This window comes from Streptomyces sp. NPDC015144 (assembly GCF_043079735.1).
In the GTDB taxonomy this organism is placed as follows: domain Bacteria; phylum Actinomycetota; class Actinomycetes; order Streptomycetales; family Streptomycetaceae; genus Streptomyces.
In genome coordinates, this window is record NZ_JBIBUU010000008.1 from 113,009 (window position 1) to 227,858 (window position 114,850).

General features: G+C 73.1%; 100 protein-coding genes and 1 pseudogene (2 of these 101 cut by a window edge). 56 read left to right on the forward strand and 45 right to left on the reverse strand.

Annotated features, from left to right (window positions below; translation table 11 throughout):
- Together ACF08W_RS16185 and ACF08W_RS16190 are read left to right on the forward strand one after the other, a co-directional pair.
- On the forward strand, positions 1-269 hold the 3' portion of the coding sequence (locus ACF08W_RS16185) for an acyl carrier protein (RefSeq protein ID WP_385212499.1). 7 nt of this gene lie to the left of the window's left edge; only the last 269 of its 276 coding nucleotides appear in the window; its start codon lies beyond the left edge, outside the window; it ends in the stop codon at positions 267-269.
- A complete protein-coding gene (locus ACF08W_RS16190; RefSeq protein WP_392279611.1) occupies positions 266-1,489 on the forward strand; it encodes a beta-ketoacyl-[acyl-carrier-protein] synthase family protein in 1,224 nt (407 codons plus the stop codon). The genes ACF08W_RS16185 and ACF08W_RS16190 overlap by 4 nt, the downstream gene beginning before the upstream one ends.
- Positions 1,490-1,590: 101 nt before the next feature.
- Here ACF08W_RS16190 and ACF08W_RS16195 read toward each other — a convergent pair whose 3' ends face one another.
- Positions 1,591-2,565 carry a PRC and DUF2382 domain-containing protein gene (locus ACF08W_RS16195; RefSeq protein ID WP_392279612.1) on the reverse strand — a complete coding sequence of 325 codons (975 nt, stop codon included), beginning with the start codon at positions 2,563-2,565 and terminating at the stop codon, positions 1,591-1,593.
- A 347-nt stretch (positions 2,566-2,912) separates the two neighbouring features.
- On the opposite strand from ACF08W_RS16195, the gene ACF08W_RS16200 reads away from it, so the two are divergent.
- Positions 2,913-3,563: an adenosylcobinamide amidohydrolase gene (locus ACF08W_RS16200; RefSeq protein WP_392279713.1), complete on the forward strand. Its 651-nt coding sequence runs from the start codon at positions 2,913-2,915 to the stop codon at positions 3,561-3,563.
- Positions 3,564-3,615: 52 nt separating this feature from the next.
- On the opposite strand, the gene ACF08W_RS16205 is transcribed toward ACF08W_RS16200, so the two are convergent.
- Positions 3,616-4,521 carry an RNA polymerase sigma factor SigF gene (locus ACF08W_RS16205; RefSeq protein ID WP_385212491.1) on the reverse strand — a complete coding sequence of 302 codons (906 nt, stop codon included), beginning with the start codon at positions 4,519-4,521 and terminating at the stop codon, positions 3,616-3,618.
- Between the two features lie 423 nt (positions 4,522-4,944).
- Between ACF08W_RS16205 and ACF08W_RS16210 the strand changes: the two genes are divergently transcribed.
- From ACF08W_RS16210 to ACF08W_RS16235, 6 genes are all read left to right on the forward strand, one after another.
- On the forward strand, positions 4,945-5,865 hold the full coding sequence (locus ACF08W_RS16210; protein ID WP_392279613.1) for an NADP-dependent oxidoreductase: 921 nt from the start codon (positions 4,945-4,947) through the stop codon (positions 5,863-5,865).
- A complete protein-coding gene (locus ACF08W_RS16215; RefSeq protein WP_385212487.1) occupies positions 5,862-6,611 on the forward strand; it encodes a GNAT family N-acetyltransferase in 750 nt (249 codons plus the stop codon). Before ACF08W_RS16210 ends, ACF08W_RS16215 begins: the two co-directional genes overlap by 4 nt.
- Before the next feature lie 178 nt (positions 6,612-6,789).
- On the forward strand, positions 6,790-8,004 hold the full coding sequence (locus ACF08W_RS16220) for a PP2C family protein-serine/threonine phosphatase (protein ID WP_385212485.1): 1,215 nt from the start codon (positions 6,790-6,792) through the stop codon (positions 8,002-8,004).
- An 89-nt stretch (positions 8,005-8,093) separates the two neighbouring features.
- Entirely contained in the window at positions 8,094-8,765 is a 672-nt protein-coding gene (locus ACF08W_RS16225) for a TetR family transcriptional regulator (protein ID WP_392279614.1), read from the forward strand.
- Positions 8,762-9,535: an SDR family NAD(P)-dependent oxidoreductase gene (locus tag ACF08W_RS16230; protein WP_392279615.1), complete on the forward strand. Its 774-nt coding sequence runs from the start codon at positions 8,762-8,764 to the stop codon at positions 9,533-9,535. The genes ACF08W_RS16225 and ACF08W_RS16230 overlap by 4 nt, the downstream gene beginning before the upstream one ends.
- Positions 9,536-9,593: 58 nt before the next feature.
- Positions 9,594-10,634 carry an NAD(P)-dependent alcohol dehydrogenase gene (locus tag ACF08W_RS16235; protein WP_352277944.1) on the forward strand — a complete coding sequence of 347 codons (1,041 nt, stop codon included), beginning with the start codon at positions 9,594-9,596 and terminating at the stop codon, positions 10,632-10,634.
- A 36-nt stretch (positions 10,635-10,670) separates the two neighbouring features.
- Here ACF08W_RS16235 and ACF08W_RS16240 read toward each other — a convergent pair whose 3' ends face one another.
- A complete protein-coding gene (locus ACF08W_RS16240) occupies positions 10,671-11,273 on the reverse strand; it encodes a phosphatase PAP2 family protein (protein ID WP_392279616.1) in 603 nt (200 codons plus the stop codon).
- A complete protein-coding gene (locus ACF08W_RS16245; protein WP_352277948.1) occupies positions 11,273-11,947 on the reverse strand; it encodes a DedA family protein in 675 nt (224 codons plus the stop codon). Before ACF08W_RS16245 ends, ACF08W_RS16240 begins: the two co-directional genes overlap by 1 nt.
- Positions 11,948-12,201: 254 nt before the next feature.
- Between ACF08W_RS16245 and ACF08W_RS16250 the strand changes: the two genes are divergently transcribed.
- On the forward strand, positions 12,202-12,534 hold the full coding sequence (locus ACF08W_RS16250; RefSeq protein WP_352278028.1) for a BlaI/MecI/CopY family transcriptional regulator: 333 nt from the start codon (positions 12,202-12,204) through the stop codon (positions 12,532-12,534).
- The gene (locus ACF08W_RS16255; RefSeq protein ID WP_385212475.1) at positions 12,531-13,469 is read left to right on the forward strand and encodes a M56 family metallopeptidase; all 939 of its coding nucleotides are present in this window, start codon (positions 12,531-12,533) and stop codon (positions 13,467-13,469) included. Before ACF08W_RS16250 ends, ACF08W_RS16255 begins: the two co-directional genes overlap by 4 nt.
- 21 nt (positions 13,470-13,490) lie before the next feature.
- Here ACF08W_RS16255 and ACF08W_RS16260 read toward each other — a convergent pair whose 3' ends face one another.
- Positions 13,491-13,988 (reverse strand): NUDIX domain-containing protein, encoded by a 498-nt coding sequence (locus tag ACF08W_RS16260; protein ID WP_392279617.1) that lies wholly within the window; start codon positions 13,986-13,988, stop codon positions 13,491-13,493.
- A gap of 434 nt (positions 13,989-14,422) precedes the next feature.
- On the opposite strand from ACF08W_RS16260, the gene ACF08W_RS16265 reads away from it, so the two are divergent.
- A complete protein-coding gene (locus tag ACF08W_RS16265) occupies positions 14,423-17,839 on the forward strand; it encodes a phosphodiester glycosidase family protein (RefSeq protein WP_392279618.1) in 3,417 nt (1,138 codons plus the stop codon).
- Between the two features lie 49 nt (positions 17,840-17,888).
- Here ACF08W_RS16265 and ACF08W_RS16270 read toward each other — a convergent pair whose 3' ends face one another.
- The 4 genes from ACF08W_RS16270 to ACF08W_RS16285 all read right to left on the reverse strand — a co-directional run bounded on the left by ACF08W_RS16270 (position 17,889) and on the right by ACF08W_RS16285 (position 20,649).
- Entirely contained in the window at positions 17,889-18,299 is a 411-nt protein-coding gene (locus tag ACF08W_RS16270; RefSeq protein WP_352277953.1) for a PTS fructose transporter subunit IIA, read from the reverse strand.
- Complete coding sequence (dhaL, locus tag ACF08W_RS16275; protein ID WP_392279619.1) at positions 18,296-18,901, reverse strand: dihydroxyacetone kinase subunit DhaL; 606 nt, start codon at positions 18,899-18,901, stop codon at positions 18,296-18,298. The genes ACF08W_RS16270 and dhaL overlap by 4 nt, the downstream gene beginning before the upstream one ends.
- Before the next feature lie 54 nt (positions 18,902-18,955).
- Positions 18,956-19,948, reverse strand: coding sequence for a dihydroxyacetone kinase subunit DhaK (gene dhaK, locus ACF08W_RS16280; protein WP_352277956.1), 993 nt, complete (start codon positions 19,946-19,948; stop codon positions 18,956-18,958).
- Positions 19,949-20,094: 146 nt separating this feature from the next.
- Positions 20,095-20,649, reverse strand: coding sequence for a hypothetical protein (locus ACF08W_RS16285; RefSeq protein WP_385212466.1), 555 nt, complete (start codon positions 20,647-20,649; stop codon positions 20,095-20,097).
- A gap of 78 nt (positions 20,650-20,727) precedes the next feature.
- On the opposite strand from ACF08W_RS16285, the gene ACF08W_RS16290 reads away from it, so the two are divergent.
- Positions 20,728-21,420, forward strand: a complete 693-nt coding sequence (locus tag ACF08W_RS16290; RefSeq protein ID WP_385212464.1) for a response regulator transcription factor — start codon at positions 20,728-20,730, stop codon at positions 21,418-21,420.
- Positions 21,417-22,781: an ATP-binding protein gene (locus ACF08W_RS16295; RefSeq protein ID WP_385212462.1), complete on the forward strand. Its 1,365-nt coding sequence runs from the start codon at positions 21,417-21,419 to the stop codon at positions 22,779-22,781. Before ACF08W_RS16290 ends, ACF08W_RS16295 begins: the two co-directional genes overlap by 4 nt.
- 22 nt (positions 22,782-22,803) lie before the next feature.
- Here the strand turns inward: ACF08W_RS16295 and ACF08W_RS16300 are convergent, their stop codons facing one another.
- Positions 22,804-23,733 (reverse strand): LLM class F420-dependent oxidoreductase, encoded by a 930-nt coding sequence (locus tag ACF08W_RS16300; RefSeq protein WP_392279620.1) that lies wholly within the window; start codon positions 23,731-23,733, stop codon positions 22,804-22,806.
- A gap of 231 nt (positions 23,734-23,964) precedes the next feature.
- On the opposite strand from ACF08W_RS16300, the gene ACF08W_RS16305 reads away from it, so the two are divergent.
- From ACF08W_RS16305 to ACF08W_RS16315, 3 genes are all read left to right on the forward strand, one after another.
- The gene (locus ACF08W_RS16305; RefSeq protein ID WP_392279621.1) at positions 23,965-26,187 is read left to right on the forward strand and encodes an NADP-dependent isocitrate dehydrogenase; all 2,223 of its coding nucleotides are present in this window, start codon (positions 23,965-23,967) and stop codon (positions 26,185-26,187) included.
- 318 nt (positions 26,188-26,505) lie between these two features.
- Positions 26,506-28,233: a cytochrome c oxidase subunit I gene (ctaD, locus tag ACF08W_RS16310; RefSeq protein WP_392279622.1), complete on the forward strand. Its 1,728-nt coding sequence runs from the start codon at positions 26,506-26,508 to the stop codon at positions 28,231-28,233.
- 155 nt (positions 28,234-28,388) lie between these two features.
- Positions 28,389-29,750, forward strand: coding sequence for an NAD(P)/FAD-dependent oxidoreductase (locus tag ACF08W_RS16315; protein WP_352277968.1), 1,362 nt, complete (start codon positions 28,389-28,391; stop codon positions 29,748-29,750).
- 54 nt (positions 29,751-29,804) lie between these two features.
- On the opposite strand, the gene ACF08W_RS16320 is transcribed toward ACF08W_RS16315, so the two are convergent.
- Both ACF08W_RS16320 and rho read right to left on the reverse strand, forming a co-directional pair.
- A complete protein-coding gene (locus ACF08W_RS16320) occupies positions 29,805-30,791 on the reverse strand; it encodes an aldo/keto reductase family protein (RefSeq protein ID WP_352277969.1) in 987 nt (328 codons plus the stop codon).
- A 74-nt stretch (positions 30,792-30,865) separates the two neighbouring features.
- Positions 30,866-32,008 carry a transcription termination factor Rho gene (gene rho / locus ACF08W_RS16325; RefSeq protein WP_392279623.1) on the reverse strand — a complete coding sequence of 381 codons (1,143 nt, stop codon included), beginning with the start codon at positions 32,006-32,008 and terminating at the stop codon, positions 30,866-30,868.
- 372 nt (positions 32,009-32,380) lie between these two features.
- Here rho and ACF08W_RS16330 point away from each other — a divergent pair, with 372 nt between their 5' ends.
- Entirely contained in the window at positions 32,381-33,271 is an 891-nt protein-coding gene (locus ACF08W_RS16330) for a GNAT family N-acetyltransferase (protein WP_385212451.1), read from the forward strand.
- A gap of 50 nt (positions 33,272-33,321) precedes the next feature.
- Here ACF08W_RS16330 and meaB read toward each other — a convergent pair whose 3' ends face one another.
- The 3 genes from meaB to mutA are packed head-to-tail and all read right to left on the reverse strand — an operon-like array spanning position 33,322 to position 38,384.
- Complete coding sequence (gene meaB / locus ACF08W_RS16335) at positions 33,322-34,311, reverse strand: methylmalonyl Co-A mutase-associated GTPase MeaB (protein WP_385212449.1); 990 nt, start codon at positions 34,309-34,311, stop codon at positions 33,322-33,324.
- A gap of 12 nt (positions 34,312-34,323) precedes the next feature.
- Positions 34,324-36,525, reverse strand: a complete 2,202-nt coding sequence (scpA, locus tag ACF08W_RS16340; protein WP_392279624.1) for a methylmalonyl-CoA mutase — start codon at positions 36,523-36,525, stop codon at positions 34,324-34,326.
- Positions 36,525-38,384: a methylmalonyl-CoA mutase small subunit gene (mutA, locus tag ACF08W_RS16345; RefSeq protein ID WP_392279625.1), complete on the reverse strand. Its 1,860-nt coding sequence runs from the start codon at positions 38,382-38,384 to the stop codon at positions 36,525-36,527. The genes scpA and mutA overlap by 1 nt, the downstream gene beginning before the upstream one ends.
- A gap of 494 nt (positions 38,385-38,878) precedes the next feature.
- On the opposite strand from mutA, the gene ACF08W_RS16350 reads away from it, so the two are divergent.
- From ACF08W_RS16350 to ACF08W_RS16365, 4 genes are all read left to right on the forward strand, one after another.
- Positions 38,879-39,682: a tyrosine-protein phosphatase gene (locus tag ACF08W_RS16350; protein ID WP_392279626.1), complete on the forward strand. Its 804-nt coding sequence runs from the start codon at positions 38,879-38,881 to the stop codon at positions 39,680-39,682.
- Positions 39,683-39,797: 115 nt separating this feature from the next.
- Entirely contained in the window at positions 39,798-40,742 is a 945-nt protein-coding gene (locus ACF08W_RS16355; RefSeq protein ID WP_392279627.1) for a hypothetical protein, read from the forward strand.
- Positions 40,743-40,807: 65 nt separating this feature from the next.
- Entirely contained in the window at positions 40,808-41,212 is a 405-nt protein-coding gene (locus ACF08W_RS16360; RefSeq protein ID WP_385212439.1) for a DUF1992 domain-containing protein, read from the forward strand.
- A 66-nt stretch (positions 41,213-41,278) separates the two neighbouring features.
- The gene (locus tag ACF08W_RS16365) at positions 41,279-41,764 is read left to right on the forward strand and encodes a GNAT family N-acetyltransferase (RefSeq protein ID WP_392279628.1); all 486 of its coding nucleotides are present in this window, start codon (positions 41,279-41,281) and stop codon (positions 41,762-41,764) included.
- Positions 41,765-41,884: 120 nt separating this feature from the next.
- Here ACF08W_RS16365 and ACF08W_RS16370 read toward each other — a convergent pair whose 3' ends face one another.
- The 3 genes from ACF08W_RS16370 to ACF08W_RS16380 form a co-directional block, all read right to left on the reverse strand.
- On the reverse strand, positions 41,885-42,274 hold the full coding sequence (locus ACF08W_RS16370; RefSeq protein WP_352277984.1) for a VOC family protein: 390 nt from the start codon (positions 42,272-42,274) through the stop codon (positions 41,885-41,887).
- Positions 42,275-42,405: 131 nt separating this feature from the next.
- Entirely contained in the window at positions 42,406-43,233 is an 828-nt protein-coding gene (locus ACF08W_RS16375) for a VOC family protein (protein WP_352277986.1), read from the reverse strand.
- Between the two features lie 87 nt (positions 43,234-43,320).
- Positions 43,321-43,653: a DUF6479 family protein gene (locus tag ACF08W_RS16380; RefSeq protein ID WP_392279629.1), complete on the reverse strand. Its 333-nt coding sequence runs from the start codon at positions 43,651-43,653 to the stop codon at positions 43,321-43,323.
- A gap of 225 nt (positions 43,654-43,878) precedes the next feature.
- Here ACF08W_RS16380 and ACF08W_RS16385 point away from each other — a divergent pair, with 225 nt between their 5' ends.
- The 6 genes from ACF08W_RS16385 to ACF08W_RS16410 all read left to right on the forward strand — a co-directional run bounded on the left by ACF08W_RS16385 (position 43,879) and on the right by ACF08W_RS16410 (position 52,214).
- Entirely contained in the window at positions 43,879-44,280 is a 402-nt protein-coding gene (locus tag ACF08W_RS16385) for a hypothetical protein (RefSeq protein ID WP_366299744.1), read from the forward strand.
- Between the two features lie 224 nt (positions 44,281-44,504).
- Positions 44,505-45,491 carry an FAD binding domain-containing protein gene (locus ACF08W_RS16390; protein WP_392279630.1) on the forward strand — a complete coding sequence of 329 codons (987 nt, stop codon included), beginning with the start codon at positions 44,505-44,507 and terminating at the stop codon, positions 45,489-45,491.
- 33 nt (positions 45,492-45,524) lie between these two features.
- Positions 45,525-47,624 (forward strand): xanthine dehydrogenase family protein molybdopterin-binding subunit, encoded by a 2,100-nt coding sequence (locus ACF08W_RS16395; RefSeq protein WP_392279631.1) that lies wholly within the window; start codon positions 45,525-45,527, stop codon positions 47,622-47,624.
- 148 nt (positions 47,625-47,772) lie between these two features.
- Complete coding sequence (locus ACF08W_RS16400; RefSeq protein WP_352277994.1) at positions 47,773-48,273, forward strand: ATP-binding protein; 501 nt, start codon at positions 47,773-47,775, stop codon at positions 48,271-48,273.
- A 111-nt stretch (positions 48,274-48,384) separates the two neighbouring features.
- Positions 48,385-49,788, forward strand: a complete 1,404-nt coding sequence (locus tag ACF08W_RS16405) for an NADP-dependent succinic semialdehyde dehydrogenase (protein ID WP_392279632.1) — start codon at positions 48,385-48,387, stop codon at positions 49,786-49,788.
- Positions 49,789-49,841: 53 nt separating this feature from the next.
- A complete protein-coding gene (locus ACF08W_RS16410) occupies positions 49,842-52,214 on the forward strand; it encodes a phosphoketolase (RefSeq protein ID WP_392279633.1) in 2,373 nt (790 codons plus the stop codon).
- Between the two features lie 22 nt (positions 52,215-52,236).
- Here ACF08W_RS16410 and ACF08W_RS16415 read toward each other — a convergent pair whose 3' ends face one another.
- Together ACF08W_RS16415 and ACF08W_RS16420 are read right to left on the reverse strand one after the other, a co-directional pair.
- Positions 52,237-52,560 carry a plasmid stabilization protein gene (locus ACF08W_RS16415; protein WP_392279634.1) on the reverse strand — a complete coding sequence of 108 codons (324 nt, stop codon included), beginning with the start codon at positions 52,558-52,560 and terminating at the stop codon, positions 52,237-52,239.
- Between the two features lie 113 nt (positions 52,561-52,673).
- Complete coding sequence (locus ACF08W_RS16420; protein WP_385212422.1) at positions 52,674-53,786, reverse strand: chemotaxis protein; 1,113 nt, start codon at positions 53,784-53,786, stop codon at positions 52,674-52,676.
- Positions 53,787-53,882: 96 nt separating this feature from the next.
- Here ACF08W_RS16420 and glsA point away from each other — a divergent pair, with 96 nt between their 5' ends.
- Complete coding sequence (gene glsA, locus ACF08W_RS16425; protein ID WP_392279635.1) at positions 53,883-55,217, forward strand: glutaminase A; 1,335 nt, start codon at positions 53,883-53,885, stop codon at positions 55,215-55,217.
- A gap of 40 nt (positions 55,218-55,257) precedes the next feature.
- Here the strand turns inward: glsA and ACF08W_RS16430 are convergent, their stop codons facing one another.
- On the reverse strand, positions 55,258-56,094 hold the full coding sequence (locus ACF08W_RS16430) for an endonuclease (protein ID WP_352278006.1): 837 nt from the start codon (positions 56,092-56,094) through the stop codon (positions 55,258-55,260).
- A gap of 256 nt (positions 56,095-56,350) precedes the next feature.
- Here ACF08W_RS16430 and ACF08W_RS16435 point away from each other — a divergent pair, with 256 nt between their 5' ends.
- The 7 genes from ACF08W_RS16435 to ACF08W_RS16465 all read left to right on the forward strand — a co-directional run bounded on the left by ACF08W_RS16435 (position 56,351) and on the right by ACF08W_RS16465 (position 62,921).
- Positions 56,351-56,551, forward strand: coding sequence for a hypothetical protein (locus tag ACF08W_RS16435; RefSeq protein WP_352278008.1), 201 nt, complete (start codon positions 56,351-56,353; stop codon positions 56,549-56,551).
- 88 nt (positions 56,552-56,639) lie between these two features.
- Positions 56,640-57,797 carry a methyltransferase gene (locus ACF08W_RS16440; protein ID WP_392279636.1) on the forward strand — a complete coding sequence of 386 codons (1,158 nt, stop codon included), beginning with the start codon at positions 56,640-56,642 and terminating at the stop codon, positions 57,795-57,797.
- A 102-nt stretch (positions 57,798-57,899) separates the two neighbouring features.
- Positions 57,900-59,090, forward strand: a complete 1,191-nt coding sequence (locus tag ACF08W_RS16445) for an acyl-CoA dehydrogenase family protein (RefSeq protein WP_352278012.1) — start codon at positions 57,900-57,902, stop codon at positions 59,088-59,090.
- Positions 59,091-59,430: 340 nt separating this feature from the next.
- Complete coding sequence (locus ACF08W_RS16450; RefSeq protein ID WP_392279637.1) at positions 59,431-59,952, forward strand: hypothetical protein; 522 nt, start codon at positions 59,431-59,433, stop codon at positions 59,950-59,952.
- A gap of 281 nt (positions 59,953-60,233) precedes the next feature.
- A complete protein-coding gene (locus ACF08W_RS16455; protein WP_392279638.1) occupies positions 60,234-60,365 on the forward strand; it encodes a hypothetical protein in 132 nt (43 codons plus the stop codon).
- 122 nt (positions 60,366-60,487) lie between these two features.
- Positions 60,488-61,156, forward strand: a complete 669-nt coding sequence (locus ACF08W_RS16460; RefSeq protein WP_385212412.1) for a macro domain-containing protein — start codon at positions 60,488-60,490, stop codon at positions 61,154-61,156.
- A gap of 124 nt (positions 61,157-61,280) precedes the next feature.
- Positions 61,281-62,921, forward strand: a complete 1,641-nt coding sequence (locus tag ACF08W_RS16465) for an ADP-ribosyltransferase domain-containing protein (protein ID WP_385212410.1) — start codon at positions 61,281-61,283, stop codon at positions 62,919-62,921.
- Positions 62,922-63,072: 151 nt separating this feature from the next.
- Here the strand turns inward: ACF08W_RS16465 and ACF08W_RS16470 are convergent, their stop codons facing one another.
- Positions 63,073-63,681 (reverse strand): TetR/AcrR family transcriptional regulator, encoded by a 609-nt coding sequence (locus ACF08W_RS16470; protein ID WP_392279639.1) that lies wholly within the window; start codon positions 63,679-63,681, stop codon positions 63,073-63,075.
- Positions 63,682-63,781: 100 nt separating this feature from the next.
- On the opposite strand from ACF08W_RS16470, the gene ACF08W_RS16475 reads away from it, so the two are divergent.
- Complete coding sequence (locus ACF08W_RS16475; RefSeq protein WP_385212406.1) at positions 63,782-64,708, forward strand: NmrA family NAD(P)-binding protein; 927 nt, start codon at positions 63,782-63,784, stop codon at positions 64,706-64,708.
- Positions 64,709-64,844: 136 nt separating this feature from the next.
- Here ACF08W_RS16475 and ACF08W_RS16480 read toward each other — a convergent pair whose 3' ends face one another.
- The gene (locus ACF08W_RS16480) at positions 64,845-65,363 is read right to left on the reverse strand and encodes a CGNR zinc finger domain-containing protein (protein ID WP_392279640.1); all 519 of its coding nucleotides are present in this window, start codon (positions 65,361-65,363) and stop codon (positions 64,845-64,847) included.
- Between the two features lie 108 nt (positions 65,364-65,471).
- Between ACF08W_RS16480 and ACF08W_RS16485 the strand changes: the two genes are divergently transcribed.
- A complete protein-coding gene (locus ACF08W_RS16485) occupies positions 65,472-66,335 on the forward strand; it encodes an alpha/beta fold hydrolase (protein ID WP_392279641.1) in 864 nt (287 codons plus the stop codon).
- A 368-nt stretch (positions 66,336-66,703) separates the two neighbouring features.
- Entirely contained in the window at positions 66,704-66,985 is a 282-nt protein-coding gene (locus ACF08W_RS16490; protein WP_392279642.1) for a substrate-binding domain-containing protein, read from the forward strand.
- A 21-nt stretch (positions 66,986-67,006) separates the two neighbouring features.
- Here the strand turns inward: ACF08W_RS16490 and ACF08W_RS16495 are convergent, their stop codons facing one another.
- A complete protein-coding gene (locus ACF08W_RS16495) occupies positions 67,007-68,641 on the reverse strand; it encodes an amidohydrolase (RefSeq protein WP_392279643.1) in 1,635 nt (544 codons plus the stop codon).
- Between the two features lie 123 nt (positions 68,642-68,764).
- Here ACF08W_RS16495 and ACF08W_RS16500 point away from each other — a divergent pair, with 123 nt between their 5' ends.
- Complete coding sequence (locus tag ACF08W_RS16500; RefSeq protein WP_392279644.1) at positions 68,765-69,481, forward strand: TetR/AcrR family transcriptional regulator; 717 nt, start codon at positions 68,765-68,767, stop codon at positions 69,479-69,481.
- Positions 69,482-69,601: 120 nt separating this feature from the next.
- Here ACF08W_RS16500 and ACF08W_RS16505 read toward each other — a convergent pair whose 3' ends face one another.
- Positions 69,602-70,999: an MFS transporter gene (locus tag ACF08W_RS16505; RefSeq protein ID WP_392279714.1), complete on the reverse strand. Its 1,398-nt coding sequence runs from the start codon at positions 70,997-70,999 to the stop codon at positions 69,602-69,604.
- A 152-nt stretch (positions 71,000-71,151) separates the two neighbouring features.
- Between ACF08W_RS16505 and ACF08W_RS16510 the strand changes: the two genes are divergently transcribed.
- The 3 genes from ACF08W_RS16510 to ACF08W_RS16520 all read left to right on the forward strand — a co-directional run bounded on the left by ACF08W_RS16510 (position 71,152) and on the right by ACF08W_RS16520 (position 75,753).
- Positions 71,152-71,565 (forward strand): winged helix-turn-helix transcriptional regulator, encoded by a 414-nt coding sequence (locus ACF08W_RS16510; RefSeq protein WP_385212394.1) that lies wholly within the window; start codon positions 71,152-71,154, stop codon positions 71,563-71,565.
- A 351-nt stretch (positions 71,566-71,916) separates the two neighbouring features.
- Positions 71,917-74,160 (forward strand): tetratricopeptide repeat protein, encoded by a 2,244-nt coding sequence (locus tag ACF08W_RS16515; RefSeq protein ID WP_392279645.1) that lies wholly within the window; start codon positions 71,917-71,919, stop codon positions 74,158-74,160.
- A gap of 48 nt (positions 74,161-74,208) precedes the next feature.
- A complete protein-coding gene (locus ACF08W_RS16520; protein WP_392279646.1) occupies positions 74,209-75,753 on the forward strand; it encodes a phytoene desaturase family protein in 1,545 nt (514 codons plus the stop codon).
- Positions 75,754-75,785: 32 nt separating this feature from the next.
- Here ACF08W_RS16520 and ACF08W_RS16525 read toward each other — a convergent pair whose 3' ends face one another.
- From ACF08W_RS16525 to ACF08W_RS16575, 11 genes are read right to left on the reverse strand one after another with little or no spacing between them, the layout of a single operon-like run.
- Positions 75,786-76,760, reverse strand: coding sequence for an acetylxylan esterase (locus ACF08W_RS16525; protein ID WP_392279647.1), 975 nt, complete (start codon positions 76,758-76,760; stop codon positions 75,786-75,788).
- Between the two features lie 4 nt (positions 76,761-76,764).
- The gene (locus ACF08W_RS16530; RefSeq protein ID WP_392279648.1) at positions 76,765-79,191 is read right to left on the reverse strand and encodes a polysaccharide lyase 8 family protein; all 2,427 of its coding nucleotides are present in this window, start codon (positions 79,189-79,191) and stop codon (positions 76,765-76,767) included.
- 7 nt (positions 79,192-79,198) lie between these two features.
- A complete protein-coding gene (locus ACF08W_RS16535) occupies positions 79,199-80,350 on the reverse strand; it encodes an SGNH/GDSL hydrolase family protein (protein ID WP_392279649.1) in 1,152 nt (383 codons plus the stop codon).
- The gene (locus tag ACF08W_RS16540; RefSeq protein ID WP_392279650.1) at positions 80,347-81,426 is read right to left on the reverse strand and encodes a DUF1565 domain-containing protein; all 1,080 of its coding nucleotides are present in this window, start codon (positions 81,424-81,426) and stop codon (positions 80,347-80,349) included. Before ACF08W_RS16540 ends, ACF08W_RS16535 begins: the two co-directional genes overlap by 4 nt.
- Positions 81,423-82,025: a DUF624 domain-containing protein gene (locus ACF08W_RS16545; protein WP_392279651.1), complete on the reverse strand. Its 603-nt coding sequence runs from the start codon at positions 82,023-82,025 to the stop codon at positions 81,423-81,425. The genes ACF08W_RS16540 and ACF08W_RS16545 overlap by 4 nt, the downstream gene beginning before the upstream one ends.
- Positions 82,026-82,027: 2 nt before the next feature.
- Entirely contained in the window at positions 82,028-84,013 is a 1,986-nt protein-coding gene (locus tag ACF08W_RS16550; protein ID WP_392279652.1) for a hypothetical protein, read from the reverse strand.
- Between the two features lie 3 nt (positions 84,014-84,016).
- The gene (locus ACF08W_RS16555) at positions 84,017-85,798 is read right to left on the reverse strand and encodes a heparinase II/III family protein (RefSeq protein WP_392279653.1); all 1,782 of its coding nucleotides are present in this window, start codon (positions 85,796-85,798) and stop codon (positions 84,017-84,019) included.
- Positions 85,795-86,559, reverse strand: a complete 765-nt coding sequence (locus ACF08W_RS16560) for an SDR family NAD(P)-dependent oxidoreductase (RefSeq protein ID WP_392279654.1) — start codon at positions 86,557-86,559, stop codon at positions 85,795-85,797. The genes ACF08W_RS16555 and ACF08W_RS16560 overlap by 4 nt, the downstream gene beginning before the upstream one ends.
- A gap of 45 nt (positions 86,560-86,604) precedes the next feature.
- The gene (locus ACF08W_RS16565; RefSeq protein ID WP_385212374.1) at positions 86,605-87,528 is read right to left on the reverse strand and encodes a carbohydrate ABC transporter permease; all 924 of its coding nucleotides are present in this window, start codon (positions 87,526-87,528) and stop codon (positions 86,605-86,607) included.
- Positions 87,515-88,486, reverse strand: coding sequence for a sugar ABC transporter permease (locus ACF08W_RS16570; protein WP_352278824.1), 972 nt, complete (start codon positions 88,484-88,486; stop codon positions 87,515-87,517). Before ACF08W_RS16570 ends, ACF08W_RS16565 begins: the two co-directional genes overlap by 14 nt.
- A gap of 12 nt (positions 88,487-88,498) precedes the next feature.
- Positions 88,499-89,767 (reverse strand): ABC transporter substrate-binding protein, encoded by a 1,269-nt coding sequence (locus ACF08W_RS16575; protein ID WP_352278823.1) that lies wholly within the window; start codon positions 89,765-89,767, stop codon positions 88,499-88,501.
- Positions 89,768-89,991: 224 nt separating this feature from the next.
- On the opposite strand from ACF08W_RS16575, the gene ACF08W_RS16580 reads away from it, so the two are divergent.
- Complete coding sequence (locus ACF08W_RS16580) at positions 89,992-91,050, forward strand: LacI family DNA-binding transcriptional regulator (protein ID WP_392279655.1); 1,059 nt, start codon at positions 89,992-89,994, stop codon at positions 91,048-91,050.
- A 389-nt stretch (positions 91,051-91,439) separates the two neighbouring features.
- Here the strand turns inward: ACF08W_RS16580 and ACF08W_RS16585 are convergent, their stop codons facing one another.
- The 4 genes from ACF08W_RS16585 to ACF08W_RS16600 are packed head-to-tail and all read right to left on the reverse strand — an operon-like array spanning position 91,440 to position 95,123.
- Positions 91,440-92,675 carry an MFS transporter gene (locus ACF08W_RS16585; protein WP_392279656.1) on the reverse strand — a complete coding sequence of 412 codons (1,236 nt, stop codon included), beginning with the start codon at positions 92,673-92,675 and terminating at the stop codon, positions 91,440-91,442.
- Complete coding sequence (locus ACF08W_RS16590) at positions 92,672-93,163, reverse strand: HIT family protein (RefSeq protein ID WP_392279657.1); 492 nt, start codon at positions 93,161-93,163, stop codon at positions 92,672-92,674. Before ACF08W_RS16590 ends, ACF08W_RS16585 begins: the two co-directional genes overlap by 4 nt.
- Before the next feature lie 38 nt (positions 93,164-93,201).
- Positions 93,202-94,077: a phosphotransferase gene (locus ACF08W_RS16595; protein WP_392279658.1), complete on the reverse strand. Its 876-nt coding sequence runs from the start codon at positions 94,075-94,077 to the stop codon at positions 93,202-93,204.
- Positions 94,078-94,127: 50 nt separating this feature from the next.
- On the reverse strand, positions 94,128-95,123 hold the full coding sequence (locus ACF08W_RS16600) for a hypothetical protein (protein WP_392279659.1): 996 nt from the start codon (positions 95,121-95,123) through the stop codon (positions 94,128-94,130).
- Between the two features lie 79 nt (positions 95,124-95,202).
- Between ACF08W_RS16600 and ACF08W_RS16605 the strand changes: the two are divergent.
- Positions 95,203-95,307, forward strand: a pseudogene (locus ACF08W_RS16605) (alpha/beta hydrolase); the annotation flags it as partial.
- 27 nt (positions 95,308-95,334) lie between these two features.
- On the opposite strand, the gene ACF08W_RS16610 reads toward ACF08W_RS16605, so the two are convergent.
- Positions 95,335-95,565 (reverse strand): hypothetical protein, encoded by a 231-nt coding sequence (locus ACF08W_RS16610; RefSeq protein WP_392279660.1) that lies wholly within the window; start codon positions 95,563-95,565, stop codon positions 95,335-95,337.
- A 253-nt stretch (positions 95,566-95,818) separates the two neighbouring features.
- On the opposite strand from ACF08W_RS16610, the gene ACF08W_RS16615 reads away from it, so the two are divergent.
- Both ACF08W_RS16615 and ACF08W_RS16620 read left to right on the forward strand, forming a co-directional pair.
- Positions 95,819-96,829 (forward strand): aldo/keto reductase, encoded by a 1,011-nt coding sequence (locus ACF08W_RS16615; protein WP_392279661.1) that lies wholly within the window; start codon positions 95,819-95,821, stop codon positions 96,827-96,829.
- Positions 96,830-96,885: 56 nt separating this feature from the next.
- Positions 96,886-97,305: an SRPBCC family protein gene (locus ACF08W_RS16620; protein ID WP_392279662.1), complete on the forward strand. Its 420-nt coding sequence runs from the start codon at positions 96,886-96,888 to the stop codon at positions 97,303-97,305.
- 112 nt (positions 97,306-97,417) lie between these two features.
- Here the strand turns inward: ACF08W_RS16620 and ACF08W_RS16625 are convergent, their stop codons facing one another.
- Complete coding sequence (locus tag ACF08W_RS16625; RefSeq protein ID WP_392279663.1) at positions 97,418-99,268, reverse strand: serine hydrolase; 1,851 nt, start codon at positions 99,266-99,268, stop codon at positions 97,418-97,420.
- Between the two features lie 181 nt (positions 99,269-99,449).
- Here ACF08W_RS16625 and ACF08W_RS16630 point away from each other — a divergent pair, with 181 nt between their 5' ends.
- Genes ACF08W_RS16630 through ACF08W_RS16645 form a run of 4 tightly spaced genes read left to right on the forward strand, consistent with a single transcriptional unit; the run spans position 99,450 to position 104,829 of the window.
- Positions 99,450-100,559 carry a nitronate monooxygenase family protein gene (locus tag ACF08W_RS16630; RefSeq protein WP_352278809.1) on the forward strand — a complete coding sequence of 370 codons (1,110 nt, stop codon included), beginning with the start codon at positions 99,450-99,452 and terminating at the stop codon, positions 100,557-100,559.
- Positions 100,556-102,106: an acyl-CoA synthetase gene (locus ACF08W_RS16635; RefSeq protein WP_392279664.1), complete on the forward strand. Its 1,551-nt coding sequence runs from the start codon at positions 100,556-100,558 to the stop codon at positions 102,104-102,106. Before ACF08W_RS16630 ends, ACF08W_RS16635 begins: the two co-directional genes overlap by 4 nt.
- Positions 102,107-102,162: 56 nt before the next feature.
- A complete protein-coding gene (locus ACF08W_RS16640; RefSeq protein ID WP_392279665.1) occupies positions 102,163-103,269 on the forward strand; it encodes a calcium:proton antiporter in 1,107 nt (368 codons plus the stop codon).
- A gap of 48 nt (positions 103,270-103,317) precedes the next feature.
- Positions 103,318-104,829 (forward strand): acyl-CoA synthetase, encoded by a 1,512-nt coding sequence (locus ACF08W_RS16645; RefSeq protein ID WP_385212344.1) that lies wholly within the window; start codon positions 103,318-103,320, stop codon positions 104,827-104,829.
- A 181-nt stretch (positions 104,830-105,010) separates the two neighbouring features.
- Here ACF08W_RS16645 and ACF08W_RS16650 read toward each other — a convergent pair whose 3' ends face one another.
- On the reverse strand, positions 105,011-106,051 hold the full coding sequence (locus ACF08W_RS16650; protein ID WP_392279666.1) for an RNA ligase family protein: 1,041 nt from the start codon (positions 106,049-106,051) through the stop codon (positions 105,011-105,013).
- A 121-nt stretch (positions 106,052-106,172) separates the two neighbouring features.
- Here ACF08W_RS16650 and ACF08W_RS16655 point away from each other — a divergent pair, with 121 nt between their 5' ends.
- A complete protein-coding gene (locus ACF08W_RS16655) occupies positions 106,173-106,631 on the forward strand; it encodes a hypothetical protein (protein WP_392279667.1) in 459 nt (152 codons plus the stop codon).
- A gap of 163 nt (positions 106,632-106,794) precedes the next feature.
- Positions 106,795-108,405, forward strand: coding sequence for a Flp family type IVb pilin (locus ACF08W_RS16660; RefSeq protein WP_392279668.1), 1,611 nt, complete (start codon positions 106,795-106,797; stop codon positions 108,403-108,405).
- A gap of 28 nt (positions 108,406-108,433) precedes the next feature.
- Here the strand turns inward: ACF08W_RS16660 and paaK are convergent, their stop codons facing one another.
- Positions 108,434-109,723, reverse strand: coding sequence for a phenylacetate--CoA ligase PaaK (paaK, locus tag ACF08W_RS16665; RefSeq protein ID WP_392279669.1), 1,290 nt, complete (start codon positions 109,721-109,723; stop codon positions 108,434-108,436).
- 171 nt (positions 109,724-109,894) lie between these two features.
- Between paaK and ACF08W_RS16670 the strand changes: the two genes are divergently transcribed.
- On the forward strand, positions 109,895-111,418 hold the full coding sequence (locus tag ACF08W_RS16670; protein ID WP_392279670.1) for an alpha/beta fold hydrolase: 1,524 nt from the start codon (positions 109,895-109,897) through the stop codon (positions 111,416-111,418).
- Positions 111,419-111,443: 25 nt separating this feature from the next.
- Here ACF08W_RS16670 and ACF08W_RS16675 read toward each other — a convergent pair whose 3' ends face one another.
- The gene (locus ACF08W_RS16675) at positions 111,444-113,072 is read right to left on the reverse strand and encodes an FAD-dependent oxidoreductase (protein WP_392279671.1); all 1,629 of its coding nucleotides are present in this window, start codon (positions 113,070-113,072) and stop codon (positions 111,444-111,446) included.
- A 265-nt stretch (positions 113,073-113,337) separates the two neighbouring features.
- On the opposite strand from ACF08W_RS16675, the gene ACF08W_RS16680 reads away from it, so the two are divergent.
- Together ACF08W_RS16680 and ACF08W_RS16685 are read left to right on the forward strand one after the other, a co-directional pair.
- Entirely contained in the window at positions 113,338-114,453 is a 1,116-nt protein-coding gene (locus ACF08W_RS16680) for a SchA/CurD-like domain-containing protein (protein WP_385212332.1), read from the forward strand.
- A 78-nt stretch (positions 114,454-114,531) separates the two neighbouring features.
- A protein-coding gene (locus ACF08W_RS16685; RefSeq protein WP_352278795.1) for a cupin domain-containing protein crosses the window boundary here: on the forward strand, positions 114,532-114,850 show its 5' portion. 116 nt of this gene lie beyond the right edge of the window; 319 of the gene's 435 nt are visible here — the first part of the coding sequence; it begins with the start codon at positions 114,532-114,534; the stop codon falls past the right edge of the window.

Genomic DNA, 114,850 nt, shown 5'->3' on the forward strand with positions numbered 1-114,850 from the left:
CGATTCACCCGAGGATCGCCGAGGTGCTGACGCAGACCTTCAAAGTGCCCGCCGCGGATATCCACCCGAGTTCCACCATGGACAGCCTGGAGATGGACTCCCTCGCCGTCGCCGAGTTCGCCGTGCTCATCAGGGAGGCGACCGGCTGCGACCGGGAGTTCGAGCAGTTCCCCAAGGGCGCCACACTGGCCGACATCACCCGGTTCATGGACGCGGCGGCCGGCGGGGTCCGGCTGGGCGGCGAGGCAGCGATGAGCAAGGCCCGATGAGCAGGCCGGACATCGCCATCACCGGTCTGGGCATGATCACCCCGGTCGGCAACGACACCGAATCGACGTGGCGAGGGGTGTGCGGGGGCGTGTCGCCGGCGCGTACCGTCGCCGGGCTCGAAGGGTGCGCGATCGACTTCGCCTGCGTGGTCGACGGCATCGACCTGGACGCCGCGATCGGCGGCCGGGCGGCCTTCCGCATGGGGAAGTACGTGAAGCTCGCCATCCTCGCCGCCCGGGAGGCGGTCGCCGACGCCGGGCTCGACCCGGCACGGTGGGACGGCACCCGGGTCGCGGTGATCGTCGGCACCAGCAGCGGGGGCTCCACCTCGCTGACCGAGCAGGCCGTGGTGCTCGACCGGCTCGGGGCCGGGGCCACCTCGCCCTCGGCGATCCTGCTCACCATCCCGAACATGCCCGCCGCCGAGATCGCGATCCAGATGAAGGCCACCGGGCCGAGCATGGCCCCGTGCACCGCCTGCTCGTCCGGCGTCACCGCGCTGTCCGTCGCCCGCGACCTGCTGGTCAGTGGGCAGTGCGACATCGCACTCGCCGGGGCCACCGAGTCGATCGTCTACCCGGTCGCGATGGCGGGGTTCGCCAGGTCCGGTGCCGGCGCGCAGCGGGACGGGGACCCGGCCGGGCTGTGCCGCCCCTTCGCGGCCGACCGGGCCGGACTGGTGCTGGGCGAGGGCGCGGCCGTCATGGTGCTGGAACGGGCGGACGAGGCCCGGACCCGGGGCGCGGCCCCGCGGGCCCTGCTCGCGGGCACCGGTGCCACCACCGACGCCCACCACCCCATCAGCCCCCACCCCTCCGGGCGGATCGCCCAGGCGGCGGTGGAGGCCGCACTGCGCGACGCGGGCTGGGCCGCCGAGGACGTCGACCACGTCAACGCGCACGGCACGGCGACCACGGCCAACGACGCCATGGAGGCCGCCCTGATCTCCCGGGTCTTCCCGCACCGGCCGCCCGTCACCGCCCCCAAGGGCGTTCTCGGGCACTGCATGGGGGCGGCCGGGGCGATCGAGACCGGGCTCACCGTCCTCACGCTCCAGCGGGGCGTCGTGCCCCCGATCGCCAACCTCGACGTCCCGTCGCCCGAGTTCGACATCGACTGCGTCGTCAAACAACCGCTGCGGCAGCCCATCCGGCGGGCCGTCAGCCACTCCTTCGGATTCGGCGGACACAACGCCGTGATCGCTCTCCAGCGTCCGTAGGCATCCGGCAGGTGGTGCGACGGGGGGGAACACCGCCCGGCGTACCACCGGCCACCCCCCCCGTGCACCACCCGCGGAAACGCGCGGACCGGAGGGCCGGATCAGCGGCGGCGGCCGCGACCGAAGTCGCCGCCCATGCCCTTTCCGGGTATGTCCGTGCCGTCCGCGTAGTCGATCTGCTCCTTGCGCAGCTCCGCGGAGACCTCCTTCTGCTCGGTCACCTTCCTGGTCTCCATCCGCACCCGCTCGACGGGCACGGTCTCCTTGCTGGTGGTCGCGCGTTCCGCGTGCAGGGTGACCTCCACGTCCTGCTCGCGGATGTCCGGGTGCTGCGCCGCCGTCTTCTCGTCGGGGCGGAGCGGTTCCCGGATCAGCCGTACCTCCTCGTGCGTCACGGGCACGGTCCGGGTCACGTTCTCCGTGACGACGTACTTGTGGAGGCGTGCCCTACCGCTCTCGTACTCCTCGGTGCCGACGTGCAGCTGTTCCTCGGAGCGGATCATCTCGCCCTTGCCGCCCGGCTCGCCGGCGGAGCGCATGGGGCCCGCTCCGGCACCGGCCAGTGGACGGGAGGTCGTGGCCGTCCCGGTGGTCTCGTGGTGCATCGGCCGGCCGGGGGTGCCGGTCGCCCCGGGCGTTCCGGTCGGGGCGGTCCTGCCGGTCCCGGTGGTGCCGGCCGCGCCCATGGCCGTGGTGCCCGTACCGGTGCCGGTCGCGGTGTCCGTGCGGCCACGGGGCCTCATGGCGGTGGTGTTCCTGGGCAGGCCGTAGTGGTCGTACAGCTCCTCCTCCTCGGCCACGGACAGATGCGCGTCCGCGTCCACCCGGGGCGCGTCCTTGACACGGGTCTTCGGGTGCGAGATGTGCAGATCGGAACCCACCCGGCGGGCCCCGGCCAGCGGGACGAAACTCTCCTTCATGCCGAACAGGCCGGTCTTGACCGTGATCCAGTCCGGCCGGCCCGTGTTGTCGTCGACGTACACCCGGCCCACGGTGCCGACCTTCTCACCGTCGGTGTCGTACACCGTCAGGCCGTCGAGTTCTCCGGAATCCGTGAAACCGTCAGCGGCTGCCATGGTCGATTCCTCCTCCTCCGGGCGCGTCCTGCGGCGGGGGCCGCCAGGGGAGGCGCGTCCGTACTCCATCGCGCCTCACCCGGATGGACGGTGCAACCGGGTGAGGCGCCGCTCCCGGCGTTCGCCGTCCGCCCGGTCCGCGACGGCGGCCCGCGACGGGCTTGGACACCCGGCAGAAGCGTTGCGCCATTCGGGTGAGTCGATGGCCGGATCCGGCCGGTGCACGGTGGTGGCGGGCTTCGAACGAGCGCGGGGTACGTTGGCCTCCCGCACCGGTCCGACGGCGGAGAACGTCGGCCGCAGCCCCGCCGAGCCACCGGGAGTGTCCCATCCGTACCGTACGCAGCCTGCTGCCCGGACAGCGCGGCGAACTGCTCGCCCGGCACGAGGACGGGGCGGAGCTGCACCATCTGGTGTGGCGGCTGGGCCCGGGGTGGCGGGTCTGTGGCAGTGCGGTGCTCGGTGGCGGCATCGGCCCGCGTGAGTGGATCCTCAACGCCCAGGTGCCCGGTGGCTATCCGCGGACGGACCCCGACCGGCACCTCGCGGAGATCGCCGCCGCCGAACGGCTCACCGGCCCCGGCGCCGGGCTGATGACGGCCGCCGACGTGACCGCGTACACCGTGGCGGCCGACGGCGGGGTGACCGCGACCGCCACCTGCGGACTCGGGGTACGGGGCTGGGCCGCGGCCCCCGCCGAGGGCATCGACGGCCCGCCGCCCCCGGGCACGGTCAACATCGTGGTCACCGTCCCGGCGCCGCTCTCCGACGCCGCGCTCGTCAACGCCGTCGCCACGGCCACCGAGGCGAAGGTGCAGGCGCTCCTGGACGCGGGTCTGGACTGCTCGGGCACCCCCACGGACGCCGTCTGCGTCGCCGCCCCGGACCCGGGGGCGGGGCCCGCCGAACCCTTCGCGGGGCCCCGCTCGGTCTGGGGCGCGCGACTCGCCAGGGCGGTGCACGCCGCCGTGCGCGAAGGAGCGCTCCGCCAGCCCTGAGCGGGCCCGGCGCGGCGCCGGTCAAGGGCCCCGGGCACCTGGCGGCCCCGGCTCACTCCTCCACGAGCAGCCCGCTGCGGAGCTTGCGCAGGATCCGGCTGATCAGCCGCGAGACGTGCATCTGCGAGATGCCGAGCTCCGCACCGATCAGGGACTGCGTCATCTCATGGCCGAAACGCAGGTCGATGATGCGGCGCTCGCGCTCGTCCAGGCCGTCCAGCAGCGGGGCCAGCGTGTGCAGGTTCTCGACCGCCTCCAGCGCCGGGTCGGGGCCGCCCAGGACCTCCGCGAACGTGCGCGCCGGTGCGCGGAGCCGCCCCGCGTCCGAGGCGTCGGCCGGTACGTCCAGGGAGCCCGCCGCGTACCCGTTGGCCGCGACGATGCCCTCGATGATCTCGTCCTCGCCCAGCCCCATCCGCTCGGCCAGCTCCCGGACCGTGGGTTCCCGGTCCAGCTCGGTGAGGAGCGCCTCCTTGGCGCGGGCCAGGTCGACCCGCAGCTCCTGGAGGCGGCGCGGCACGTGGACCGCCCAGGTGGTGTCGCGGAAGAACCGCTTGATCTCCCCGGTGATGTAAGGGACCGCGAAGGAGGTGAACTCGACCTCGCGGGACAGCTCGAACCGGTCGATGGCCTTGATCAGCCCGATGGTGCCGACCTGGACGATGTCCTCCATGTCGTCGCCCCGGTTGCGGAACCGGCCCGCGGCGAACCGGACGAGCGAGAGGTTCATCTCGATCAGGGTGTTGCGCGCGTACTGATGGGCGGGGGTCCCCTCCTCCAGGGTCTGGAGGCGGTCGAAGAACAGCCGGGACAGCTCGCGGGCGTCGGCGGGGGCGACCCGTCCCGCGTCCTCGATCCACGGCAGGCCGCCGATGTCGCCGACGGCGGCCGGCGGCGGTCCGGGCCGGGCACGCTCCGCTCGCTCCGCACCGGCGGTCCGCGCAGTGTGCGCCCTCATTCCGTCACGCTCCCCTGGTCGTAGCCCGTGAGGTGTATGCACATGCCCAGGGACGCGGCACCCATGCGGACGGACCGGTGCCTGGCCGGGCCGTGTACCCCGGGATGGCCGGGAATCGCCGTACGCGGCGACCGGCCGCCGGGCGGGGCCGTGCGGACAGCGCAACCGCCCCACCGGTACGGGGGAGCCCGGTGGGGCGGTCGTCCTCCAGACTGCCACAGCCGGGGGGCGGTACGGGGCCGACCGGCGCATATGCGGCGCTAGTTGAGTCGAAATCGACGGTCCCGCCCCGCGGCTCCCGGCCCCACAGGGCACCCGCCGGAACCGGAACCTGGGAATACCCGGGCGGGCGGGGGACTTGCCGCTGCTGGGCGGCCGGTGCGGCCGCCCAGCCGGTGCCCTGCGGCAGCAGAGAGGAAGCCCATGCCCAAGGCGTATGTGTTCACCCGCTACGGCGGTCCCGAGACGGAGGCCCTCGCCGAGCAGGACAAACCGGTACCCGGACCGGGCGAACTGCTCGTCGCGGTCCGGGCCGCCGGGGTCAACCCGGTCGACTGGAAACTGCGCACGGGGTACGTCAGGCCCGGCAGCGAGCCGCAGCCCTTCCCCACCGTGTTCGGCAGCGAGGCCGCCGGGACGGTCGAGGCGGTCGGTCCGGACACCGAGGGCTTCGCGGTCGGCGACGAGGTCTTCGGCAACCCGGTGACCGGCGGCTACGCCGAGTACACGCTGATGCCCGTCGCCGTCACCGCGCACAAGCCCGCCGGGCTGTCCTTCACCGACGCGGCGACGCTGCCGGTCGCGGCGGCCACCGCGTACGACGCGATCCACCAGCTGGACCTGGCGGCGGGGGCGACCCTGCTGATCACCGGCGGCGGTGGCGGGGTCGGCAGTGCCGCGATCCAGCTCGCCCGACACCGGGGCGTCCGGGTGGTCGGCGTCGCGAGCCCGGCCAAGAAGGAGTTCGTCGAGTCGCTCGGCGCGGTGCACGTCGCGTCCGGCCCCGGACTCGCCGAGCGGGTGCGGGAGGCGGCCCCCGAAGGGGTGGACGCGGTCGTCGACCTGGTCGGCGGCGACACCCTGCGGGCCGCGGCGGCCCTGCTCGACGATCCGGCCGACCTCATCGGCATCGGGGACAAGCAGCTCGTGGTGGAGCTCGGCGGCGCGGCCGTCCGGCGGGCCCGCACCGCGGCGGTCCTCGAAGCGCTGGCACGGCTCACCGAGGACGGCGTGCTGCGGACCCATGTCGACCGGACCTACCCGCTCACCCGTGCGGGCGACGCGCTGCGCGCCGTGGAGCAGGGCCACGCACGCGGCAAGACCGTGATCGAGGTGGCCCGGTGAGGGCTCCGGACGGCACGCATCCGCTGGACAACCCGGTCCGCGCCGCGCTGACCGGGCCGCACGCCCGGTTCGCCGAGCGCCGTGGCCGGATCCTGCGCTACCCGATGGACGTGGCCCCGTGGGTCGCCCTCCCGGACGAGCCGGAGGCCCGGGACTGGGCGGACGCGGCGGCCCTGGTCGGGCCCGGCGGCGCCATCAGCATCACCGCCTTCCGGGAGCCGCCGCCGGACGACTGGGAGGTCGTCTTCGACATCGACGGCGTCCAGCTCGTCGACGCCGGGGTCGCCACCGAACCCTTCCCCGGCGCCGTGCGGCTCGGCCCCGCCGACGTACCGGAGATGCTCGCCCTGGTCGAGCGGACCCGGCCGGGTCCGTTCCTGCCCCGCACCGTCGAGCTCGGCACCTACCTCGGGGTGCGGCGCGAGGGGGTGCTCGTCGCCATGGCGGGCGAGCGGATGGTCCTGCCGGGCTGGTCCGAGATCAGCGCCGTCTGCACCGACGAGTCCGTGCGCGGGCAGGGCCTGGGCACCGGACTGGTGCGTGCTGTCTCCCACGCGATCAAGGAGCGCGGCGACACGCCGTTCCTGCACGCGGCCGCCGCCAACACGAACGCCGTCCGGCTCTACGAAGCCATGGGGTTCGTGCTCCGCCGCCGCACGTCCTTCCTCGGGGCGCTGGCCCCGGACCGGCCGGCCTCCGACCCGTCGGCCTCCGACGGCGACCGTCCCGCCGCGGCCGTGCGCTGACCCCGGCCCGGGGTGTCCGGCCGGCCTCTGCCGGACACCCCGCCCGGTCGGACGGTCCGGTTCTCGGGACCTTCGGCGCGGACCGGAAGGCCCTACGACTCGTGTGCCGCGCCCGGATGCCGGGTGCACTGGTAGGGAGTGCCGGCACCGGGCCGGCGGGTCCCGGGAGGAGTCGGCCGTGAGGATCGGGCTTCGACGCCTGTTCTCCGTACCCGGAGCGGTGCTCCCGGGGACGGACGCGGGGGAGGAGGCCGTACGCGCGCCACGGGTCCGCAACCCTGTGCTGTTCGGCATCCTGGCCCTGCTGACGGCCGTGTTCGTCCTGGTGGACGTCCGGACCGCCGGTGAGCTCCGCCTGGTGCCGCTGCTGGTGGTGGTCCCCGCCCTCGTCTCCGTCTTCGGGACGATCCGGCAGACCGCCGTCGTATCCCTCCTGATCATGCTGGTCGTCACCGGATCGCACCTGTCGACCGGCGGCTCCCGCGGGGACGTCCTCACCGGCATCGTCTTCACCGTGCTGGCCTGCTGCCTGGGCATCGGTGCCTGCGTCCTGCGCGTCCGGCACGCCACCCAGATCGCCCGGCTGCGCTCCGCCGCCGTCGCCCTCCAGCGCCAGATCCTGCGCCCGCTGCCCATCCTGACCGACCAGGTCCTGGCCCACGGCATCTACACCCCGATCGAGGAGGACCGCCTGGTCGGGGGCGACATCTACGAGGTCGTCCAGTCGCCCTACGGGACCCGGGTGATCATCGGGGACGTCCAGGGCAAGGGGGTCGCCGCGATCGGGGCCGGCTTCGCCGTGCTCGGGGCCTTCCGGGAGGCGGCCATCCGCGAGCCCGCCCTGACGGGCGTGGTCGACGCCCTGGAGGACGCGGTCGCCCGGCACAACACGTTCTCCGCCCAGACCGGGGAGACCGAACGCTTCGTCACCGCCCTGGTGCTCGGCTTCGACGGGAGCGACCGGGTCGAGGCCGTCAACTGCGGCCATCTGCCGCCCCGGCTGCTGCACGGGGGCGTGGCCGCCGCCGTACCGCTGCGTCACACCTCCGTGCCGCTGGGCATGGCGGAGCTCAGCCACGAGGGCAGGGCCGCCGAGCGGCTGGACTTCCCGCCCGGCGCCACGCTGCTGCTGTGCACCGACGGGGTCACCGAGGCCCGTGACGCCTCCGGCGCCTTCTACCCGCTCGACGCCCGACTGGGCCGCTGGGCGGAGCGGGCCCCGTACGACGTGCTGACGGAGCTCGACGCCGACCTGGACTCCTTCTCCGGAGGCGTACGGCGCGACGACATCGCCGCACTCGCCCTGCGCCGGGCGGTGGCCGGTGACCCCGCCCGCGGCGGTGCGGCCGGGCACGGCGCCCGCCGGTCCGCCGAGGCGTTCGGCGGCCGGTAGGGGCGGCCCGGAGCGGCGCGCCGCACCGATCGAATGTCCCGCCGGGACTCATGTCGCGGTGGGACATTTTTTGGGTGTACGGTGCATGTATGAATCCGGAACGGAAGAGCCCGGAGCGGCGGGGCCGCAAGGCCCGCCGGACCGGGGACACGCTGGCGCAGGCCGCCTTCGAGCTGGTGCTCGACCGGGGCCTGAGGAGCGTGACGGTCGAGGAGATCGCGGACCGCGCGGACGTCGACCGGCGCACCTTCAGCAGGTACTTCACGAGCAAGGAGGCCGCGGTCCTGGACTCGATCCGGGGCGACGGCGACCGGATCAACGACGCCCTGCGGGCCCGCCCGGCCGACGAGCCCCCGCTCACCGCCTACCGAAGAGCCGTGGAGGACTGGCTGGAGGACCCCGACACCCCGGCCTGGCACCGGCGTGAGCGGATCTTCGAACTGGTCGTCCTCGCCGAGCGGGAGCCGACCCTCTACGCGGCGTTCCACCACATCCGGGTGGACGCGCAGGAGGACTCGGTCGCCATCCTCGCGGACCGGCTCGGCGTCGACGCCCGGGACGACCTCCGCCCCGCCGTCGCGGTCGCCGCGGGCGCCGGGGCGCTCCTCGCGGCCCAGGCGGCCTGGGCCCGCGCCGACCGACCGGACGACCTGCCCCGACTGATCGGACAGGCATTCGACGCCCTGGCCGGGGAGCTGCTCACGCGGCCTCCCGGCGGGCAGGCACCACACCGCACCACCGAAGAAAGCAGAGACCGATGAGCACCACCCCCACCCCCGCCGACCAGGAGTTCACCGGCCGGACCGCCCTCGTCACCGGCGGTGCCTCCGGCATCGGCCTGGCGCTGGCCCGCAGGCTGGCCGCGGGCGGCGCCGCCGTCGTCGTCGCCGACTACGACGAGGCGGGTGCCCGCGAGGCCGCCGCCGAGCTGGCGGGCACCGGGGCCGAGGCCGCCGCCGTCGCCCTGGACGTCACCGACCCCGCCTCCGTCGAAGCGGGCGTACGGTTCGCCGTCGACACCTTCGGCGCCCTGCACCTCGCCGTCAACAACGCGGGCATCGCCGGCCCCTCCAACCCCACCGGTGCCTACGACGTCAAGGACTGGGACCGGGTCGTCGCCACCAACCTCAGCGGCGTCTTCTACTCGATGCGCTACGAACTCCCCGCCATCGTCGAGGCGGGCGGCGGCGCCATCGTCAACATGTCGTCGATCCTCGGCACCAACGGCTTCGCCGGATCGCCCGCGTACGTCGCCGCCAAGCACGGCGTGGTCGGCCTGACCAAGACGGCAGCCCTCGAATACGCGGCCCGCAACGTCCGGATCAACGCCGTGGGCCCCGGCTTCATCGACACCCCGCTGCTCCGGAACACCGACAGCGCGGCCCGCGAGCACCTGATCTCGCTCCACGCGGCCGGACGGCTCGGCACGGCGGAGGAGGTCGCCGAACTGGCCGCCTTCCTGCTCTCCGACCGCGCCTCCTTCGTCCACGGGAGCTACCACCTGGTGGACGGCGGCTACTCCGCCGCCTGACCGGCGCACGGGGCAACGGGGGTGAAGTCGTGCAGAGATCGAACGTGAGGAGAACCCCATGAAGGCCGTCCAGTACCGCACCGTGGGCGCGGCGCCCGAGGTCGTCACCGTGCCCGACCCGGAGCCCGGCCCCGGCCAGGTGCTGCTGAAGGTCACCGCCGCGGGCGTCTGCCACTCCGACATCGCCGTGATGAGCTGGCCCGCGGAGCAGATCCCGTTCCCGCTGCCGCTCACCCTCGGCCACGAGGGCGTGGGCACCGTCGCCGCGCTCGGCGACGGGGTGAGCGGGCTCGCGGTCGGCGACGCCGTCGCGGTGTACGGCCCCTGGGGCTGCGGCACCTGCGTCAAGTGCGCCGAGGGCAAGGAGAACTACTGCCTGCGCGCCAAGGAGCTCGGCATCGCCCCGCCCGGACTGGGTGCCCCCGGCGCCATGGCCGAGTACATGATCGTCGACGACCCGCGCCACCTGGTGCCGCTCGGCGGACTCGACCCGGTGCAGGCCGTGCCGCTCACCGACGCGGGCCTGACCCCGTACCACGCGATCAAGCGCTCGCTGCCCAAGCTGGTCCCCGGCGCCACCGCCGTGGTCATCGGCACGGGCGGGCTGGGCCATGTCGCGATCCAGTTGCTGCGGGCCATGACGGCCGTACGGGTCGTCGCCCTCGACGTCTCCGAGGAGAAGCTGGCCCTGGCCCGCGAGGTCGGGGCCCATGAGACCGTCCTGTCCGACGAGGGCGCGGCGGCGAGGATCCGGGAACTCACCGGTGGGATCGGAGCCCAGGTCGTCCTGGACTTCGTCGGGGCCCCGCCCACCGTCGCCACCGCCGGGGCGGCGGCCGCGATCGACTCCGACGTCACGATCGTCGGCATCGGCGGCGGCGCGCTGCCGGTCGGCTTCGGCTCCCTGCCGTACAACACGACGGTGACCTCCCCGTACTGGGGGTCGCGCGCCGAGCTCGCCGAGGTGCTCGACCTCGCCCGCGCCGGGGCGGTCCGGGTGCACGTGGAGACGTACACCCTGGACGAGGCGCCGCTGGCGTACGAGCGGCTGCACCACGGGAAGATCAACGGTCGCGCGGTCATCCTCCCCCACGGCTGATCCGGCCGGCCGGGGCCCGTCCGTACGGGCCCCGGCTCACCGCGTGGCGACCAGCGGCCGCAGCGCTGTGCCGCGCAGCCGGTCCACCGCCGGGGCGCAGCGCCGCGCCGCGACCGTCAGCGGCCAGGCGACGACCACCCCGGTCACCAGCGCGGCCAGCACGTCGTGCGGGTAGTGCGCGCCGACCCACACCCGGGACGCGGCCATCAGCGCGGCGGCGGTCACCGCGACTGCGCCGAGTCTGCGGTCGGCCAGCCAGATCGCGGTCGCCGCGGCCACCGCGATCGCGGTGTGGTTGCTGGGGAAGGACCAGTCGTTCAGCGGCGGGCAGGCCTCCACCGTTACGACCTGGAGGGTCCGGCAGGGGCGCTGCTCGTGGAAGGCGGACTTGACCAGCTCGTTGGCGAGGAAGGCGGCCACCACGACCAGCGGGGCGCTCAGCGCCATGGCGGTCCGCGCCGGGTCGCCGGAGCGTGAGCGCCACCAGGACGCGAGCATCAGCAGGGCGAACAGGGCGAGCCCGTAGTCCGTCCAGAGGCGGACGGCGGCGTCCAGGGCGGCGGGGGAGCGCCGCGCCAGCTCCGTGATCCAGGTGTACAGGCCGCCGTCGAACGAGGCGGCGGTGGAGGCGAGGCGCATCAGCCGTTCTCTCCTTCCGCCCCGGCGGCCCGGCGGTTGCGGGACCGGAGCAGTTCGGCGGCGAGCGGGATCAGGGAGACCACGACCACGAGGGCGACGATCGGCAGCAGATAGCGGTCGACGTTCGGCACCGAGGAGCCCAGCGCGTAACCCGCCAGGACCAGCCCGACCGTCCAGACCAGCCCGCCGACCGCCTGCCAGAGCGCGAACACCCCGGCCGGTACGTTGAGCGCCCCGGCCAGCGGGTTGAGCACCGTACGCACCACGGGGACGAAGCGGGCCAGCACGATCGCCCGCGCGTGCCCGTATCTGCCCAGCAGCTCCTCGGCGCGGGCGGCGCCCTCGTGCAGCCGCCGGGAGCGGCTGCGGGCGAGCAGGGCCCGGCCGCCCCGCCCGCCGATCCAGTACCCCGTCTGGGCGCCGAGCAGCGCGCCGGCCACGGCGGCGACCAGGACCTGCGGCAGTGACAGGTGCACCGGGCCGTGGGCGCCCGGCACACAGAGCAGGCCCGCGGTGAAGAGCAGGGAATCGCCGGGCAGGAAGAAGCCGACGAGCAGCCCCGTCTCGGCGAACAGCACGACGGCGATGCCGAGCGCGCCGAACGCCGCGAGCAGCGAACCCGCGTCCAGCGGGTTCACCGCCAGCGGCACGGAGGCCAGTGAGAATCCGGACACGGTGGTGGGTCTCCCATAATGGTGAGCGGGCGGCCGACGGGGCGCCCGGACTGACTACAGTGGCGTAGACGGTCTACATCACTGTAGACGCCCGATGGGGGAGGAGAGTTCCCATGTCCCAGGCGAAGGGGATACCGAACGGGGAGGCAGCCCCCGACCCGCACCGCGAACCGCCCTCCCGGCCCGCCCCGGGCACCCCCCGCCCGGCCGCCACGAGCCCCGGCGCCGCACCGGAGCGCCGCCCTTCCGGCGAGCTGGAATCCACGATCCTCACGGCCCTGTGGGCGGCCGGAACCCCCCTCACCCCCGGCCAGGTCCAGAGCGCCATCGGCCCCTCCCTCGCCCGCACCACCGTCACCACGATCCTGTCCCGCCTGTACGAGAAGGGCGCCGTCGCCCGCAGCCGCGCCGGCCGCGGATTCGCCTACACCCCCACCGAGGACGAGCCCGGACTGACCGCCCGCCGGATGCACAGCGAACTCCGCAAGCGCGAGGACCGGGGCACCGTCCTGGCCCGGTTCGTCTCGCAGCTCACCGACGAGGACGAGCGACTGCTCCGGGAGCTGCTCGACGGGGAGGCCCCATGATCTACGCCGTCTGGATCCCGCTGCTGATGCCGTTCCTGGCGGTGCCCGCGGCCCGGCGACTCGCCGACGCGCTGGCCCCCGCCCGCGCCGTGCTGCTGCTCACCGCGACCGGCGCCGGCCTCGCCCTGTCCGGCCTCCTCGCCCTGGCGCTGCTCGTGGTGCCCGGCGCGACCCGCTTCTCCGTCGTCTCCGCCCTCGGCGAGCTGGTCCGGCCGACGGCCGGGGCCGCCCCGGCCGTCGCCGTCCCTCTGGCGGCCGCCGCGCTGGCCCTGCTGCTCGGCTGCGCCACCGCCGTCGCCCGCACCGTCCGCCGCCACTGGGCGGAGCTGGGGACCGCCGCACCGGCCGAGGGGCCGGCGGACGGCGAACTGACCGTGCTGCCCGACAGCCGCCCCGACGCCTACGCCCTCCCCGGACGCCCCGGCACCCCCGGCCGGATCGTCGTCACCACCGGAATGCTCCACGCCCTCGACCCCGCCGAACGCGAGGCGCTGCTCGCCCACGAACGCGCCCACCTCACCGGCCGCCACCACCTCTTCACCGTCGTCGCCGAGGCGGCCGCGCTCTGCCACCCCGCGCTGCGCTCCCTGCGCGCCCCCATGCGGTACGCCCTGGAGCGCTGCGCCGACGAGGCCGCGGCATCGGCCGTCGGGGACCGGCGGATCGCCGCCCGCGCCATCGGCCGGGCCGCCCTCGCCGCCCGCACCGACGAGAGCGCCGCACCGACCCGCCCGAGGGCCGCGCTCGCCGCCGCGGCCGGTCCCGTACCGCGCCGGGTCGCCGCCCTGCTCGGCCGCGCCCCCGCACGCCGCCGCGCGGGGCGCGCCGCGGCCGCCGTACTGCTCGCCTGCCTGGTCGTCTCCGGCGCCGCCGCGCTCGACGCGACGAACGACCTGCACAGCAGCATCGAGGCCGCCCAGGTCGGCCACGGCTGACCCGGCGGGGCCGGGCCCCGGTCAGGGCGCGGCCGGCCCCTCCGCCAGCCGCTCCCGCAGCCGGTCGAGGAAGACCCGCTGCCCGGCCACGAGCCGCCCGGCCGCCTCCTCGGGCGCGCACCAGGCGAACCGGTCGACCTCCGGGAACTCCCGCTCCACCCCCGACCCCCTCGGCCACTCCATGGTGAACGTCCCCGGGACCGCCGAAGCGGCGTCGACATCGGCCTCCAGCGCCCACACGGTCACGGTCTTCCCCCCGGACTGACGGCTCTCGCCCAACGCGATCCACGGACCCTTCGGCACCGGGTGCCCGAACTCCTCCCCGAACTCGCGCGCGGCCGCCGCGGCCGGTTCCTCGTCGGGGCCGTACTCCCCCTTGGGGACCGACCACGCCGCCTGCTCCCGGCGCGCCCAGAACGGGCCGCCCATGTGCCCGATGAGCACCTCGAAACCGGTCCCGCCCGTACGGCGGAACAGCAGAAGACCCGCACTGCGCGTGGTGCGCCCCGGTGATGGCATGCCGTCAAGTCTGCGCCCCGGCCCCGGTGTACCGGCGCCGACGACACCCCCTCTTCCGCGACGTGCTTCGAAAGTACCGGGGCGGCCTTCCGCCTCGCGATCGCACGCACCGGGCACCCGCGGGGCCGCCCTCCGGGCAGACGACGCTCCTTCCGGAGCACGCCCTTGATCATCCACGTCATCGGTCCGACGCCGCCTGTTCTCCGTGAGGTTCCCGATGCCCCCTGGTGCGCCGCCCCGGCCCCGGCCATGCTGTCCGCCGGACACGCCCGCCGCCCGCACCGGGCCGCGCAACCATCGGGAAACCAGGAGGACTTGTGGGCCTTGGCACAGTCGGTACGACGAACGGACGGCGCGGGAGGGCGGCGAGACGGCCCAGGACCGCGGCCCGCCCGCTGGTACTCCTCGCGACGGCGTCCGCCCTGACACTCGGCATGATCCAGCCCGCACTCGCGGACCCGAACCCCGACCCGCGTCCCGGCACGGCCGCCGAGATCCTCCGCCCCGTCGCCCCGCCCCCGGCGAGCAGCGCCCCGAGCGCGTCGCCCCGGGCGGTCGCGGACGGCGACGGCATCGAGACCGCGCGGGCCTCCCGCCCCCTCGCCCCCGGGATCCGGCTCGACTCCTACGACCGGCTGGAATCCGACAAGTGGCTGCGGGTCGACCAGCTCTCGGTCGATCTCGCCGGCAGCGGGGTACGCGCCGACTACCTCTCCTCCGGCAAGGTCTCCGAACGGCGCACCGTCTCCGAACTCGCCGCCCGGCACGACGCCGGTTCCGGCCGCCGGACCGTCGCCGCGATCAACGCCGACTTCTTCGACATCAACCAGACCGGGGCCCCGGAAGGCATCGGCGTCAAGGACGGGGCCCCCGTCCAGTCGCCCGCCCCGGGGATCAACCGGGCCGTCGGCATCGGCCCGGACAGCGCGGGCCGCATCCTCGACCTCTACTTCGAGGGGACGCTCACCCTGCCCTCCGGCCGGCGACCGCTGACCGCGTACAACGCCGCCAATGTGCCGTCCGGCTCCATCGGCGCGTACACCTCCGCCTGGGGGAGCGCCGACCGCGCCCTCACCGTGGACGCCGGGAAACCGGTCGCCGAGGCGGCCGTCCGGGACGGCAGGGTCGTCTCCGTGGCGGACGCGCCCGGATCGGGGCCCGTCCCGGACGGGACCACCTTCCTGATCGGCCGGGAGGCGTCCGCCGCCGCGATCGCCGCGCTCCGGCCCGGCGACCCGGTGTCCCTGGCCTACCGGGCGCGCACCGACTCCGGCGCCGTGCCGCGCACCGCCGTCGGCGGCCGGGAACTCCTGGTCGTCGACGGCGTCGCCCAGAACCACGAGGGCGAGGGCAACAACACCGCCGCGCCCCGCACCGCCGTCGGCTTCTCCAAGGACGGCCGGGCGATGCAGATCATCACCGTCGACGGCCGCCAGGCGGACAGCGGCGGCGTCACCCTCACCGAACTCGGCCTGATGATGCGCCGGGCCGGCTCGTACAGCGCGCTCAACCTGGACGGCGGCGGCTCCTCGACCCTGGTCGCCCGCGCCCCCGGGAGCGACGCGCTCCAGGTGGAGAACAGCCCGTCCGACGGCAGCGAGCGCACCGTCCCCAACGGCCTCGCCCTCACCGCCCCCGACGGCAGCGGACGGCTCAAGGGCTACTGGGTCCGGCCCCGCACCCCCGCCGCCGTCGCACCGGGCACCGACCCCGTCAAGGGCGGCCATCCCGACCGGGTCTTCCCCGGCCTCACCCGGCGCCTCACCGCGACCGGCTACGACGAGACGTACGGCCCCGCCCAGGGTGCCCCGCGCTGGAACACCACCCGCGGCTCGGTCGGCACGGTCGACGCCCACGGGCTCTTCACCGCACGCGCGGGCGGTACCACCGAGGTACGCGCCCAGCACGGACCGGCCCGCGGTACCGCCACCCTCACCGTCCTCGACGAGCTGGCCCGCATCCAGCCCACCACCCGGCGGGTGGGCCTCGCCGACGGCGGAGCCACCGGCACCTTCGGCATCGTCGGGCTCGACGCCCACGGCACCGGCGCCCCCGTCGAACCGCGCGACGTCGCGCTCGACTACGACCGCGCGCTCTTCGACATCCGCGACGACGGGCAGGGCTCGTTCACCGTCGCCTCGCGCACCGGCTCCGGCGCCGGGCTGGTCACGGCGACCGTCGCGGGCGCCACCACCGTCCTCGCCGTCAGCGTCGGCCTCACCGAACAGGCCGTCTCCTCCTTCGACGACGCCGCGTCCTGGAAGTTCAGCCAGGCCCGGGCCGACGGATCGCTGACCGCCACCCCCGACGGCCGCACCGGCACCGGGCTGAGGCTCGACTACGACTTCACCCTCTCCACCGCCACCCGCGCCGCCTACGCCGCCCCGCCCCGGCCGGTCACCGTGCCCGGTCAGCCCCAGTCGTTCAAGTTGTGGATCAAGGGCGACGGCAACGGCGCCTGGCCGACCCTGCACCTCAAGGACGCGGCCGGCTCCGACCAGCTGCTGCGCGGCCCGTACGTGACCTGGACCGGCTGGCGGCAGGTCACCTTCGACGTGCCGCCGGGCACCGCCATGCCGCTCTCCGTCTCCCGCTTCTACCTCGCGGAGACCGCGGCCGCCAAGCAGTACACCGGAGGGATCGTCATCGACGAACTCACCGCCCAGGTGCCGCCCACCGTCGAGCTGCCCGAACAGGCCGCCCCCGCCGATCCGCTGATCGACCCGGCCGCCGTGACCGGCCGCCGGGACTGGAGGTTCGCCGTGATGTCCGACGCCCAGTTCGTCGCCCGCGAACCGGACAGCGCCCTCGTCGCCCAGGCCCGGCGCACCCTGCGCGAGATCAGGGCGGCCGCCCCGGACTTCCTGGTGATCGCCGGGGACTTCGTCGACGAGGGCTCGCCCGCCGACCTGGCCTTCGCCCACCGGATCCTCGACGAGGAGCTCGGGTCCGCGCTGCCCTGGTACTACGTGCCGGGCAACCACGAGGTGATGGGCGGTCGGATCGACAACTTCGTCCAGGAGTTCGGGCCCGCCCAGCGCACCTTCGACCACAAGGGCACCCGCTTCGTCACCCTCGACACCTCCAGCCTCGGCCTGCGCGGCGGCGGCTTCGCCCAGATCCGGCAGCTCCGCGCCCAGCTGGACGCGGCGGCCAAGGACCGGAGCGTCGACTCGCTGATGCTGATCCAGCACGTCCCGCCGCGCGACCCGACCGTGCAGAAGGGCAGTCAGCTCGGCGACCGCAAGGAGGCCGCCCTGATCGAGCAGTGGCTCGCCGACTTCCGCCGCACCACGGGCAAGGGCGCGGCCTTCATCGGCGGCCACGTGGGGGTTTTCAACGCCTCGCACGTCGACGGAGTGCCCTATCTGATCAACGGGAACTCCGGGAAGGCACCGGCCGGACCCGCCGCCGACGGCGGCTTCACCGGATGGTCGCTGGTGGGCGCCGACCGCGTCGGACCGGGCGAACAGGCCGCGGCACGGCAGCGGCCGTGGCGGGGCGGACCCGACTGGGTCTCCGTACAGACCCGCGCGCACGTCGACGCGGTACGGATCGACGCACCGCCGGTGCTCCAGGCCGGAGGCCGTACGAAGGTCACCGCGACCGTCACCCAGGGCAGCCGCGAGGTCCCGGTCGGCTTCCCGCTGGCGGCGGACTGGACCGGATCCCCGAACGTCCTCATCGGGGACGCGAAGGGACCGGGGCCCCGGCGCACGGCCGTCCTCGACCCGGCCACCGGCACCCTCACCGCGCTCCGGCCGGGCACCGTCACCCTCGCCGTGACGGTGAACGGCACGACCGAGCGGGTACGGATCAGGATCGTCGCGGCCGCCGCCGACGCCGCCTGACGCCGTGGGACCCGGGCTGCCCGCACCACGGTGCGGGCGGCCCGTCCGGCTACAGCTTGCGGTACGCGTACGCCTCCGACGCGGCGGCCGCCACCGCCTCGATGTCGCCGCCCGCCGACGCGGTGACCACCGCGGCCACCGCGCCCTCCACGAACGGCGCGTCCACCAGCCGGGAACCGTCCGGCAGTTCGTCGCCCTCGGCCAGCATCGACTTCACCGTGAGCACCGCGCTGCCCAGGTCGACCAGGAGCGCCACACCCGCGCCGGAGTCCACCGACCGGGCGGCCCCGGCGATCAGCTCCGCGCTCGTCCCCAGCCCGCCGCCGGGCAGCCCGCCCGCGGCGGCCACCGGAGCCGTGGCACCGCCCGCCGCCAGCCCCCTGGCCAGCTCCGCCACGGACTCGGCCACCGGACCGCTGTGCGAGACCAGCACGATCCCGACCCCGCCACCGGCGCTCATGCCGCACCCCCGGCCGTTTCGGCCAGTGCGGTGATCAGCAGCGCCGCCGAGGTGGCCCCGGGATCCTGGTGCCCGACGCTGCGCTCGCCCAGATAGCTCGCCCGGCCCTTGCGGGCCAGCATCGGCACCGTGGCCAGCGCCCCCGTGTCCGCCGCCTCCCGGGCCGCGTCGAACGAGGTGCCGAGCGCCTCGACGGCCGGCAGCAGCGCGTCCAGCATCGTCTTGTCCCCGGCCTTCGCCCCGCCGAGCTGCGCCACCGCGGCGACGCCCTCGGCCAGCGCCCCGGCCAGCTCCCGCTTCGACACGGCGGGGGCGTCGCCCAGGGCCTTGCCGGTGCGCCGCAGCAGCGTCCCGTACAGCGGGCCGGAGGCCCCGCCGACGGTCGAGATGAGCTGCCGCCCGGCCAGCGTCAGCACCGCCCCGGGGGTCCCCGGCCCCTCCTCGGCCAGGACCTTGGTCACCGCGGCGAAGCCGCGCCGCATGTTGCTGCCGTGATCGGCGTCCCCGATCGCGGCGTCGAGGTCGGTGAGACGGTCCGCCTCACGGTCCACCAGGGCGGCGGACGCGGTCATCCAGCGGTGGAAGAAGTCGGCGTCGAGCACATGATCTCCTTGTCGCTCCAGCAGAACGGGCGGGACGGGCGGGGCACGGGCGGATCAACGGCCCCAGCGCAACGCGGGCGTCTCCACCGGCGCGTCCCAGAGCCGCAGCAGCTCCTCGTCCACCTGGCAGAGCGTCACCGAACAGCCCGCCATGTCGAGCGAGGTCACATGGTTCCCCACGAGCGTACGGGCCACCGCCACACCCCGCTCGGACAGCACCCGCGCCACCTCCGCGCCGAACCCGTACAGCTCCAGCAGCGGCGTGGCGCCCATGCCGTTGACGAGGACGAGCACCGGCCCGGTCGGCCGCAGGTCGTCCAGGACCGCGCCCACCGCGACGTCCGCGATCTCCCGCGAGGTCATCATCGGCCGCCGCTCCCGGCCGGGCTCGCCGTGGATGCCGATGCCCAGCTCCAGCTCGTCCGGCGGCAGGTCGAAGGTGGGGGAGCCCTTGGCCGGGGTGGTGACCGCGCCCAGCGCCACCCCGAAGCTCCGCGACGACGCGTTGACCTGCCGGGCGACGGCCGCCACCCGGTCCAGCGGGGCGCCCTCCTCGGCCGCCGCTCCGGCGATCTTCTCGACGAAGAGCGTGGCGCCGGTACCCCGCCGCCCCGCGGTGAAGAGGCTGTCCGTCACCGCCACGTCGTCGTCGACCAGCACCTGCTCGACCCGTACGCCGTCCTCCTCGGCGAGCTCCGCGGCCATCTCGAAGTTCAGCACGTCGCCCGTGTAGTTCTTGACGACGAACAGCACGCCCGCGCCGCCGTCGACCGCCGAGGCGGCCCGCACCATCTGGTCCGGCACGGGCGAGGTGAACACCTCGCCGGGGCAGGCGGCCGACAGCATCCCGGGCCCGACGAACCCGGCGTGCAGGGGCTCGTGCCCGGAACCGCCGCCGGAGACCAGCGCCACCTTCCCCGCCACGGGCGCGTCACGGCGCACCACCGTGCGGTTCTCGACGTCCACGACCAGCGCCGGATGGGCGGCCGCCATACCGCGCAGCGCGTCCGCGACCACGGTCTCGGGGGTGTTGATCAGCATGCTCAACGGGGTCTCCTGACGAGAGGGGAAGGTCCGCTCCTCGGGGCAGGAGGCGCGCACCGACCGGGCGGACTCGCCGAGTCGCCGCCGACTCTACTGAGTCGGCGGCGCGTTGTGCCGGAGGCGGCCGGAGGGATGTCCGGCGGGCCGGGCTACTGCCCCTCGATCTCGACGAGCGGCGCGTGCTGGTACCAGGTGCAGAAGACCGAGATCTCCCGGTCGCCCTGGGTGAACGTCACCCGGATCCACTGGGCCGTCTTCCAGACCTGCATCTGCCAGCCGGAGTTCGGGGTCGCCGAGACCAGCTCGGCCGAGGACCGCTTGATGTCGAAGACGACCCGTCCGCCGTCGACGGTGTAGCCCTTGACGTTCGCGGACCCGCCGGGGGCGGTGCGGCTCGGGTCCGGCGCGGGCGGCCGGGCGGGGGTGCGGGGGGCATCGGGCGACGGGCTCCCGGCGGAGCCGTCCTGCCGCACCCCGCCGGGCTCGGAGCGGGTGGGTTCCGGGGACTTCACGGGACGTCGGGAAGGGGTCTTCCCGGGCTCGGGCAGGCTGTTCGAGGCGCGCTCGGCCTCCGCGATGGGCACGGCGCGGGGAGGGTCGTACGCGGTGCCCGTCATCGCGGTGTGAACTCCCCACCAGGACAGCGTGACAGCGGCTCCCGTGGAGAGCACCCAGGCTATGCTGTGTACCAGTGCTCGTCGCATCGTGGGGCCTATTGCATCATGTGCGCGTCCCGGCACCCGACGCGGGGAGCAGTTCGTTGAACGCCATACAATTTTTCCATGGCTAGTGTGCTCGTCGTCGAGGACGACCGTTTCGTGCGATCAGCCCTCATCAGGCATCTGACCGAGGCGTCGCACGTCGTACGGAGCGTCGGAACCGCCCTCGAAGCGCTGCGCGAGGTCTCCCAGTTCCGTTTCGACGTGGTCATTCTCGACCTCGGGCTCCCCGATCTGGACGGGGCCAAGGCGCTGAAGATGCTGCGCGGCATCACCGACGTACCGGTGATCATCGCCACCGCCCGGGACGACGAGACCGAGATCGTGCGGCTGCTCAACGACGGCGCCGACGACTACCTGACCAAGCCGTTCTCCGTCGAGCACCTCTCGGCGCGCATCGCCGCGATCCTGCGGCGCGCCCGCGCGGCCGACACCGGTGGTGCCCCGGTCTCCCAGGTGATCCAGGTCGGCGGGCTCACGATCGACCCGCTCCGCCGACAGGCGGCCCTGGACGGTGCCGCGCTCGACCTGACCCGCCGTGAGTTCGACCTGCTCGCCTTTCTCGCCGGCCGGCCCGGGGTCGTCGTCTCGCGCAAGGAGCTGCTGGCCCAGGTGTGGCAGCAGCCGTACGGCGACGACCAGACGATCGACGTCCATCTGTCGTGGCTGCGGCGGAAGTTGGGCGAGTCCGCGGCGTCGCCGCGCTATCTGCGTACCTTCCGGGGCGTGGGCGTGAAGCTGGAGCCCCCTCGGTGAGATGGGCTCTGGTCAGGGTCTGCCTCGCGGTCACCGTGATGGTGGTGGTCGCCTTCGCGGTGCCGCTCGGACTGGTCGTCAGGGAGATGGCGTCCGACCGGGCGTTCTCGAACGCCGAGCGGCAGGCGGCCGCCATCGGGCCCACGCTCTCCATCACCACCGACCGGACCCAGCTGAGCCGGGCCATGCTCTCCACCGACGCCGGGGCGGCCGGGCGGATGGCCCTGCACATCCCGCCCCACGGCGACCGCCCCGAGGTCGAGCTCGGCCACGGCCGGGCCTCCCGAGACGAGATCGAGGCCGTCCGGCGGCTGGGCCGTTCCGGGATCTCGGACGTACCGGGCGGATCGGCGCTGCTGGCACCCATCGCGCTGAACTCCGCCGAGACCTCGATCGTCGAGGTGTTCGTCTCCGACGCCGATGTCACCGACGGGGTGACCACCGCCTGGATCATGCTGGCCGGGGTCGGTGTCGCGCTGGTCGTCGGCGCGGTCGCGGTGGCCGACCGGCTCGGCGTACGGCTCATCCAGCCGGCCGAACAGCTCGCGGACGCCGCGCTCGAACTGGGCGAGGGCAGGCTCGGTGTCCGGGTGCCCGAGGACGGGCCCACCGAACTGAAGCAGGCCGCGGTCGCCTTCAACTCCATGGCCGACCAGGTGGTGCGGCTGCTCGCCAACGAACGGGAACTCGCCGCGGACCTCTCGCACCGGCTGCGCACGCCCCTGACGGTGCTCCGGCTCAACGCCGCCTCGCTGGGCGAGGGGCCCGCCGCCGAGCACACCAGGGCCGCCGTCGAGCAGCTGGAGCGCGAGGTCGACACGATCATCCGCACCGCCCGCGAGGCCAGGCCGCGCACCGGCGTGCCGGTCCCCGGAGCGGGCTGCGACGCGGCCGAGGTGATCCGCGAGCGGATGGACTTCTGGTCCGCGCTCGCCGAGGACGAGGGGCGCCCGGTGAGCGTCGCGGGCATCGACCGCCCCGTATTGATCCCGGTGGCCCGGGCCGACCTGGTGGCCGCGCTCGACGCCCTGCTGGGCAACGTCTTCCGGCACACCCCGGAGGGCACCGCCTTCTCGGTGGACGTGCACAACGGCGGTGACGTGGTGATCGTGCTGGTCTCCGACGCGGGACCCGGCATCCCGGACCCGGCCGCGGCCCTCGCCCGGGGCAACGGCGACGGCCGCACCGGTTCGACCGGGCTCGGGCTCGACATCGTCCGGCGGATGGCGGAGGCCACCGGCGGCGATGTCCGCGTCGGCCGCTCCGTCCTCGGCGGGACCGAGATCCGGATCTGGATCCAGCTGGACGGCGGCCGCCCCGAACCGGGGCGCCGCCGTCGCGGCGCGGGGCGCCGCCGCTGACGCCCCGGACCGGGGCGGGCCCTCAGACGCCGGCCGCGCGCGCCGCCCGGTACACCTCGGCGGCCACGTCGATCAGCTCCGAGGCGTCGCGCGTCGTGCCCTGGAGGTCCAGCAGGATCTCCGGGACGCCGGTGGCGGCGTGGGCCGCCAGGTCCGCCACGATCTGCGCCACGTCGCCGTGGAAGGGCGCGCGGTCCGCCCCCGTCACCGGTGCGGCGCTGTACCGGGCGTTGGCCCGTACGCAGACGCCGAGCGGCCGCTCCCGGCCCCGTTCGGCCGCCACCTCCCGGATCCGGTCCCACTGCTCGGTGAGCCGGTCGGCGCCCATGGCGACGGGCAGCCAGCCGTCCGCCCGGTCGACCAGGCGGCGGGTGGCCCGGGGGCTGTTCGCCGGCAGGTACACCGGGACGGGACGGGCCGGCTTCGGGCCGACCTCGGAGGGGGCGATGGTGGTCAGCGTCCCGGTGTACGAGACCGGGTCGGGGCCCCAGACGGCGGCGCACACGTCGAGCAGCTCGTCCAGGACCGCGCCCCGCTTCTCGAACGGGGCGACCGAGGCGGCCGCGTACTCGTCCAGGGACCAGCCCGTACCGAGACCCGCGATCACCCGGCCGCCGCTCGCGGTGTCGAGCGAGGCGAGCGAACGGGCCAGCTGGAAGGGCACGTGCAGCGGGGCGACCAGGACGCTGGTGCCGAGCCGGGCCCGGCTCGTCGCCCCGGCGGCCAGCGCCAGGGTGATCAGCGGGTCGGCGACGCTGCGGTACTGGTCGGGCCAGGGCAGGCCCGGAACGTTGTACAGGCCCTGCGTGGCGGGCTCGGGGAAGATGATCCGCTCGAAGACCCAGAGGCTCTCGTAGCCGATGTCCTCCGCGGCGCGGGCCACCTCGGCCACGTCGCGGCCGAGGTCGTACTGCTTCATCTGCGGAAGACCGAGACCCAGCGAGACAGGCATGTGCGCACTCCTTCTGAAGGCGGTCGGCAACCACCGTATGCCACCCGTCCGTTGACCGCCGGGAGGGCGGGCCCGAGCGCCGACGGCCGGGGCGGACGGGCCCGCCGGGGCGTGCCGTACGGCGCCGAAGGGGCGGTTCGCCGGGAGCGGGGGCGGGGCCCTGTCGAGACCGGGGCGGTCACGAGATATCTTGATGTCAAGCAATGTCGCAGACGTGGAGCGGAGCACAGGGTGACTGACTCGACCATCATCTACACACACACCGACGAGGCCCCGGCCCTGGCGACGTATTCGTTCCTGCCGGTCGTCCAGGCGTACGCCTCGACGGCGGGGGTCAATGTCGAGAGCCGTGACATCTCGCTGGCGGGGCGCATCATCGCGGGCTTCCCGGAGCGCCTGGAGGAGGGCCAGCGCATCGACGACGCGCTCGCCGAGCTCGGTGAGCTGGCCAAGCGCCCCGAGGCCAACATCATCAAGCTGCCCAACATCTCCGCCTCGATCCCGCAGCTGAAGGCGGCGATCGCCGAGCTCCAGGCGCAGGGCTACGCGCTTCCGGACTACCCGGACGACCCGCAGACCGACGAGGACAAGGACGTCCGCGCGCGCTACGACAAGGTCAAGGGCAGCGCCGTCAACCCCGTACTGCGCGAGGGCAACTCCGACCGCCGCGCCCCCGCCTCGGTCAAGAACTACGCCAAGGCGCACCCGCACCGCATGGGCAAGTGGTCCGCCGACTCGAAGACGAACGTCGCCACCATGGGCGTCGACGACTTCCGCTCCACCGAGAAGTCCACGGTGATCACCGAGGCCGGTTCGCTGCGCATCGAGCTCGCGGGTGACGACGGCACCACCACCGTGCTGCGCGAGTCGGTCCCGGTCCTGGCGGGCGAGGTCGTCGACGCCGCGGTCATGCGCGTCGCCGCGCTGCGCGAGTTCCTGACCGCGCAGGTCGCCCGCGCCAAGGCCGAGGGCGTGCTCTTCTCGGTCCACCTCAAGGCCACCATGATGAAGGTCTCCGACCCGATCATCTTCGGCCACGTGGTCCGCGCCTTCTTCCCGAACACCTTTGCGAAGTACGGTGACGTGCTCGCCGCGGCCGGCCTCTCCCCGAACGACGGCCTCGGCGCCATCCTCAAGGGCCTGGACGGGGTGCCGCACGTCGGCGCCGAGATCAAGGCGTCCTTCGAGGCCGAGCTGGCCGAGGGCCCCGCGCTCGCCATGGTCGACTCCGACAAGGGCATCACCAACCTGCACGTGCCGAGCGACGTCATCGTGGACGCCTCCATGCCGGCCATGATCCGCACCTCCGGCCACATGTGGGGCCCGGACGGCCAGGAGGCCGACACCCTCGCCGTGCTGCCGGACAGCAGCTACGCGGGCGTCTACCAGGTCGTCCTCGACGACTGCCGCGCCCACGGCGCCTTCGACCCGTCGACCATGGGCTCGGTCCCGAACGTCGGCCTGATGGCGCAGAAGGCCGAGGAGTACGGCAGCCACGACAAGACCTTCGAGATCCCCACCACCGGTACGGTGCGGGTCCTCGACGGCAACGGCGACGTCGTCCTGGAGCAGGCCGTCGGCGCCGGCGACATCTTCCGCATGTGCCAGGCCAAGGACCTGCCGATCCAGGACTGGGTCAAGCTCGCCGTCACCCGGGCCCGGGCCACCGGCGCCCCGGCCGTGTTCTGGCTCGACGAGGACCGCGCCCACGACGCGCAGCTGATCGCCAAGGTCAGGACGTACCTCGCCGACCACGACACCGACGGTCTGCAGATCGAGATCATGTCGCCGGTGAAGGCCACCGCCTTCTCGCTGGAGCGCATCCGCCGCGGTGAGGACACCATCTCCGTCACCGGCAACGTGCTCCGCGACTACCTGACCGACCTGTTCCCGATCCTGGAGCTGGGCACGAGCGCGAAGATGCTCTCGGTCGTCCCGCTCATGAACGGCGGCGGTCTCTTCGAGACGGGCGCCGGCGGCTCCGCGCCCAAGCACGTCCAGCAGCTCGTCAAGGAGAACTACCTGCGCTGGGACAGCCTGGGCGAGTTCTTCGCCCTCGCGGCCAGCTTCGAGCACCTCGCGGCGACCACGGGCAACGCGCGGGCCAAGATCCTCGCCGACACGCTCGACCGCGCGACCGGCACCTTCCTCAACGAGGACAAGTCGCCGAGCCGCAAGCTGGGCGGGATCGACAACCGCGGCAGCCACTTCTACCTGGCCCTGTACTGGGCCCAGGAGCTGGCGCGCCAGACCGAGGACCCGCAGCTCGCGCAGTCGTTCGCCGCGCTCGCCAAGACGCTGGGCGAGCAGGAGCGGACCATCGTCGACGAGCTGATCGCGGTGCAGGGCTCGCCCGCCGAGATCGGTGGCTACTACCAGCCCGACCCGGCGAAGGCCGCCGCCGTCATGCGCCCGTCGGCGACCTTCGTCGAGGCCATCGCCTCCATCGGCTGACGAAACGCCCGGAAACACCTCCGGTGGGCGCGCCCAGGCGCCCCGCCCCTCCGCCCCGGCCGGCAGTACGCCCGGCCGGGGCGGTTCCGTATCTCCGTTCGGGTGCGGAACTGGTGTTCCAGTCGTTCCCGGCCCCGGGCCGCCCCCTGTCGGGTGAATGTGGCGCGGCGGCGGCCGGGCGGAACCCGTCCGGCCGCCCCGTGGCTGATTTGCTGCACCTGCAATCCGGCGTGACGCGCGCGGGAGGAGCCCGCCGGCCGTCGCGGCGGCGGAGGCGCCCCACGGCCGGCCGCGAGCGACGACCGAAGGAGCGCCCCGGTGACGACGGGCACAGCAGGTGCGGCCGAGGACGAGGCGGCGTACGCCGACGAACTGCCGGTCCGCGCCAGGGAACCCGGGAACGCCGTCGTCACCTGGCTGACCACCACCGACCACAAGACCATCGGCAGCCTCTACCTCGTCACCTCCTTCGCCTTCTTCCTCGTCGGCGGGGTGCTGGCCCTGATGATGCGGGCCGAACTGGCCCGCCCGGGACTGCAGTTCCTGTCGGCCGAACAGTTCAACCAGGCGTTCACCATCCACGGCACGATCATGCTGCTGATGTTCGCGACGCCGCTGTTCGCCGGATTCACCAACTGGATCATGCCGCTCCAGATCGGTGCGCCCGATGTCGCGTTCCCGAGGCTGAACGCCTTCGCGTACTGGCTCTACCTCTTCGGCTCGCTCATCGTCGTCGCGGGCTTCCTCACCCCGCAGGGCGCGGCCGACTTCGGCTGGTTCGCCTACTCGCCGCTGACCGACGCGGTCCGCTCGCCCGGCATCGGCAGCGACCTGTGGATCATGGGCCTGGCGTTCTCCGGCTTCGGCACGATCCTCGGCTCGGTCAACTTCATCACCACGATCATCTGCCTGCGCGCCCCCGGCATGACCATGTTCCGGATGCCGATCTTCGTCTGGAACGTCCTGCTGACCGCGGTGCTCGTCCTGCTGGCCTTCCCGGTCCTCGCGGCGGCCCTGCTGGTGCTGGAGGCGGACCGCAAGTTCGGCGCGCACGTCTTCGACCCCGCCAACGGCGGCGCGCTGCTCTGGCAGCACCTCTTCTGGTTCTTCGGCCACCCGGAGGTCTACATCATCGCCCTGCCGTTCTTCGGCATCGTCAGCGAGGTCATCCCGGTCTTCAGCCGCAAACCGATCTTCGGCTACATCGGCCTCGTCGGCGCGACGATCGCCATCGCCGGGCTCTCCGCGACCGTCTGGGCCCACCACATGTTCGTCACGGGCGCGGTACTGCTGCCGTTCTTCTCGTTCATGACCTTCCTCATCGCGGTGCCGACCGGGGTGAAGTTCTTCAACTGGATCGGCACCATGTGGAAGGGATCGTTGTCCTTCGAGACCCCGATGCTCTGGTCGATCGGCTTCCTGGTCACCTTCCTCTTCGGCGGCCTGACCGGGGTGATCCTGGCCTCGCCGCCGATGGACTTCCACGTCTCGGACTCCTACTTCGTGGTCGCCCACTTCCACTACGTCGTCTTCGGCACCGTGGTGTTCGCGATGTTCTCCGGATTCCACTTCTGGTGGCCGAAGTTCACCGGCAAGATGCTCGACGAACGGCTCGGGAAGGTGACGTTCTGGACGCTCTTCGCCGGTTTCCACGGCACCTTCCTCGTGCAGCACTGGCTGGGCGCGGAGGGCATGCCGCGCCGCTACGCCGACTACCTCGCCGCGGACGGCTTCACCGCGCTGAACACGGTCTCCACCATCTCCTCGTTCCTGCTCGGCCTGTCGGTCCTGCCGTTCCTCTACAACGTCTGGAAGACCGCCAGATACGGCGAGCCGGTCCGGACCGACGACCCGTGGGGCTACGGCCGCTCACTGGAGTGGGCGACCTCCTGCCCGCCGCCGCGCCACAACTTCACCGCCCTGCCGAGGATCCGCTCCGAGTCCCCGGCCTTCGACCTGCACCACCCCGCCGTCCGGGCCCTCGACGCATCCCGCAACCGCCCGCCCACCGGGATCCCCGGCGCCCCCGGGAGCGAGCGGCCCTGAGCCCCCGGCGCGGCTCCGTCCGTCCGCCGTCGTCCGTCCGCCGTCCCCAGCAGGCGAAGTCCGCACGGGTTCGTCAGGATGGGTGACGACGGGCGCGTGCGAGGGGAGGGGCAGGCGAACGGACGACCGTACAGGCCCGAGAAGGGACGAACACCGTGGCACGACCCAGGATCCTCGTTGTCGGCGCCGGATTCGCCGGAGTGGAGTGCGTACGCCGCCTGGAGCGCCGCCTCGCCCCGGGAGAGGCGGACATCGCCCTCGTCGCCCCGTTCTCGTACCAGCTCTACCTCCCGCTGCTGCCGCAGGTCGCGGCGGGCGTGCTCACCCCGCAGTCGGTCGCCGTCTCACTGCGCCGCAGCCGCAGGCACCGCACCCGGATCGTCCCCGGCGGAGCCATCGGGGTGGACCCCGCGGCGAAGGTCTGCGTCATCCGCAAGATCACCGACGAGATCGTCTACGAGCGCTACGACTACATCGTGCTCAGCGCCGGAAGCGTCACCCGCACCTTCGACATCCCCGGCCTGCTGGAGCACGCGCGGGGCATGAAGACCCTGGCCGAGGCCGCCTACGTGCGCGACCACGTGATCGCCCAGCTCGACCTCGCGGACGCCAGCGACGACGAGGCCGAGCGAGCCTCCCGGCTCCAGTTCGTGGTGGTCGGCGGCGGCTACGCCGGCACCGAGACCGCGGCGTGCCTGCAACGCCTCACCACCAACGCGCTCCAGCAGTACCCCCGGCTCGACCCGAGGCTCATCAAGTGGCACCTCATCGACATCGCCCCGAAGCTGATGCCCGAACTCGGCGACAAACTGGGCCGGAGCGCCATGGAGATGCTGCGGGCCCGGGGCATCGAGGTGTCGCTCGGCGTCTCGATCGCCGAGGCCGGCGCGGAGCAGGTCACCTTCACCGACGGCCGGGTGCTGCCCTGCCGCACCCTGATCTGGACGGCGGGCGTCGCCGCGAGCCCCCTGGTCAAGACGTTCGACGCGGAGACGGTACGCGGCCGGCTGGCCGTCACCTCCGAGATGAGCCTGCCCGGCTTCGACGGCGTCTTCGCCCTCGGCGACTGCGCGGCCGTCCCCGACCTGAGCAAGGGCGACGGAGCCGTCTGCCCGCCCACCGCGCAGCACGCCATGCGCCAGGGCCGCAGACTCGCCGAGAACCTCATCGCCACCCTCCGCCACCAGCCGATGCGGCCGTACGTCCACAAGGACCTCGGGCTCGTCGTGGACCTCGGCGGCAAGGACGCGGTCTCCAAGCCGCTCGGCGTCGAGATGCACGGCGTCCTCGCCCAGGCCGTCGCCCGCGGCTACCACTGGTCGGCGCTGCGCACCAACGTCGCCAAGGCGAGGGTCATGACCAACTGGGTGCTCAACGCGGTCGCGGGCGACGACTTCGTCCGCACCGGCTTCCAGTCCCGCAAACCGGCCACCCTGCGGGACTTCGAGTACACCGACTCCTACCTCACCCCCGCACAGGTCCGCGAGCACACCGCCGCACTCCACACCCGCGCCTGATCCCCGCGGCGCCCGGTCCCGCACGGTACGGCGCGGGACCGGGGCGCGCCCGGATCAGCCGTTGCCCGTGTGGGCCGGGTCCCGCTCGACCACCGGGTCCAGAACGGCGTCGATCTCCTTCAGCAGCTCCGCGTCGAGCCGCACCCCGGCCGCGCCGATGTTCTCCGTCACCTGCTCGGGCCGGGAGGCACCGATGATCGCGGCCGAGACGTTCGGGTTCTGCAGCACCCAGGCGACCGCGAGCTGCGCCATGCTGAGCCCGGCGGCGTCGGCCAGTGGCCGCAGCCGCTGCACCCGCTCCAGCACCTCCTCGCGCAGCCAGTCGGCCACCATGCCGGCGCCGCCCTTGTCGTCCGTGGCCCGCGTACCGGGCGGCAGCGGCGCCCCGGGCCGGTACTTGCCCGTCAGCACGCCCTGGGCGATCGGCGACCAGACGATCTGACCGATGCCCAGCTCCTCGGAGGCGGGCACCACCTCGCTCTCGATCACCCGCCACAGCGCCGAGTACTGCGGCTGGTTGGAGATCAGCGGCACCCGCAGCTCCCGCGCCAGGGCGTGCCCGGCCCGCAGCTGCCCGGCCGTCCACTCCGACACCCCGATGTACAGCGCCTTGCCGGACCGGACGATGTCGGCGAACGCCTCCATCGTCTCCTCCAGCGGCGTCGAGTGGTCGTAGCGGTGCGCCTGGTAGAGGTCCACGTAGTCGGTCTGGAGCCGGCGCAGCGAGCTGTCGATGGACTCCATGACGTGCTTCCGGCCGAGTCCCCGGTCGTTGTGCCCGGTGCCGGTCGGGAAGTAGACCTTGGTGAACACCTCCAGACCTTCGCGGCGCTCGCCCTTCAGCGCTCGGCCCAGCACCGCCTCGGCGCGGGTCCCGGCGTACACGTCCGCGGTGTCGAAGGTGGTGATCCCGGCGTCGAGCGCGGCCCGGATGCAGGCGGCGGCCGTCTCCTCCTCGACCTGGGAACCGTGCGTGAGCCAGTTCCCGTAGGCGATCTCACTGATGGTCAGGCCGCTGCGCCCGAGTCGACGGAACTCCATGTGGCTGCTCTCCCTGTACGCGTGAGGCACGTGTCGTGCGGTGGCCCGGTCATGCTATTGCGCCGGGCCGGGGCTCACGCCTCGGGAACGGTGGAGTGGACGGCGCGCAGGAAGGCCGCGTTGTCCGGGGTACGGCGGAGCCGGTCGAGCAGGGTCTCCAGGGCGTTCCGCGGATCCCTGCCGTGCAGCGCACGCCGCAGGGCCCGGACGGTCCTCAACTCTCCGGACGGTACGAGTAGTTCCTCCCGGCGGGTGCCGGACGCCGGGATGTCCACGGCCGGATGGACGCGCCGGGCGGCGAGGTGGCGGTCGAGCCGCAGCTCCATGTTCCCGGTGCCCTTGAGCTCCTCGAAGAAGTACTCGTCGGCGCGGGAACCGGTCTCCACCAGCGCGGTGGCCAGGATGGTCAGCGAGCCGCCCTCCTCGGTGAGCCGTGCGGCGCCGAAGAGCCGCTTCGGGCCGAGCAGGGCGGACGCGTCGACGCCCCCGCTGAGGGTGCGCCCGCCCGCCGCGCAGGCGGTGTTGTGGGCCCGGCAGAGCCGGGTGAGGGAGTCGAGCAGGACGACGACGTCCCGGCCCTGCTCGACCAGCCGCTCGGCACGGGCCACCGCGAGCTCGGCGAGGGCGATGTGCTCCGTCGCGGGCCGGTCGAACGTCGAGGCGAACACCTCGCCCCGTACCGACCGGCGCATGTCGGTGACCTCCTCGGGGCGTTCGTCGACCAGCACCACCATCAGGTGGCACTCGGGATGGTTGGCCGCGACGGCGGCCGCGATCTGCTGGAGCAGCACCGTCTTGCCGGTCCGGGGCGGCGCCACGACGAGCCCGCGCTGCCCCTTGCCGATCGGTGCGACCAGATCGACCAGGCGCATCGCGGTGCCGCCGGGCGCGGTCTCCAGCCGAAGCCGCCGCTCCGGGTGCAGCGGAGTGAGGTCGCGGAAGTGCGGGCGGCCGTGCAGGGCCCGCGGGGGAAGGCCGTTGACCCGCTCCACGGCGGACAGGGTGCGCGGCTGGTCGCAGCGCCCCGCGACGGCGTCGCCCCGACGCAGTCCGTGGCGGCGGATCAGGGCGTCGGGGACCACGACGTCATCGGGGGAGGGGAGTCCGTCGCGCACGCGCAGGGTGCCGTGTCCCCGGGGCGTGACGTCGAGGAGGCCGGTGGCTTCCTCGGTCACCGACCCGGTGGCCGGGAGGGGGAGTTCGATCGTGCTGGTCATGGTGGAGGGTCCTTTCGCGGACAGGGCGAACGGGAAGGCCGGCCGACGCGGGCGGAAGGAACACGCCCCGCACGGCGGGCGGGAAACACCCGGACGGACAAACCGGTCCGGACCGGGCGAAGTGACAGGGAGGAAGCCGGATCACCGACCGGAAGGGGAACGGTGCGGCGGCTTCGGAGAGAGGAATCGGCACCGGCGCCTCCGAAAGAGGCGTACACAGGAGCCGATCGCACGGTACCACGGCTCTCGGGCGGCGGACAGGGGACCGGGGCCCTCGATATCCGGTTGCCGAGACGTTCGCCGGGTGATGAGGTGCTCCGGGCCGTCCGCCCTCCTTGTCGCCGACCGGCGCTCCGGCGCCCAGGAGTCACCTTGTCGCTACGCGTCACCGCACTGACCGACCCGGCCCCGTCCCCGGGCGGCCACCGCCTGGCCTGGCTCGCCGCCGATTCCTCGGGAACCCCGCTCGGTTCGGCGTTCCTGCGGGTCTTCACCCGCGAGGGCCAGGACCACCTCGCCGAGCTCGACATCCAGGTGCACCCGGCGGAGCGGCGCGCGGGCGTCGGCTCACGGCTCTTCGACGCCGCCGTGGCCGCCGCCCGCGAGGCAGGCCGGCGCACCGTCCTCGCCCAGGCCCGCGCCGACTCCCCGGGCGACCACTTCCTGCGGGCCAGAGGGGCGCGCGCGGTGCTGACCCTGACCTACGCGCGCCTCGCGCTGGCGGAGGCCGACATCGAGGCCCTGCGCCGGACCGCCGGACAGCCGCGCCCCGGCTACCGGCTGGTCTCCTGGCACGGCACCGTCCCGGACGGACTCGCGGAGACGTTCGCCCGCTCCCGCCGGGCCATGGACGACATGCCCATGGACGACACCGACTTCGGCACGGTCGTCTGGGACGTGGACCGGGTCCGCTCCGCCGCGGCGGCCGTCGCGGCACGCGGCGACCTGCTCCACACCGTCGCGGCGGTCGACACGGCCGACTCCACGATCGTGGGCTTCACGGAACTGGTCGTCCCGGGCGACGGGACGGGCGACGCCCAGCACTACGGAACCGGCGTCCTCCCCGAGCACCGGGGACACGGCCTCGCCCGGTGGATGAAGGCCCGATCCGTCCTCCGGGCCCGGGAGGACCACCCCGCCCTGGAAGGACTGCTGACGGACGCCGCCGACAGCAACACGCCCATGCGGCGCGTCAACGACGCACTCGGCTACCGGCCGACCCGCCGGTCGGTGGAGTACCAGCTCGACCTCCCGCAACGATAGGCGGCCCGGTGGCCGGGGGAGAACCCCGGCCACCGGGCCCACCGCGCGGATCAGGCGGTGCCCCGGAACGCGGCCAGGATGTGCTCGGCCGCCGCCGTCGGCGTCAACTCGCCGTCACGCACCCGCTGTTCGAGGCCCGGGGTCAGGGAGCGCACCTCGGGATGGGCGCGCAGGCTCTCCAGCAGCTCGTCGCGGACCATCGTCCAGGTCCAGTCGACCTGCTGGTCCCGGCGCTTGGCGGCCAGCCGGCCGCTCGCCTCCAGCTGCGCCCGATGCTGCTCCAGCCGCTCCCACAGGGTGTCCAGACCGGTCGACTCGCGGGCGCTGCACGTCAGCACCGGCGGGGTCCACGCCGCGTCCGCCGGGTGCATCAGCCGCAGCGCGCCCGCCAGTTCACGCGCGGCGGCGCGGGCGTCGCGCTCGTGCGGGCCGTCCGCCTTGTTCACCGCGATCGCGTCCGCCAGCTCCAGGACGCCCTTCTTGATGCCCTGGAGCTGATCGCCGGTCCGGGCCAGCGTCAGCAGCAGAAATGTGTCGACCATGTTGGCCACCGCCGTCTCCGACTGCCCGACGCCGACCGTCTCCACCAGCACCACGTCGTACCCCGCGGCCTCCATCACCACGATGGACTCCCGGGTCGCCTTCGCCACCCCGCCGAGCGTCCCGGCGGTCGGGGACGGGCGGACGAACGCCGCCGGGTCCACCGCCAGCCGCTCCATCCTGGTCTTGTCGCCCAGGATGGAACCGCCGGTACGGCTGGAGGACGGGTCGACGGCCAGCACCGCGACCCGGTGCCCGAGCCCGGTGAGCATCGTCCCCAGGGCGTCGATGAAGGTGGACTTCCCCACCCCCGGCACCCCGCTGATGCCGACCCGCCGGGCGTTTCCGGAGTACGGCAGCAGCTCGCGCAGCAGCCGCTGGGCCAGCTCGCGGTGGTCGGGGCGGAGGGACTCGACGAGGGTGATGGCGCGCGCGATGTACGCCCGCTTCCCGTCGAGCACTCCCTTCGCGTAACTGTCGATGTCGATGGTGGGCGGCATCCGGTCAGCCGCTCACAGCTCGTGGCCGAGCGCGGCACCGAGCCGCGCCACCAGGTCGTACGCGGCGTCCGGGATGACCGTGCCCGGCGGGAACACCGCCGTCGCCCCCGCCTCGTGCAGCGCCTCGACGTCCTGCGGCGGGATCACCCCGCCCACCACGATCATGATGTCCTCGCGCCCCTCGGCCGCCAGCTCCTCACGGAGCGCCGGCACCAGCGTGAGGTGCCCGGCCGCCAGCGAGGAGACGCCCACGACGTGCACGTCCGCCTCCACCGCCTGCCGCGCCACCTCGGCCGGGGTCTGGAACAGCGGGCCGACGTCGACGTCGAAGCCCAGGTCGGCGAAGGCGGTCGAGATCACCTTCTGGCCCCGGTCGTGCCCGTCCTGCCCCATCTTGGCGACCAGGATGCGCGGACGGCGCCCCTCGGCCTCCTCGAACCTGTCCACCAGCGCCCGGGTCCGGTCCACGGAAGGGGATTCACCTGCCTCGTTGCGGTACACACCGGAGATCGTACGGATCTGGCCGGCGTGCCGTCCGTACACCTTCTCCAGGGCGTCGGAGATCTCGCCCACGGTCGCCTTCGCCCGTGCCGCGTCGACCGCGAGCGCCAGCAGGTTGCCCTCCAGCCCCTGGCCCGGCCCCCGCTCCGCCGCCGCCGTGAGCGCGTGGAGCGCGGCCCGGCAGGCCGACTCGTCGCGCTCCGCGCGCAGCCGGCGCAGCTTCTCGATCTGCTGGGCACGCACCGAGGAGTTGTCGACCTTGAGCACCTCGATCTGCTCGTCGCTCTCCACCCGGTACTTGTTCACCCCGATGACCGGCTGGCGGCCGGAGTCGATCCGCGCCTGGGTACGGGCCGCGGCCTCCTCCACCCGGAGCTTGGGGATGCCCGCGTCGATGGCCTGCGCCATGCCGCCCGCCGCCTCGACCTCCTCGATGTGCTGCCAGGCCCGGCGCGCCAGGTCGTACGTCAGCTTCTCCACGTACGCGCTGCCGCCCCACGGGTCGATCGTCCGGCAGGTGCCCGACTCCTGCTGGAGGAGCAGCTGGGTGTTGCGGGCGATCCGGGCGGAGAAGTCGGTCGGCAGGGCGAGCGCCTCGTCCAGCGCGTTGGTGTGCAGCGACTGGGTGTGCCCCTGGGTGGCGGCCATCGCCTCCACACAGGTCCGGGTGACGTTGTTGAACACGTCCTGCGCCGTCAGCGACCAGCCCGAGGTCTGCGAATGGGTGCGCAGCGAAAGCGACTTGGTGTTCTCCGGGCCGAACTCCTTGACCAGCTTGGCCCACAGGAGCCGGGCGGCCCGCAACTTCGCGATCTCCATGAAGAAGTTCATGCCGATCGCCCAGAAGAACGACAGCCGCGGCGCGAAGGCGTCCACGTCGAGCCCCGCGTCCCGGCCCGCCCGCAGGTACTCCACCCCGTCGGCCAGGGTGTACGCCAGCTCCAGATCGGCCGTCGCACCGGCCTCCTGGATGTGGTAGCCGGAAATGGAGATCGAGTTGTAGCGCGGCATCTTCTGCGAGGTGAACGCGAAGATGTCCGAGATGATCCGCATCGACGGCTTCGGCGGATAGATGTAGGTGTTGCGGACCATGAACTCCTTCAGAATGTCGTTCTGAATGGTTCCGGCCAGCTTCTCGGGCCCGACACCCTGCTCCTCCGCCGCCACGATGTACAGCGCCAGTACCGGGAGGACCGCGCCGTTCATCGTCATCGACACCGACATCCGGTCCAGCGGGATGCCGTCGAAGAGCTGCCGCATGTCGTAGATCGAGTCGATCGCCACGCCCGCCATGCCGACGTCGCCCGTCACCCGGGGGTGGTCGCTGTCGTAGCCCCGGTGGGTGGGCAGGTCGAAGGCGACGGAGAGGCCCTTCTGCCCGGCCGCGAGGTTACGGCGGTAGAAGGCGTTCGACTCCTCGGCCGTGGAGAACCCGGCGTACTGCCGGATCGTCCAGGGCTGGTTGACGTACATCGTCGGATACGGGCCCCGCAGATACGGGGCGATGCCCGGGTACGTGCCGAGGAAGTCGAGCCCTTCCAGGTCGCGCCCGGTGTACAGCGGCTTGACCGCGATGCCTTCCGGGGTCTCCCACAGCAGATCGCTGTCGGAACCGCCGGTGGACTCCTTCACCGAAGTGCGCCACCGGTCCTCGGAGACCTCGGCGGCACCGCCCGCGCCGAGCTCGATGCCGGAGAAGTCGGGGATACGCATTAGGCCGCATCCATACGGTCGAGAAGGGAGGAGAGCACGGCCACCACATCGGAGCCCGCGAAGACGTACTCGTCGACACCGGCGTACTCGCCGGGCCGGCCGGCCAGGAAGACCCGGCGGGCCCCCGCCGCGCCCAGCTCCCCGGCGACCGCCGCGGCCTGCTCGGCGTAGAGCGCGTCGCTGGAGCAGAGGCACGCCACGGTGGCTCCACTGGCCCGGAAGGCGTCGGCGACCGTCGCCGCGTCCACCGTGACCGGCTCGTGGACCGGCTCGATACCGCCCGCCTGGAAGAGATTGGCGGCGAAGGAGGCCCGCGCGGTGTGCGCGGCGGCGGGGCCCAGCGCGGCGAGGAACACCCTCGGCCGCTGTCCGGTCGCCGCGAGATGCGCGTCCGACCGGGCACGCAGCGCCTCGAACGCCTCGTCCCGCCGCACCCGGGGCAGACCGCCCGGCCCGTCCGCCGCCAGGGGCGCGGGATCGCGCTCCACCGGACGCTCCGACAGCAGCGGGAACTCGCTGACCCCGGTGACCGGTTCCTTGCGGCGGGCCAGATCCTTGCTGCGCGCCGCCCAGGTGGCCGCGAGGCGGTCCCCGATCATGCCCGAGCGCAGCGCGGCGGCCTGGCCGCCGGACCGCTCGATCTCCTGGAAGAACGCCCACGCGGCCTCGGCCAGTTCGGCGGTGAGCCGCTCCACGTACCAGGAACCGCCCGCCGGGTCGACCACCCGGGCCAGATGCGACTCCTCCAGCAGGATCGTCGAGGTGTTGCGGGCGATCCGGCGGGCGAACGCGTCCGGCAGGCCCAGGGCGTGGTCGAAGGGCAGCACGGTGACGGAGTCGGCGCCGCCGACCCCCGCGCCCAGACAGGCCAGCGTCGTGCGGAGCATGTTCACCCAGGGATCGCGACGGGTCATCATCACCGACGACGTCACCGCGTGCTGGCGCTGGGCACCGGCCCCCGGCGCCCCGCACACCTCCGCCACCCGCGACCAGAGCCGCCGGGCGGCCCGCAGCTTGGCGATGGTCAGGAACTGGTCGGCGGTGGCCGCGTACCGGAACTCCAACTGCCCGCAGGCATCCTCGACCGGCATCCCCGCGTCCGTCAGCGTCCGCAGCAGGGCGACCCCGGTCGCCAGCGAGGCACCCAGCTCCTCGGCGGCCGAACCGCCCGCCTCGTGGTACGGCAGCGCGTCGACGGTCAGCGCACGCAGCCCGGGGAACTCCCGAGCGCACCGCTGCGCCCAGTGGACGGCGGCCGTGTGGTCGGGCTCCGCACCCGTGCGGGCGGCCCGCCCCAGCGGGTCGGCGCCCAGATTGCCGCGTACGTCCGGCGCGTCGACACCGCGCTCCGCGCAGATCCGCAGCAGCTCCGCGGCGGCCGCGTCGGTCTCGTCGCCGGCGTCGAGGACCACGGGTGCCAGGTCGAGATAGACCCCGTCCAACGCCGCCGCCAGCGCGGACACCGGGACCCCGGCACCGCCGCCGAGCGTCAGCCACAGCGAGGTGACGCCGTTCTCCAGGTCGGCGAGGACGGCCTCGTTGAGGCGGCCGACGTCCGGAAGGGCGTGCCGCTGCCGTACGTCCCAGCCGCCCGCCGCGTTGCCCGCGGCCTTGCTGCCTCGGGTGAAGGGGGCGAAACCCGGGTATCCGGCATCGGGCGCGCTGTCGCGCGAGGTGTAGAGGGGGCGGGTGATGAGCCCGTCCTCCACCGTGGTGGACAGTGCTTCCTCGGCGGCCGGACCCTCGGCTTCCTTGCCCGATCTACGCAGTACGCCTTCGACGAGGCGTTGCCATTGCTCATGGGCGGGAGCAGGGAACTCGGCGGCCAACGAAAGCCCGTCGGCAGGCAGGACCGTCATGCCCAGATGCTAGGGCAGGGCGCTTAAGGCCAGCCCGGGTTCCTCTTGTGACTTTGCCCTCTCCGGAGTGCGCTTGATCCTTCACCCACCGTGGCCTACGGACGCCGCGAGGGCGGTCGGCGGTCACATGGCCGGGACCGGCCCCGGGCGGTCCTCGGGCGGATACGGGGAAAGGAAAGCCACTTGGCCGCGCGGTCGCGGACGCCCGGTTGCGGGAATTCCGGAAAGGCTCTTCCCGGTCCGCCCGCAGGGTGGATCTTCCTCTTCCGGCGGATTCCGGTAGCGACCCCGCCAGGGGAGTGATTCCTACCCGCCGCGGAGGGTGAACGCCCGGCGAATGGTTCCGCTTTCACTTCTTCCGGTCTCTCGGTTGTGCCCCCGATGGGCGCAGACCGGCGTTTTACTTTGTCGTTCTCCCGGCCGCGTGCGACGTTTGTGAAGATCGGATCGAATGAATGCGGATACCCGCCGGAAAACCGAAGGGGAAGTGCGACGTGCAGACCGCCAGAGCCGTTCCGGCATCCACCGTCCTCAATCTGCGAGACCTGGGCGGTATCGCTCTCGGTCCGGACCACCGGGTCCGGGAGGGCGCCGTTCTGCGGTCCGGGCAACTCAGCGGGCTCGACGCGGAACAGGACTCGCAGGTGGCCGCGCTCGGCATCCGTACCGTCGTCGACCTGCGGACCGCCGACGAGCGGGCGGCGTCCCCCGACCGGTTGCCGCCCGGGGCGAGACTCTTCGTCGCCGATGTGTTCGGGGGCAACCCGGGGGTCCCTCCCGCCCGGCTGCGCGCGCTGCTCGCCGACCCCGTGGAGGCCGAGCAACTGCTCGGCGGCGGGCGGGCGGAGGGGCTGTTCGCGGACACCTACCGGCAGATGGTGCTCTCGCCGGGGGCGTCGGCCGCGTACCGGGCCTTCGTCGAGACGGTCGCCGACGAGGGCGCCCATCCGGTGCTCTTCCACTGCACCGCAGGCAAGGACCGCACCGGCTGGGGGGCCGCCGTGCTGCTGATGATCCTCGGGGCGTCCCGCGAGACGGTGCGCGCCGAGTTCCTCGCCGTCAACCCGGTGGTGCGGGACGCCTTCGCGGACCGGGTCCGGGACTTCCTCGACGCGGGCGGCGACCCGCGGATCGCGTCCGCCATCACCGAGGTGCGGCCCCGTTACCTGGACACGGCGCTGGACGCGATGGACGAACGGTGGGGCGGGCTCGACGGGTACGTACGCGACGGCCTGCGCATCCCGGAGGCCGTGCTGGAGCGGCTGCGGGCGGCCCTGGTGGTGCCCGCCCGGTCATAGGCCCCGCCTTCGGGCCGGGGAGGACGGCCTCCGGGGTTGACTTGATACCCCCAGGGGGTATGTTGTGTGCATCGGGGGGCGCCGCCTCCTGGTCGGGCCGATGGAGGACACCGTCATGAACAACGCACTGAAGATCACCGCCTTCGCCGCCGCGCTCGCCGCGACCTTCGGCACCGCGTACGGCGTGGGCCGGGGTGTCGACCCGCTGGTCGCCGCCGAGGACCGCCCCGCGGGCCGGCACGGCGGCCACGGCGGGGAAGGGAAGGGCGATGCGGCGCCGCGGGCGGCCGATGAGGTGCCCGGCGGGCTCCAGGTCTCCGAGAGCGGTTACACCCTGGCCCTTCGGACGCCGACGCTCCGGGCCGGGGCCCGGGAGGAGATCCGCTTCGCGGTCAAGGACGACACCGGGCGCAAGGTCACCGCCTACCAGCGTGAACACGGCAAGGAGCTGCATCTGATCCTCGCCTCGACCGACCTCACCCAGTACCGGCACCTGCACCCCGTCCGCGCGGCCGACGGCACCTGGTCGACCCCCGTGGAGCTGCCCGAGGCGGGCGGCTACCGGGTGTTCGCCGACTTCACCCCGGCGGGGAAGAAGGCCGGGAACCTCACCCTGGGGGCCGACCTCGCCGTCTCCGGCGCCTACCGCCCGGCCGCCCTCCCGGCCCCCGCCGCGGTCGCCGAGGTCGACGGCTACCGGGTCGTGCTGGACGGCGGACTCCGTGCCGGGCAGGCCGGCGAGCTGAAGCCCTCGATCAGCCGGAACGGTCGCCCCGTCACCGATCTGGAGCCCTACCTCGGCGCGTACGGGCACCTGGTCGCTTTGCGCTCGGGCGACCTCGCCTATCTGCACGTTCACCCGAACGAAGGAGGGCCGGGCCCGGTGGTCTCCTTCACCGCGACAGCGCCCAGTGCGGGCACGTACCGGCTCTTCCTCGACTTCAAGCACGGGGGCAAGGTGCACACGGCGGCCTTCACCGTTCCGGTGGCACCTGTGGCGCAGAGCGGCGGGGAACACGGCGGGAGCGACACCGGAACGCCCGCCGGACACGCCCATTGACCGGCCCCCTCCGTCCCCTCGGTAGGGTGAAGGGGCTGGATCCGAATCTCCGGAAGGGGCGCACGGTGACCGAACGCAAACCCGCGGGCATGAGCTTCGAATCATGGGTGGACAAGCAGGTCCGGGAATCCGAACAGCGGGGCGACTTCGCGAAGTTGCCCGGGTTCGGCAAGCCGCTCGAAAGCCTCGAGGCGCCCTACGACGAGAACTGGTGGATCAAGCAGAAGCTCCAGCGGGAGGGCGTGTCGGTGCTGCCGCCGACCCTGGCCCTGCGCAAGGAGGCGGAGGACCTGGTCGCGGCGCTGCCCGGGGTGCGGACGGAGCGCGAGGTGCGGGGCATGCTGGCCGACATCAACGAGAAGATCCGGGCGACCCTCCTCCGGCCGCCGCCCGGACCGCCGCTGAACCTCAAGCCGTTCGACGTGGACGCCACGGTCGCCGAATGGCGCGAGGCCCGCGGGGAGGCGTAGGCGCCGAGGCGCGCGGAATCCGGCCCCGGTCACCTGTCCGAATCTCGACTGCGTAATACTCCCCTCATGAGATCGGGCATTACGCGACAACGGGGCGGGGCGCGGGCCGCGGACATCAGGCGGGCCACGGCGCGGGACGCGAAGGCGCTCACCCGGCTGGTCCGGAGGTCCGGCGCCTACGAGGGGCGGTACGCCGCCATGGTCGCCGGGTACCGGGTGGGCCCCGACTACATCGAGGCGCACCGGGTCTTCGTGGCCGAGCGGCCCGGTGCCGCCGGGGTGCTCGGCTTCTACGCCCTGGTCCTGGAGCCGCCGGAGCTCGACCTCATGTTCGTCGCCGACGAGGCCCAGGGGCTCGGCATCGGGCGGCTGCTCATCGGCCATCTCCGCGAGGAGGCGGGGCGGGCCGGGGTGACCGGCGTCCGGGTCGTCTCGCATCCGCCCGCCGAGGGCTTCTACCGGAGTGTGGGGGCCCGGCGGACCGGGACCCTGGCGGCCGATCCGCCCATCGTGATGTGGGACCGGCCGGAGCTGCTGCTGCCGATCGGCTGAATCGGGCCACCGGGCCGGATCGGGCGTCCCGTGCCCCGCACGGCGCGGGGCCGGCCGGAACCCTCGCGGGTTCCGGCCGGCCCCGGTCGTCATCCGGGTCCGCCCCGGTCGTGGGCTGCGTTACTCGGGAAAGCCGCCGTACGGACGCGTGATGATCTCCATCGCGTGACCGGAGGGGTCGAGGAAGTACACGCCCCGGCCGCCGTCGTTGTGGTTGATCGCGCCCGGATGCTTCCGGTGCGGGTCCGCGTAGTACGTGATCCCGAGCTCCTCGATCCTCGCGAATGCCGTGTCGAACTCGGCTTCCGAGATGAGGAAGGCATAGTGCTGCGGGACGATCGAGGACTCCGGAATGGTGGCGAAGTCGAGAGTGACTCCGTTCGCGGTTTCGAGGGGGATGAAGGGCCCCCACTCCTTGCCGATCTCCAGGCCCAGAACGCCCGCGAGGAATGCGGCGGACTCCCGGTTGTCCCGGGAGTGGATGATGGTGTGGTTCAACGAAACTGACACGGTGGAATGCCTCCAAGTAGGCACTCACGGGCACCTCCACGCCTCACCCAGCCGGTGACCAACGCGCGATGCCGTACGTAAAACCCTAGATCAATTCGAACTGGCCGTCGAGGGTGTGCGAAAAGATCCAGTCAGGCGGAATTCTCCGCTCCGGAGCCCGGGTCGCCGATCACCGTGAAGAGGCCGCCGTCCGGATCCAGCAGGGTCGCCTCGCCGCCCCGGGCCGCCGGGGGCCGTTCCGCGAGCCGGCCGCCGTTCTCCCGCGCGGCGGCCACCGTGGCCGCCACGTCGTCGACCGGAAAGTGCACCTGCCAGTGCGGGCGGACCAGCGGGTCGGGGGCCGCCTCCACCGCGCCGGAACTGATCCGGGCGAGGCGGTGCCCGTCGCAGTCGACGACGACCTCGTCCTTCTCGTACGACACCTCGCAGCATCCCGGATGCCCGCTCGCCCAGCCGAGCACCTCCCCGTAGAAGATCGCCGCGTCGAAGGCGTTGCGGGTGAGCAGCCGCAGCCGGGCGTGCGAGTGGCCGTCCGGTGCGCGCGGCGCGGTCGCGGGCACGGGCCGCTGCCAGATGCCGAACACCGCCCCGTCCCGGTCCGCCACCAGTGCCCCGCGCCCGTTGCCGAGCGCCATCGGGCCCACGGCGACGGTCCCGCTGCGCTCGCGGATGCGGGCGGCCGTCGCGTCGGCGTCGGCCACCGCGAAGTAGGGCGTCCAGGCCACGGCCATCCGGTACGTGGTCGCCATCGCGCCGATCCCGGCGACCGGCACGCCGTCCCGGAGGGCCACCGCGAACCCCGGCCCCAGCCCGCCCTTGCGAAACGTCCACCCCAGCACCCTGCCGTAGAAATCCTGTGCCGAGTCGAGTTCGCGGGTCATGAGGTTGACCCAGCAGGGTGCGGCGGGTCCGGTCAGCGGCGCCGGTGCGGGCGCCTTCCCCGAGGGGCCTGCGGTCATGGTGGTCCTGTCTCCACGGTCGTGCGCCCGGCGTGCTGCGGGCGACAGCCCCTGGTCGTGTCGGTCGGTGTGCCGCCCGGAGCTCCGCTATTCGCGCCGCTCGTCGGGCTCGCGGGGGATGGGCGCGTTGCCGTGGTCGCCGAGCTCGTAGGGCGACAGGCCGCGGCGGTCGGGCGGGAAGTGGTCGTCACCGTGCACGTCGCGTTCCTCCACGTGGCTGCGGTGGTCCGGCCGGGGCGGCTGCTCCTCGGGTCTGGGCGGCGGCGGCTCCTGGGCCCGGCGCCGCCGCCCCAGCCACACCGCGCCGATCAGCATGGCCACCAGCACCACCCCGACGATGCCCAGCATCGAACCGCTCGCCCCCCGGTCGTCGGCGAGCACGGAGGCCAGCGAGCTCAGGTCTGCGTTCGAAATGTCCATATGTGCCGGATACCCCGAGCTGGCGTCCGCACTCAAAAAAACACATGAATTCATGTTTTAAGTTGATATGTCTCGCGGCGTGTTTCGCCACCGGGCGGGCGCGGACGGCCGGGGGTGGCCGCGTCCCGGTCCCGGTCTCCTGTCGCCGTCGCCGGAGTCAGGGGAGAGGCTGGAGGCATACCCGGATCGCCGTGGGCGGCGGTGCGGCGAGTGGAAGGAGGCGCCGTGAACGCCACCGAGGAACAGGAAGCGGCACGGAGCGGATACGGCCAGGAGGTGTCCGTCGTCGTGAGCGGGTGCGGGTCGGCCGACGCGCGGACGGTCTTCGACGTGCTGCGGGCGGCGTTCACCACCGACCGCGCCTCGGTCGACGTGCCGCAGGACCTCGCGGGCCGACGCCCGACCGCGTGGGTCGTGACCGTCGACGTCACCGAGGAGCGGGTGGTGTCGGGGCCGGTCGCGCTCGGCGCCCCGGTCAGCGTCGACGTGCAGGGCGGCTACTGGGCGGTGGAACGGCTGCGCCGCAGCCTGGCGCACGCCTTCGACGTGACGGTCGTCGGAACGGTCTCCGGCGACCAGGAGGAAGAGGTGCGGCTCCGGCTGGCGGAGCGCGCGGCCGGCTCCTGAGCGGGTCCGGGCGCCACGGGCGACGGCTTCCTCCGTCCGCCGCCCGCAGGTGGAGCAATACCCGGGAGACGGCACGACCGTCTGGTAGAAAACGGGCAAAAGGCCACCTCGGAAAGGTGCGAGTGCGTGGACCCCTTCTGCCGACGGGACGACGGCGCGCGACAGCCGCGGACAGCGGGCGAGGCCGCCGGGGCGCCCGCCGGTGCGGCCGGGGGAGTGGCGCCGTGAAACCCTTCTCCTACCTCCGTGCCCGGTCCGTGGAGGAAGCCGTCCGGGAGAGCGCCGCCCGCCCCGGCGCGGCCTTCCTCGGCGGCGGCACCCAGCTCGTCGACCTGATGAAGCTCGGCGCCGCCGCGCCCGGGCTGCTGATCGACATCACCCGGCTGCCGCTGGACCACGTGGCCGACACCCCCGACGGCGGCCTGCGGATCGGCGCCACGGTACGCAACAGCGACCTGGCCGCCCACCCCGCCGTGCGCGCCCGCTACCCCGCCCTCTCCCGGGCGCTGCTGTCCGGCGCCTCCGGGCAGCTCCGCAACGCCGCCACGACCGGCGGCAACCTGCTCCAGCGCACCCGCTGCCCGTACTTCCAGGACACCTCCAAACCGTGCAACAAGCGGGAACCCGGTACGGGCTGCCCCGCCCGCGACAGCACCCTGCGCGACCTCGCCGTGCTCGGCCACTCCGCGCAGTGCGTCGCCACCCACCCCTCCGACCTGGCCGTGGCGCTCTGCGCCCTCGACGCCACCGTCCACCTGACCGGACCGGACGGGGCGCGCACCGTGCCCGTCACCGGATTCCACCGGCTGCCCGGGGACACCCCGGACCGGGACACCGGGATCCGGCCCGGCGAGCTGATCACCGAGGTGGAGCTGGCACCGCCCCCCGAAGGCTCCGCCTCCCTCTACCGCAAGGCCCGCGACCGGGCCTCCTTCGCCTTCGCCCTCGCGTCCGTCGCCGCCGTGCTGAGCGTCCGCGACGGCCGGATCACGTACGCCGCGCTGGCCTTCGGCGGCCTCGCCCACCGGCCCTGGCGGGCCCGGACCGCCGAGGAACTGCTCCACGGCGCACCGGCCACCGACGAGACCTTCGAGCGCGCCGTGGACGCCGAACTCGCCGCGGCCCGGCCCCTGCGGAACAACGCGTTCAAGGTGCCCCTCGCCCACAACCTGGCCGTCGGCGCCCTCGCCGAACTCGCCGCCGCCCGCTGACCGCAGCAACGCCGACCCGCCGGGAGAACCGCCATGAGCCAGGCCCCGCCGCCCCTGGGCACCCCCGCCGTCCGCCGCGAGGGCCGGGACAAGGTCACCGGCGCCGCCCGCTACGCCGCCGAGCACACCCCGCCGGGCTGCCTGTACGGGCGGATCGTCCCGGCCGCCGTCGCCCGCGGCCGCGTCCTGGCCGTCGACACGGCCGACGCCCTGGCCCTGCCCGGCGTGCGCGCCGTCCTCACCCACCACGACGCACCCCGGCTGGCAGAGCCCGACGACCCGATCCTCGCCGTGCTCCAGGACGACCGGGTGCCCCACCGGGGCTGGCCGGTCGCGCTGGTGGTGGCCGAGACACCGGAGGCCGCCGACGCGGGCGTCGAGGCGCTGCACGTCGCGTACGAGGCCGAGCGGCACGACGTGCGGCTGACCCCGGACCACCCCGGCCTGTACACCCCCGACACGGTCAACGGCGGCTACCCCGCCGTCCGGGAACGCGGCGACACCGACCGGGCCCTCGCCGCCGCCCCCGTACTGATCGACTCCACCTACACCCTCGGCGCGCTGCACAACCACCCCATGGAGCCGCACGCCACCACGGCGTGGCGGGACGGCGACGGGCACCTCACCGTCCACGACTCCAGCCAGGGCGCCACCCCGGTCCGCGACAGCCTCGCCGCTGCGTTCGGCATCCCGCCCGGACGGATCACCGTCCGGTCCGAGCACGTCGGCGGCGGCTTCGGCTCCAAGGGCACCCCGCGCCCGCAGTGCGTCCTCGCCGTCATGGCCGCCCTCCGCACCGGGCACCCCGTCAAGGTCGTGCTGTCCCGGCGCCAGATGGCCGCCCTGGTCGGCCACCGCGCCCCCACCGTCCAGCGCGTCCGGCTCGGCGCCGAACTCGACGGCACCCTCACCGTCGTCGACCACGACGTTGCCACCCACACCTCCACCCTCAAGGAATTCGTCGAACAGGCGGCCGTCCCCGCCCGGGTGATGTACGGCTCCGCCGCCGGCCGCACCGCCCACCAGGTCGTCGCCCTGGACGTGCCGAGCCCCTCCTGGATGCGTGCCCCCGGCGAGACCCCGGGCATGTACGCCCTCGAATCCGCCATGGACGAACTCGCCTCCGCCCTCGGCATGGACCCGGTCGAGCTCCGCCTCCACAACGACCCGGCACACGAACCGGACTCCGGCCGCCCGTTCAGCAGCCGCGGTCTGACCGCCTGCCTGGAGACGGGCGCCGCCCGCTTCGGCTGGTACGGCCGCGACCCGAGCCCCGCCGCCCGCGAGGAGGGGCAGCACCTCGTCGGCACCGGCGTCGCCGCCGCCACCTACCCCGTCTACATCTCCTCTTCCGGCGCCTTCGCGCACGCGGCCCCCGACGGCTCGTACCGGATCGGCGTCAACGCCACCGACATCGGAACCGGTGCCCGTACCGTGCTCGCGCAGATCGCGGCCGATGCCCTGGCCACCTCCCTGGACAACGTCCGGACCGAGATCGGCAGCAGCGAACTGCCCGACGCCCCGGTGGCCGGCGGCTCGACCGGCACCGCCTCCTGGGGGTGGGCCGTGCACAAGGCGTGCGTCCTGCTGCGCCGCCGGCTGCGCGAGCACACCGGCCCGCTCCCCGCCGACGGACTCACCGTCACCACCGACACCCGGGAGGAGACCGGCCGGGACTCCCCGTACGCGCGCCACGCGTTCGGTGCCCACTTCGCCGAGGTCGCCGTGCACGCCCGGACCGGGGAGGTACGGCTGCGCCGGATGCTCGGCGTCTTCGCGGCCGGGCGCATCCTCAACCCCCGTACCGCGCGCTCCCAGTTCATCGGCGGCATGACCATGGGCGTGGGGATGGCGCTGACCGAGTCGAGCACCATGGACCCGGCCTTCGGCGACTTCACCGAGCGCGACCTCGCCTCGTACCACGTACCAGCCTGTGCCGATGTGCCCCGGATTGAGGCACACTGGATCGACGAGGACGACCCGCACCTCAACCCGATGGGCGGCAAGGGCATCGGGGAGATCGGCATCGTCGGCGCCGCGGCGGCGGTCGCCAACGCGGTGCGGCACGCCACCGCCGTACGGGTGCGCGACCTTCCGATCACCCCGGACACTCTCCTGCCGTACCTGCTCTGACCCGGGCGGTCGCCCCCTGTTGCGGGACCGGCGGCGGCGGGCCACCCTGGGGAGTGACCCAGAAGAGACATCCGCTCACTCTTCGTGTTCGGGGGTCGTTGTTCAACGGGGCGAATGCCAGTGGGCCTCGATGTGAGGAGCCTCGACGATGACCGTTCCACTCGACCGGCACTTCCTGGTCGAACTCCAGATCTCGGCGGACCGGGTGTCCCAGTTGCAGCGCATAGTCGCCGCACACCTCCGCCACTGGGATCTCGAACTCCACGTCCGGCCGGTCTGCCGGGGGATGGCGGAGCTGCTGACCAATGTCCACCGCCATGTCGGCGACGGCCACCCGTGCACCGTCGAACTCCGCTGGTCCGGGCGGCATCTCACGGTCTCCGTCGCCGACGAGGGCGCCGGGATGCCGCGGCTGCTGGGCACCGGTGGCGGCGGTCTCAGCCGTGTGATGGCGCTCAGCGACAGCTGGGGCACCTGCCGCACCGACGAGGGCAAGGTCGTCTGGTTCACCCGGTACGCCGAGGAGCCGCGCAGCATCGACCGGGTGCCGCTCTCCCCGCTGCCCGACGGCAGCGAGTTCCGCAGCCCGCCCGCGGCGGCCCCCGCCCCCGCCGAACCCGTGGCGGTGTTCGACCCCGCTCTCGTCTGATCCGGGACGGGCCCGACGGGACCGCCGGCCGGATGTCCGCCCGGCGGCCCGCGTATGCGGCACGGCGCATGACGGGGCGCGGCCGAAGAACCGAGTCAAGGAGGCACGGCCATGCCCATCGCGACGGTCAACCCCGCGAACGGCGAAACCCTCAGGACGTTCGAAGCGCTGGACGCGGCGGGCATCGAGCAACGGATCGCCACCGCCCGCACTGCGTTCGCCGCGTACCGGACCACCGGCTTCACCGAACGGGCCCGTCTCCTCGACCAGGCCGCCGCGCTGCTCGACGAGGACCAGCGGGACATCGCGCGCACCATGACCACCGAGATGGGCAAGCCCGTCAAGGCGGCCCGTGCGGAGGCCGCCAAGTGCGCCAGGGCCATGCGCTGGTACGCCGCCCACGCGGAGGAACTCCTCGCCGACGAGCAGCCCTCCGCCGAGGACGTACGCGACTCCGGGGCCTCCCGGGCCCACGTCCACTACCGGCCGCTCGGCGCCGTGCTCGCCGTGATGCCGTGGAACTTCCCGCTCTGGCAGGTCGTGCGCTTCGCCGCCCCGGCGCTGATGGCCGGCAACGTCGGGCTGCTCAAGCACGCCTCCAACGTGCCCCAGACGGCGCTGTACCTGGAGGGGCTCTTCCGCCGGGCCGGCTACCCGGCTGGCTGCTTCCAGTCCCTGCTGGTGGGCTCGGCCGCGGTCGAGGCAGTCCTGCGCGACCCCAGGATCGCCGCGGCCACCCTCACCGGCAGCGAACCGGCCGGCCGCTCGGTCGCGTCGATCGCCGGGGACGAGGTGAAACCCACCGTCCTCGAACTGGGCGGCAGCGACCCGTACCTCGTCATGCCCTCGGCGGACGTCGCCCGGGCCGCCCGTACCGCCGTCACCGCGCGGGTGCAGAACAACGGACAGTCCTGCATCGCCGCCAAACGGTTCATCGTGCACACGGACGTGTACGACGAGTTCGCCGAGCGGTTCACCGTCGGCATGAAGGACCTGACGGTCGGCGACCCGATGCTGGAGTCCACCGACGTCGGCCCGCTCGCCACCGAACAGGGCCGCACCGACCTCGCGGAACTGGTGGACGACGCGGTGCGCCGGGGCGCCGACGTCCTGTGCGGGGGAGGCCGCCCCGAGGGGCTCGCCCCGGAGCTGGAGCACGGCTGGTTCTACGCCCCCACCGTCCTCGCCGGGATCACCCCCGCCATGCGGATCCACCACGAGGAGTCCTTCGGCCCCGTCGCCTCGCTCTACCGCGTCGACGGGCTGGCGGAAGCCGTCGCGCTCGCCAACGACAGCCCCTTCGGCCTCAGCTCCAACGTGTGGACCCGGGACCCGGAGGAGGCCCGCCGCTGCGTACGCGACCTGGAGGCCGGCGGCATCTTCTTCAACGGCATGACCGCCTCCCACCCCGCCCTGCCCTTCGGCGGGGTCAAACGCTCCGGCTACGGCCGCGAACTCGCCGCACAGGGCATCCGCGCCTTCTGCAACACGACCACGGTCTGGTACGGCCCCTAGCCTCCGTCCTGTCAGCCTCAGCCTTCGCCTCGACGAGAGGCCAGGAGTCCCCCATGAGCAACGCCCCGTCCGGCCCGACCGACGAGGAGATCGCGGCACTCGACGCCCACTGGCGCGCCGCCAACTACCTCTCCGTCGGCCAGATCTACCTGATGGCCAACCCGCTCCTGACCCGGCCCCTGGTCCGGACGGACGTCAAGCCGCGGCTGCTCGGCCACTGGGGCACCTCACCCGGGCTCAACCTGGTCCACACCCACCTCAACCGTGTCATCAGGTCCCGGGGTGTGAAGGGGCTGTGCATCTGGGGCCCCGGCCACGGCGGACCCGCCGTCCTCGCCAACTCCTGGCTGGAGGGCAGCTACTCGCGGACCTACCCCGACGTCCCCCGGAACGCCGAGGGGATGAGGCGGCTCTTCAAGCAGTTCTCCTTCCCCGGCGGGGTACCCAGCCACGTGGCGCCCGAGACCCCCGGCTCCATCCACGAGGGCGGCGAACTCGGCTACGCCCTCACCCACGCCTACGGGGCCGCCTTCGACCACCCCGACCTGCTCGTCACCTGCGTCATCGGCGACGGCGAGGCCGAGACCGGACCGCTCGCCGCGTCCTGGCACTCCAACAAGTTCCTCGACCCGGTCCACGACGGAGCCGTCCTCCCCGTCCTCCACCTCAACGGCTACAAGATCGCCAACCCGACGCTCCTCGCCCGCCTCCCCGAGACCGAACTGGACGCCCTGCTGCGCGGCTACGGGCACGACCCGCTCTACGTCGGCGGCGACGACCCGTTCAGCGTCCACCGGGCGATGGCCGCCGCGATGGACCTGGCCGTCGACCGCATCCGGGAGATCCAGGGCGCCGCCCGCACCGGCGGCGGGTCAGGCCGCCCGCACTGGCCGATGATCGTGCTGCGCACCCCCAAGGGCTGGACCGGCCCGGCCGAGGTCGACGGGGTGCCCGTCGAGGGCACCTGGCGCGCCCACCAGGTCCCGCTGCCCGGGGTCCGGGACAACCCGGCCCACCTGCGCCAGCTGGAGGAGTGGATGCGCTCCTACCGCCCCGAGGAGCTCTTCGACTCCGAAGGGCGGCCCCGCCCGCAGGTGCTCGCCTGCGTGCCCGAGGGCGACGCCCGGCTCGGCTCGACCCCGTACGCCAACGGCGGCCTGCTCCTGCGCGACCTGCCCGTCCCGCCGCTCGACGGATACGCGGTCGAGGTCGACAAGCCCGGCACCGTGGTGCACGAGCCGACCCGGGTGCTCGGCGGGCTGCTGGAGGCCGTCATGGCCGCCACCGCCGAACGCCGCGACTTCCGCGTCGTCGGCCCCGACGAGACCGCCTCCAACCGGCTCGACGCCCTCTACGGCGCCACCGCCAAGGCCTGGCAGGAACGCCTCCTGCCCACCGACGAGCACCTCGCCCACGACGGACGCGTCATGGAGGTGCTCTCCGAACACCTCTGCCAGGGCTGGCTGGAGGGCTACCTGCTCACCGGCCGCCACGGACTCTTCTCCTGCTACGAGGCGTTCGCCCATATCGTCGACTCGATGGTCAACCAGCACATCAAATGGTTGAAGACCTCCCGCCGGCTTCCCTGGCGCCGCCCCGTCGCCTCACTGAACTACCTGCTGACCTCGCACGTCTGGCGCCAGGACCACAACGGCTTCTCCCACCAGGACCCGGGATTCGTCGACCACGTCCTCAACAAGAGCCCCGAGGTCGTGCGGGTCTATCTGCCGCCGGACGCCAACACCCTGCTCTCCGTCGCCGACCACGCGCTGCGCAGCCGCGACTACGTCAACGTGATCGTGGCCGGCAAGCAGCCCACCTTCGACTGGCTCACCCTCGACCAGGCCCGCGCACACTGCGCCCGCGGTGCCGGCGCGTGGCCCTGGGCCGGGACGGAGGACGGCAGCCGGGAACCGGACGTGGTGCTCGCCTGCGCCGGGGACGTCCCCACACTGGAGACGCTCGCCGCCGCCGACCTGCTCCGCAGGCACCTGCCGGAACTGGCGGTCCGGGTGGTCAACGTGGTCGACATGGCCCGGCTGCTGCCCATCGAGGAGCACCCGCACGGCATGCCGGACTCCGAGTACGACGCGCTGTTCACCCGGGACGTCCCCGTGATCTTCGCCTATCACGGCTATCCCTGGCTGATCCACCGCCTCGCCTACCGGCGCGCGGGCCACGGCCACCTCCACGTACGGGGCTACAAGGAGCAGGGCACCACCACGACGCCCTTCGACATGGTGGTCCTCAACGATCTGGACCGCTTCCGGCTGGTCATGGACGTGATCGACCGGGTGCCCGGACTCGGCGTCCGCGCGGTGGCCGTGCGCCAGGCGATGGCGGACGCCCGGACCCGCCACCACGCGTGGATCCGGGAACACGGCACGGACCTGCCCGAGGTGGCCGACTGGACGTGGAGCGGCTGATTCCGGCAGCCCGGGACGCGGCTCAGCGGCCCAGCGCCCGGGCCAGTTCGGCCTTGGTCATGCCCGAACGGCCGTGCACGTTCTTCCGCTTCGCCTCTTCGTAGAGCTGGTCCCGGGTCGGTCCGGCCGCCCCGCCGTGCGAGCGCGGCTCGCCGCGCCGCATCGAGGACATGTCCTCGACGGAGGTGCGGCTCGCGGTTCTGGACCCCCCGGCGCGGGCGCGTTCCCTGTTGGCCGTGCGGGCCGCGATCTCCTCGGCCCGTTCCTCGCTGACGCCGCGCTCCTGCGCGCTCTCCTTGATGTGCTCGTACTGCCGGTTCCGCTGGGGACCGAATCCCTGGGGCATGGTCCGATCACTCCTCTCCCGGAGCTCCTGGGACGCCTTCCCCACCAGTCTCCCAGCGCGCCCGGGGGCCCGCACACGGCAGGCGTGCGGGCCCCGGACGTCCTCGGAACGGCTCAGTAGCGCAGGGCCGCCGCGATCCTTCCGTGCTCCGTGAGCGAACCGTCCGGGAGGAAGACCACCTCGCCCCCGCTGTCCAGGGCCCGCTCCACCAGCTCGTCCACGACGTCCTCGCGGACCGTGGGGTCCGTGAGGTCGGCGTCCTCGCCCACCGGCGTCAGGTGCTCGTCGGTCACCCGCACGGTCCGCTGGAAGCCCTCCTCCACCGCGACCAGCCCGGCACGGCCCTCCCGCACCGCGGCCCACACCTCGTCGAGCCCGCCGGAGAAGGCGCGCCGGCCGCGTGCCTCGTCGAGCCTGCCCTCGACCGCCGCGACGAACCGCTTCCGCGCCTCGTCGAGCACCGGGCGCAACTCCTCCAGCAGCGCGCCCGGCGCCGTCCCGGCGGGCACCCCCTTGGCCAGCCGGCCCGTCGCCGAACGGGCGCTCTCGCCGACCTCGTCCAGCACCGCGAGCGCCTGGGCGGAACCGGCCAGGAACACCGGGCGCGGATCGGCGGCCAGCACCGCCCGCAGCTCCTCGTCGACCGAACGGAGGAAGGCGCGGGTCTCCTGGCTGCTGAAGATGCTCGGCGTGTCGCCGATCCGCTCCTCGCGCTGCGGATCGGACTGCACCGGGGGAGCCGTCATCGGGAACCCGCCGGCGCGCGCCTCGTGCAGCGCGTCGACCGTGCCGCCCCACAGCTCGGCGCGGTCGGCCGAGACGGTGACCACCCAGAACGGGCGGGCCTGGGCCTTCGCCGCCACCAGGTTGCGGGTCAGATAGCTGTCGCTCAGCACCACCCGTTCGGGCGCGGTACGGGGGAGCTGCCAGATCTGGAACTCGTCGGGGGTGGCGAGCAGCACCAGGGCGTCGAGGGCCCGCCTCGGGTCCACCTCGGCGACCGCCCGGTCGAGCTGCTCCCCGATCGCGGTCCGCGTCTCGCGGCCGACCGCCGGGTCGGCCTCCAGACGCTTCATCGCCTCGGAGACCAGGTTGCGCAGCCGTACGGCGTCCTGGGCGTTGTCCGGGGTGCGGCGGTGGGTCGGCAGGGTCAGGGACACGGCCGGATAGGGCTTGGCCGTCCGCAGTTCCCGCAGCAGTTCGGCGGTCAGGTCGTCCGTATCCATCGTTCTCTCCCAGGGGCTTCGGGTGGTGTCCGCTCCCGAGCGAAGCGGTTGACATCGGCGAGTCAATTCATACCTTTTGAACCTAATATGGGCGAGATGAGTGCCGCCGAAGCCGTCACCGAGGCCCTGCGTGAACTGCACGCGCGGTTCGCTCCGCTGGGGGAGGGCAGCGTCGCCGAGTACATCCCGCAGCTCGCGCGGAGCGATCCGGGCGCCTTCGGGCTGGCCCTGGTCAGCATGGACGGCCACCGCTACGGGGCGGGCGACACCACCGTCCCGTTCACCCTGCAGTCCGTGTCGAAGCCGTTCGTCTACGCGCTCGCCCTGTCGCTCCTCGGGCTCGACGAGGTGGGCCGCTGGGTCAACGCCGAGCCCAGCGGCGAGGCGTACAACGCGATCAGTCTGGAGCCGGACACCGGGCGCCCCGACAACGCCATGGTCAACGCGGGCGCCATTATCGCCACCGCGCTGATCCCGGACACCCCCGGCGCCCCGAGGTTCGAGCGGGTCCTCGACTGCCTGAGCCGGTTCGCCGACCGTGAGCTGGACGTGGACGAGCAGGTCTACGCCTCCGAGGCCGCCACCGGGGACCGCAACCGGGCCCTCGCCTATCTGATCCGGAGCACCGGGCCGCTGCCCGTCGACCCGGTCGCCGCCGTGGACACGTACTTCCGGCAGTGCGCGGTCCGGGCCACCGCGACGGACCTCGCGGCGATGGCCGCGACGCTGGCGCACGGGGGAGTCAACCCGCTCACCGGCGAAGCGGTGGTTCCGGGGCCGGTGGCCGCGCAGGCGCTGGCGGTGATGGCCACCTGCGGCATGTACGACGGCTCCGGCGACTGGCTGCTGCGGGTCGGGCTGCCCGCGAAGAGCGGCGTGTCCGGCGGGCTGATCGCGGTGAGCCCCGCCCGGTTCGGGCTGGCGGCCTACAGCCCCCGGCTGGACCCGAACGGAACCTCGGTCCGCGGGCGGGCCGCGGTCGGTGCCCTGTCCGAGGAGCTCGGGCTCCATCTGATGCACAACCCGGCGCTGGCCGGCAGCACCGTCACCCTGATCGCCACGCCCGACGAGCTGCCCACCGCCGGGGCGGGCGTGCCGCGCGAGCGGGTCGCCGTGGTGGCCGCCCAGGGCGCCCTGGACTTCACGGCCGCCGAACGCGTGCTGTACGCCCTGGACGAGGCGCGCCCCGGGGGCACGGAGCCGGTCGTGCTGGACCTGACGGAGGTGACCGGCGTCGACCGGGTGGCCTTCACGATGCTGAGCGGCGGGCTCGGCCGGATCGCCACGTCCGGGGCGCGCACCGCCGTCGTCGACCGGGCGGACCGGCTGGCCCTGCCCGGCCCCGGGGAACCGGGTGGACCGGCCGTGCCGCGGGGCTTCGCCACCCGGGCACGGGCCCTGGCCTGGTGCACGGGCGACGGGCCGGGCTGAGCCCGGACGGTGGCGGCCGCCCGGGCTCGTCGCGTCCCGTCTACCAGATCGACGTGACCCACTCGGGGTGGTCGATGAACGGGTTCCGGTTGTGCTGGTACTGGTTGTAGATGACGTCGTTGCGGCGCTTCTCGAAGGCGTCCGGCGGGTCCTGCTGGCTCCAGGTCTTCAGCACGGAGAGCCGGCCCATGTACGGGGCGGAACCGTTGCCGACCTTGTCGTTCGGCTCCAGGTCGGGGAAGGAGTCGCCGCCCTCGTAGCGGACGGCCATGTAGAGGAGCATCCGGGCCACGTCGCCCTTGACCGCGTCGCGCGGCTCGAAGGAGTCGCTGTCGGTGTAGTTGCCCGGGGCTCCGCTGACCGCGCTGCCACCGTTGTCGAAGTCCTTGTTGCCGCGTATCGAGTTGACGGTGACGTCCTCCGGGCGCAGGTGGTGGAGGTCGGTGCCGGGCCCGGTGGCGGTGCCGAAGTCGCCGTGGGACTTGGCCCAGACGTGCTCGCGGTTCCAGTTGCCGACCGAGCCGCCGTTGGCGCTCTTGGACAGGGACCGGCCGGTGTAGAGCTCGATCACGTTCGAGCTGTTGGCCGGGTCCTGGTCGGTGTCCTTCAGGGCGTCCCAGACCTGGCTGTAGGAGACCTTGGACTGGCTGCTGATGATCGTGTGCAGGGCGCTCTTGAGCTGGGCGCCGCTCTTGCCGAGCGCGTCCTTGTAGTAGGTGTCGTCGAGCACCTGGAGCGAGGACGACGAGGAGGCGGGGGCGGCGGTCGAGGCCGGGTGGATGGCGGCCGGTGCGGCGGCGGCCGTCGCACCGAGCACCGCGAAGGCGGCGAGGGTCGCCAGCAGCGGGCGCCGGTGGCGAGGAAGACGACGGGACATGTGGGGTGTCCTCTCCTGTCCTGAAAGGGCCTGCGCCACGGCACCGTCGCGAGGTGGGGGGCGGCGCTGCGGCGCAGTTGTGTGGTACGTGGTAGCGGGAGCCTTCCACACGCACCGTGACCATGGTGTGAACGCTGCGTACCTATCATGTGCAGGTCAAGTGAGGGCCCGGACGGGCGGTCGCGAGTGGGGCGCGGGCCTCGGATGCGGCGGGGCGGACGCGGAGCGAAAATGGCCGAAAGGACGAGGAGGCGGCATGAGCGAAGAGCCCGAATCCGTATCCGTATCCCGGGGTGTGACTCCCGACAGCCTCTTGCACACCGGCGGTAGCGACGATCCCTCGGCGGAGGATCTGGTGCTCGCCTCCGGGCGGGACCTCACCCCGAAGAATCTCCAGTGGGCCGAGCGCAGGCTCGCCCGTGAGGGGCGGTCGGCGATCGACAAGACACTGCCCTGAGCCGGGGCCGGCGGGGCCCGGCGGCCCCGTGCCCGAGCCGCGGGGAGCGTGTGGGCGTTCCCCGCGGCTCGGCTAGCCTGGGTGCACAATGAACCGTTTGACGACGTCAGGGGCCGGGTTCGACCTCGCCCGCTACCCCGAGGACCCGCGCGACCCGTTCCGTGCCTGGGATGCCGCCGACGAGTATCTGCTGCGGCGGCTGGAAGGGGCCGACGGCACGGAACCGGTGGACCTGTCGGGCGCGGTGACCGTGGTGGGCGACCGCTGGGGCGCCCTGAGCACGGCGCTGGCCGCGCACCGCCCCGTACAGATCACCGACTCCTACCTGGCGCAGCGCGCGACCCGGGCGAACCTGGACCGCAACGGCGTGGCGGCGGACGCCGTGCGCCTCCTGTCGGCCCGGGACACCCCGCCGGAGCGCGTCGACGTCCTGCTGGTGCGCGTCCCGAAGAGCCTCGCGCTCCTGGAGGACCAGCTGCACCGACTGGCGCCGTCCCTCCACGCGGACACCGTCGTCATCGGCACCGGCATGGTCAAGGAGATCCACACCTCCACCCTCCGGCTCTTCGAGCGGATCATCGGCCCCACCCGCACCTCCCTGGCCGTCAAGAAGGCCCGGCTCGTCTTCAGCACCCCCGCCCCGGGGACGGCCCGCACGCCCAGTCCGTGGCCGCACCGCTACGAGCTGCCCGGCGGGATCGGCCCCGTCTCCGGCCGCACCGTCGTCAACCACGCCGGGATCTTCTGCGCCGAGCGCCTCGACATCGGCACCCGCTTCTTCCTCGGCCACCTGCCCGCGCGCAGCGGTCCCGAGCGGGTTGTCGACCTCGGCTGTGGCAACGGCGTCGTCGGACTCTGCGCCGCCCTCGCCAACCCCGAGGCGACGGTCACCTTCATCGACGAGTCGTACCAGGCGGTCGCCTCCGCCGAGGAGACCTTCCGCACCAACACCGGACCGGACGCCAGGGCCGAGTTCCTGGTCGGCGACGGGCTGGCCGACGTGGCGCCCGACAGCGTGGACCTGGTCCTCAACAACCCGCCGTTCCACTCCCACCAGGCCGTCACCGACGCCACGGCCCGCGCCATGTTCCGCGGTGCCCGCGCCGCACTGCGGACCGGCGGCGAACTCTGGGTCGTCGCCAACCGGCACCTCGGCTACCACACTCGGCTCCGCCGCATCTTCGGCAACTGCGAGACCGTCGCCGGGGATCCGAAGTTCGTCGTCCTGCGGGCCGTCAAGCGCTGACCCCACCGGACCGCGTCCCGGCCCTTCCGGATTCTTGCAACACGTTCTACTGTGTGCGCCGCCGCACACGGACGACGCCACCGCGAGACTCCCGGAGGGGCCGTGCACCTCGAATACACGCCCGAACAGCAGCAGCTGCGCACCGAACTGCGCGCGTACTTCGCCGCGCTGGTCCCCGACGACGCCCATGCGCGCTACGCCGCCCCGGAGGCCCAGAAGCGCTTCTACCGGGAGACGATCCGCCGCCTGGGAACCGACGGCTGGCTCGGCGTCGGCTGGCCGGTGGAGTACGGCGGGCGCGGACTCTCCCCGATGGAGCAGTTCATCTTCTTCGACGAAGCGGCGCAGGCCAATGTCCCGCTGCCGCTGATGGCCCTCAACACGGTCGGCCCGACGATCATGCGGTACGGCACCGACGAGCAGAAGGCGTACTTCCTGCCGAGGATCCTCAGCGGCGAGATCGATTTCGCGATCGGCTACAGCGAGCCCGACGCGGGCACCGACCTCGCCGCCCTCAAGACCCGGGCGGTACGCGAGGGCGACGAGACCACCGGCCACTACACGGTCGACGGGCAGAAGATCTGGACGACCAACGGCGACACCGCCGACTGGGTCTGGCTCGCCGTCCGCACCGACCCGGACGCGGCCCCGCACAAGGGCATCACCATGCTGCTCGTCCCGACCTCGGACCCGGGCTACTCCTGCACCGTGATCAACACCCTCGCCTCCCACGACACCACCGCCAGCTACTACGAGAACGTCCGCGTCCCCGCCTCCCACCGCGTCGGCGAGGAGAACAAGGGCTGGCGGCTCATCACCAACCAGCTCAACCACGAACGCGTCACCCTCGCCGCCCACGGCACCATGGCGATCCGTGCCCTCCGCGACGTCCAGCGCTGGGCGGCCAACACCCTGCTCGACGACGGCCGCCGGGTGATCGACCTCGGCTGGGTCCGCACCCTGCTGGCCCGCACCCACACCCGGCTCGACGCCATGAAGCTCCTCAACTGGCAGATGGTCTCCGCCGTCCAGAACGGCACCCTCACCCCCCAGGACGCATCCGCCGTCAAGGTCTACGGCTCCGAGGCCCGCCGCGACGCCTACGCCTGGCTGATGGAGATCGTCGGCGCGGCGGGCCCCCTCAAGGAGGGCTCGGCGGGCACCGTCCTCCACGGCGAGCTTGAACGCGGCTACCGCTCCGCCGTCATCTTCACCTTCGGCGGCGGCAACAACGAGATCCAGCGCGAGATCATCTCCTGGATCGGCCTGGGCATGCCCCGCGTTCGCCGTTGAGCCCTTCGCGGCCGAGACGCGCCCATGCCGCATGTGCGTGCTTCCCCGCGATCCGCCGACCGCGGGCGAGTGCGTCGAGCACGTACCGCGCCCCATCCGCGGGTTCGGACGACGGGAACGAGCGGCCGCCGTCGACGCCGCTGCCGGTCGGGCTTGTGCCCACGGGCCGGGCCGGCGGTCTTCATCAGGGTCACTGCACCGATCCGGTTGCCGTAGTCCGGGTACTCCTGGCTGACCGCGTCCGCCAGGACCGCTGGAAGTGATCGCGAGGCACCAGTTCCTGGGGATGGCGGCCCTGTTGCCCGGACCCGTTTCCGGTCACGGCGCTAGATTGGTGTGCGTGGGGACGCGGGGGCGGAGGTATCGGTATGTGGGGCCGGCGGAGCTGAAGAAGCTCGTCCAGGCGGACCACGGGGGTCGGAGCATCCGCTCCGCGGTGGACTTCGGCGCCTGGGTCTCCGCGCTGACCTCGGCCGAGTTGGCCGAGCCCTTCACGTTCGTCGTCGATGGCGGCGGGGTGCTGCGACTCGCTCCGCGCCGCAGGGAGCACGTGGTGTGCGCCGACGGCGGAGAGGTGCTGAGCGCCGGCGAGATGAGCTTTCGTGAGGAGTCCGGACGATGGGCGGTCGAGGAGGTCAGTAACCAGTCGACCGGATACTGCCCGGACGTCGGCTCATGGTCGGCCGTGGCCGGGGCCCTGGACCGGATCGGGCTCCGTCGTCCACCCGGGTTCACGCACGAGGTGGTCTTCCGCCGTTGCCGCTCCTGCCACGAGCTCAACATCGTGCGGGAGGAGGACTTCGTCTGTGTCTTCTGCGGCGAGGATCTGCCGCGGGAGTGGAACGCGGGGGAGCCCGGGTGACTGGTCGAACAGCGAAGATCACGGCGTGGTGCGAGTGCGGCAGCGCGGCGGTGCGGGAGGTCAACCAGTTCGTCCTCCACGATGCGTTGTGGTGGGACTCGGAGTTCTTCTGCGGGTCCTGTGGGACCTACATGTGCGAACACGCCGGTCGGGGACGAGCGCCCGATGATGTCCGGGAGGCCCTGCTCGCAGCGCACGGACCTGTCAGGCTCCGGCTGGTCGGCCCGGCTCCCAGTCTGGTCCCTGCTCTGAAGGTCCTTCGGGAAGTCTCGGCGGTCTCGTTGTCGCGCGCTCGCGAGCTGGCCGGAGAACTGAGCCGCGACGGCCTGGTGGGGACCTCGGCGGAGATGGAGTTCCTCAAGGCGCGGCTGGAACTGAGAGGGCTCCACGCCGATCTCGACGGAAACCGGTGAGAGCCGTCGTCCGACGCCTCCTCCGGCTCCGACCAGGTCCGCGAACCCTGTGGAACGGCGTTGTCAGTGGCGCGCGATAGCTTCGGAGGTGTTCGGGATCACGGGGCAGGAAGGGTGAATTCGTGGGGTTCAGGCATGCGTTGAGCGTCGTCCTCGTCGACGTCAACGACGAGGTGGTGACGGCGTGGCGGTCCGCGTTCGCGGACACGCCGGAGGTCGAGATCAGGCGGGGCTCCCTTCTCGAGGTGGACGCCGACGCCTGGGTCTCGCCGACCAACGAGCGCGGCCGCATGGACGGTGGGGTCGACGCCGTCGTCAAGCGGTACCTCGGCGCGGGCATCCAGGTGCGGGTGCAGCGGGCGATCCGTGACCGGTTCGGCGGACGGCTGCCGGTCGGCAGCGCGGTGTGCGTCCCGTCCGGAGCGGACATACCCCGCTATCTGATCTCGACGCCGACCATGCGCCAGTCGTCGCAGAACATCAGCGCCACGATGAACGTGGCGCTGGCCTGCGCGGCGGCCTTCCAGGCGGTGCATCTGCAGAACCGGGCGAAGCCGGGCAGCATACGGTCGGTGGCACTCGTCGGGATGGGCGCGCAGACCGGGCAGGTGCCCGCGAAGGTGTGCGCCAACCTGATGTGGACGGGTTACACCCTCTTCCACGACCACGGTTTCGCGGACTACGACGAGCTGCGGGCAGCCGTGCTGGGCCAGCTCGACGACATCGAGGGAGCGGGGTCCGCGCGGCGGGTCCGGATCAACGTGCCACAGCGGCCCTCCTTTCGTCACTGACCCGAAGATCGCGACGAACGGTGCCGTCCAGGGGGCGGACACCGGCGACGGTCCCGCCGTATCCGTTCAGCACGCCGGGGTGCCGGCGAAAGCGCCCGAATCGAGTACTGGGAGTTCCACCCTCGTGAATGATGTCGACACGACGGCCGCGGGCGGCGCCGGGGCTCCGGCCGGGGACCCGCTGGGGCTGGCCGAGCTGTTCACCGGCGGCGGCGAGCCCTGGCTGCCGCTGCTCGCACCGGTGATCGAGGCGCAGCCGGGGGCCGCCGACCTCATCGGCCCGAAGCGCAGCCCGGAGGTCGTTCCGGTGCGTGAGCTGACGTTCCAGGCGTTGAAGCCGCACCCGCCGGAGAAGTGGAAGGTGGTCGTCTTCGGACAGAACCCCTACCCGAGGCCGGAGAGCGCGACCGGCATCGCGATGTTCGACAACACCTTCAACGACTGGAAGGACAGCCAGTTCGGCAGGGTCGTGAGCATCCGCTGCCTCATCAAGGCGGCCGCGATGTGGAAGTACGGCATCGCCAAGAAGACCCCGATCGCCGATGTCCGTGCCCTGCTGAAGAAGGAGGACACGGTTCAGCCGCCCGAGTGGTTCCAGGCGATGCTGACCCAGGGCGTGTTGCTGCTGAACGCGTCGCTCACGGCGAGCGCGGACGGGGCGATGGCGACCGATCGGCACACCGCGTTCTGGCGCCCCGTGGCCGAGCAGATCGTCGAGGAGATCCTCCGGGCCAAGGAGGCCGCGGCGGACGAGGACGACCGCGGCGTGGTGTTCGCCTGGTGGGGTGCGCACGCCCGCAGCCTGAAGAGAGTCGTCCAGCGGCTGGAGAAGAAGTATCCGGGCGTCGAGGTCCGCCACCTGGACCATGTCAATCCGGCCGCCCAGGGAGACCGGTTCTGCGAGGGCGACCACTTCGCCGAAGTGAACGACGCCTTGGGGGCGGTGGGGGCCGAGCCGGTGGACTGGCTGCCGCAGAAGGGCTGGGACCAGTCGACGGGCGGGGCCGATGGGCCGCAGAACGGTGGTGTGGCGGAGCGGATGGGGGCGTTCATCGCGTCCACGATGGAGTTGCATCAGCTCTATCTGGAGCGGCTCACCAGCGTCAAGGACGAGGGCCTCGTCCTGCCGCCCGTCACCGGTGTGTTCGACACGCCGCTGATGGACTTCCGGAAGGCCGTCGAGCCGGTCTCGCGGGTGCTCGGGCAGTTGGATCGGCACATCGAGCGGTCGATCGGCTTCGGGGAGACGAAGGCGGCCGAGGCGGCGTCCGACGGCACCCTGTCGGCCGACGAGATCTCGGCCCTCCACCTGTACACGTGCGAGTCTGGCTTCTACCGCGAGATCAACGCCGTGCTGCGCTCGTCGGACCGTGAACGCGTGGTGCCCTACCTGCCCTACCTGCGGTTGCTGTTCTCGGCGATGGAGGCGCTGCCCGCGCAGACGCGGCCGTTGTGGCGTGGGGTCGCGCTGGACCTGCGGTCCCAGTACCCACTGGGGCGGACGGTGACGTGGTGGGGCGTGTCGTCGTGCACGTCCGAGCTGGGGGTGGCCCGCGCGTTCCTGGGCGGGCGCGGCCGGCGGACGCTGTTCGAGGTGACGCCCGCGCGGGCGGTCGGGATCCGCCGGTTCTCCGCGTTCACGGGGGAGGAGGAGTACATCCTCGCGCCGGGGACACAGCTCAAGGTGACGGACGTCAAGGCCGAGCGCGGGGGACTGTGCACCGTGCGGCTGACCGAGCTGGAGGGGGCCGGCCTGGTGTCGTGACGGCTGTCGTTCGGCCGGACCGGTCCGGCCGAACGGCTCCCCCGGGTTCCTGGGGCGCCGCCCGCCCCCAGGCGGTACGGATCGCGAGGCGTGACGGCTTCTCCCGTACCCGCTCACGGTGCCCACGAAGAAGACCCAGGGTGCGTCGCGGCTACTCCGCCGCGCCCGTGCCCGTGCCCGTGCCAGTCCCCCTCGGCCCCGGGGTCTCCGGGCTCAGCCCCAGGGTCGTGAGCCGGAGCAGCCGTTGTGCCGAAGCGGTGGGGTCGGGGTGGTGCTCGGTGGCCATGGCGAGGCCGGCGGCCAGCGTGATCAGATCGGCGGCCGTGACGCCCGGGTCCACGGCGCCGTCCCGCACGGCATGGTCCAGCAGGAGGCCGGCCGCTTCCTGGAGCGTCGCCGAGCAGCTGTTGTCCTGCGGGGAGCCCTCGTAGGAGAGCAGGACTGCCAGCCCATGGGCGCGTACGCAGTAGGCGACGACCTCGCCGAGCCACTCCAACAGGGCGGCACGTGGCTCGAACCCGGGGTGATTCGTCAGTTCCCGGGCGTGCGTACGCAGTGCCTCGACCCGTTCCCGCGAGACCGCTTCCAGCAGTGCGCGGCGCGAGGGGAAGTGGCGGCGCACCGTGGCCGAACCGACGCCCGCCGTGCGGGCGATCCGCTCGAAGGACGCCTCGGCGCCGTGAGAGGCGATCTCCTCCTCCGCCACCGCGAGGAGACGCAGGTAGTTGCGCCGGGCGTCGGCGCGTTGTGGTGCGGGCATGACGTGGGCTCCGGAGGCTCTTGCACTAAACGGCGGGGGCCACCGTATTGTATCGGGTAAGAAACGGTGAACCTCGCCACTTCATGCCCCGGGAGTGCTCATGCCGAACCCGTTCGCAGCGCCCGTGCTCGTCGTCGGCGCCACCGGCAAGCAGGGAGGCGCCACGGCACGTGCCCTGCTGGGCTCCGGAATTCCGGTCCGTGCCCTGGTGCGCGACACGTCCACGGCGCGGGCGCGGGCCGTCCGGGAGTTGGGGGCCGAACTGGTCACCGGTGACCTCGGCGACCGTGCGTCCCTGGCCCGCGCCGCCGCGGGCGCCCGTGCGGTCTTCTCCGTGCAGATGCCCGCCCCGACCCAGGACGGCTTCGACTTCGACGGTGAGGTGGCCCAGGCGGCCAACCTCGTCGAGGCCGCGCTGGAGGCCGGTGTGCCGCAGTTCGTCCACACCTCCGTGACGGGGGCCGGGCAGCACACCGCGATCCCCGGCTGGGCCGAGGGCCGCTGGGCGTCCGTGGAGGGCACTCTGGGCGCCAAGGCGGCGATCCAGGACCGGGTCCGCGCGGCGGGTTTCCCGTACTGGACCCTCCTCAAGCCCGGCTTCTTCATGGAGAACTTCCTCCCCTCCAGCGCCTTTCTCTTCCCTCGCGGCGTCGGCGGCGGCCTGGTCAGCGTCCTGAAGCCCGAAACCCGCCTGTCCCTGGTCGCCGTCGACGACATCGGGGCCGCTGCGGCGGCGGCCGTCGCCGACCGGGACACGTTCAACGGGGTCGAACTGGAACTGGCGAGCGACTATCTGTCGATGAAGCGGATCGCCGAGGTCCTCTCCCGGGTCCTGGGTACGCGCCTGGCCGCGCCCGACATGACCGAGGCGCAGGCCCGCGCCGCCGGAATGCCGGGGTCGGGCGCCAGTCACGAATTCCTCAACGTGGCCGGTCAGCCCGGTCGCCCCCGGTACGCACGCGAACTCGGCATCCCGCTCACCACCTTCGAGACCTGGGCCCGTACGCATCTGAGCCCCACCGCGTAGGGCCGGGGGATACCTTCCTGCGGGACCGGGTGCGGTGCGCGCCCGCGCCTCGTCGGGTGCGGCCGCCGCCGCGCAGTGCGGCCGCACCCGCCGGAGCCTCTGGATCGCGCGGGGCGGCCCGTCGCCGTGGAGGGTTCTACCGTCGCGGGTGCGACCTCTGGAACCGCGCGGACTTGGCGCGGTTGCCGCAGACCTCCATCGAGCACCAGCGTCGGGAGCCGTTCTTGCTGACGTCGTAGAACCACAGGACGCACGCGGGGTTCGCGCAGTGGCGGACGCGCTCGGCCCGTTCGGCGAGCAGGCGGACCAGGTCGGCGGCGGCGGTCCAGGCGGGCAGCCATGCCGGGTCGTCCGTGACGGTGGCGACCCGAGGCGCCCCGTCGTGCAGTCCGGGCCGGTGGAAGCCGTGGGCCAGGACATCGTTGAGCGGGGCGTCGTCCCCGTCCTCCAGTGCGGCGCGCAGCGCGGACCGGGCCCGCAGCAACGCCTCGCGGACGGCGGTGGTGTCGGCGTCGATGTCCGCCATGTCGTGGTCGTCGAGCCAGCTTTCCAGGCCGTCGGGCTCGTCGAACTGGTCGAAGGTGTGGCCCTGATCCACCCAGACGGAGTTGACCAGATCCAGGGCCAGGGGCTCGCCGATGAGGGGGCGTGTCATGCACCCAGTCTACCCAACCGGTAAAGATGGCTTGACTGGTTAGTCGTGACCGTTCTACGCTTGCACTGCAGTCAACCGGCTAAACGAATTTAGATGGTTGGAGTCATCATGGACGCAGTGCGCCACCACACCGTACGGATCGACGGACTCGACATCTTCTACCGCGAGGCGGGCGATCCGGACGCGCCCACACTCGTCCTGCTGCACGGCTTCCCGACCTCCTCGGCGGTCTACCGTGACCTGCTGACCGACCTGGCCGACGAGTTCCATCTGATCGCCCCGGACTACCCCGGCTTCGGCCTCAGCTCCGCACCGCCCGCCGACGCGTGGGACTACACCTTCGACCATCTGGCGGACACGGTGGACGCCCTGCTGGAGCAGTTGGGTGTCACCCGGTACGCGCTCCACGTCCACGACTACGGGGCACCCGTCGGATTCCGCCTGGCGCTGCGCCACCCCGAGCGGATCACCGGCATCGTCACCCAGAACGGCAACGCCTACGAGGACGGCCTCACGCCGTTCTGGAAGCCGCTCCGCGACTACTGGGCCGACCGGTCCACCGAGAACCGTGAGGCGCTGCGCGGCATGCTCACCGCCGAGGCCACCCGCTGGCAGTACACCCACGGCGTCCCGGACACCGCGCTGGTGGACCCGTCGCAGGCGCTGCACGACCAGGCGCTGCTGGACCGGCCCGGCAACCAGGAGATCCAGCTCGACCTGTTCCTGGACTACGGCACCAACCCGCCGCGCTACGCCGCATGGCAGCACTACCTGCGGACGCACCGGCCGCCGCTGCTGGCGGTCTGGGGCCGGGGCGACGAGATCTTCGGCCCGGACGGCGCCCGCGCGTTCGCCCGCGACCTGCCCGATGCCCGGATCCATCTGCTCGACGCGGGCCACTTCCCGTTCCTGACCCGGCGGGCGCGGAGCGTGGCGCTGATCCGCGACTTCCTGCGCGGTCTGCCCGACTGACGGTGAGGAGGTGACGTCGTGACGCTGCGGGTGGGTCCGGCGACCCGACGGACTGACGTCTCGACTGCCCTGCTGGGGATCTGTCGGCTCGTCGGACGTCACCACGCACACGGCTGGACGGGCGTTTGTGACCTCGTGGGAGCTTGTTCCGGAAGCCCCGTGACCACGCTCGCACGGCACGCTGGTCGCGGCAGGGGTGGCGGGCACGGCTGCGACCGCGCTCGAACGCGGCTGCGCGGTGGTGCTGCTGCCCGCCGGGTCGCCCCGGCCTTGAGCCGGGCAACCCGGGCAACGGGCCCGGGGCCGCGGCCGTCGAAGTGACCCTCGACGACACACGGGGCGACGGGCGGGGGCCCCGGCGCCCTGTCGTGGTCGCCGAGGCGCGCCCGCCCCTCCTCCTGGAGGCGGCTCGCCGACGCGGCCGCCGGGTCCCGGACGACCTCCTCCTGGTCTGCGTGAGCGAGGACTCCACCACAGAGCACACCGGGCCTGCGATCATCATGCTCGGCCTGCGGGCCAGGGGCGTCGCCCGGGCCCGTGCCGAACTCCTCTTGCCTGTAATGGAGTTGAGGGAATCGGCACCTGCCATACGGTTGGTTCCGACCCGGCCGGAAGTGCGGGAGTCCTCGCGGCTGCCGCCGCCCGGCTGAACGCTTACGCGTGCGGCCGGCTCACACCGCGTGAACGAGCCGGCCGCCCACGTACGTGCGCTCCACCCGCGCCTGCGCGATCTCCTCGGCGGGCCCGGTGAAGATGTCCCGGTCGATGACCACCAGATCGGCGAGGTGCCCGGCGCGCAGGCTGCCCGCGTCGTCCAGGCCGTTCACATGGGCGCTGCCCGCGGTGTAGGCGGCGACCGCGGTCTGGAGGTCGAGCCGCTGCTCGGGCAGGAAGACCCGCTCGTCGGCGGTGCCGGGCTCCTTCCGGTTCACCGCCACATGGATGCCTTCGAGCGGTGCCGGGCTGCTCACCGGCCAGTCGCTGCCCGCGGCCAGGGTCGCCCCGGCCCGCACCAGATCGCCGAACGGGTACTGCCAGGCGGCGCGCTCGGGCCCGAGGAACGGGATGGTCAGCTCGTCCATCTGCGCCTCGTGGGCAGCCCACAGCGGCTGGATGTTGGCGATCGCGCCGAGCCGGGCGAAGCGGGGCAGGTCCTCGGGGTGGACCACCTGGAGATGGGCCAGGTGGTGGCGGTTGCCACGACGGCCGTTGGCGTCGAGCGCCGCCTCCACGGCGTCGAGCGCCTCCCGCACCGCGCGGTCGCCCAGCGCGTGGAAGTGCACCTGGAAGTCGAGCGCGTCCAGCTCCGTGACGTACCCCCGCAACGCGCCGGGCTCCACGAAGCTGAGGCCGCTGTTGGCGGTCGCGCAGCCGCAGCCGTCGAGGTACGGGGCGGTCATCGCGGCGGTGAAGTTCTCCGCGATCCCGTCCTGCATGATCTTCACCGAGCCCGCCCGGAACCGCCCGTGGCACAGCCGTTCGCGCCGGGCGACCAGCTCTTCGATCTGCTCCGCGCCCCGCCCCCGGTCCCACCACAGCGCACCGTTCACCCGGGCGGTGAGCGACCCCTCGCGGGCCGCCGTCAGATACGTGTCCGAGGGGTCGGGCTTGTCGCCGAGCACTCCGAGCAGCGCGTCCTGCCAGCCCGTGATGCCGAGGGAGTGCAGCAGCCGCTGCGCGCGCAGCAGCCCCTCCAGCCGCTCCCGCGCGGTGCCCGGCGGCACCAGCCGGGCCACCAGGGCGACCGCGCCTTCCTGGAGCATCCCGTTCGGCGTGCCGTCCGGTTCCCGCTCGATGCGCCCGTCCGCCGGATCGGGGGTGTCCGCGGTGATCCCGGCGAGTTCGAGCGCGCGGCTGTTGGCCCAGGCACCGTGGTGGTCCCGGTTGGACAACAGCACCGGGCGGTCCGGGACGACCCCGTCCAGCAGCTGCCGGGTGGGCATCCCGCCCTCGAAGCTCTCCAGGGACCAGCCGCCCCCGGTGATCCACTCGCGTCCGGGGTGGGCCTTCGCGTACGCCCCGACCCGCTCCAGGTACTCGGCCGCCCCGACCGTCCCGGTCAGATCGCACTCGGCCATCTCGACGCCGCCGCTCACGGCGTGGACATGGGCGTCCTGGAACCCCGGGAGCAGAAGCTTGCCGGTCAGGTCCACGACGTCGGTGCCGGGACCGATGAGATCGCGCACCTCGTCGTGGCCGACGGCGGTGATCCGGTCGCCGGTGACGGCGAGCGAGGAGGCCCGGCTGCGGGCCGGGTCCGCGGTGAAGACGGGGCCGCGGGTGAAGACCAGGTCGGCTGCGGTCATGGGCTGCTCCAGAACGGACGGGACGGCGCTCGGCACACGGCGGCACGCGTCGGGGAAAGCGGTCGGCGCCATCGAATAGGAGGGACGGTTCACACGTCAATGGTGTTGACGTAGGGTCTGCCCATGGCAGACCGGGTGGTTCCCGAAGGCCGGCGGCAACGCCGCAGGCCCACCAAGCAGGGGGCGCTGCTCTCCGAGGAGCTGATCGTCCGGACCGCGCTCCACCTGATCGGGCAGCGCGGCGCCGAGGCGCTCTCCGTACGCAGGCTCGGCGCCGCCCTCGGCGCCGACCCCAGCGCCCTGTACCGCTACTTCCGCAACACCGACGACCTTCTGCTCGCCGTCGCCGACGAGCTGATCGGCCGCGCCCAGCAGGGCCTGGCCCTGACCGGCTGCTGGCGGACCGACCTGCGCGCCATCGGTCTGCGCGTCCACGAGTCGTACCGGGCCAACCCCCAGGCCGCGGTCCTCGCGGCGCACCGCACGACCGGCCGTCCGCACGAGATGCGCGCGGTCGAGACGATCCTCGGCGTCCTGCGGGAGGCGGGCTTCCCGGACGGGCTCGCGGTCCGGATCTACCACGCCTTCGTCGACCAGGCCCTGGCCTTCGCGGCCCAGGACGCCGCGGCCCTCGCCCTGCCGCCCGCCGCCCGGGCGGCCGACGCCGAGGTCTGGCAGGAGGCGTACGGGAGGCTGCCCGCCGACACCCACCCGCACATCGCCGCGACCTTCCCGCTGCTCGCCGCCGACATGCGGGTCAGCGGCTACCCCTTCGCCCTGGAGCTGATGCTCGACGCCGTGGCGGCGCTCAGGCCCGCGACGGCGGCCGAGGACGGTTGATCGTGCACGCCGACGAGGACGGTCGGCCCGGCGGCCGTGGCCGGGCGTCGGCGGCCCGGCTTCCCGGGAGGACGGCACCTTCGTGGGGCAGTGCACAACGGGTGGCGTCGCCTTCCCCGCTCAGCGGGCGGCGTTCTCGGCCGCCGAGACCTCCCCGACCGTCCTCGGACGGCGCGCGGGGACGGGGGATCGCAGCAGGGTGGCGGCGAGGAGGAGCGAGACCGCGACCAGGCACGCGCCGATGCGGAAGGCCAGCCGGTAGCCGTCCGTGAGCGCCGGGGCGGGGCTTGTCCCGCCGCCCAGCAGGGCATCCGTGCGCGCGTTGGCGAGGGTGCTGAGGACGGCGAGCCCGAAGGCGGAGCCGATCTGCTGCATGGTGTTGACCATGCCGGAGGTGATCCCCGAGTCCTGGGGCGTGGCCGCCGACATCGCGAGTGTGGCCAACGCCGGCATCGCGAGGCCGAAGCCGACGCCGAGCGGCAGCAGCGCGGGCAGGACGTCCACGGCATAGCTCCCGCCCACCGGTACGCGGCCGAGTGCGGCGAGACCGGCCGCGATCAGCGCGAGCCCCGGAAGGAGTACGGCACGGGAGCCGAAGCGCGCGATCAGCCGGGGCGAGAGGGCGAGGGACAGCGCGCCGATCGCGACCGAGACCGGGAAGATGCCGAGGCCGGTGCGCATCTCGTCGAAGTGGAGCACCTTCTGCAGGTAGAGGACGCACAGGAACTGGAAGCTGAACATCCCGGCGACCATGAGGGCCTGGATACCCATCGCGCCCGCGACGTCGCGTGAGCGGAACACACGAAGCGGCAACAGCGGATGGGACGCCTTCGCCTGGCGGACGACGAACGCCAGGAGCAGCGCGAGCGCCACGGCGCCGCGGCTCAGCGTGTGCGCGGACGCCCAGCCGCGGTCGGCGGTCTCGACGATGGTGTAGACACCGAGCATCAGCGCGGAGGTGACCAGGAGCGCGCCCAGGACATCGGTGCCCCTGCCGAGGCCGACGCCCTGCTCGGGAGCGAGCACGCGCCAGGCCGCCAGCACGGCCACGGCTCCGATCGGGACATTGACGAAGAAGATCCAGTGCCAGCCGATGGTCTGCGTCAGGGCTCCGCCGACGAGGAGGCCCAGCGAGCCGCCGGCGGACTGGACGAAGCTGTAGACGCCGATGGCCCTGGCCCGCTCCCTCGGTTGCGGGAACAGGGTCACGACCATGCCGAGGGTGACGGCGGAGGTCACCGCGCCCCCGATGCCCTGGACGAACCGGGAGGCGAGCAGCGTCGCCGGGTCCTGGGACACCCCGCACAGCAGCGAGGCCGCCGTGAAGACACCCAGGCCGGCGATGAAGACGCGCTTGCGCCCGACGAGGTCGCCGAGCCTTCCGGCGAGCAGCAGCAGGCCGCCGAAGGGGACCAGATAGGCGTTGACCACCCAGGCCAGGCTGGAGGGGGAGAACCCGAGGCCGTGCTGGATGGACGGCAGCGCCACGCTCACGATGGTCCCGTCGAGAATGACCATCAACTGTCCGGCGCAGAGCACGACCAGTGCCGACCAGCGCGACCGCGGCGCTGATGAGTTGGTCCTTCGCATGCGAACTCCTCCCATGGGGCACGACTTGTTACAGCGGTCATCTTCTGTAACCATGCCGTGCGGTGGAAGGAGGCACTTTCATGTCACACCGTCACACCGATGTGTCCGAGCAGGTCAACAACGAGGCGTGCCCGCTCACCGAGGTCCTCGACCACGTCGCGGGCAAGTGGAGCATCGGTATCCTCGTCGCCGCCGCACACGGACCCGTCCGGTTCACCGAGCTGGAACGCACCATCACCGGTATCAGCCGACGCATGCTCACCCTGAACCTGCGCAAGCTGGAACGGGACGGCCTGCTCATCCGCACCGTCTACCCCACCGTTCCGCCCAAGGTGGAATACAGCCTCACGCCCATGGCTCACGAACTCCACGCATCCCTGACCGGGCTCGTCGGCTGGGCGGAGCGCCACCGGGCCGACATCACCGCGGCCCGCGCCACCTACGACGCCGCCGCATCGAATCCCGACGCCCCCACAGGAACGGGCAGGCGTTGAACCATCGCCCACCGGCGGACGGCAATCGGACACCGGGCCACCCGGTCGACCGGCCCTCCGCGGTACGTGCCACGAACGCGTAGGGGTACGAACGCCTCCCGGAACCGGTCGCCGCATGGCCGGCTCGAGGCCGACGAGAGGCGGAGCGGTCCCTCCCGGCGCCTCGGCGGCGGGGATTGTCGGTGCCCGCACGTATCCTGCGCGTACGTACGGCGTCGAGCGGGAGGTACCGACATGAGCGACACGAATCCGGTGCGCGGCACCGCTGCGCCGCGATGCGGTGTCCCCGCCATACTGGACGGGCCGGGGAGGGCGTGGGTACGGGCGTAGCGACGGGGGCGACAGCAGGCGATGGCGGACACCAGGCTGATCCAGAGCCGGTACCGGCTGCTCGAACGGATCGGGCGCGGCGGCATGGGCGAGGTGTGGCGTGCTCAGGACGAGTCGCTGGGTCGTCATGTCGCCGTCAAATGCCTCAAGCCGATGGGGCCCCAGCACGACCAGGCGTTCACCCGGGTCCTGCGCGAGCGCTTCCGCCGCGAGGCCCGGGTCGCGGCCTCGCTCCAGCACCGCGGCGTCACCGTCGTCCACGACTTCGGCGAGCACGAGGGCGTCCTCTATCTGGTGATGGAGCTGCTGGACGGCCGCAACCTCAGCCAGCTCCTGGACGAGAACAAGCAGAGCCCCCTGCCGGTCGACGACGTCGTCGACATCGCCGAGCAGGTCGCCGACGCCCTCGGCTACACCCACCAGCAGGGCATCGTCCACCGCGACCTCAAGCCCGCCAACATCATGCGGTTGACCGACGGCACGGTGAAGATCTGCGACTTCGGCATCGCCCGGCTCGGCCATGACATCGGCTTCACCTCCCGCCTCACCGGCACCGGCATCGCCATGGGCACCCCGCACTACATGTCGCCCGAGCAGATCAGCGGCGGTCAGGTCGACCACCGCAGCGACCTGTACTCACTGGGCTGTGTCCTCTACGAGATCGCCACCGGCGCACCCCCGTTCGATCTCGACGACTCCTGGGCCGTCCTGGTCGGACACCGCGACACCCAGCCCCGCCCGCTCCGCACCCACCGGGCCGAACTGCCCGGCTTCTTCGACCGGGTGGTGCTGGAGCTCCTGGCCAAGACCCCCGACGAGCGGCCCGTGGACGCGGGCGACCTGCGTCACCGGATCGCCGTCGGCCGTACCGGCGGGCAGCCGTATCTGCCGCCCACCGGTCAGGTGCCGCTCGCGCCGCCGGCCCTCGTCATGCCTTCCGCGCGGCAACTGCCCGGCTGGGCCGGTTCCATGACCGGCGGGCGCCCGGCCGTCGGCCTCCGCCCCGCAGCCGTGACCGGTCATTTCACCGGGCTGACCGGCCAATGGACCACCGGTGCGGGACCGCGCACCCCCGCCGACGGCCTCCCGCCGGTCCGCGCCGGGCGCCCGACGCCCTCGCCGGAGCTGCTCTCCGTCCTCGCCAGCCGGCACAGCGCGGGGCTCAACCTGGGCCGCCTCGGCCACTGGGAGGAGGCCGGCGAGGTGCACCGGGCGGTCGCCGCCGAGCGCGAGCACGCCCTGGGCCCCGACCACCCCGACACCCTCGCCAGCCGGTACGAGATCGGCTTCTCCCTCAGCCGCACCGGGCGCGCCGCCGACGCCCTGCGCGAGTTCGACCGCGTGGCCGGGGCCCGCGAGCGCGTACTCGGCCCCGACCACCCCGACACCCTCGCCGCCCGGCAGGAGAGCGCGTACGTGCTGGGCCGCCTCGGCCGGCACTTCGAGGCCCATCAGGTGTACGCGGAGGTGCTCGCGTCCCGGGAGCGGACGATGGGCCCCGACCACCCGGACACCCTGCGCTGCCGCCACAACCTCGCCTTCAACATGGGCCGGCTGGGCCGCCTGGAGGACTCGTACCGGATGGCCAGGGAGGTGGTGGCGGCCCGTACCCGGCTGCTCGGCGCCGACCACCCCGACACGCTGGTGACGCTCTACGAAGTGGCGTACACCCTGGGCAGGCTGGGGCGCTGGCCGGAGGCGCTCCAGGCGTACCGGGAGGTCGCCCGGGCCCGGGCCAGATCGCTCGGCGCCGACCACCCCGACACCCTCGCCGCCCGCTACGAGGTCGGGATCGGCCTCGGCCGGCTGGGCCGCAGCGAGGAGGCGCTGGAGCTGTACCGCTCCCTGGTGGCGGACCGGACCAGGGTCGCCGGGCCCGAGGACCCCGAGACGCTCCGCGCCCGGCACGGCGTCGGCGTCAACCTCGGACGGCTGGCCCGCTGGGAGGAGGCGCTCGCCGAAGCACGGGAGGTGTGCGCGATCCGCGAACGCGTCCTGGGCGCCGACCATCCCGACACCCTGGTCAGCCACCGCGAGGTCGCCGTCGGTCTCGGCTGGCTCGGCCGCTGGTCCGAGGCGCTCACCGCCTACCGGACGGTCGCGGGGGCCCGCGAACGGAGCCTGGGGGCCGGCCACCCCGACGCCCTGGCCGCCCGCAACGACGAGGCGCACTGCCTGGAGCAGCTCGGCCGCGGCCCGGAGGCCGTCGAGCTGTACCGCCAGGTCGCGGCCGCCCGCCGCGACCGGCAACTGTCCCCCGGATGATCCGCCCCGCCCCTGGCCGGGGGCGAACGCGCCGTGCTACCAAGGGCCATGCCCGCACCCGACAGCTATGACGCAGTGATCGTGGGCGGTGGCCACAACGGACTGGTCGCCGCCGCCTACCTCGCCCGTGCCGGACAGTCGGTCCTGGTCCTGGAACGCCTCGCCACCACCGGCGGGGCGGCCGTCTCGACCCGCCCCTTCGCCGGTACGGACGCGCGCCTCTCGCGCTACTCGTACCTGGTCTCGCTGCTCCCGTCGAAGATCGTCCGCGATCTCGGGCTGGACTTCGCGGTGCGGAAGCGGACCGTCTCCTCCTACACCCCCACCGTGCGCGGCGGCCGGGCCACCGGTCTGCTCGTCGGCGCCGGCCGCACCCGGGAGTCCTTCGCCGCGCTCACCGGCTCCGACCGGGAGTACACGGCGTGGCAGCGCTTCTACGGCATGACGCGGCAGGTCGCCGAACGGGTCTTCCCGACTCTCACCGAACCCCTGCCGGAGCGGGCCGCCCTGCGCGACCGGATCGGCGACCCGGAAGCCTGGCGGACCCTCTTCGAGGAGCCCCTCGGCGTCGCGGTCGAGCGGAACTTCACCGACGACCTGGTCCGCGGCGTCGTCCTCACCGACGCACTGATCGGCACCTTCGCCGACGCCCACGACCCTTCGCTGATCCAGAACCGCTGCTTCCTCTACCACGTGATCGGCGGCTCCACCGGCGACTGGGACGTCCCCGTCGGCGGCATGGGCGCGCTCACCGACGCCCTCGCCCGCGCCGCCCGCGAGGCCGGGGCGGAGATCCGCGTCCGCCACGAGGCGGTCCGGATCGAGACCGACGGGCGGCGGGCCGAGATCACCGTCCGCTCGGCCGGGGGCGAGCAGGTCGTCGCGGCCCGCACCGTGCTCGTCAACGCCTCGCCGCAGGCGCTCGCCGGGCTCCTGGGCGAGGAGCCGCCCGCCCCCGCCGAAGGCGCCCAGCTCAAGGTGAACATGCTGCTCACCCGGTTGCCCCGGCTGAAGGACCGTTCCGTCGACCCGCGCGAGGCGTTCGCCGGAACGTTCCACATCGCCGAGGGCTACGGACAGCTCGCCGACGCCTACCGGGACGCCGCCGCAGGACGGCTGCCCGCCGCCCCGCCGTCCGAGATCTACTGCCACTCGCTGACCGACCCGTCGATCCTCGGCCCCGACCTGGCGGCCCGCGGCTACCAGACCCTCACCCTGTTCGGCCTGCACACCCCCGCCCGGCTCTTCGCCGCCGACAACGCCGCGACCCGCGCCGAACTGCTGGCGGCCACGCTCGCCCAGCTCGACGCGCACCTGGACGAACCGGTCACCGACTGCCTGGCCCGCGACGCGAACGGAGAGCCGTGCATCGAGGCGAAGACCCCGCTCGACCTCGAACGGGAACTGCGGCTGCCCGGCGGCCACATCTTCCACCGGGACCTCGCGTTCCCGTACGCCACCGGATCGACCGGCCGGTGGGGGGTGGAGACACCGCACGCCAACGTGCTGCTCTGCGGGGCCGGTGCGGTGCGCGGCGGCGGGGTCAGCGGGGTCCCCGGCCACAACGCCGCGATGGCGGCGCTGGGCCGGTGACCCTTACTGCACCTAGGCTTTGAAGACAGGGCCTACCGGCCGAACACGCCGCGCAGCGCGGCCAGCTTGCGCGGCAGGTCGTACTCCGCGCCGCCCTCGTGCCCGTTGTACGGGAACACCTCGATCCGGGCCGGACCGGCGTAGCGGTGGTACGCGGCGAACACCGTGGACGAGGGGCAGATCCGGTCCATCAGACCGACCGAGAACCAGGCCGGGGCGGTTGCCCGCGCCGCGAAGTTGACCCCGTCGAAGTAGGACAGGGTCGTCATGGCCTCGTCGACCCGGAAGCGGTGCCCGGAGAGCCAGCGGGCGATCTCCGCGTACGGCCCGGCGTCCGTGATCTGCGAGGCGCGCCGGTAGTGGCAGAGGAACGGGACGTCGGCGACGGCGGCCGCGACGTCGTCGCGCAGACCGGCCACGGCCAGCGCGAGCCCGCCGCCCTGGCTGCCGCCGAGCACCGCCACCCGCGCGGCGTCCACCGCCCCGTGGGCCCGTACGGCGTCCACCGCCCGCACCGCGTCGGTGATCAGCCGCCGGTAGTAGTGGCGGTGCGGGTCCTCGATGCCCTGGGTGAGGAAGCCGGGGGAGGCGGAGCCGTGCCCGTCCGGGGCGAAGTCGGGGGTGTCCGCGGTGTTCTTGCCGCCACCGCCCTGCCCCCGGTTGTCCATCACCAGATGGGCGTAGCCCAGCGAGCTCCACACCGGCCAGGAGTACGGGATGCCCCGGCCGCCGTTGTAACCGATGTACTGCACCACGGCGGGCAGTGGACCGGAGCGTTCCTTCGGCAGCAGCAGCCACGCCTTCACCGGCTGCCCGCCCCAGCCCCGGAACGCCACGTCGAACACGTCGAGGGTCGCGAACCCGGTGTCGTACGGGACGAACGCGGCGTCCAGGTCGTGGCGGGCCGTCTCGGCGAGGGTCTTCTCCCAGAACGCGTCGAAGTCGGCCGGTTCCTCCGGCTCGGGCCGGTAGTCGCGCAGCCGGTCCAGCGACAGGTCGAACAGCAAGGGTCTAGCTCCTCTTCAGGGTGAGGTTGAGGGTCGCGCCGTGGCGCCCGGCGGTGTCGGCGGTGATCCGGACGCCGCCGCGGACGGCGGCGACCCGCACGCCCGGATCGGCGGAGGCGACGGTCAGACCGGGCCGCGCCAGGTCCAGGACGACCGAGGACCGCAACTGCGTCGGGTCGGACAGCGCCACCTTCACGGTCGCGCCGTCCGGCCGTACCAGCACCGAGGCCGGCCCGTCCGAGGCCAGCTCCCGCACGGTGCCCGCCGTCCAGAAGTTCGCGGCGAGCAGCCCGTCCGAGCCGCGCCGCACCGCGTGCACGGCGGTGGAGCGGGCGATCGCCTCGACGGGCGGGGCGGCCGACCACAGGGCGGTCCGCCCGGGGGAGGCGGCGGGGGCCTGGAGCCAGTAGTAGCCGGCCCCGTCCGGGGCGGTGCCGTGGTCCTGCCAGAGCGTCAGGTAGGGGCGGCTGACCGGGGTGTCGGTGCCGTACTTGAGGTTGATCTCCCGCCAGGTCGCCGTGCGGTTCTCGCGCAACCCCCGGAGCGTCACGGGCTCGGGGAAGACGTAGCCGCCGGTCCCGGCCAGATGCAGCCACCGCACCCCGTCGAGCCGCTTCGACCAGCCGGTTTCCGCCGGGGCCGCCGTGCCGTCGACGAGCAGCGCCGCCGCCGGGTCGCGGAGCTTGCGGTTCTCCACCACGGTCTCGACGGTGCCCGCGTCGGCGCCGATGCCCGAGCCGACGCAGGCGATCACGTCGTCCAGGCAGAACCAGCTCTTCAGCCCGTGCAGCGAACTCCCGTACGCGCGCAGCTCCATGCCGTACGCGCCGAGCGTGGTGCCCGGCAGGGCGGTGCCGCCCGCCCAGTCGGCGGTGCTGGTGGTCCGCTGGCCCGCGGCGTCCGCCGGGCGTCCGGCGACGACGGTGGTGCCGGGCAGCCGGGCCGGGTCGACGGTCGGCCAGTAGTCCTCGCTGTAGTGCCCGAGGTCGTCGGTGTGGAGGAGGACCATGCCGTCGGAGAGGTGCCAGCCGTGCAGGTTCTCGTTCTGGATCGACTCGTAGTTGTAGATCCGGGACGAGTACGCGGAGATGCCCAGGGAGAAGGAGGGGCGCCGGTGGGCCGCCTTGTCCATCCGGGGATGCTGCTTGTGGGTGATCAGCGGTCCCCGGGCCGGCACCGGGGAGGCGAGGACCCGTTGCGCGGCGACCAGCGAGGCGAGGTCGGTGACGGCCAGGAAGTCCCGGTAGGTGTCCTCGGCGATCCACTGTTTGACCAGGGCGGTGAACCGGTCGCCGGTCTCGCCGGGGAAGCCCGGGATCAGACGTACCACCGCCTCGATGACGGTCTGCGCCGAGACATGGCCCTGCTTGCTGGGGCGGGCGATCTCCCGCCCGCACACCGAGGCCATCACGTCGCCGCGCACCAGCAGCGGGTCGAAGCCCTCGTCGACCCAGCCGCGGATGTGGTCGAGGTCGGGGTCGGTGACCGCCCAGGCGGTACCGGCGAGCAGGTTCAGCAGCCGGGAGAGGCTGTTCAGCAGTTCCTTGCCGTACCCGCCGTTGTACGGGTGCTTGTAGTGCTGGAGGAACGATCCGTCGGAGTAGAAGCCCTCGCCGGTGCCCTCCGCCGCCGCGTTGGCGTCGTTGAAGGCCAGGACGCTGTTGGCGCCCGAACCCTCGACGTCCGAAAGAGCGTCCCGGACCCGGGCCAGGTCGTCGCCGGCGCCGCTGAGCACGGCGTTGACGGCGACGACGGTGGAGACCCACACCCGGTTGGCCCCGGTGGCGATCTGCCGGTCGGCCCGCCAGAGGTTCGGGTCGGGCGTGTAGTGCCGCACGGCCCCGGTGACCCGGCCGAGCCGCTCCGGCCCGAGCACGTCGTACAGGAGCACGGCCGTGTCGTTGAGGGCGAGCGCGGCGCCGATCTCCCAGTCCCAGTCGTTGTCGAAGCGGGCGTGGGCGGGCCCGTAGCGGTGGTCCAGCATCCAGTCGATCCCGGCGAGCAGCAGATCGCGCAGCGCCGGGTCGGCGTACTGCGGGGTGCCGGGGACGGCCCACGCGGTGGCGGCGGTGGCGAGCCGCTTGAACGAGGTCGTCACATGGTTGGAGAGGGTGGTGCTGGTCAGGTCGGGGAAGAGCCCGTCGGTGCGGGTCGGGTCGAGGCCCAGGGCCGCCGTGGTCGCGGCCCTGCCGGTCCGGGCGACGGCCGCCGAGATCCGTGGGTCCGTCGGGTCGAGGCCGGGGCCGCCGGTGAGCAGGGTGTGCCAGCGGACGCGCAGGGCGGCGGGGTCGTCGGCGAAGGTGCCGGTGGCCGAGGCGGGTCCGGTGGCCGAGGCGGTGGGCGGCGGGAGCACGGCGGACGCGCCGAGGGCGGCCGCCGTGGCGAGGACGGTGCGGCGAGTGGTGCGGGAGGTGGGGACGGGGTCGGTCATGCGGCCCTCACAGAAGGTGTCGGCGGTCCACGGCCGCGGCCAGCGCGGCGTGACCGGAGGGGTCGGGGTGGAGTCCGTCGCCGCTGTCGTACGCGGGCCGGAGCCGGGACGGGTGGTCCGGGTCGCGCAGCGCCGCGTCGAAGTCGGCGACCGCGTCGAAGACCCGGCCGGTACGCACCGCCGCGTTCACGTGCTGCCGTACCGCCTCCAGCTCCCGGGTCCAGCGGGTCCAGCCCTCGAACGGGGTGATGGTCGCGCCGACCACCCGCAGCCCTGCGCCGTGGGCCCGCAGCACCAGCTGCCGGTACCCGGCCAGGACGAGCGCCGGGTCGGTCTGGTGCGGCGGCTGCTGGAGGTCGTTGACGCCGAGCTGGACGAGGACGGTGCGCAGTCCGGGCAGCGCCAGCACGTCGCGGTCGAAGCGGGCCTGGCCGCCCGGCCCGAACCGGGCGTCGTCCAGCAGCAGCCGGTTGCCGCTGATGCCGAGGTTGGCGACGGCCGATCCGGGCAGCCGTCCGGCGAGCTGGTCGGGCCAGCGCAGATCGGCGTCGTCCGGCGTGCCGACGCCCTCCGTGATGGAGTCGCCGAGCACCGCGACCGACGGCCCGTGAGCGCCCGTCACCTCGACGCCGGTGAGCAGGAACACCGAGGTGGTGCGGGTGCCGTCGACGGAGTGCGAGGCATGGGTGTTGCGGTGGAAGGAGAGCGGGCCGGTGGGCCCGGGGAGCCGGGTCTCCACGGTCAGCCGCGCCCCCCGGGCGGCCCGCAGCCCGGCGACCGGGTCGCTGGTCAGCGAGGCGCCCGAGGCGAGCCACGCCTGCCGCCGCCCGCCGAAGGAGACCGGACGCCCGCCCGCCGTCACCGGGCCGACGAGCACCGGTGCGGTGCCGAAGGGGTGGGCGTAGCGCAGCCGGATCCGGCCGCCCGCCGACAGCCGTACGTGGGTGGTGCACAGGGCGTCGGTCAGCCCCGCCGTCGCCATCGGGTCGGCGGGGGTGGGCGCGGTCTGCGCGGTGGCCCAGGAGACCGTCCAGCGGGACGGGCCCGGACCTCCCGAGGGACCGGCCGCCCGTGCCGCCGGTGCCGTGACAGCGACCGCGGCCAGCCCGCCGGCCGCCACCGTCAGTACCCCGCGCCTGGCGGGTGCCCGGCCGCTCACGCGGGGCACGCACCCGTCGGGTCGTACGCGCCGCCGTAGGTGCCGACGGCGTTGCCGCCGGTGTTGCCGCTCATCGTGTTGGTGCAGACCGGGCCCTGCGGGGTGCGCATGAACTTGATGCCGCCGCCCGCGTTGCCGGTGATGGTGTTGCCGTAGACGCTGGTGCCGGTGCCGTCGGTGGCGGTGTCGCCGCCGAGGCGGATACCCGCGCCGACGTTGTCGTGGACGATGTTGTAACGGAGGATGTTGCCGCTGCCGCGCGCGTCCAGTCCGCCGGAGCTGGGATCCTTCTGGGCGCCGCAGTCGTTGTACTCGACGTAGTTGTGGGTCGAGTTCTCCTTGATGTCGACGCACTCGTTGCCGTACGTGGCGATGGTGTTGTGGTGGATGCGGTTGTTCCTGCTGATGTCGGGGGCGGCGTCCGGGGCGCCGTTGGCCCCCTGCTGTTCGGGTGCGGTGCCGAGGTAGATGCCCTCGCCGTTCTTCCCGCCGCCGCCGAACACGAAGTCGTGGACGCCGCAGTGGGTGATGGTGTTGCCGGAGATGTCGGCGCCGGTCACCAGATAGCGCACCCGCAGACACTCGTCGGCGGCGTTCTTCAGCGTCATCCCGGTGATCCGCAGCCCGCCCACCCCGTTCCCGGGAGTCGTGCTCATGACATAGATGAGCTTGAGGCGGTACCCCGACACCTCGGCCGACGAGCCGTGCAGCCCGTCCACGGTGAAGCCGTCGAGCGTCGTCGAATCGTGCTGGACCTGGACGATCCGGGCCTCGCCCGCCCCCTTCACCACGGCGTCCGACGGGCCGGTGATGGTCACTCCGGCGCGCCTGGTGACGACGTCCTGCCGGTAGGTCCCGGCGGCGAGGTTGACCACCGCGCCGGTGGGCGCCAGGTCGACCGCCTTCTGGATCGTGGCGAGCGGGGCGCCCCGCTCCGTACCGGAGTTGGCGTCGCTGCCGGACGGCGACACGTAGTACGCGGTGGCGGCCTCGGCGGCCACCGACGGCGGGGGCAGGACGAGCGGGGCGCCGGCGGCGAGCGCGGCGACGAGGGCGGAACGCAGAACACGGCTCATGGGGTGTACCTCCTGGGATCGGCGAAGGACAGGGCGAGCAGTACGGGAACGCTGGGACCCAGAAGCAGGGGACCCAGCGGCACGACGAGGGAGAGCAGTACGGCGGACACCACCGCGCCGAGCAGTGCGGTGCCACGGGCCGCCGAGCCGAAGCCGAGCGCCAGCGCACCGCGCGACCAGGCCCGCACCGACCCGTGCGGGAACCGGCCCGCCTCGGCCGCCAGCGCCACATGGTGGACGGTGAGCGCGGCCGCGATGCCCACCTGCGCGGCGAGCAGCACGAAGGTCCACGGCTCCGGACGGCCCAGCAGATGGACGACGTTGACGGCCAGCACGCCACCGGCCGCGGTGGACGCGAGGGAGTGCCGCCACAGCGCCCGCCAGTAGCGGGGAAAGGCGGTGAACGTCCCGGTGAAGCACCGGCCGTCCCCCTCCTCCCGCCACCGCTGGAGCGCGTGCGCCAGCGCGGCGAGCGCGGGCAGCCAGGTCACGATCCCGAGCGACAGCACGGTGAACGCGGCTCCGGCCGCCGCCGGGTACGCCACGAACTCCAGCCGCCGCAGCAGCGTCGGCCAGGCGGACGAGGAACGCGCGCCCATGGTCAGCCCACCCTTCCCGTGTACGGCTCCGGGACGTCGAGCAGCACCCGGCCGTCCCGCTCCAGCCGGGTGGCCGCCACCACGTAGGGGGCCGGGTCGTCGCCGCCCAGCAGCACCGCCGCCGCGTCGGCCGACGTCCCGGCGGTACGGATGCGACGGTCGACGGGGGAGAGCAGCACGGTCTCCGCACCGAAGGAGACGCCCCACCCCCGCTCGCACTCCACCCGCCCGGCCGGGCCCGGCTCCGCGCCCGGGACGATCGCGGTGAGGAAGGCCGCCCCGGCCGAAGGGCCGGTCGTCGTCCGTAGGGTGTGCAGGGTGCGGGTGAGCCGCAGCTCCGGTGTGCTGGATGTCGGATTGGCCTCGACCTCGGTGGTCTCCGCGACGACCCGGGCGTCCAGGGGCGCGAACCCGCGCACCAGCGCCCGGGCCGTCCCGGACCGGATCAGCCGGTCACCACCGGGCAGCGGCTCGGTCGGCCGGTCGGTCTGGAGCAGGAACGTCCACTCCCGCTCCGCCTCGGCCTCGGCGAGGTCCAGCAGCACCAGCCGCCCCGCCGGGGTGAACACCAGCGTCCGGTCCAGCCGCCGCACCCCGAGCGCGGGGTCGTACATCGCGGCGATCTCCGCCGTGGCGTGCGCCCAGCCGCAGTCGGGCGCGAGGAGCACGTCGCGCTGGCGGGCCTGCCGGTCGTGGGGGATGTCCCGGTACACGTGGTACCGGTCCTCGTCCGCGTACCCCTGCCCGTCCACCAGCAGCAGGTTGTGGTGCGCGGCCCGCTTGCGGTTGCTGTAGCCCTCGTCGACCGCGAGGAAGGCGCCCTGCGAGACCAGTACGAACGAGCCCGAATCGGGGTGGTGGTGCCCCTGGTTCAGGGTGTCCCAGCCCCGCTCCGCCCGGTGCTTCGCGGACGCCTCCCACGCCTTGTGGCCGCCGCCGGGGCTCGCCTTGAACGAGACGAGCGTGGCGTCGTCCTCCCAGCCGGTGCGGGCGGCGAGCAGCCCCAGGTCCGGGAAGAACGCCCGCGTCTCGGTGGGCCGTTCGGCGGGAACGGACGGGTCGTACCAGAGGTATTCGAGGTACGCCTCCGGCAGGATGCCCGGCCGTACCCCGCTGTGCTCCGCCTCCTGCCACAGCAGTTCGTCCGAGACGAGGTCGCCCAGCCACTGCGCCTGGGGGATCCCGTACCGCGCCGCGAGCCGGTAGTACAGCCCGGCACTGTGCCCGCTGCGCCGGTCGTGGCAGTCGCCGTGGTCGACGTTGAACGCGAACCCGGGGGCCAGCTGGTGCATCCGGTAGCGGAAGGTACGGGGGAGGAACCCGCCGCGCTCCCACCAGTCGATCCCCTCCGCCTCCTGGAGGAGGTCCAGGTGGGCGGCGAGGAACGGCACCCCGTAGCGCCAGTAGACGACCCCCTCGGCGTGCGAGCCGTCGTCCGGCAGCAGATCGAGGACCGTGCCGAGATTGTCCCGGGCGCGCTCCGTCCACTCCTCCTTGCCGAGGACGTAACCCGCCGTCGCCAGGCCCGCGTGGCAGATCCAGTTGTGGTTCTGCCAGTACGACGACGACCACCAGCCGCCCTCGCTCGCCACCGCGAACTCGTACATCCGCCGCCCCTGGAGCAGCAGCTTGTACCGCAGCAGCGCCCGCGTCTCCTCCGGCAGTTCGTCACCGACCCACCGCAGGGCGAGCGAGAGGTGGTGCAGCAGCCAGCCGGCGTCCAGGTCGTGGTCGGGCATGTGGGCCCGGCCCCAGTGCGGCAGCCGCGCGGCCGCCTCGATCCACCGCGCGCTCTCCGCCAGATGGGCCGGATCGCCGCCCACCCGGTGGGCCAGCGCGGGGTTGGACGCGGCGGGGCCCAGCCAGGTGATGCTGGCGAGCGGGTGGGCGCGCGGCGGGGTCAGCCCGCGGTGGCGCACGGCCTCCGCGTACAGCCGGGCCCGCTGCGCGGGGCGCGGTCCGGGCGGCGGGGTCGCCGAGAGCAGCACGGGTCAGCCCTCCGTCCGGTACACGGCGCTTCGCCCGTCGGCCAGCGAGACCGTCAGCACCCCGGCGTCGTCCAGCTCCACGCCGGTCACCGCGGGAGCCGCCGACGCCGCCTGATACACGGAGGCGAACGTGACCCGCTCCGCCCGCGCCATGAGGTCGACATGGGTGCGCACCCGCTGCGGATCGTCCGCCGGGCCGGGGCCCGGCCGGGAGACCGGGCGTACCGTCGTGCCCGGGGAGTGGGTGTGCCGGCCGTGCAGGACCTCGTCGCCGTACCAGGTGGTGTGCAGCTCGCCCGAGGGCCGGACCTGGACGTCCAGCGCCACCCCGGGGCGCAGTTGCGCGACCGGGGACCGCTCCGGCCCGGCCTCCACCGTCAACAGATCGACCAGGTGCCCGTCACCGAGCACCACCCGCCGCACCGCGCGCACCCCCTCGTACGCCTCCGTCACCTCGGCGGTGACCGAGGTGGCGTCCGAGCCGAGCAGCCGCCCGGCGCACTCCGCCTGCTCCCCGTCGTCCACCCGGAAGGCCGGATGGGCCCGGGTCGACGCGTACAGCCCACGGAACCCGGCGTGCGCGTACGGCACCTGGCCCGGATCGGGCTGCCACGCGGTGGAGTCGCCGTAGAGATACAACGACAGCTTGTCGCGGTGACCGTGCGAGCCGCCGTGCGGACCGAAGTCCAGCAGCGCGTGGACCCCCGCGTGGCGCAGCACCGCGTACCCGGTGTCCGGGAACACCGTCACCGCGCCGGCCGCCGGCCGGTTCGGCAGCGGGGGACCGGCGAACCAGCCGTCCAGCTCCCGGTCGAGCCCGTCGTCGGCCCCGCCCAGCTCGGCACGGGCCCGCCCGGCCACCGCCTCCAGGGCGGAGGAGGGAACCAACTGCTGCGCCAGCGCCACCAGTTCGAGCCACTCCAGGGCGAGCGGGGCGCGCCGGTACGGGCCGTCGTGCAGCGCCGGGAGGATGCCGCCCGGCGTGGCGATCGCCGCCAGCGCGTCCGTCATCCCCGCCAGCACGTCCACCACGTCCGGGGGCAGCGCGGCGGGGTCGGCGCCGCGCAGCGCCAGCAGCGCGGCCCGCAGCACGAACCCGTGGTAGTAGGTGCTGCCCTCCCACTCCCAGCCGTCCTCGGCGACCGCGACCCGCAGATGCGCGTACAGCCCGTGCTCGCCCTCCAGCCACCGCCCGGCCCCGTCCCACGCCCGGCCGCGCACCGCCGCCGCGCCCCGGCCCGCCGCCGCACCCGCGGCGTTCAGCCACGCGGTGTAGTTCGACGCGAGGAGATCCTGGCCGGTGAGGACGGACCGGGCGTCCAGCGCGGCCCGCTCCAGCGCGTCCAGCAGGGGCAGCACACCGGCCAGACCCTCGGTGGAGTCCTCGGCGAGCGTGATCACGGCGTGGCCGATGTTGACCGCCCAGATGGCGTCGGTCAGCGCCTGGTGGAAGAGGCGGCCGCGCAGCATCCAGTCCTGCGCCTCGCCGTGCCGCCCGGTGGCCAGCTCCGCGTACAGTCCCGCGTACTCCACCAGCCGGGCCACCGCCTCCGCGCGCTCGCCCCGGTGCGCCAGCACCCGCACGTGCCGCGCCCACGCCTGGTGGGACAGCACCAGCCAGGCGCCGCGCACCGCCTCGTCGTCCACCCGGCAGCCGTACGCGCACCGTGCGCCGCCCTCGGGGAACACCCCGCCGAGCAGATCACCGTGATCGAGCTCCACGCCGTGCGCCGGGCAGACGTACGCGTGCCACCAGCCGCCCCGCTCCCGGGGAACGCGCCTCACCGCGGCCACACGCCACCGTCGATGTCCACCGTCGTGGCGGTGAGGAAGCCGGAGGCGGGCGAGGCCAGGTGGACCACCGCGGCCGCCACGTCCCGCGGGGTGCCGGCCCGGCCGACCGGGATGCCGGCCTCGATCGCGCACTGGGCCTCGGGGGCGGTGAAGGTGTCGTGGAAGGCGGTGCCCTTGATGAAGCCGGGGGCCACGGCGTTGACGGTGATGCCGGTGCCGCCCAGCTCCTTGGCCAGGCCCTTGGTGAAGCCGAGGACACCGGCCTTGGCCGCCGCGTACGCCACCGAACCGGGGCCGCCGCCGTTGTGCGCGGCCAGCGAGGACATGGTGATGACGCGTCCGGCCGCCGACTCCTCGAGATGGGGCAGGGCGGCGCGCACGGTGCGGAAGGCGGAGGTCAGGTTGGTGGAGAGGACCCGGTCGAAGTGGTCGTCGGTCATCTCGGCGACGGTGGCCCGGCCGATCAGATGGCCGGCGTTGCAGACCAGGACGTCCAGGCCGCCGAGGAAGCCGGTCGCCTCCTCGACGAGCCGGTCCACCTCCTCCGTCACCGTCACATCGGCCCGCAGCGCCTTCGCCCGGCGGCCCAGCGCCTCGATCTGCGAGACCGTCCGGGCGGCCTCGTCGGCGGAGGAGTGGTAGTGGACGGCGACGTCGGCACCGGCCTCGGCGAGCGCGACGGCGATGGCCCGGCCGATGCCGTGGCCCGCCCCCGTCACCAGCGCGCGGGAACCGTGGAGATCAGCAGACATGGAGCACGTACCTTTCGAGGAGGGGGAAATCCGGGGCGGGCTGGGTCATTTGAGACCGGCGGTCGCGAAGCCCTGGACGAAGTAGCGCTGGCCGATCAGGAAGAGAACGACCATGGGAAGGGTGGCCAGCGTGGTGCCGGCCATCAGGAAGTGCCACTGGGGCCCGTTCTCCGTCTTGAAGACGGAGAGCCCCACCTGGATCACCCGCAGACTGTCCGTGCGGGTCACCAGCAGCGGCCACAGGAAGTTGTTCCACGACGACTCGAAGGTCAGCAGCGCCACGGTGGTCAGCGCGGGCTTGACCTGCGGGGTCATGATCCGGGCGTAGATCCGGAACTCGCCCAGCCCGTCGAGCCGGGCCGCCTCCTCCAGCTCCACCGGGAGGTCCAGGTAGAACTGGCGGAAGAGGAAGACCGCGAACGGGGTGACCGCCCCGGGCACGATCAGCGCCCACCAGGAGTCCAGCCAGCCGCTGCCGCCCTGGCCGAGGATGTCGTTCCCCCCGGCCAGCGGCATGAAGCGGACGATCAGGAACTCCGGCAGCACCTTGGTGTACGTGGGGATCATCAGCGCGGCGATGAAGAGGTAGAAGATGACCTCGCTGCCCCGGAACCTGATCCGCGCCAGCGCGTACCCGGCCATCGACGCCACGACCACGTTGATGGTGGTGTGACTGACCGCGATGATCAGACTGTTGCGCGCGTACGTCGCGAACGGCGCCGCCTCGAGCGCGTCGACGTAGTTCCCGAACTCCCAGTGCTCCGGCAGCAGTCCGGCGTCCTGGGAGGCGATCTCCACCGGGGACTTGAGCGAGGTGAGCACCATCCAGACGAACGGCACCACCATCAGCAGCGAGACGACGACCAGGGTCGTGTAGAGCGCGATCCGGCCGACCGGGACCGGCTTGCGCTTCCTCGCCCGCCGGGGCGCGGGCGGAGCGGCCGGCGCGCAGGGCTCAGTTGTGGCCACGGGTGCCTCCCATGATCCGCCGGTTGACCAGGGTGAAGCCCATCAGCAGGACGAACAGCACCAGGGACTGCGCGCAGGCGTACCCGACGCGGAACTCCCGGAAGGCGGACTTGTAGATCTCGTACGTCATCATCGTGGTGCTGTTGGCGGGGCCGCCGTCGGTCAGGATGTAGATCTGGTCGAAGGACTGGAAGGCGCTGATCATCGATGTGATCAGCACGAAGAAGGTCGCGGGCTTCAGCAGCGGCAGGGTGATCGAGAAGAACTGCCGGACCCGGGACGCGCCGTCCACCGAGGCCGCCTCGTACAACTCCTTCGGCAGGGACTGCAACGCGGCCAGATAGATGAGCATCTTCATGCCGATGCCCTGCCAGACGCCGACCAGGATCACCGACGGCATTGCCCAGGTGGTCGAGGAGAGCCAGGCCGGGCCGTCGATCCCGAGGAACGACAGCAGGGTGTTCAGCAGCCCGTTGCCCGGGTTGTAGATCCAGAGCCAGACCAGCGCGATCGCCACGGTCGCGGTCACCTGCGGCAGGAAGACCGCGGTGCGGAAGATCCCCCGCGCCCTCAGGCCGGTGTGCAGCGCCAGGGCGACGAGCAGCCCCAGCAGCATGCCGAACGGCACGGTGAAGAAGGTGTACACGACGGTGTTGACGACGGACTTGCGGAAGACCGCGTCGCCCAGCATCTCGCGGAAATTGTCCAGACCCACGAACTGCGGCGCCGTCAGCACGTCGTACTTCGTGAAGGCCAGGACCACCGACGCGACGACCGGCAGGCCGATCCAGAGCGAGGCGTGCAGCAGCGCGGGCGCCACCATCAGCATGCCGGCGCGCTGCCTGCGGCGTCCCGGCCCGGTGGGGGACCGGCGGGAGCGCGGACGCCGCGCGGCCGGGTGTGCGTCCGGGGAGGCGGGCGGCGCGGGACGCGCCTTGAGTACGGATGTCGTTCCCACGGTGACGGGTCCCTACATCCGGCCGATGGCGGCCTCGGCGAGCCGGCCGAGTTCCGCGATGGCGTCCTTCGCGGACTGCTTCCCCACGATCGCGGGTTCCAGCGTCGGCTTGATCTTCTCGCGGATCTCCATCCACGCGGGGGTGCCGCCCTCGGAGCACGCGTCGCCCATGCTCCGCAGGGAGAGGTCGACGAACTTGTTCTCCTTCACGTACGAGGTGTCGCTGAGGTCCTTCAGACCGGGCACCGAACCGCGCTGCCTGGCGGCACCGAGGATCGACTCGGGGGCGGCCAGGTACTCGACGAGCGCGCGGGCCGCCGCGGGGTGCCTCGAACCGGCGGACTGGCTGACGAGCGTGCCGCCCTGGAGCATCGCGGGCCTGCGGTTGGCGAGGACGAACGCACCGAGCCTGTCCTCCTTCAGCAGGTCCGGGGCCTGGTCCCCGACCTGCTTCCACAGCGCGCTCGTCGTCATCATCATCGACGCCCTGCCGGTCTGGACGTTGGACGGGGCGCCGAGTTCGGTCTTCTTCCCGTAGTCGGCGGAGCCGTCCGCGACGAGGTCCTTGAAGAACTGGAGCGCCTCGACCCCGCGCGCGTCGGTGAACATCACCTTCTTGCCGTCCTCGCTGAACAGCTGCCCGCCGTTGGCGAAGAGGAACGTCTCCCAGCACTGGCGCAGGTCGATGGAGAACGGGTCGAAGCCGATCCGTCCGCCGTGGGTCAGCCGCTTGGCCACCGCGCGCAGTTCGGCCCAGTTGGCCGGAGTCTTCCTGATCCCGGCCTCGGCGAAGTGGTCCTTGCGGTAGACGACGATGCGGGTGTCGAGGACGACCGGCAGTGCGTACAGCTTGCCGCCGTACCGGGAGGGCTCCAGCACCCGCTCCTCGTAGTCGTGCGCGGAGGCGAACTCCTCCGGCAGCTCGGCGATCGCCTTCTTCGCCGCGAACGGGGGGATCCAGCCCACGCCCATCATCAGCACGTCGGGCAGCAGACCGCCCGCCAGGCCGGTGGTGATCTTCTCGTTGAGCTGCTGGTACGTGGTGTAGTCCACGTTCACCTTGACGTCCGGGTACTTCTTCCGGAAGCCGCCGAGGATCTCCTGCTCCAGCAGCTTCTTGCCGTCGGCGCCCTCGTAGATCGGGGTGAGCAGAGTGATCTCACCCTCGGCGGGGCCTTCGGCGGAGCCGGCCGGCGAAGTGCCGGTCCCGCAGCCGCCGAGCGCGGCGGCGGCCGTTCCGGCGCCGATGGCGGCGAGCAGCGACCGTCGATTGAGTTGCATGGGACACCCCTCTTGAGGTGGAGGCTGTGGATCGATCCAGCAAGGAGTCCCGGCCATGGCTGGGAAGTGCTGGTAAATCGATGCAGCGATGCTAAGAAGGCGGTGAGAGGGGCGTCAACAGCTTGTGTCCATGAATTTTCTGGAGCATTAACGGGTGTAGCGGTAAACCATGTTCAGTAAATCGATACACTGATAGGGTCGTGCGTAGTCGAACCGGAGGTGGCATGAGCGGGGTAACGATCCATCAGGTCGCGCAAGCGGCGGGGGTGTCCGCGAGCACGGTCTCCAACGTCCTCAACGGGCGTACGGACCGGATGCAGGCGGCCACGCTGGCCAGGGTGGAGCAGGTGATCGAGCAGCTCGGCTACCGGCCCAACCGCGCCGCCCGGATGCTGCGCACCGGCCGCATCAAGGTCATCGGCCTCATCGTGCCCTCGGTCGCCAACCCGTTCTGGGGCGCCCTCGCCCGCGAGCTGGAGGCCATCGCGCTCGCCGAGGGGTACCACGTCCTGCTCTGCAACAGCGAGCGCGATCCGGCCCGCGAGCTGAAGTACGGCGAGGAGCTGCTCGCGGACGGGGTCAGCGGGGTGGTGCTGTGCTCCTCGCTGCCCTCCATCGACCATGTGACGCCCCTGCTCAGCCGGGGGCTGAAGATGGTCGCCTTCGACCGCACCGCGCAGGCGGGCGACCCGCCGTCACTCGCCTCGATCAGCGTCGACAACGCGATGGGCGCCGAGCTCGCCACCCGCCATCTGATCGAACTGGGGCACCGGCGCCTGGCGTTCGTCTCCGGCTCCGTCAACAGCGTCAACCGCCGTGAACGGCTGCGCGGCTTCCGGGCCGCCCTGGAGTCGGCGGGCCTCGATCCGGCCGACGCGATCGTCTGGCCCGGCGCCGACGCCACCGAGTTCGGCGACAAGGACGCCGCCGAGCTGGGCCGCAACGCGGCCCGCGAGCTCCTGTCCGGGCCGCGCCCGCCCACCGCGTTCGTCGCGATCAACGACATGTGCGCGATCGGGATCTGCCGGGGCGCCAAGGACGCGGGCCGCAGCGCGGGGCAGGACGTCTCCGTGGTCGGCTTCGACGACATCCTCCTCGCCGACCTCTTCGAGCCGCCGCTGACCACAGTGCGCCAACCGCTGCCGGAGATGGCGGCGGAGACCTTCCAACAGCTCCGCGCCCGCATCGAGTCCGCCCCGGCGGCGGGCCGCTCCCTGCTCATCCGGCCCCGCCTGGTGGTCCGCGAGTCGACGGCCCCGGCACCGGCGGGCGGGGCCGAGTAGCGGCACGGCTTCCGCGGACCGGTGCCGGCCACCGCGACCGTGCCGGCCCGTGCGCGGGCCGGACGGGTGGGCATCCGCCGAAGGCTCGGCCCCCCGGCCCCACCCGCAACACGGTCGACGACGCCCGCCGCGCCCGCCGGGCCCGCCGCGCCCGCCGCGCCCGCCGCGATCATCAGCTGGACCAGTGGGGCCCGTTCACCGCTGAGCGAGACCGGTACGCACCCCCTCGCCGCCGGGGACAGGACCTCGTCCCCGGTCCGCGGACCACGGCAGCCGCCTCGCCCACCTGGTCACCGCCGGCCCACCCGCCCGGCGCCCCTCCCGCCCTGCGGACGGCGACGGCGCGACGGACCCGCCCGCCTTCCGTCGGATGTCACGGACGACCGGTCCTACTGATCGGCCCGGAGGCGATGGACCCGGTACACGTCCCGGACGCAGAGGTTGAGGAGCGTGGCCGCCACGATGGCACCGGAACAGACCAGGAGCACGGTCCGCCCGGTCCAGACCTGCGCGGAGAGGGCGACGACGAGATAGCCGACGGGGATGGCGATCCGCTCGCCCACCCCGTTGAACGCGCTCATCCGGCCCAGTTCGTCCCGGGGCACCTGCTGTTGGAGCGCGGTGTTCCACGCGACGACGGCCACATCCAGCCCGATGCCCGCGAGCACCGCGCCGAGCAGCACCCAGAGGAGCGGCAGCCCGAGCCCGAGCGCCGTCGGCGGCAGGCAGAGTCCGGCGCTCGCGACCACGGCGACGGCCAGCAGCCGGTCCGGCTTCCAGCGCAGACACAGCACCGTTCCGGCCAGCAGCCCGGAGGCGAACGCCCCCTGGACGAGCCCCCAGGACCGCGCCCCCGCGTAGTGCTCGGCCGCGACCACCGGGCCCAGGAGCTGGAATCCGGCCAGCCACGCGGCGACCACCACCGTGCCCGAGACGGTGTACGTCCACAGCCAGACGCGTCCCCGGAACCCGGCCCAGCCCGCCCGCAGATCGGCGATCACGCCTCCCGCCACCGCGACCGGCGCGTCCAGCCGCAGCCCGAGCAGCAGCAGGGCCGCGACCAGGAAGCTGAGCGCGTCCCACGACAGGGCCCACCCCGGGCCGCCCACCGCGACGATCACCCCCGCGGCCACCGGCCCCAGCACCTTGACGGCGTTGTTCGGGAGCCGGACCAGTGCGTTGGCCCGCAACAACTGCTCGGCCGCGACGAGTTGGCCCACCACACCCCCGGCGGCCGGTGCGGTGAAGGCCGCGGCGACCCCCGAAACGAAGCCGCACGAGGCGATCGAGGCGGTGGTTGCATGGCCCGTGGCCACCAGCGCCGCGAGGGCCCCCTGCGCCAGCGCGGCCAGCAGATTGCCCAGGAACAGGATCCGGCTGCGCGAGAACCGGTCCGCGAGCACCCCGCCCGCGAGGAGGAAGACGATGGTCGGTACGGAGTTCGTGGCCAGGACGGTCCCGAGCGAGCCCGCCCCGCCGCCCTGCCCGATCACCGCGTAGGCCAGCGCGAGCGGGGCCATCGCGGAGCCGGTGGTGGAGACGAGGTTGGCGAGCAGGAACCGCCGGAAGGCGGGAATCCGCAACGGAGTCGGGACGGCCGCCGCCCCGGTGGCCGGTGCGGTCACGCCTCACGCTTCCCGCAGGTGCCGGTCCGGTCCAGTTCCTCGCCGAGCGCCGCCCGCAGCGCGTCGTGCCGGGGGCCGAGGGCGTAGCGGCCGTCGGTCCAGCGGTCACGCGGGTAGAGCCAGACCGGCAGGGACACCCGGTCGGCGGGCTCCCAGTCGTAGCGGGGCCACACATGGGCGTGCAGAAAGCCGTCGGTGTTGCCGAGGATCTCCAGGTTGACCCGGCGGAACGCGGGGTCGGCACGGAGGCAGGCGCGCTCGACGGCCTCACCGAGCCGGTCCATGTCGGAGAGGAAGGCCAGCCGCTTCGCCCTCGGGAGGTCCGAGAGACGGCGCACCCCGGGCTCGTCCACGAGGAGCACCGAGTACCCGGGCAGGAACTGCACGTCCCCGATCGCGGCGAACCCCGCGTCCAGGCGGCGTACGACGGCCGGGTTCTCGCCCCGCAGGGCACTGGCTATGCGGTGGTCCCGCCAGTTGGAGGTCATCGCGGGAACCTATCGTGAACCGGCGCGAACGCCCCGGGTCACAGGCGTTGTTCGGCCAGCTCCAGCCAGCGTTCCACCTGCTCCGGAGGGAAGTGCCTGACGGCCCAGTCGGTCATGCGCAGGCTCATGTGGGCCCAGCAGGGGCGCAGTACGTCCCCGGGCAGGGCGTCCAGAATTTCGTCGAGGCGGCGGACGACGCCCGGCGGGTGTTCCCCGGCGTGCAGGCCGAAGCGGAGGGTGACCAGATCGAAGCGGTGGTCCCCGCGCCCGGCGCCGTCCCAGTCGACGACGCCGGTGACGGAGCCGTCCACGGCGAGCAGGTTGCCGTGGTGGAAGTCCAGGTGCACCACGTCGGCCCCGGCCAGCACCGGGGAATGGGCGGCGCCGACCGACCGGATCCGCTCCTCCAGCGCCGCACCGCGCGCCCTGTGTCGGCGCAGCGGCTCGTGGAGGCAGTAGCCGGGGCCGTCCTCCCGCAGATACAGGGGCACCCGCAGGACGTCGGTGCGCCCGGCGAGCAGCCCCGCCTGCGCGGCGTTCAGGGCGAGCGCCCGGTCCAGCCCGTCGTGGTCCAGTACGTCCGGCGGCGCGCCCGGCAGCAGCTCCTGGACCAGCACCACCGCATCGTCCACCTGGAGCGCCAGCTCCGTCGAGGGGCAGGGGTACCCCCGCTCGCGCAGCACCGCGCAGACCGCCAGCGGGCCCGCCCGCAGCTCGTCGAGCCGGGCGCCGGGCCGCCACTTCAGCACGGACCGGTGCCCGTCGGGCCACCGGACGTACGCGGCTCCCACCTGCCCTCCCGGACAGGGGCCCTCGACCACCAGCCGCACCCCCGTCATACGGTGCACGGCGGCGGTCAGCCGGTCGGGGGCGATGCGTTCGGTGCGGGTCCGGTGCCGGGGTGCGGAGGTCATCGGGACATTCTCCGGCAGGGCGCCGGGCGGTTCCGGGGCCGGGGCACGGCTCAGGAGAGCACCCACCGGGGCGGGTGCCCGGGGTCGGCCGGGCAGACGAAGACATGCAGGTCGCGGTCGCGGCCGAAGCGGAGCCGGGTGGGCCGGGCCGTCGCCGCGCCTTCCTGGGCCGGGGCGTTCCCGCGCAGGACGAGGGCGCGGTCCTCGACCGGTATCCAGCTGAGCGAGGAGCCGTCCCACTCGATCCCGTCGGCCGTCAGCAGCAGCCGCGCCGGGGCGGCGCAGGACGGACACGGGACGGGCATCGGGCCCGTCGACGGCCAGCTGGGGAAGCCGCCGACCCGCCAGCCGGGCGGGATCGACAGGTCACCCTGGTAGCTGAGGGCGTCGGGGCCGTGCTCCGCCGCCCGGGCGTCGTCCCGCGCGTCGATACGGGCGAGCAGCGGGGCGGGCAGGGTGTCGCCCTCCGCCCACGGATAGGTGTCCACCTCTTCGGGGTGCAGGACGCACGGTTCGGGAAGGTCGTCCGGCCACCGCAGCAGGGGCGCTTCGGGCGGGTCGGTGAGGAGGCGCCCGGCGCGCCCGGTCTCCGCGGCCCGCCGCCACCGCAGTCGGTAGCGGACCTCCAGGTGCGGGCCATGGGCGAAGGAACAGCGGAAGAGCTGGACCAGGTCCGCGCCGTCCGGTCCGGCGGCCAGCCCCGGGACGTCCCGGCGGAAGAGCTGGGCGAGCCCCGTGAAGGGCACCGGCCCGTCCTCCCCGGGCGTTGCGGTGCCGGGCCACGGCCGGGCCGGTGGCTGGGAGCCCGTGGCCCGGGCGGCGCGGATACCGTCCGGCGCGTACCCCTCGGACTCGGGCCGGTGCGGCTCGCGGCAGACCGGCCAGGGCTCGTCGTCCGGCCAGAGCATCGGCCCACCCACATGGCTGTCGTGGGGGCCGGGACTCCCGGGCCTCGGGTGCAGCCGGGTGGTCCGGCCCCGGTGCGCGGCCAGTTCAGGGAAGACGGTCTCCACCGGCACCGGCCGGTCCGGCGTGGTCCTGGTCATGGGCGGACCGTACCCGGGCGGAGGAGCCCGGCCCGGGGCGGGCCCGGATTGCGGGCCGCCACGGCACCGGCCGGATCCGCTCATCCCCGATGCGACCTTGAAGGTCTACGACGGCGGCTCGCACGGCATCGCGAGGGTCCCGGGCGACGAGGAGCGGTTCAACGCCGACCTGCTGGAGTTCCTCGCGCGGTGCCCCGCCGGGCGGTCGGCCTCACTCCCTCGGCGGCCGCCCGGGGTGCCGGTGGGGGCCGCGTTCCGCCGCGGCATGCCACCAGCCGGGCGGAGAGGCGCCGGTGACCCCGGACAGGGGCTGGTCGGGATGGAGGCCGAGCCGCCGCAGCGCGTCGGCCCGGACGCGGACGTCGAACCAGCCGTGCCAGTGGCCGTCCGGGCCGATGCCGCAGGCCAGTCCGGACCGCGTCTCGTCCGGGTCGAACGGCATCCAGTCGATGCCGCGGTCCCGCAGTCAAGCGCGCACGGCCGCCATCGGCGGAGGGCGGCCCGGCAGGTTCTCGTAGGCCGCGACGGTGATCCACTCGGTGCTCGGGACGTCCATGAACCCATTCTGCCGGGCGGCCACGGGGCGAAGCCCGGCCGACCTTGCATTAGCAAGCGTCTGCAAGTATTGTTCTTGCAAATAAAGCGCGCATGCAACTTAATGTGCGTGCCGGTCGCACACCCGCAAAGGCACTGTCATGTCCCTCAAGGAAATCCTTCCCGGCCGTCTCGGCTTCGGTACGGCCCCGCTCGGCAACATGTTCCGCGCGATTCCCGAAGAGGAGGCCCGCGCCACCGTCGAGGCCGCCTGGGAGCACGGCATCCGCTACTACGACACCGCCCCCCTCTACGGCGCCGGCCTCTCCGAGGAGCGCCTCGGCAGGGTCCTCGCCACCAAGCCCCGTGACTCCTACATCCTGTCGACGAAGGTCGGCCGGGTCATCCTCGACGAGCACGAGACGGACCTCCCGGACTTCGGGGAGAAGGGCGGCCTGTTCGAGCACGGCAACCCGAACCGGATCGTCCACGAGTGGACCGCCGAGGCCACCGAGCGCTCCATCGAGGGCAGCCTGAAGCGCCTCGGCGTCGACCGCCTGGACATCGTCTGGGTCCACGACATCGCCCAGGACTTCCACGGCGACGCGTGGATCCAGAAGTTCGAGGAGGCCCGTACCGGTGCGTTCCGGGTGCTGTCCCGGCTGCGCGACGAGGGCGTCATCAAGGCGTGGGGCCTGGGCGTGAACAAGACCGAGCCCATCGAGCTGACCCTCGCCCTCGACGAGCCGCGGCCCGACGGCTTCCTGCTCGCCGGCCGCTACACCCTCCTCGACCACGAGCACGCCCTCCAGCGGCTGCTGCCCATGGCCCAGGAGCAGGGGGTCGACATGGTCGTCGGCGGCCCCTACAGCTCCGGAGTTCTCGCCGGAGGCACCCACTTCGAGTACCAGCAGGCCCCGCCGGAGATCGTCGAGCGCGTCGGCAGGATCAAGGCGCTGGCCGAGAAGCACGGGGTGGGCATCAAGGCCGCCGCGCTGCAGTTCTCCCTCGCCCACCCGGTGTCCGCCGCCGCCGTACCCGGTGCCACGCGGCCCAGCCGCATCGCCGAGGACGTCGCCGCCCTCGCCGAGGTCATCCCGGACGCGTTCTGGACGGAGCTGCGTGCCGCCGGGCTGGTCAGCCCGGCCGCCCCGCTCCCGAACGGCGCCTGACCCCCGGCCCCGGCCCACCCCCCACACACGCACACGCAGCAACAGGAGAAGCGATCATGGCTTCCACCTCCGTCTCCCGCATCGTCCCCGCCTCGCCCGAGAGGGTGTGGAGCCTCATCGGCGGCTTCGACACCCTGCCCGACTGGCTCCCCTACATCCCCGAGAGCACCCCGTCGGAGGGCGGCCGCGTCCGCCGGCTGAGGAACACCGAGGGAGAGACCATCGTCGAGCGCCTCGTGGACTTCAACGAGGCCGAGAGCCGCTACAGCTACGCCATCGTCCGGGCGCCCTTCCCCGTCAGCGGCTACGTCTCCACCATCCGGGTCCACCCCGTCCCCGGCCGGGACGACGCCGCCGAGGTGCAGTGGTCCGGGCGCTTCGCCCCCGACGGCGTCACCGACGACGAAGCCGTCGCACTCTTCACCGGCATCTACGCCGACGGTCTCGACGCCCTCCACGAGACCCTCGTCGTCTGACGGCGACAGGCGTACCGGCGGGTCCTCGCGACGTTGACGGCCGGAACCCGGGCAGGGCCGTGAGCCCGGGGATCCGCCGCCCGCCGAACGCGGATCCCCGGCCCGCGGGCCGTCAGTCGGCGGAGGCCGTCCACCCCCGGGCCTCCACCCGGCACGCGTCGCGGGAGCGGCTGTCGTCGAAGAGCGTGCGGCCGTCGTCCTCGACGCGCACCGCGTCCACGTACACCCCGCGGCCGACGTACAGCTGGTCGGTCGCGTACCGCCAGCGCAGGCGCAGCTCCGTGCCGCGCCAGGCGGTGAGGTCGGCCTCCAGGTCGTGCCAGACCCGGCCGGACCAGCCCGCGACCGAACCGGCGGGATGGGCCTCCGGCTCCGGACGGGGCCGCCCCGGGGCCGGGACGGTGGTGAACGGCACGGGCTGCCAGGTCGCCCCGGCGTCCGTCGACGCCTCCAGGAAGAGGAAGTCGGAGCCGGGCTCGGTGTCCCACCACAGGGCCGAGCGCAGCCGGGCCCGCGCGGAGGCGGGCCGCAGCGCGGGCAGGGTGAGCGTGGCGGTGGTGGCGCTCGCCATGCCGGAGAACCACGCCGTGCGCCCGTGCGCGGGGCGGACCGGGACGGCGCGGGCCATCCGGTTGGCGGTGGCGACGCGCGGGGCGCTGCCGGAACGCCAGTTGCGCACCGGGTGCACCGAGTTGCCGAGGACGATCAGGAAGGAGTCGGTCGTCGGGTCCAGGACGAGACTGGTGCCGGTGAAGCCGGTGTGGCCCGCGGTGCGCGGAGTGGCCATCGCGCCCATGTACCAGTGCTGGTAGAGCTCGAAGCCGAGGCCGTGCGCATCGCCCGGGAACGCCGTGTTGAAGTCGGTGAAGAGCAGGTCCACCGAGGCGTCCGAGAGGATGCGGGAGCGCCCGTACACCCCGCCGTTGAGCAGCGTACGGGCGAGGATCGCCAGGTCCCAGGCGCAGGAGAAGACCCCGGCGTGGCCCGCCACCCCGTCCAGGCTGTGGGCGTTCTCGTCGTGCACCTCGCCCCAGACCAGTCCGCGGTCCAGCCCGGACCAGGGCTGGCGGGCGTCCTCGGTCGCGGCGATCTTCGGCTTCCAGGCGGCCGGCGGGTTGTAGCGGGTGCGGTGCATCCCGAGCGGGGCGGTGATCTCCTCGCGGAGCAGGACGTCCTGGGCGCGGCCGGTGATCTTCTCCAGGACCAGCTGGAGCGAGATCAGGTTGAGGTCGGAGTAGAGGTAGACCGTGCCGGGCGGGTTGGCCGGGACCTCGTCCCACAGCAGGCGCAGCTTCCCCTCGCGGGTCGGCGCCTTGTAGAGCGGGATCCAGGAGCGGAACCCCGAGGTGTGGGTGAGCAGCTGGCGGATGGTGATGTCCTGCTTGCCGCCGCCCGCGAAATCGGGGAGGTATGCGGCGACCTTCGCCTCCAGCTCCAGCTTCCCGCGCTCGATCTGCTGCACGGCCAGGATCGAGGTGAACAGCTTGGAGACCGAGGCCAGGTCGAAGACGGTGTCCTCGGCCATCGCGATCTGCTGGTCGGGCGGGAACTCCACCCCGGTGTCGGTGGTCTCGTCGTACGCGGTGTAGCGCACGGCCATGCCGATCGGCCGGTGCAGGGCGACCGTTCCGCCACGCCCGGCGAGCAGTACCGCCCCCGCGTACCAGGGATGCTTCGGGGAGTCGGCGAGGAACTTCTCGGCGTCGGCCACCAGTTGGTCCAGGGGCTCCTGGAGCAGCCCGGCGCGGGAGGCGGGCCCGCGTCGCAGCGTCGGGCGGTCCTGCCCGGGTGCGGCGCCCCCGGATTCCGTTGTGCGCACAGCCGACGATCCCGTCTCCGCTTCCATGGCCGACGCCCGCTCCGCGAACGGGACCGGTGCCAGGGCGATCGCCCCGCCCAGGGCCAGCATCCCACCGCCCAGCCTCCGCCGGCTGATGCCTCTGCCCGCCGCGTCCTCGGTCATCCGGAGCCCCTTCCGCTGCGCGAAAATAACTTTCGTCATCTCGCCCGCCACTGAAACTTCCTGCCGACGCAGAGGTTACTGTCACCCCTGCCGTCACGGGGGCCCCGTGCGCCGGAAAGAATCTGACTGGGCATCAGAAAATCTCTTCCCTCGACTGCCCGGCTGCGGCATCCTGCCGCCCATGGAGACGGAGCTGAGCAAGAAACTGGGAGTCGAGCACGCCATCTTCGGCTTCACGCCGTTCCCGGCGGTGGCCGCGGCCATCACCCGGGCCGGTGGCTTCGGCGTTCTCGGCGCGGTCCGCTACACCGCCCCCGACGAACTGGCGCGCGATCTCGACTGGATGCAGGAGCACACCGACGGCAAGCCGTACGGGCTCGACGTCGTCATGCCCGCGAAGAAGGTCGAAGGGGTCACCGAGGCCGACGTCGAGGCGATGATCCCGGAAGGGCACCGCCGGTTCGTCCAGGACACCCTCGCCAAGCACGGCGTACCGGAACTCCCCGAGGGCGAGGCGTCCGGCTGGCGGATCACCGGCTGGATGGAGGAGGTCGCCCGCAACCAGCTCGACGTCGCCTTCGACTACCCCATCAGACTCCTCGCCAACGCCCTCGGATCGCCGCCCGCCGACGTCGTCGGGCGCGCCCACGACCGGGGCGTCCTCGTCGCCGCCCTCGCCGGAAGCGCCAAGCACGCCCGCCGCCACGCCGACGCCGGCATCGACATCGTCGTCGCCCAGGGGTACGAGGCGGGCGGCCACACCGGTGAGATCGCCTCCATGGTCCTGGTCCCGGAGGTCGTCGACGCGGTCGGACCGCTCCCCGTCCTCGCCGCCGGAGGAATAGGCAGCGGGGAGCAGATCGCCGCCGGGCTCGCCCTCGGCGCCCAGGGCGTCTGGCTCGGCTCCCTCTGGCTGACCACCGAGGAGGCCGACCTCCACTCCCGCGCGCTCACCCGCAAACTCCTCGACGCGGGCTCCGGCGACACCGTCCGCTCCCGCGCGCTGACCGGCAAGCCCGCGCGCCAGCTCCGTACCGAATGGACCGACGCCTGGGACGACCCGGCGGGTCCCGGAACGCTGCCCATGCCGCTCCAGGGGCTGCTGGTGGCCGAGGCCGTCTCCCGGATCCAGAAGTACGAGACCGGGGCCCTGCTCGGCACCCCGGTCGGCCAGATCGTCGGCCGGATGAACAGCGAACGCAGTGTGCGGGCCGTCTTCGACGACCTGACCCGCGGTTTCGAGCGCGCCGTGGACCGGATCGACCGCATCGCCGGACGGAGCGCCTCATGACACCGCCCCCCAACGGCTTCTGGGCCCAGGCCACCGCCGACCCCGGCCGCACCGTACTGATCGCCCCCGACGGCGAGGCGTGGACGGCGGGCCGGCTGCACGCCGCCGCCAACCGCATGGTCCACGGACTGCGCGCGGCCGGACTGGAACGCGGCGACGCGTTCGCGGTCGTCCTGCCCAACGGCGTCGAGTTCTTCACCGCCTACCTCGCCGCCTCCCAGGCCGGCTTCTACCTCGTCCCCGTCAACCACCACTTCGTCGGCCCCGAGATCGCCTGGATCGTCGCCGACTCCGGGGCCAAGGTCCTCATCGCCCACGAACGGTTCGCGCGGGCCGCGACCGACGCCGCCGACGAGGCGAAACTCCCCGCGAGCCACCGCTACGCCGTGGGCACCGTCGACGGTTTCCGCCCGTACGCCGAACTGCTCGAAGGACAGCCCGAGGACGCCCCGGAGGACCGCACCCTGGGCTGGGTCATGAACTACACCTCGGGCACGACCGGACGCCCGCGCGGCATCCGCCGCCCGCTCTCCGGCCGCCTCCCCGAGGAGAGCCACCTCGGCGGCTTCCTCGGCATCTTCGGCATCAAACCCTTCGACGACAACGTCCACCTGGTCTGCTCGCCGCTCTACCACACGGCCGTGCTCCAGTTCGCCGGCGCCTCCCTGCACATCGGCCACCCCCTGGTGCTGATGGACCGCTGGGCCCCCGAGGAGATGCTGCGGCTGATCGACACCCACCGCTGCACCCACACCCACATGGTCCCCACCCAGTTCCACCGCCTGCTCGCCCTGCCCGACGACGTGAAACGGCGCTACGACGTCACCGCCATGCGGCACGCCATCCACGGCGCCGCGCCCTGCCCCGACCACGTCAAACGCGCCATGATCGACTGGTGGGGGAAGTGCGTCGAGGAGTACTACGCGGCCAGCGAGGGCGGCGGCGCCTTCGCCACCGCCGACGACTGGCTGAGGAAACCGGGCACGGTCGGCCGGGCCTGGCCGATCAGCGAACTCGCCGTCTTCGACGACGACGGCAACCGGCTGCCGCCCGGCGAGCTCGGCACCGTCTACCTGAAGATGAACACCGGCGGCTTCAGCTACCACAAGGACGAGACCAAGACCCGGAAGAACCGCATCGGCGACTTCTTCACCGTCGGCGACCTCGGCCTCCTCGACGAGGACGGCTACCTCTTCCTCCGTGACCGCAAGATCGACATGATCATCTCCGGTGGCGTCAACATCTACCCCGCCGAGATCGAGGGCGTCCTCCTCGGCCACCCCGCCGTCGCCGACGTCGCGGTCTTCGGCATCCCGCACCCCGACTGGGGCGAGGAGGTCAAGGCCGTCGTCGAACCGGCCGAGGGCCACCGGGCCGGCCCGGAGCTCGCCGAGGCGATCCTGCTCCACTGCGAACAGCGGCTCGCCGGATACAAACGCCCCCGCACCGTCGACTTCATCGACACCCTGCCCCGCGACCCCAACGGCAAGCTCTACAAGCGGCGGCTGCGCGACCCCTACTGGGAGGGACACTCCCGGGCCGTGTGAGCCGGACGGCCGCCGCCCGGCGGCGGCCGTACCGGGGCTCTGGCAGGGTGAGGCCCATGAACGCGCGCACCACGGTCCGGGCACTGTCGACCCAGTGGACGGTGGCCGTTCCGGTTCTCGCCGCACTCGCGCTGGTGTTCAGCTGGGGCCGGGAACTGCCCACGTTCGCGGTCGTCGTGGTCGCGCTCTGCCTGGCCGGTGCCGTCCTGGCCGCCGTGCACCACGCCGAGGTCATCGCCCACCGGGTCGGGGAGCCGTTCGGCTCGCTCGTGCTGGCCGTCGCCGTCACCGTGATCGAAGTGGCCCTCATCGTCACCCTGATGGCCGACGGCGGCCCCAAGACGACCGCACTGGCCCGCGACACCGTCTTCGCCGCCGTGATGATCACCTGCAACGGAATCGTCGGACTGTCCCTGCTCGTCGGAGCGGTCCGCTCCCGCGTCGTCGTCTTCAACGCCGAGGGATCCGGGGCCGCCCTCGCCACCGTCGCCACCCTGGCCACGCTGAGCCTCGTCCTGCCGACCTTCACCATCGGCAAACCCGGCCCCGAGTTCTCCAGCGCCCAACTGACCTTCGCCGCCGTCGCCTCGCTCCTCCTGTACGGGCTCTTCGTCGCCGTCCAGACCGTCCGGCACCGCGAGTACTTCCTGCCCCTCACCCCGGAGGGCGCGCTGAAACCGGACGAGAACCACGCACCACTGCCCGGCCGGGGCGCCACCCTCCTCAGCGTGGTGATGCTGCTGGTCGCACTCGTCGCGGTCGTCGGCGACGCCAAGTCCGTCTCCCCGACCATCGAGTCCGGGGTGGAGGCGGCCGGCATGCCGCAGGCGGTCGTCGGCGTCGTCATCGCCCTGCTGGTCCTGCTGCCGGAGACCCTCGCGGCGGTACGGGCGGCCCGCCGCGAGCGCGTCCAGACCAGCCTCAACCTCGCCCTCGGCTCGGCGATGGCCAGCATCGGCCTGACCATCCCGGCCATCGCCCTCGCCTCGATCTGGCTCCACGGCCCGCTCCACCTCGGCCTCGGCGCCACCCACATGGTGCTGCTCGTCCTCACCGTGGTGGTCGGCGCGCTGACCGTCGTCCCGGGACGGGCCACCCTGCTCCAGGGCGGCGTCCATCTGTCGATCTTCGCCGCCTTCGTCTTCCTCGCGATCAGCCCCTGACCGTCCCGAACCCTTGACCAGCGGGTTCCGGCCGCACAGGATCACGCCATGACAGGTGTACGGAGCAGCACAGTCGACGGAGTCCTGGCGCGCAGCGCCCGGCGCACCCCGGAACGGACCGCACTGCGGTACGCCGACCGGTCGTGGAGCTACGCCGCACTCGACGCGGCGGTCAGCACGGCGGCCGCCGTCCTCACCGAGGAGCACGGACTGCGCCCGGGCGACCGGGTCGCCTGCTACGCGCACAACTCCGACGCCTACCTGATCGGCTTCCTCGGCTGCGCCCGCGCCGGGCTCGTCCACGTACCGGTCAACCAGAACCTCACCGGGGGCGACCTCGCGTACCTCCTCGAACAGTCCGGCAGCACCCTGGTCCTCACCGACCCGGACCTCACCGGCCGGGTCCCCGGCACCTTCCCGGTCCGCCCGCTGCGCGACGCCCCCGACTCCCTCCTGGCGGCCACCGCCGTACCGCGCCCCTTCGCCCCGGAGCGCGGACCGGCCGCGGGCGACCTCGTGCAGCTGCTCTACACCTCCGGCACCACCGCGCTGCCCAAGGGCGCGATGATGACGCACGGCGCCCTCGTCCACGAGTACGTCAGCGCGATCACCGCACTCGACCTCAAGGCCACCGACCGGCCCGTGCACGCCCTGCCGCTCTACCACTCCGCGCAGATGCACGTCTTCCTGATGCCGTACCTCGCCGTCGGGGCGGAGAGCATCGTCCTCGACGCGCCCGACGCGGACCGGATCCTCGAACTCGTCGAGACCGGGCGGGCGGACAGCGTCTTCGCCCCGCCGACCGTCTGGATCGGCATCTCCCGCCACCCCGGCTTCACCACCCGTGACCTCGGCGGGCTGCGCAAGGCGTACTACGGCGCGTCGATCATGCCCGTACCGGTCCTGGAGCGGCTCCGCGAACGGCTGCCCGCGCTCGCCTTCTACAACTGCTTCGGGCAGAGCGAGATCGGCCCGCTCGCCACCGTCCTCGGACCGGACGAGCACGAGGGCCGGATGGACTCCTGCGGCCGCCCCGTCCTCTTCGTCGAGGCCCGGGTCGTCGGCGAGGACGGCCGGGAGGTGCCCGACGGCACCCCCGGCGAAGTGGTCTACCGCTCGCCCCAGCTGTGCGACGGCTACTGGGACAAGCCCGAGGAGACCGCGGCGGCCTTCCGTGACGGCTGGTTCCACTCCGGCGACCTCGCGGTGCGCGACGCGGACGGCTACTTCACCGTCGTCGACCGGGTGAAGGACGTCATCAACTCCGGCGGCGTCCTGGTCGCCTCCCGGGAGGTCGAGGACGCCCTCTACACCCACCCCGCGGTCGCCGAGGCGGCTGTCGTCGGCCTGCCCGACGAACGCTGGATCGAGGCGGTCACCGCCGTCGTCGTGCTGCGCGGCGAGGCGACGGCCGACGAACTCATCGGCCACGCCCGCGAGCGGCTCGCCCACTTCAAGGCCCCGAAACGGATCCGCTTCGTGGACGAACTGCCGCGCAACGCCAGCGGGAAGATCCTCAAGCGGGAACTGCGCGACCGGTTCGCCGAGGAGGCACGGTGAGAGCGGCACGGGCCGATGCCGGAGCGACCCGCTTCCCAGGAGCGGAGGTCGGACGCGACGGACGGGGACGAAGCCGCCCCGTACGGCGTCCGGGGCCCCACCGAGGCCGTGTGCGCCCCGGTTCCCGGAGCCGCGAGGGCCGCTGATCGGGGCGCCGCGCGCCGGGACGCGATGTGCCCGGTCACGCCCGCCCGGGGCCGGCGGCGGACCGGTCCTCGGCGTCGAACGCGGCCAGGGCGCGGACCCCCGGTCCCAGGGCACGCCCCAGGGCGTGCAGGAGCGGCTCCTCCAAGCCGCCCAGGGCCTCGGAGAGTTCCTCGGAGACGTCCCGTGCGATCTCCTCCGCCACCGCGTCCACGGAGGTCCGGGGGCCGAGCTTGCTCACCGCGGCGGCCGCCCGGGCGGGGGTGAGCAGTGACGACGCCTGGACCAGGAGCCAGGCGGGAACCCCCGCCGCGCCCTGTGGCGGCACCAGATAGGGCCGGGCGCCGTCGAAGCGCGCATCCTCGGCGAACGCCTTCTGCTTCACCTTCACCACCGGGCGGGCCCCGGCACCGTCCGGGCCCGCCTCCGGCCACTCGGCCGCGGGCTTGAGGACGTACCCCTCGGCCAGGTTCTCCGCCAGCTCGGGAAGGCCGAACAGGGTCGGGGCGCGGGTGGGGAAGGCGCAGGGCAGCTCCTGGAGTCGGTTCAGCGCGCCCCGGCCGACCACGGGTATGCAGACGAGTCCGGCGTCGGCCGCGGTCCGCCGCAGCTCCCGGTCGGAGAGCCACCACCGGCCCCCGCCCGTCTCGACCGAGGCGTCGAACGGCAGCCACCGCGGCGTCGGCGCGTACCAGACCCCGGTCTGCACCGGTTCGACCCCCGCGACGGCGGGGACGTCCGGGTGCGGGTAGCGGCCGCCGGCGAGCTCCCCGTAGACCGTCACCACCGCGTCCCCGCCCCACGCGGCGCGCGTCGCGGAGGCGAAGCGGGCCGCGGCCACCGACAGTTCCGGCCAGATCCTGCTGACGCCGAAGAAGCCGTCGAGCGCGTCGTCGCCCAGGGGCTCGCGCCGCTTCGCCGGGCGGGTCCCGGCACCGTCGCAGACCACCGCGAAATGCGCCCCGTGGACCTTCTCCACCGCGATCCACTCGCGGACCCCGGACAGGCCGAGCCGCTGCTTGGCGGAGATCTTCGGATAGGGCCGCAGGGCGGGGCCCGTTGACGTCGTGTCGGACACACCGGGAATTGTGGCCACGCGGTCCGAACCCGGGCAACCGGGATTCGCCGGGGGTGGGGCAGCGGGCTCGAAGTCCGCCAACTCGCGTGAGTGCGAAGCGACTTGTGCTGGAATCGGGGGCATGAGTGAGCGCGGAGAAGGTACGGGGGAAGTGGCCCCGGGGGAGTCGGAACCCGGAGTCCGGTTGTCCGCCGAGGCGCAGCGGCTGCGCGACGAGGCGCGGAAGGGAATCCGGCTCGCCGACCGGCGGGCCAGGCTCTGGGCGGTCATCGATGTCGTCCTGGGCTTTCCCGCCGCCCTGCTCGCCGCCGTGTCCGGTGCGGCGGGACTGGCCACGGCGGACGCGCGTGTTCCCGCGGCGCTGCTGGCCCTGGTGTCCGCTGGGCTGTCGGCAGGGGCCGGATTCCTGCGGAGCGACGACCGGCGGGTGGCCCACAAGCGGGCGCGGACGGCGTGGGCCGCCCTGGAGGGCGAGACCGTCGTCGTGCTGGCGGACGGACGGCTCGACGAGGAGGGGCTGCGCCGCCTGTTCGGACTGCGGCAGGCCGCGCTGGCGGCGTACGACGGCGACCCCGCCTGAACCGATCCCGGGACAGGCGCATCGCGGCGGCAGCCGACCCGGCGGTCTGGGTCCATGGGCGGGCCCCCGGACCCTACCCGTGGGCCCCGGTGCCGCCGCTACGGTTCTGGTCCCGGCAGGCATACGGCCCCGGTGACGCGAGTGATCCACGACGAGGTGACGCGTGAAACGCAGTGACCGCACACGCCTGGACATGCGCGCGAGCGCGGGGCAGACGGCGATCGAGTACCTGGCCCTGCTGGGGACCGTCGTCGCCGTGATCGGCGCCGTGACCGCCGCGACCATCGGGAGCGACGTCTCCCGCATCACGCACGCCCAGGTCTGCCGCATCAGCGTGGCCGTGGGCGGAGGGGGCGGCGACTGCCTCGACGACAACGATGTCAAACGTGAGGGCGGGCCGCCGCAAGCCGGAGAGCCCGGCGAAACCGGCACCCTTCGCACCGGGGCCGGTGACCTCGGTGCCCCGCTCGTCAGGAAGGCCGCCGGAAAGGACCCCGGCAAGACGGTGAACGCGCTCCCCGACCTGTGCTTCGAGCCCCGGGAATCGCAGTCCTCGGTCTCCGTCCCCGGCAGCGGCGTCCTCGGCAACGCCGCCGCCTGGGGGTACTCGTGGCTGGTCAACCTCGTCATCGACAAGATCGACAACGAGAAGAACAAGGAGAAGCGGGTCAAGCTGGCGCTCGAAGACCTCGCCTACTGCCTCCCCGACTACAACATCGTCATCGCGCAGCCGCACGAGGGCAATCTGCAGCAGATGGACGGCACGGCGCTGATCGAGACGGTGCAGATCAGCGGTACCACGTACCGGGTGTACGCCTTCAGGACCGGTACGTTCACCTGGGCGGACGGCGCCGACCTCGGCTGGAAGAACCGCGCCTTCCAGGGGTACTTCGACGTCAGCGACGACCGACGCACCGTCACCTTCCGGGAACCGCCCCGCCCCAAGCGCAAGGAGGGCTGGAAACCCGGCGACGAGGGCTGCCAGGTCGAGGGGCAGGAGCCGCCCGACCGGAGCCGGTACTACAACACGTACTCCCCGCTGGACAACGAGGGGTCGACGCAGGCGGTACGGATGCTGGTGAACGACATGCGCCGCTGCTACCCCGACTACAACGTGGTCGCGATGCACTCCGAACAGGCATCGCACTGGGTCGAGAAACCGGACTCGTTCGTGCACCACGGCAGGTACCGGCTCAACTCCAGCGAGTACCACGACACCGAGAGCGGGGACGACATCGCCTCCGGCCGGGCCGTGTTCGACCTCTACGTCTTCGACAAGGGCACGTTCAGCAACGACGGCGACGGCGGCTACACCAACTGGGCCTTCTACGGCGACTTCACCCGGGACGGCTCGAAGGTCGCCTTCGACAAGCCGGAACCCGCCGACCTGAACGCCGACTCCACCGCGACCGGATCGGGCACGGTCAACTTCGACGACGGCTCGCCGAAGTACACGGGCGGCGGCCCCTACCCCGGCACCGACTACTCCGGAAAGGTGCCCCGCGACCGGGCCGAACTCGCCCATTCGCTGATCGACGAGTACGGCCGCGGCTTCCCCGGCAAGAACATCATCGTGGCGAAGTCGTTCGACGACCTCTCCTTCACCGGGGTGTCCGGCCTCGAACACCTCGCGGTGGTGGACGGATTCGACGTGTTCGCCCTCGACAGCGGCACCATCACCAACAAGGGGGACGGCGGCTGGAAGAACTGGGGCTTCACCGGCGCCTTCGACTACGCGGCGGACGGCAAGGAGGTCACCTTCTCCCCCCGCTGAACCGTCGGTCCGGTGAAACGGGCGCCCCCTACCGCTCCCCGCGCTCGTCCACGATCCGGCGGAACTTGCCGACCGACCGCTCCAGCGTCTCCGGATCGACGATCTCGACCCCGACCGACACCCCGATCCCGTCCTTGACGGCCGCCGCGATCGACGCCGCGGCGGCCGTCCGCTGCTCCGGAGCGGCCTGGGCCCGCGCCTCCGCCCGGACGGTCAGTACGTCGAGGCGGCCCTCACGGGTCAGCCGCAGCTGGAAGTGGGGCGACACCCCCGGCGTACGCAGCACGATCTCCTCGATCTGCGTCGGATAGAGGTTCACCCCGCGCAGGATCACCAGGTCGTCGCTGCGCCCGGTCACCTTCTCCATCCGCCGGAACACCCGGGCGGTGCCCGGCAGCAGCCGGGTCAGGTCCCGGGTGCGGTAGCGGATCACCGGCATCGCCTCCTTGGTGAGCGAGGTGAGGACCAGTTCACCCTCCTCGCCCTCGGGCAGCACCTCGCCGGTGAACGGATCGACCACCTCGGGATAGAAGTGGTCCTCCCAGATGTGCAGCCCGTCCTTGGTCTCGACGCACTCCTGCGCCACCCCGGGGCCCATCACCTCGGAGAGGCCGTAGATGTCGACCGCGTCGATCGCGAACCGCTCCTCGATCTCGCGCCGCATCTCCTGCGTCCACGGCTCGGCACCGAAGATCCCGACCCGCAGCGAGGTGGACCGGGGATCGACACCCTGCCGCTCGAACTCGTCGAGCAGCGTCAGCATGTACGACGGGGTCACCATGATGATCTCGGGGCGGAAGTCCTGGATCAGCTGGACCTGGCGGGCGGTCATCCCCCCGGAGGCCGGGACGACCGTGCAGCCGAGCCGCTCCGCCCCGTAGTGCGCGCCGAGCCCGCCGGTGAACAGCCCGTACCCGTAGGCCACATGGACCTTCATCCCGGGGCGCCCGCCGGCGGCCCGGATCGAGCGGGCCACCACATCGGCCCAGATGTCCAGGTCGCGGTCGGTGTAGCCGACGACGGTCGGGCGGCCCGTGGTGCCGCTGGAGGCATGGATGCGCCGGACGCGCTCCTCGGGGACGGCGAACATCCCGAAGGGGTAGTTGTCCCGCAGATCGGCCTTGGTCGTGAAGGGGAAACGGGCGAGATCGGCGAGGGTGCGGCAGTCCTCCGGGCGCAGCCCGGCGCGGTCGAAGGCGGCGCGGTAGTGTCCGACGTTCTCGTACGCGTGGCGCAGCGTGGCCCGCAGCCGCTCCAGCTGGAGCGCCGCCAGTTCGTCCCGGCCCAGTCGTTCCGCCTCGTCCAGCAGCGACGCCATCGGGATCTCCCTCCTCCGAGCAACGACCGATCATTCGGTCGATCTTTCGGTAGCAGTAATTCAGTTCGGTCCGCCGGATGGCAAGAGGCGCGTAGACACCGATCGGGGCCGGTACTTCGCTCATACCGAACAGGGCCGCACGGACCGGCCGGTCCTGTTTGGATGGCGGGCATGCCGATCTTCCACGCATATGACGGGACCGAACTCTCCTACCGCCTCCTGGGCGAGGGCGCGGCGCTGATCTGCCTGCCGGGCGGGCCGATGCGGGCGGGCGCGTACCTGGGAGACCTCGGCGGGCTCGCCGCCCGCCGCCGGCTCGTGGTGCCGGACCTGCGCGGCTCCGGGGACTCCGCGGTGCCGGACGATCCGTCGACGTACCGCTGCGACCGGCTGGTCGACGACGTCGAGGCGCTGCGCGAACACCTCGGCGAGGAGCGCGTCGACCTGCTGGCCCACTCCGCCGCCGGCAACCTCGCCGCCCTGTACGCGGCCCGCCATCCGGGGCGGCTGCGCACCCTGACGCTCGTCACGCCCGGCACCGTGGCGGTGGGCATCGAGGTCACCGAACAGGACTGGTACGAGGCGAGCGAACTGCGGCGCGACGAGCCCTGGTACCCGCGGGCGCGGGCCGCCCTGGACGACTTCCTGGCGGGCGACGCGCCCGACGAGGTCCGGGCCGCCGTCGCCCCGTTCGCCTACGGGCGGTGGGACGAGGCCGCCCGCGCCCACGCCGCCGCCGGGCCCGGGCTGACCAATGCCGCCGCGGCCGCCCACTTCTACGCGGACGGCGCCTTCGACCCGCCCGCCACCCGGGCCGCGCTGGGCGAGGTCGCCGTACCGGTCCTGGTCCTCGCGGGGGAGTACGACGCGGGCCCCACCCCGGACCGCGCCGCCGAACTGGTCGCCCTCTTCCCCGACGCCGAGTTCGTCGTCCAGCGCGGCGCGGCGCACTTTCCCTGGCTGGACGACCCGGGCGCCTTCGTCCGCACGGTGGAGGCCTTCCTCGACCCCGACGTACGCAGTGTGCACGCCGGAGGGACCCGGCTCGCCTACCGGGTGTGGGGGAGGCCGTCGGCGCCGCCCGTCGTGCTCGTCCACGGCCGGGGCGACGACAGCCGCACCTGGACCGGGATCGCCGAGAGCCTCGCGGCGGAGCACCGGGTGTACGCCTTCGACTTCCGGGGGCACGGGCTCAGCGACTGGCCGGGGCGCTACTCCTTCGAGCTGTTCCGGGACGATCTGCACGCCTTCCTGGAGGCCCGCAACCTGGCCGGGGCCACCGTCGTCGGGCACTCCATGGGCGGTGCGGCCGCCCTTCTGCTCGCGCAGCGGGAGCCGGGGCTGATCGGGCGGCTCGTCCTGGAGGAGGCGCCACCGCCGTTCCCGCTCGACCCGCCGCGCGCCCCCGCCGTACGGCCCGAGGGGGAGCTGCCGTACGACTGGCCCGTGGTCCCGTCGACCGACGCCCAGCTGAACGCACCGGACCCCGGCGTGCGGGACCGGCTCGGGGAGATCACCGCCCCGACCCTCGTCCTCGGCGGCGGCCCCGCCAGCCATGTCGACCAGGAACGGCTGGTCTGGCTGGCGGGGCGGATACCGGACGGCCGGTTCCGCACCGTCGACGCCGGTCATCTCATCCACACCGAACGCCCCGGTGCCTTCCTCGCGGCACTGAAGGAGTTCGGCCTGTCCTGAGCCGACGGCGGGCGGCGGGGGCGGGTCAGGCGCGGTCGAGCAGCGAGGTGAGGACCTCGTACAGGGTCTGCTCGGCGTCCGCCACCGGGCCCGCCGACCGCCAGGCCACGAAGGCGTCGGGACGCACCAGCACCGCGCCCCCGCGCGTCGTCCCGTGCGCCTCGGCCCAGTCTGCGCCGCCCTCCGGCTCCAGATCGGAGCCCGGGCCGATGCCGTACGCGGGCAGCCGTACCGTGAGCCGGGCCGCGACCCGTTCCGCCGCCCGGCGCCACTCCGTGTCCTCACCGTCCGTGAGCAGCACCAGTGTCTGCTCGTACAGATCGAGCGTGGACTTGCGCTCCCCGCCCTGACGGACCCACAGATGCGGAGCACGACTACCTGGTTCACCGTTCAACCGCACGCCCTGCGGGACCACCGGCTGCTCGGGGTCGACCCCCAGCACCGCGCCCCGCGTGTAGCGGTAGCCCAGCGCCACGCTCAGCATGCCGCCCTTGCGGCCGCCGCCCGCCGTCGGCGCCGCCTCGTACCCCGGGTGGCTGTGCTCGCCGGAGCGCGCCGACGCCCGCGCGCTCGTCGCCCGCGCCACCGGCAGCCGCTCCGCCTCGTAGCTGTCCAGGAGCCCCGGACCCGCCTCGCCCTTCAGGACGGCCGCCAGCTTCCACGCCAGGTTGTGCGCGTCCTGGATGCCGGTGTTGGAGCCGAACGCCCCGGTGGGGGACATCTCGTGCGCCGAGTCGCCGGCGAGGAAGACCCGCCCGGAGGAGTACCGCTCGGCGACCCGCTCGGCGGCGTGCCACGGCGCCTTTCCGGTGATCTCGATGTCCAGATGCGGCGCGCCCACCGCCGTCCGGATGTGCCGGGCGCACCGTTCGTCGGTGAAGTCCTCCAGGGTTTCACCGAGTTCGGGCTTCCACGGCGCGTGGAAGACCCAGTCGCGCTTGTTGTCGACCGGCAACAGGGCACCGTCCGCGTCGGGGTTGGTCAGGTAGCAGACGATGAAGCGCCGGTCGCCCAGCACATCGGCCAGACGCAGCGAGCGGAAGGTGATGCTGACGTTGTGGAAGAGGTCCCCGGGCCCCGTCCGGCCGATGCGCAGCTGGTCGCGGATGGGGCTGCGCGGCCCGTCGGCCGCGACGAGGTAGTCCGCGCGGACACTGATGTGCTCGCCGGTCTCCCGGTTCTTCAGCGCCGCGTGCACCCCGGAGGGGTCCTGGTCGAAGCTCTGCATCTCGGTCGAGAACCGAAGATCACCGCCCTGCCTGCGGGCCTGCTCCAGCAGCACCGGCTCCAGGTCGTTCTGGCTGCACAGGCACCAGCCGGTCGGGCTGAAGCGGGCGATGCCGCCGCCCGGGTCGATCTCCTTGAACAGCCACTCCTGGTCGTCCCCGGTCAGCGAACCGGCTTGCAGGATGCCGTGGTTGTCGGCGAGCACGGTGGCCGCCCGGCGGATGCCCTCCTCGGCGCCCGCCGTGCGGAACACCTCCATCGTGCGGACGTTGTTGCCGCGGCCGCGCGGGTGTGTCGAGGTGGCCCGGTGCTTCTCGACCAGCAGGTGTTCGATCCCGAGCCGGCCGAGAAAGAGTGATGTGGACAGGCCCACCAGGGAGCCGCCCACGATGAGGACCGGTACGCGAATGTCGACGTTCTCGTTCATCAGTTGCTCCTGCTCCAACGCCGTTCGGATGCATTGTTCAATGCCCTGGTGAGAGCGGTTCGGACGGCTGCTCACCTGAACGGTTCATAAATCTCGCGCCACCCGGACCAGCGTTTCACGATCGGTCACGGAGACGATGCCCGCGGCCCTGACGCGGATCACGCACGTTCGCCGGGAGAGACCCCGCTCCGGAAAACCACTCGCCACCCGACGGCCGGCGGCAGGCCACCCTGCCCGCCGGACCGTCTCGAAGGAGTTCGCAAAGATGACCACCACCCTCTCGGAACGGATCTCCCAGTCGGCCTTCGACGGCTCCCGACTCCGCGTCGTACTCCTTCTGGACCTCTACGACGGGGCCCAGAAGGAGTTCCTGGAGGCGTACGAGCACATGCGCAACCAGGTCGCATCCGTCCCCGGGCACCTCAGCGACCAGCTCTGCCAGTCCATCGAGAACCCCTCGCAGTGGCTGATCACCAGCGAGTGGGAGAGCGCGCCCCCCTTCCTCGCCTGGGTCAACAGCGAGGAGCACGTCGCCACCGTCCAGCCGCTGCACAACTGCGTGCGCGACACCCGGTCGCTGCGGTTCAGCGTCCTGCGGGAGACCGGGAAGGCGTTCGAGATGGCGCCCGAGGCGGCCAAGGGCCGTCTCCAGGCGGCCCCGCGCCTGGGCGACGGAGTGGTGCGGCACGCGCTCACCTTCACCGTCCGCCCCGGCACCGAGGACGTCGTGGCGAAGATCCTCGCCGACTACGAGTCCCCGCAGGCCCGGGTCGACGCGGAGACCCGGCTGCGCCGCACCTCGCTCTTCATGCACGGCAACCGCGTCGTGCGGGCCGTCGAGGTCGAGGGCGACCTGCTCGCCGCGCTCCGCCACGTCGCCCGGCAGCCCGAGGTCCGGGCCGTCGAGGAGGCGATCAACCCGTACCTGGAGCAGGACCGGGACCTCAGCGACCCGGACTCCGCCCGGATGTTCTTCACCCGGGCGGCGCTCCCCACCGTCCACCACGTGACCGCCGGCCGGCACCGGGCGCAGGACGTGCGCCGCCACGCCCTCTTCTACCAGGCCAAGGAGGGCTGCGGCATGGCCCTCGCCCGCCTCCTCGCCGAACAGGACGAGGAGGCCGCCGAGAACCCGGCGAGCATCGTCGAGAGCAGCACCATCTTCCAGCGCGACGACGTCGTCGTCCGCCTCCTCGAAGCGGTAGGCCCGATCGAGGACCAGGCCGCCCAGGTCGTGGGCGTCGACGGCACCGGCAAGGAAGCCAGGCTCGGACGGCTCCTCGACGGCGACGCCGTGCCCACCGACGGCCCGGGGCTCGCCCGCTTCCTCAAGGAGTCCGAGATGACCCTGATCACGGACCGGCAGGCCATGGAGTCCTGAACCGCGCATCAACGCCCCCTGGGGGGTTCTCGCTCGACCCGTCGACACCACACGCAATGCGCCAGGAGGAGAACAGACATGACCACGCACCGGCCACGCATCGTGGACCTCAGTGAGACGCAGCCCAACCGCAGGCGCGGCGGCGATCTCCGTGCCATGCTCACGCCCACCGCGGTCGGGGCCACCAGCGGCTTCATGGGGCTGGCGATCGTCCAGCCCGGCGAACGCATCGGCGAGCACTACCACCCGTACTCCGAGGAGTTCGTGTACGTGGTGAACGGCCTGCTCGAGGTGGACCTGGACGGCGAGCCGTACCGGATGAGCCCCGACCAGGGCCTGCTCATCCCGCCCTACATGCGCCACCGGTTCCGCAACGTGGGCGACATCGAGGCGCGGA

Coding starts and splice junctions, on each gene's coding strand:
- ACF08W_RS16190 (WP_392279611.1), top strand. CDS start 266: ATGAGCAGGCCGGACATCGCCATCACCGGTCTGGGCATGATCACCCCG.
- ACF08W_RS16195 (WP_392279612.1), bottom strand. CDS start 2,565: ATGGCAGCCGCTGACGGTTTCACGGATTCCGGAGAACTCGACGGCCTG.
- ACF08W_RS16205 (WP_385212491.1), bottom strand. CDS start 4,521: ATGAGGGCGCACACTGCGCGGACCGCCGGTGCGGAGCGAGCGGAGCGT.
- ACF08W_RS16210 (WP_392279613.1), top strand. CDS start 4,945: ATGCCCAAGGCGTATGTGTTCACCCGCTACGGCGGTCCCGAGACGGAG.
- ACF08W_RS16225 (WP_392279614.1), top strand. CDS start 8,094: ATGAATCCGGAACGGAAGAGCCCGGAGCGGCGGGGCCGCAAGGCCCGC.
- ACF08W_RS16230 (WP_392279615.1), top strand. CDS start 8,762: ATGAGCACCACCCCCACCCCCGCCGACCAGGAGTTCACCGGCCGGACC.
- ACF08W_RS16235 (WP_352277944.1), top strand. CDS start 9,594: ATGAAGGCCGTCCAGTACCGCACCGTGGGCGCGGCGCCCGAGGTCGTC.
- ACF08W_RS16240 (WP_392279616.1), bottom strand. CDS start 11,273: ATGCGCCTCGCCTCCACCGCCGCCTCGTTCGACGGCGGCCTGTACACC.
- ACF08W_RS16255 (WP_385212475.1), top strand. CDS start 12,531: ATGATCTACGCCGTCTGGATCCCGCTGCTGATGCCGTTCCTGGCGGTG.
- ACF08W_RS16260 (WP_392279617.1), bottom strand. CDS start 13,988: ATGCCATCACCGGGGCGCACCACGCGCAGTGCGGGTCTTCTGCTGTTC.
- ACF08W_RS16265 (WP_392279618.1), top strand. CDS start 14,423: ATGATCCAGCCCGCACTCGCGGACCCGAACCCCGACCCGCGTCCCGGC.
- ACF08W_RS16270 (WP_352277953.1), bottom strand. CDS start 18,299: ATGAGCGCCGGTGGCGGGGTCGGGATCGTGCTGGTCTCGCACAGCGGT.
- ACF08W_RS16285 (WP_385212466.1), bottom strand. CDS start 20,649: ATGCGACGAGCACTGGTACACAGCATAGCCTGGGTGCTCTCCACGGGA.
- ACF08W_RS16290 (WP_385212464.1), top strand. CDS start 20,728: ATGGCTAGTGTGCTCGTCGTCGAGGACGACCGTTTCGTGCGATCAGCC.
- ACF08W_RS16300 (WP_392279620.1), bottom strand. CDS start 23,733: ATGCCTGTCTCGCTGGGTCTCGGTCTTCCGCAGATGAAGCAGTACGAC.
- ACF08W_RS16320 (WP_352277969.1), bottom strand. CDS start 30,791: ATGGAGTTCCGTCGACTCGGGCGCAGCGGCCTGACCATCAGTGAGATC.
- rho (WP_392279623.1), bottom strand. CDS start 32,008: ATGACCAGCACGATCGAACTCCCCCTCCCGGCCACCGGGTCGGTGACC.
- meaB (WP_385212449.1), bottom strand. CDS start 34,311: ATGCCGCCCACCATCGACATCGACAGTTACGCGAAGGGAGTGCTCGAC.
- scpA (WP_392279624.1), bottom strand. CDS start 36,525: ATGCGTATCCCCGACTTCTCCGGCATCGAGCTCGGCGCGGGCGGTGCC.
- mutA (WP_392279625.1), bottom strand. CDS start 38,384: ATGACGGTCCTGCCTGCCGACGGGCTTTCGTTGGCCGCCGAGTTCCCT.
- ACF08W_RS16355 (WP_392279627.1), top strand. CDS start 39,798: ATGAACAACGCACTGAAGATCACCGCCTTCGCCGCCGCGCTCGCCGCG.
- ACF08W_RS16365 (WP_392279628.1), top strand. CDS start 41,279: ATGAGATCGGGCATTACGCGACAACGGGGCGGGGCGCGGGCCGCGGAC.
- ACF08W_RS16375 (WP_352277986.1), bottom strand. CDS start 43,233: ATGACCGCAGGCCCCTCGGGGAAGGCGCCCGCACCGGCGCCGCTGACC.
- ACF08W_RS16380 (WP_392279629.1), bottom strand. CDS start 43,653: ATGGACATTTCGAACGCAGACCTGAGCTCGCTGGCCTCCGTGCTCGCC.
- ACF08W_RS16395 (WP_392279631.1), top strand. CDS start 45,525: ATGAGCCAGGCCCCGCCGCCCCTGGGCACCCCCGCCGTCCGCCGCGAG.
- ACF08W_RS16400 (WP_352277994.1), top strand. CDS start 47,773: ATGACCGTTCCACTCGACCGGCACTTCCTGGTCGAACTCCAGATCTCG.
- ACF08W_RS16405 (WP_392279632.1), top strand. CDS start 48,385: ATGCCCATCGCGACGGTCAACCCCGCGAACGGCGAAACCCTCAGGACG.
- ACF08W_RS16410 (WP_392279633.1), top strand. CDS start 49,842: ATGAGCAACGCCCCGTCCGGCCCGACCGACGAGGAGATCGCGGCACTC.
- ACF08W_RS16415 (WP_392279634.1), bottom strand. CDS start 52,560: ATGCCCCAGGGATTCGGTCCCCAGCGGAACCGGCAGTACGAGCACATC.
- ACF08W_RS16420 (WP_385212422.1), bottom strand. CDS start 53,786: ATGGATACGGACGACCTGACCGCCGAACTGCTGCGGGAACTGCGGACG.
- glsA (WP_392279635.1), top strand. CDS start 53,883: ATGAGTGCCGCCGAAGCCGTCACCGAGGCCCTGCGTGAACTGCACGCG.
- ACF08W_RS16430 (WP_352278006.1), bottom strand. CDS start 56,094: ATGTCCCGTCGTCTTCCTCGCCACCGGCGCCCGCTGCTGGCGACCCTC.
- ACF08W_RS16435 (WP_352278008.1), top strand. CDS start 56,351: ATGAGCGAAGAGCCCGAATCCGTATCCGTATCCCGGGGTGTGACTCCC.
- ACF08W_RS16440 (WP_392279636.1), top strand. CDS start 56,640: ATGAACCGTTTGACGACGTCAGGGGCCGGGTTCGACCTCGCCCGCTAC.
- ACF08W_RS16470 (WP_392279639.1), bottom strand. CDS start 63,681: ATGCCCGCACCACAACGCGCCGACGCCCGGCGCAACTACCTGCGTCTC.
- ACF08W_RS16475 (WP_385212406.1), top strand. CDS start 63,782: ATGCCGAACCCGTTCGCAGCGCCCGTGCTCGTCGTCGGCGCCACCGGC.
- ACF08W_RS16480 (WP_392279640.1), bottom strand. CDS start 65,363: ATGACACGCCCCCTCATCGGCGAGCCCCTGGCCCTGGATCTGGTCAAC.
- ACF08W_RS16485 (WP_392279641.1), top strand. CDS start 65,472: ATGGACGCAGTGCGCCACCACACCGTACGGATCGACGGACTCGACATC.
- ACF08W_RS16495 (WP_392279643.1), bottom strand. CDS start 68,641: ATGACCGCAGCCGACCTGGTCTTCACCCGCGGCCCCGTCTTCACCGCG.
- ACF08W_RS16500 (WP_392279644.1), top strand. CDS start 68,765: ATGGCAGACCGGGTGGTTCCCGAAGGCCGGCGGCAACGCCGCAGGCCC.
- ACF08W_RS16505 (WP_392279714.1), bottom strand. CDS start 70,999: ATGGTCATTCTCGACGGGACCATCGTGAGCGTGGCGCTGCCGTCCATC.
- ACF08W_RS16510 (WP_385212394.1), top strand. CDS start 71,152: ATGTCACACCGTCACACCGATGTGTCCGAGCAGGTCAACAACGAGGCG.
- ACF08W_RS16515 (WP_392279645.1), top strand. CDS start 71,917: ATGGCGGACACCAGGCTGATCCAGAGCCGGTACCGGCTGCTCGAACGG.
- ACF08W_RS16520 (WP_392279646.1), top strand. CDS start 74,209: ATGCCCGCACCCGACAGCTATGACGCAGTGATCGTGGGCGGTGGCCAC.
- ACF08W_RS16530 (WP_392279648.1), bottom strand. CDS start 79,191: ATGACCGACCCCGTCCCCACCTCCCGCACCACTCGCCGCACCGTCCTC.
- ACF08W_RS16540 (WP_392279650.1), bottom strand. CDS start 81,426: ATGAGCCGTGTTCTGCGTTCCGCCCTCGTCGCCGCGCTCGCCGCCGGC.
- ACF08W_RS16545 (WP_392279651.1), bottom strand. CDS start 82,025: ATGGGCGCGCGTTCCTCGTCCGCCTGGCCGACGCTGCTGCGGCGGCTG.
- ACF08W_RS16560 (WP_392279654.1), bottom strand. CDS start 86,559: ATGTCTGCTGATCTCCACGGTTCCCGCGCGCTGGTGACGGGGGCGGGC.
- ACF08W_RS16575 (WP_352278823.1), bottom strand. CDS start 89,767: ATGCAACTCAATCGACGGTCGCTGCTCGCCGCCATCGGCGCCGGAACG.
- ACF08W_RS16580 (WP_392279655.1), top strand. CDS start 89,992: ATGAGCGGGGTAACGATCCATCAGGTCGCGCAAGCGGCGGGGGTGTCC.
- ACF08W_RS16590 (WP_392279657.1), bottom strand. CDS start 93,163: ATGACCTCCAACTGGCGGGACCACCGCATAGCCAGTGCCCTGCGGGGC.
- ACF08W_RS16595 (WP_392279658.1), bottom strand. CDS start 94,077: ATGACCTCCGCACCCCGGCACCGGACCCGCACCGAACGCATCGCCCCC.
- ACF08W_RS16600 (WP_392279659.1), bottom strand. CDS start 95,123: ATGACCAGGACCACGCCGGACCGGCCGGTGCCGGTGGAGACCGTCTTC.
- ACF08W_RS16610 (WP_392279660.1), bottom strand. CDS start 95,565: ATGCCGTTCGACCCGGACGAGACGCGGTCCGGACTGGCCTGCGGCATC.
- ACF08W_RS16615 (WP_392279661.1), top strand. CDS start 95,819: ATGTCCCTCAAGGAAATCCTTCCCGGCCGTCTCGGCTTCGGTACGGCC.
- ACF08W_RS16620 (WP_392279662.1), top strand. CDS start 96,886: ATGGCTTCCACCTCCGTCTCCCGCATCGTCCCCGCCTCGCCCGAGAGG.
- ACF08W_RS16625 (WP_392279663.1), bottom strand. CDS start 99,268: ATGACCGAGGACGCGGCGGGCAGAGGCATCAGCCGGCGGAGGCTGGGC.
- ACF08W_RS16630 (WP_352278809.1), top strand. CDS start 99,450: ATGGAGACGGAGCTGAGCAAGAAACTGGGAGTCGAGCACGCCATCTTC.
- ACF08W_RS16635 (WP_392279664.1), top strand. CDS start 100,556: ATGACACCGCCCCCCAACGGCTTCTGGGCCCAGGCCACCGCCGACCCC.
- ACF08W_RS16640 (WP_392279665.1), top strand. CDS start 102,163: ATGAACGCGCGCACCACGGTCCGGGCACTGTCGACCCAGTGGACGGTG.
- ACF08W_RS16645 (WP_385212344.1), top strand. CDS start 103,318: ATGACAGGTGTACGGAGCAGCACAGTCGACGGAGTCCTGGCGCGCAGC.
- ACF08W_RS16655 (WP_392279667.1), top strand. CDS start 106,173: ATGAGTGAGCGCGGAGAAGGTACGGGGGAAGTGGCCCCGGGGGAGTCG.
- paaK (WP_392279669.1), bottom strand. CDS start 109,723: ATGGCGTCGCTGCTGGACGAGGCGGAACGACTGGGCCGGGACGAACTG.
- ACF08W_RS16670 (WP_392279670.1), top strand. CDS start 109,895: ATGCCGATCTTCCACGCATATGACGGGACCGAACTCTCCTACCGCCTC.
- ACF08W_RS16675 (WP_392279671.1), bottom strand. CDS start 113,072: ATGAACGAGAACGTCGACATTCGCGTACCGGTCCTCATCGTGGGCGGC.
- ACF08W_RS16680 (WP_385212332.1), top strand. CDS start 113,338: ATGACCACCACCCTCTCGGAACGGATCTCCCAGTCGGCCTTCGACGGC.